This is a genomic window from Brachybacterium horti (assembly GCF_054777615.1).
Genome location: NZ_BAAHAM010000001.1, coordinates 669,989 through 783,779, shown reverse-complemented (window position 1 = coordinate 783,779; position 113,791 = coordinate 669,989). Strand labels below are relative to the sequence as shown.

General features: G+C 73.3%; 94 protein-coding genes, 1 tRNA gene and 1 other RNA gene (2 of these 96 cut by a window edge). 46 read left to right on the top strand and 50 right to left on the bottom strand.

What is annotated here, in order from left to right:
• The 8 genes from ACYVAP_RS03630 to ACYVAP_RS03595 all read right to left on the bottom strand — a co-directional run.
• Positions 1-1,877: the 5' portion of a 5-oxoprolinase subunit B/C family protein gene (locus ACYVAP_RS03630; RefSeq protein WP_498859573.1), read on the bottom strand. The gene continues 211 nt to the left of window position 1, outside the view; the window shows 1,877 of its 2,088 coding nt (coding positions 1-1,877); its start codon is at positions 1,875-1,877; the stop codon falls past the left edge of the window.
• Positions 1,874-2,632 (bottom strand): LamB/YcsF family protein, encoded by a 759-nt coding sequence (locus tag ACYVAP_RS03625; protein WP_498859572.1) that lies wholly within the window; start codon positions 2,630-2,632, stop codon positions 1,874-1,876. The genes ACYVAP_RS03630 and ACYVAP_RS03625 overlap by 4 nt, the downstream gene beginning before the upstream one ends.
• The gene (locus ACYVAP_RS03620) at positions 2,629-3,681 is read right to left on the bottom strand and encodes a Sir2 family NAD-dependent protein deacetylase (protein WP_264451714.1); all 1,053 of its coding nucleotides are present in this window, start codon (positions 3,679-3,681) and stop codon (positions 2,629-2,631) included. The genes ACYVAP_RS03625 and ACYVAP_RS03620 overlap by 4 nt, the downstream gene beginning before the upstream one ends.
• The gene (locus ACYVAP_RS03615) at positions 3,678-4,625 is read right to left on the bottom strand and encodes a DedA family protein (RefSeq protein ID WP_498859571.1); all 948 of its coding nucleotides are present in this window, start codon (positions 4,623-4,625) and stop codon (positions 3,678-3,680) included. The genes ACYVAP_RS03620 and ACYVAP_RS03615 overlap by 4 nt, the downstream gene beginning before the upstream one ends.
• Position 4,626: 1 nt before the next feature.
• Entirely contained in the window at positions 4,627-6,135 is a 1,509-nt protein-coding gene (gene araA / locus ACYVAP_RS03610; RefSeq protein WP_498859570.1) for an L-arabinose isomerase, read from the bottom strand.
• Positions 6,136-6,140: 5 nt separating this feature from the next.
• Positions 6,141-6,896 carry an L-ribulose-5-phosphate 4-epimerase gene (locus tag ACYVAP_RS03605; protein WP_498859569.1) on the bottom strand — a complete coding sequence of 252 codons (756 nt, stop codon included), beginning with the start codon at positions 6,894-6,896 and terminating at the stop codon, positions 6,141-6,143.
• A gap of 79 nt (positions 6,897-6,975) precedes the next feature.
• On the bottom strand, positions 6,976-8,625 hold the full coding sequence (locus ACYVAP_RS03600; RefSeq protein ID WP_498859568.1) for a xylulokinase: 1,650 nt from the start codon (positions 8,623-8,625) through the stop codon (positions 6,976-6,978).
• 86 nt (positions 8,626-8,711) lie between these two features.
• A complete protein-coding gene (locus tag ACYVAP_RS03595; RefSeq protein ID WP_264449538.1) occupies positions 8,712-9,734 on the bottom strand; it encodes a LacI family DNA-binding transcriptional regulator in 1,023 nt (340 codons plus the stop codon).
• A gap of 358 nt (positions 9,735-10,092) precedes the next feature.
• On the opposite strand from ACYVAP_RS03595, the gene chvE reads away from it, so the two are divergent.
• The 10 genes from chvE (at position 10,093) to ACYVAP_RS03545 (ending at position 21,895) form a co-directional block, all read left to right on the top strand.
• Positions 10,093-11,244 carry a type 1 periplasmic-binding domain-containing protein gene (chvE, locus tag ACYVAP_RS03590; RefSeq protein WP_498859567.1) on the top strand — a complete coding sequence of 384 codons (1,152 nt, stop codon included), beginning with the start codon at positions 10,093-10,095 and terminating at the stop codon, positions 11,242-11,244.
• A gap of 77 nt (positions 11,245-11,321) precedes the next feature.
• Positions 11,322-12,863, top strand: coding sequence for an ATP-binding cassette domain-containing protein (gene mmsA / locus ACYVAP_RS03585; RefSeq protein ID WP_498859566.1), 1,542 nt, complete (start codon positions 11,322-11,324; stop codon positions 12,861-12,863).
• A 9-nt stretch (positions 12,864-12,872) separates the two neighbouring features.
• Positions 12,873-14,054: an ABC transporter permease family protein gene (mmsB, locus tag ACYVAP_RS03580; RefSeq protein ID WP_498859565.1), complete on the top strand. Its 1,182-nt coding sequence runs from the start codon at positions 12,873-12,875 to the stop codon at positions 14,052-14,054.
• A gap of 249 nt (positions 14,055-14,303) precedes the next feature.
• Entirely contained in the window at positions 14,304-15,566 is a 1,263-nt protein-coding gene (locus ACYVAP_RS03575) for an ABC transporter substrate-binding protein (protein WP_498859564.1), read from the top strand.
• Positions 15,563-16,558 carry a carbohydrate ABC transporter permease gene (locus tag ACYVAP_RS03570; protein ID WP_498859563.1) on the top strand — a complete coding sequence of 332 codons (996 nt, stop codon included), beginning with the start codon at positions 15,563-15,565 and terminating at the stop codon, positions 16,556-16,558. Before ACYVAP_RS03575 ends, ACYVAP_RS03570 begins: the two co-directional genes overlap by 4 nt.
• Complete coding sequence (locus ACYVAP_RS03565) at positions 16,555-17,409, top strand: carbohydrate ABC transporter permease (protein WP_498859562.1); 855 nt, start codon at positions 16,555-16,557, stop codon at positions 17,407-17,409. The genes ACYVAP_RS03570 and ACYVAP_RS03565 overlap by 4 nt, the downstream gene beginning before the upstream one ends.
• Entirely contained in the window at positions 17,406-18,404 is a 999-nt protein-coding gene (locus ACYVAP_RS03560) for a glycoside hydrolase family 43 protein (RefSeq protein WP_498859561.1), read from the top strand. Before ACYVAP_RS03565 ends, ACYVAP_RS03560 begins: the two co-directional genes overlap by 4 nt.
• Before the next feature lie 263 nt (positions 18,405-18,667).
• Positions 18,668-19,969: an extracellular solute-binding protein gene (locus ACYVAP_RS03555; RefSeq protein WP_259361816.1), complete on the top strand. Its 1,302-nt coding sequence runs from the start codon at positions 18,668-18,670 to the stop codon at positions 19,967-19,969.
• A gap of 25 nt (positions 19,970-19,994) precedes the next feature.
• Positions 19,995-20,960, top strand: coding sequence for a carbohydrate ABC transporter permease (locus tag ACYVAP_RS03550; RefSeq protein ID WP_137769646.1), 966 nt, complete (start codon positions 19,995-19,997; stop codon positions 20,958-20,960).
• Positions 20,957-21,895, top strand: a complete 939-nt coding sequence (locus ACYVAP_RS03545; protein ID WP_498859560.1) for a carbohydrate ABC transporter permease — start codon at positions 20,957-20,959, stop codon at positions 21,893-21,895. The genes ACYVAP_RS03550 and ACYVAP_RS03545 overlap by 4 nt, the downstream gene beginning before the upstream one ends.
• 70 nt (positions 21,896-21,965) lie before the next feature.
• On the opposite strand, the gene ACYVAP_RS03540 is transcribed toward ACYVAP_RS03545, so the two are convergent.
• The 4 genes from ACYVAP_RS03540 to ACYVAP_RS03525 form a co-directional block, all read right to left on the bottom strand.
• Positions 21,966-23,441: a glycoside hydrolase family 43 protein gene (locus ACYVAP_RS03540; RefSeq protein ID WP_498859559.1), complete on the bottom strand. Its 1,476-nt coding sequence runs from the start codon at positions 23,439-23,441 to the stop codon at positions 21,966-21,968.
• 187 nt (positions 23,442-23,628) lie between these two features.
• The gene (locus ACYVAP_RS03535) at positions 23,629-24,204 is read right to left on the bottom strand and encodes a dihydrofolate reductase (protein ID WP_498859558.1); all 576 of its coding nucleotides are present in this window, start codon (positions 24,202-24,204) and stop codon (positions 23,629-23,631) included.
• Complete coding sequence (locus tag ACYVAP_RS03530) at positions 24,204-25,007, bottom strand: thymidylate synthase (protein ID WP_498859557.1); 804 nt, start codon at positions 25,005-25,007, stop codon at positions 24,204-24,206. Before ACYVAP_RS03530 ends, ACYVAP_RS03535 begins: the two co-directional genes overlap by 1 nt.
• A gap of 11 nt (positions 25,008-25,018) precedes the next feature.
• On the bottom strand, positions 25,019-26,092 hold the full coding sequence (locus ACYVAP_RS03525) for a LacI family DNA-binding transcriptional regulator (RefSeq protein ID WP_498859556.1): 1,074 nt from the start codon (positions 26,090-26,092) through the stop codon (positions 25,019-25,021).
• Positions 26,093-26,232: 140 nt separating this feature from the next.
• Between ACYVAP_RS03525 and arfA the strand changes: the two genes are divergently transcribed.
• Positions 26,233-27,750 (top strand): alpha-N-arabinofuranosidase, encoded by a 1,518-nt coding sequence (gene arfA / locus ACYVAP_RS03520; RefSeq protein WP_498859555.1) that lies wholly within the window; start codon positions 26,233-26,235, stop codon positions 27,748-27,750.
• A 107-nt stretch (positions 27,751-27,857) separates the two neighbouring features.
• Here arfA and ACYVAP_RS03515 read toward each other — a convergent pair whose 3' ends face one another.
• The 3 genes from ACYVAP_RS03515 to ACYVAP_RS03505 all read right to left on the bottom strand — a co-directional run bounded on the left by ACYVAP_RS03515 (position 27,858) and on the right by ACYVAP_RS03505 (position 31,463).
• Complete coding sequence (locus ACYVAP_RS03515) at positions 27,858-29,516, bottom strand: alpha-N-arabinofuranosidase (protein WP_498859554.1); 1,659 nt, start codon at positions 29,514-29,516, stop codon at positions 27,858-27,860.
• Between the two features lie 172 nt (positions 29,517-29,688).
• Positions 29,689-30,714, bottom strand: coding sequence for a LacI family DNA-binding transcriptional regulator (locus ACYVAP_RS03510; protein ID WP_498859553.1), 1,026 nt, complete (start codon positions 30,712-30,714; stop codon positions 29,689-29,691).
• A 95-nt stretch (positions 30,715-30,809) separates the two neighbouring features.
• Positions 30,810-31,463 (bottom strand): VOC family protein, encoded by a 654-nt coding sequence (locus ACYVAP_RS03505; protein WP_498859552.1) that lies wholly within the window; start codon positions 31,461-31,463, stop codon positions 30,810-30,812.
• 224 nt (positions 31,464-31,687) lie between these two features.
• Here ACYVAP_RS03505 and ACYVAP_RS03500 point away from each other — a divergent pair, with 224 nt between their 5' ends.
• The 4 genes from ACYVAP_RS03500 to ACYVAP_RS03485 all read left to right on the top strand — a co-directional run bounded on the left by ACYVAP_RS03500 (position 31,688) and on the right by ACYVAP_RS03485 (position 37,232).
• Entirely contained in the window at positions 31,688-32,536 is an 849-nt protein-coding gene (locus ACYVAP_RS03500; RefSeq protein ID WP_498859551.1) for a sugar phosphate isomerase/epimerase family protein, read from the top strand.
• Positions 32,537-32,648: 112 nt separating this feature from the next.
• Complete coding sequence (gene putP / locus ACYVAP_RS03495; RefSeq protein ID WP_498859550.1) at positions 32,649-34,154, top strand: SLC5/6 family protein; 1,506 nt, start codon at positions 32,649-32,651, stop codon at positions 34,152-34,154.
• 111 nt (positions 34,155-34,265) lie between these two features.
• A complete protein-coding gene (locus ACYVAP_RS03490; RefSeq protein WP_498859549.1) occupies positions 34,266-35,132 on the top strand; it encodes a DUF1206 domain-containing protein in 867 nt (288 codons plus the stop codon).
• Positions 35,133-35,717: 585 nt separating this feature from the next.
• Complete coding sequence (locus ACYVAP_RS03485) at positions 35,718-37,232, top strand: HNH endonuclease signature motif containing protein (RefSeq protein ID WP_498859548.1); 1,515 nt, start codon at positions 35,718-35,720, stop codon at positions 37,230-37,232.
• Positions 37,233-37,266: 34 nt separating this feature from the next.
• Here ACYVAP_RS03485 and ACYVAP_RS03480 read toward each other — a convergent pair whose 3' ends face one another.
• Positions 37,267-38,109 carry a helix-turn-helix domain-containing protein gene (locus tag ACYVAP_RS03480; protein WP_498859547.1) on the bottom strand — a complete coding sequence of 281 codons (843 nt, stop codon included), beginning with the start codon at positions 38,107-38,109 and terminating at the stop codon, positions 37,267-37,269.
• On the opposite strand from ACYVAP_RS03480, the gene ACYVAP_RS03475 reads away from it, so the two are divergent.
• Together ACYVAP_RS03475 and ACYVAP_RS03470 are read left to right on the top strand one after the other, a co-directional pair.
• Positions 38,108-39,043, top strand: a complete 936-nt coding sequence (locus tag ACYVAP_RS03475; RefSeq protein ID WP_498859546.1) for a phytanoyl-CoA dioxygenase family protein — start codon at positions 38,108-38,110, stop codon at positions 39,041-39,043. The genes ACYVAP_RS03480 and ACYVAP_RS03475 overlap by 2 nt on opposite strands.
• 16 nt (positions 39,044-39,059) lie before the next feature.
• Positions 39,060-39,980: an alpha/beta hydrolase family protein gene (locus tag ACYVAP_RS03470; protein ID WP_498859545.1), complete on the top strand. Its 921-nt coding sequence runs from the start codon at positions 39,060-39,062 to the stop codon at positions 39,978-39,980.
• A gap of 26 nt (positions 39,981-40,006) precedes the next feature.
• Here ACYVAP_RS03470 and ACYVAP_RS03465 read toward each other — a convergent pair whose 3' ends face one another.
• From ACYVAP_RS03465 to ACYVAP_RS03455, 3 genes are all read right to left on the bottom strand, one after another.
• Positions 40,007-40,174, bottom strand: coding sequence for a KOW domain-containing RNA-binding protein (locus tag ACYVAP_RS03465; RefSeq protein WP_498859544.1), 168 nt, complete (start codon positions 40,172-40,174; stop codon positions 40,007-40,009).
• Positions 40,175-40,295: 121 nt separating this feature from the next.
• Positions 40,296-40,964, bottom strand: a complete 669-nt coding sequence (locus tag ACYVAP_RS03460) for an HIT family protein (RefSeq protein ID WP_498859543.1) — start codon at positions 40,962-40,964, stop codon at positions 40,296-40,298.
• A 13-nt stretch (positions 40,965-40,977) separates the two neighbouring features.
• Positions 40,978-42,486, bottom strand: a complete 1,509-nt coding sequence (locus ACYVAP_RS03455) for a hypothetical protein (RefSeq protein ID WP_498859542.1) — start codon at positions 42,484-42,486, stop codon at positions 40,978-40,980.
• Between the two features lie 193 nt (positions 42,487-42,679).
• Between ACYVAP_RS03455 and ACYVAP_RS03450 the strand changes: the two genes are divergently transcribed.
• From ACYVAP_RS03450 to ACYVAP_RS03430, 5 genes are all read left to right on the top strand, one after another.
• Entirely contained in the window at positions 42,680-43,849 is a 1,170-nt protein-coding gene (locus ACYVAP_RS03450) for a Gfo/Idh/MocA family protein (RefSeq protein WP_498859541.1), read from the top strand.
• 5 nt (positions 43,850-43,854) lie between these two features.
• Complete coding sequence (locus ACYVAP_RS03445; protein WP_498859540.1) at positions 43,855-45,084, top strand: DUF993 family protein; 1,230 nt, start codon at positions 43,855-43,857, stop codon at positions 45,082-45,084.
• The gene (locus ACYVAP_RS03440; protein ID WP_498859539.1) at positions 45,081-45,929 is read left to right on the top strand and encodes a sugar phosphate isomerase/epimerase family protein; all 849 of its coding nucleotides are present in this window, start codon (positions 45,081-45,083) and stop codon (positions 45,927-45,929) included. Before ACYVAP_RS03445 ends, ACYVAP_RS03440 begins: the two co-directional genes overlap by 4 nt.
• Before the next feature lie 140 nt (positions 45,930-46,069).
• A complete protein-coding gene (locus ACYVAP_RS03435; protein WP_498859538.1) occupies positions 46,070-48,325 on the top strand; it encodes a glycoside hydrolase family 3 C-terminal domain-containing protein in 2,256 nt (751 codons plus the stop codon).
• Positions 48,326-48,366: 41 nt separating this feature from the next.
• Positions 48,367-49,347, top strand: coding sequence for a LacI family DNA-binding transcriptional regulator (locus ACYVAP_RS03430; RefSeq protein ID WP_498859537.1), 981 nt, complete (start codon positions 48,367-48,369; stop codon positions 49,345-49,347).
• Positions 49,348-49,357: 10 nt separating this feature from the next.
• On the opposite strand, the gene ACYVAP_RS03425 is transcribed toward ACYVAP_RS03430, so the two are convergent.
• The 9 genes from ACYVAP_RS03425 to ACYVAP_RS03385 all read right to left on the bottom strand — a co-directional run bounded on the left by ACYVAP_RS03425 (position 49,358) and on the right by ACYVAP_RS03385 (position 57,336).
• On the bottom strand, positions 49,358-50,428 hold the full coding sequence (locus tag ACYVAP_RS03425; RefSeq protein WP_498859536.1) for a LacI family DNA-binding transcriptional regulator: 1,071 nt from the start codon (positions 50,426-50,428) through the stop codon (positions 49,358-49,360).
• A gap of 64 nt (positions 50,429-50,492) precedes the next feature.
• On the bottom strand, positions 50,493-51,260 hold the full coding sequence (locus ACYVAP_RS03420) for a sugar phosphate isomerase/epimerase family protein (RefSeq protein WP_498859535.1): 768 nt from the start codon (positions 51,258-51,260) through the stop codon (positions 50,493-50,495).
• On the bottom strand, positions 51,257-51,703 hold the full coding sequence (locus tag ACYVAP_RS03415; protein WP_498859534.1) for a YciI family protein: 447 nt from the start codon (positions 51,701-51,703) through the stop codon (positions 51,257-51,259). Before ACYVAP_RS03415 ends, ACYVAP_RS03420 begins: the two co-directional genes overlap by 4 nt.
• A gap of 99 nt (positions 51,704-51,802) precedes the next feature.
• Positions 51,803-52,528, bottom strand: coding sequence for an NADPH-dependent FMN reductase family protein (locus ACYVAP_RS03410; protein ID WP_498859533.1), 726 nt, complete (start codon positions 52,526-52,528; stop codon positions 51,803-51,805).
• The gene (locus ACYVAP_RS03405) at positions 52,525-53,691 is read right to left on the bottom strand and encodes an LLM class flavin-dependent oxidoreductase (RefSeq protein ID WP_498859532.1); all 1,167 of its coding nucleotides are present in this window, start codon (positions 53,689-53,691) and stop codon (positions 52,525-52,527) included. Before ACYVAP_RS03405 ends, ACYVAP_RS03410 begins: the two co-directional genes overlap by 4 nt.
• Before the next feature lie 208 nt (positions 53,692-53,899).
• Positions 53,900-55,156, bottom strand: a complete 1,257-nt coding sequence (locus tag ACYVAP_RS03400; protein WP_498859531.1) for a hypothetical protein — start codon at positions 55,154-55,156, stop codon at positions 53,900-53,902.
• A 258-nt stretch (positions 55,157-55,414) separates the two neighbouring features.
• A tRNA-Ser gene (locus ACYVAP_RS03395) sits at positions 55,415-55,499 on the bottom strand.
• 111 nt (positions 55,500-55,610) lie between these two features.
• Positions 55,611-56,168 carry a flavin reductase family protein gene (locus ACYVAP_RS03390; RefSeq protein WP_264449573.1) on the bottom strand — a complete coding sequence of 186 codons (558 nt, stop codon included), beginning with the start codon at positions 56,166-56,168 and terminating at the stop codon, positions 55,611-55,613.
• A gap of 166 nt (positions 56,169-56,334) precedes the next feature.
• On the bottom strand, positions 56,335-57,336 hold the full coding sequence (locus ACYVAP_RS03385; protein WP_498859530.1) for a LacI family DNA-binding transcriptional regulator: 1,002 nt from the start codon (positions 57,334-57,336) through the stop codon (positions 56,335-56,337).
• A 176-nt stretch (positions 57,337-57,512) separates the two neighbouring features.
• Here ACYVAP_RS03385 and ACYVAP_RS03380 point away from each other — a divergent pair, with 176 nt between their 5' ends.
• Genes ACYVAP_RS03380 through ACYVAP_RS03365 form a run of 4 tightly spaced genes read left to right on the top strand, consistent with a single transcriptional unit; the run spans position 57,513 to position 62,828 of the window.
• A complete protein-coding gene (locus ACYVAP_RS03380; RefSeq protein ID WP_498859529.1) occupies positions 57,513-59,198 on the top strand; it encodes an HAD family hydrolase in 1,686 nt (561 codons plus the stop codon).
• 47 nt (positions 59,199-59,245) lie between these two features.
• Positions 59,246-60,172 (top strand): DUF8171 family membrane protein, encoded by a 927-nt coding sequence (locus tag ACYVAP_RS03375; protein ID WP_498859528.1) that lies wholly within the window; start codon positions 59,246-59,248, stop codon positions 60,170-60,172.
• Positions 60,173-60,210: 38 nt separating this feature from the next.
• Entirely contained in the window at positions 60,211-62,010 is a 1,800-nt protein-coding gene (locus ACYVAP_RS03370; RefSeq protein ID WP_498859527.1) for an ABC transporter ATP-binding protein, read from the top strand.
• Complete coding sequence (locus ACYVAP_RS03365; RefSeq protein ID WP_498859526.1) at positions 62,010-62,828, top strand: energy-coupling factor transporter transmembrane component T family protein; 819 nt, start codon at positions 62,010-62,012, stop codon at positions 62,826-62,828. The genes ACYVAP_RS03370 and ACYVAP_RS03365 overlap by 1 nt, the downstream gene beginning before the upstream one ends.
• A gap of 125 nt (positions 62,829-62,953) precedes the next feature.
• Here the strand turns inward: ACYVAP_RS03365 and ACYVAP_RS03360 are convergent, their stop codons facing one another.
• The 4 genes from ACYVAP_RS03360 to ACYVAP_RS03345 form a co-directional block, all read right to left on the bottom strand.
• Positions 62,954-63,064 carry a methionine/alanine import family NSS transporter small subunit gene (locus ACYVAP_RS03360; RefSeq protein ID WP_259361883.1) on the bottom strand — a complete coding sequence of 37 codons (111 nt, stop codon included), beginning with the start codon at positions 63,062-63,064 and terminating at the stop codon, positions 62,954-62,956.
• A 47-nt stretch (positions 63,065-63,111) separates the two neighbouring features.
• Positions 63,112-64,761: a sodium-dependent transporter gene (locus ACYVAP_RS03355; RefSeq protein ID WP_498859525.1), complete on the bottom strand. Its 1,650-nt coding sequence runs from the start codon at positions 64,759-64,761 to the stop codon at positions 63,112-63,114.
• Positions 64,762-64,995: 234 nt separating this feature from the next.
• A complete protein-coding gene (gene ulaA, locus ACYVAP_RS03350; RefSeq protein WP_498859524.1) occupies positions 64,996-66,573 on the bottom strand; it encodes a PTS ascorbate transporter subunit IIC in 1,578 nt (525 codons plus the stop codon).
• Positions 66,574-66,618: 45 nt separating this feature from the next.
• Positions 66,619-67,479, bottom strand: coding sequence for a PTS sugar transporter subunit IIA (locus ACYVAP_RS03345; RefSeq protein WP_498859523.1), 861 nt, complete (start codon positions 67,477-67,479; stop codon positions 66,619-66,621).
• Positions 67,480-67,716: 237 nt separating this feature from the next.
• On the opposite strand from ACYVAP_RS03345, the gene ACYVAP_RS03340 reads away from it, so the two are divergent.
• On the top strand, positions 67,717-69,078 hold the full coding sequence (locus ACYVAP_RS03340; protein WP_498859522.1) for a M20 family metallopeptidase: 1,362 nt from the start codon (positions 67,717-67,719) through the stop codon (positions 69,076-69,078).
• A gap of 121 nt (positions 69,079-69,199) precedes the next feature.
• A complete protein-coding gene (locus ACYVAP_RS03335; protein WP_498859521.1) occupies positions 69,200-70,789 on the top strand; it encodes an AbgT family transporter in 1,590 nt (529 codons plus the stop codon).
• A 48-nt stretch (positions 70,790-70,837) separates the two neighbouring features.
• Here ACYVAP_RS03335 and ACYVAP_RS03330 read toward each other — a convergent pair whose 3' ends face one another.
• On the bottom strand, positions 70,838-71,371 hold the full coding sequence (locus ACYVAP_RS03330; RefSeq protein WP_498859520.1) for a GNAT family N-acetyltransferase: 534 nt from the start codon (positions 71,369-71,371) through the stop codon (positions 70,838-70,840).
• Between the two features lie 786 nt (positions 71,372-72,157).
• Here ACYVAP_RS03330 and ACYVAP_RS03325 point away from each other — a divergent pair.
• From ACYVAP_RS03325 to ACYVAP_RS03315, 3 genes are all read left to right on the top strand, one after another.
• Positions 72,158-72,940, top strand: coding sequence for a hypothetical protein (locus tag ACYVAP_RS03325; protein ID WP_498859519.1), 783 nt, complete (start codon positions 72,158-72,160; stop codon positions 72,938-72,940).
• A gap of 213 nt (positions 72,941-73,153) precedes the next feature.
• Positions 73,154-74,929 carry an ABC transporter ATP-binding protein gene (locus ACYVAP_RS03320; protein WP_498859518.1) on the top strand — a complete coding sequence of 592 codons (1,776 nt, stop codon included), beginning with the start codon at positions 73,154-73,156 and terminating at the stop codon, positions 74,927-74,929.
• Entirely contained in the window at positions 74,926-76,962 is a 2,037-nt protein-coding gene (locus ACYVAP_RS03315; protein WP_498859517.1) for an ABC transporter ATP-binding protein, read from the top strand. Before ACYVAP_RS03320 ends, ACYVAP_RS03315 begins: the two co-directional genes overlap by 4 nt.
• Before the next feature lie 18 nt (positions 76,963-76,980).
• Here the strand turns inward: ACYVAP_RS03315 and ACYVAP_RS03310 are convergent, their stop codons facing one another.
• The 3 genes from ACYVAP_RS03310 to ACYVAP_RS03300 form a co-directional block, all read right to left on the bottom strand.
• The gene (locus ACYVAP_RS03310) at positions 76,981-77,592 is read right to left on the bottom strand and encodes an AraC family ligand binding domain-containing protein (protein WP_498859516.1); all 612 of its coding nucleotides are present in this window, start codon (positions 77,590-77,592) and stop codon (positions 76,981-76,983) included.
• 273 nt (positions 77,593-77,865) lie between these two features.
• Positions 77,866-78,435 (bottom strand): dihydrofolate reductase family protein, encoded by a 570-nt coding sequence (locus ACYVAP_RS03305; protein ID WP_498859515.1) that lies wholly within the window; start codon positions 78,433-78,435, stop codon positions 77,866-77,868.
• Between the two features lie 144 nt (positions 78,436-78,579).
• Positions 78,580-79,056, bottom strand: coding sequence for a DUF779 domain-containing protein (locus ACYVAP_RS03300; RefSeq protein ID WP_498859514.1), 477 nt, complete (start codon positions 79,054-79,056; stop codon positions 78,580-78,582).
• Positions 79,057-79,174: 118 nt separating this feature from the next.
• On the opposite strand from ACYVAP_RS03300, the gene ACYVAP_RS03295 reads away from it, so the two are divergent.
• Positions 79,175-80,179, top strand: a complete 1,005-nt coding sequence (locus tag ACYVAP_RS03295; protein WP_498859513.1) for an aldo/keto reductase family protein — start codon at positions 79,175-79,177, stop codon at positions 80,177-80,179.
• A gap of 99 nt (positions 80,180-80,278) precedes the next feature.
• Here the strand turns inward: ACYVAP_RS03295 and ACYVAP_RS03290 are convergent, their stop codons facing one another.
• The gene (locus tag ACYVAP_RS03290) at positions 80,279-81,817 is read right to left on the bottom strand and encodes an alanine/glycine:cation symporter family protein (protein WP_498859512.1); all 1,539 of its coding nucleotides are present in this window, start codon (positions 81,815-81,817) and stop codon (positions 80,279-80,281) included.
• Positions 81,818-82,122: 305 nt separating this feature from the next.
• On the opposite strand from ACYVAP_RS03290, the gene ffs reads away from it, so the two are divergent.
• Positions 82,123-82,219: signal recognition particle sRNA small type (gene ffs / locus ACYVAP_RS03285), an RNA gene on the top strand.
• A gap of 116 nt (positions 82,220-82,335) precedes the next feature.
• Complete coding sequence (locus tag ACYVAP_RS03280; protein WP_498859511.1) at positions 82,336-83,718, top strand: SDR family oxidoreductase; 1,383 nt, start codon at positions 82,336-82,338, stop codon at positions 83,716-83,718.
• Positions 83,719-83,758: 40 nt separating this feature from the next.
• On the opposite strand, the gene ACYVAP_RS03275 is transcribed toward ACYVAP_RS03280, so the two are convergent.
• Both ACYVAP_RS03275 and ACYVAP_RS03270 read right to left on the bottom strand, forming a co-directional pair.
• Positions 83,759-85,084 (bottom strand): MFS transporter, encoded by a 1,326-nt coding sequence (locus ACYVAP_RS03275; protein ID WP_498859510.1) that lies wholly within the window; start codon positions 85,082-85,084, stop codon positions 83,759-83,761.
• 225 nt (positions 85,085-85,309) lie between these two features.
• On the bottom strand, positions 85,310-86,746 hold the full coding sequence (locus ACYVAP_RS03270) for a dicarboxylate/amino acid:cation symporter (RefSeq protein WP_343904114.1): 1,437 nt from the start codon (positions 86,744-86,746) through the stop codon (positions 85,310-85,312).
• Between the two features lie 186 nt (positions 86,747-86,932).
• On the opposite strand from ACYVAP_RS03270, the gene ACYVAP_RS03265 reads away from it, so the two are divergent.
• Complete coding sequence (locus ACYVAP_RS03265) at positions 86,933-87,994, top strand: hypothetical protein (protein ID WP_498859509.1); 1,062 nt, start codon at positions 86,933-86,935, stop codon at positions 87,992-87,994.
• Positions 87,995-88,070: 76 nt separating this feature from the next.
• A complete protein-coding gene (locus ACYVAP_RS03260) occupies positions 88,071-88,580 on the top strand; it encodes a hypothetical protein (RefSeq protein WP_498859508.1) in 510 nt (169 codons plus the stop codon).
• Positions 88,581-88,700: 120 nt separating this feature from the next.
• On the opposite strand, the gene ACYVAP_RS03255 is transcribed toward ACYVAP_RS03260, so the two are convergent.
• The 4 genes from ACYVAP_RS03255 to ACYVAP_RS03240 form a co-directional block, all read right to left on the bottom strand.
• Positions 88,701-88,937, bottom strand: a complete 237-nt coding sequence (locus ACYVAP_RS03255) for a type II toxin-antitoxin system prevent-host-death family antitoxin (protein WP_264450491.1) — start codon at positions 88,935-88,937, stop codon at positions 88,701-88,703.
• Positions 88,938-89,207: 270 nt separating this feature from the next.
• Positions 89,208-89,774: a bleomycin resistance protein gene (locus ACYVAP_RS03250; RefSeq protein ID WP_498859507.1), complete on the bottom strand. Its 567-nt coding sequence runs from the start codon at positions 89,772-89,774 to the stop codon at positions 89,208-89,210.
• Complete coding sequence (locus tag ACYVAP_RS03245) at positions 89,771-90,070, bottom strand: VOC family protein (RefSeq protein ID WP_498859506.1); 300 nt, start codon at positions 90,068-90,070, stop codon at positions 89,771-89,773. The genes ACYVAP_RS03250 and ACYVAP_RS03245 overlap by 4 nt, the downstream gene beginning before the upstream one ends.
• A 31-nt stretch (positions 90,071-90,101) precedes the next feature.
• A complete protein-coding gene (locus tag ACYVAP_RS03240; RefSeq protein WP_498859505.1) occupies positions 90,102-91,505 on the bottom strand; it encodes a hypothetical protein in 1,404 nt (467 codons plus the stop codon).
• Between the two features lie 158 nt (positions 91,506-91,663).
• Here ACYVAP_RS03240 and ACYVAP_RS03235 point away from each other — a divergent pair, with 158 nt between their 5' ends.
• The gene (locus ACYVAP_RS03235) at positions 91,664-95,197 is read left to right on the top strand and encodes a DNA polymerase III subunit gamma and tau (RefSeq protein WP_498859504.1); all 3,534 of its coding nucleotides are present in this window, start codon (positions 91,664-91,666) and stop codon (positions 95,195-95,197) included.
• Positions 95,198-95,266: 69 nt separating this feature from the next.
• Here the strand turns inward: ACYVAP_RS03235 and ACYVAP_RS03230 are convergent, their stop codons facing one another.
• Entirely contained in the window at positions 95,267-95,797 is a 531-nt protein-coding gene (locus ACYVAP_RS03230) for a GyrI-like domain-containing protein (protein ID WP_498859503.1), read from the bottom strand.
• Between the two features lie 139 nt (positions 95,798-95,936).
• Here ACYVAP_RS03230 and ACYVAP_RS03225 point away from each other — a divergent pair, with 139 nt between their 5' ends.
• From ACYVAP_RS03225 to ACYVAP_RS03215, 3 genes are all read left to right on the top strand, one after another.
• The gene (locus tag ACYVAP_RS03225; protein ID WP_498859502.1) at positions 95,937-96,326 is read left to right on the top strand and encodes a barstar family protein; all 390 of its coding nucleotides are present in this window, start codon (positions 95,937-95,939) and stop codon (positions 96,324-96,326) included.
• Positions 96,327-96,401: 75 nt separating this feature from the next.
• Positions 96,402-96,995 carry a recombination mediator RecR gene (gene recR / locus ACYVAP_RS03220; protein WP_498859501.1) on the top strand — a complete coding sequence of 198 codons (594 nt, stop codon included), beginning with the start codon at positions 96,402-96,404 and terminating at the stop codon, positions 96,993-96,995.
• Positions 96,996-97,025: 30 nt separating this feature from the next.
• Positions 97,026-98,705 (top strand): hypothetical protein, encoded by a 1,680-nt coding sequence (locus ACYVAP_RS03215; protein WP_498859500.1) that lies wholly within the window; start codon positions 97,026-97,028, stop codon positions 98,703-98,705.
• A 75-nt stretch (positions 98,706-98,780) separates the two neighbouring features.
• Here the strand turns inward: ACYVAP_RS03215 and ACYVAP_RS03210 are convergent, their stop codons facing one another.
• From ACYVAP_RS03210 to ACYVAP_RS03200, 3 genes are all read right to left on the bottom strand, one after another.
• Positions 98,781-99,887 carry an ABC transporter permease gene (locus tag ACYVAP_RS03210; protein ID WP_498859499.1) on the bottom strand — a complete coding sequence of 369 codons (1,107 nt, stop codon included), beginning with the start codon at positions 99,885-99,887 and terminating at the stop codon, positions 98,781-98,783.
• On the bottom strand, positions 99,887-100,963 hold the full coding sequence (locus ACYVAP_RS03205; RefSeq protein ID WP_498859498.1) for an ABC transporter ATP-binding protein: 1,077 nt from the start codon (positions 100,961-100,963) through the stop codon (positions 99,887-99,889). Before ACYVAP_RS03205 ends, ACYVAP_RS03210 begins: the two co-directional genes overlap by 1 nt.
• A gap of 116 nt (positions 100,964-101,079) precedes the next feature.
• A complete protein-coding gene (locus ACYVAP_RS03200; protein WP_498859497.1) occupies positions 101,080-101,691 on the bottom strand; it encodes a TetR/AcrR family transcriptional regulator in 612 nt (203 codons plus the stop codon).
• Positions 101,692-101,934: 243 nt separating this feature from the next.
• Here ACYVAP_RS03200 and ACYVAP_RS03195 point away from each other — a divergent pair, with 243 nt between their 5' ends.
• The 3 genes from ACYVAP_RS03195 to solA are packed head-to-tail and all read left to right on the top strand — an operon-like array spanning position 101,935 to position 105,795.
• Positions 101,935-103,452 carry an APC family permease gene (locus ACYVAP_RS03195; RefSeq protein WP_498859496.1) on the top strand — a complete coding sequence of 506 codons (1,518 nt, stop codon included), beginning with the start codon at positions 101,935-101,937 and terminating at the stop codon, positions 103,450-103,452.
• Positions 103,445-104,623: an ornithine cyclodeaminase family protein gene (locus ACYVAP_RS03190; RefSeq protein WP_498859495.1), complete on the top strand. Its 1,179-nt coding sequence runs from the start codon at positions 103,445-103,447 to the stop codon at positions 104,621-104,623. Before ACYVAP_RS03195 ends, ACYVAP_RS03190 begins: the two co-directional genes overlap by 8 nt.
• The gene (gene solA / locus ACYVAP_RS03185; protein WP_498859494.1) at positions 104,620-105,795 is read left to right on the top strand and encodes an N-methyl-L-tryptophan oxidase family protein; all 1,176 of its coding nucleotides are present in this window, start codon (positions 104,620-104,622) and stop codon (positions 105,793-105,795) included. Before ACYVAP_RS03190 ends, solA begins: the two co-directional genes overlap by 4 nt.
• 65 nt (positions 105,796-105,860) lie before the next feature.
• Here solA and ACYVAP_RS03180 read toward each other — a convergent pair whose 3' ends face one another.
• The 3 genes from ACYVAP_RS03180 to ACYVAP_RS03170 form a co-directional block, all read right to left on the bottom strand.
• Entirely contained in the window at positions 105,861-107,192 is a 1,332-nt protein-coding gene (locus ACYVAP_RS03180) for a type 2 periplasmic-binding domain-containing protein (RefSeq protein ID WP_498859493.1), read from the bottom strand.
• 116 nt (positions 107,193-107,308) lie between these two features.
• Positions 107,309-108,148, bottom strand: coding sequence for a carbohydrate ABC transporter permease (locus ACYVAP_RS03175; RefSeq protein ID WP_498859492.1), 840 nt, complete (start codon positions 108,146-108,148; stop codon positions 107,309-107,311).
• An 11-nt stretch (positions 108,149-108,159) separates the two neighbouring features.
• Positions 108,160-109,023 (bottom strand): carbohydrate ABC transporter permease, encoded by an 864-nt coding sequence (locus ACYVAP_RS03170; RefSeq protein WP_498859491.1) that lies wholly within the window; start codon positions 109,021-109,023, stop codon positions 108,160-108,162.
• Between the two features lie 317 nt (positions 109,024-109,340).
• On the opposite strand from ACYVAP_RS03170, the gene ACYVAP_RS03165 reads away from it, so the two are divergent.
• The 3 genes from ACYVAP_RS03165 to ACYVAP_RS03155 form a co-directional block, all read left to right on the top strand.
• Positions 109,341-111,596 carry an NAD(+) synthase gene (locus tag ACYVAP_RS03165; RefSeq protein WP_498859490.1) on the top strand — a complete coding sequence of 752 codons (2,256 nt, stop codon included), beginning with the start codon at positions 109,341-109,343 and terminating at the stop codon, positions 111,594-111,596.
• Between the two features lie 195 nt (positions 111,597-111,791).
• The gene (locus tag ACYVAP_RS03160; RefSeq protein ID WP_264450477.1) at positions 111,792-112,454 is read left to right on the top strand and encodes a DedA family protein; all 663 of its coding nucleotides are present in this window, start codon (positions 111,792-111,794) and stop codon (positions 112,452-112,454) included.
• Positions 112,455-112,592: 138 nt separating this feature from the next.
• Positions 112,593-113,791 carry the 5' portion of an SLC5/6 family protein gene (locus tag ACYVAP_RS03155; RefSeq protein ID WP_498859489.1) on the top strand. It continues 70 nt past the right edge of the window, so the window shows 1,199 of its 1,269 coding nt (coding positions 1-1,199); it begins with the start codon at positions 112,593-112,595; its stop codon lies beyond the right edge, outside the window.

Here is a 113,791-nt window from a genome sequence, read left to right as displayed (position 1 = left end):
GGGACCTGCACGGCACCCGGGAGCATCGCCTCGCTGGGCAGGGTCGCGGCTCCCTCGGGGACGGGCAGCGGGGGCCCGTCCAGGCGCACGCCCACCCGGTCCGAGTCGCTGCGCACCGTCCAGGTCGTGGTGCGGAGCGCCCTCACGGCGGCCTCGCCGAGCAGCACGTCCCGGGGGCCGAGGACGACGGGCACCTCGAGCGGCGGGCGGGGTGCCGGGGCTGGGTCGGCAGCAGGGTCGTCGCTGTCGCTGTCGCTGTCGATGTCGCTGTCGACGTCGACGTCGTGCTCGGTCCCGGATACGGGGCCGACGGCGGAGTCGGCGTCGGGCCCGGCGACGGGTCCCGGGCCGAGCGCCGGCACGGCGTCGAGGCCGTGCTCGGGGCCGATCCCCAGCTGATCGCCCGCGCCGAGCGGCGCCGGTCCGAGCCCGGAGAGCGTGTCCCGGGAGAGCGAGCCGAGCTCAGGCCGCTGCTCACCGCCGCCGTCCGCGTCGCGACCTTGCGCGCCGTCGTCCTGCCCGATGCCCCCGGCGCCGAGCACCCCCGTGATCCCGCCGCGCACGGCGAGCACGATCCGCAGGCCCGAGGCGGCAGGACCGATCGTGAGCTCGTCCCCGGCGTCCAGGGCGAGAGCCCGGCCGGTGGACGCGTAGGCCGGGACCTCGCGGTCCTCCTCGTCCGGGTCGCCGCGCAGGATCGTCACCGGTGCCGGCGCGCCCGCGAGGGCGATCACGAGCGGGGCGGACGCCCGCAGCCGCAGCGGCCCCAGCAGCCCTTCGAGCGCCGCGGCGTGCGGAGGGTTGCCGACGGCGAGGTTCGCGCTGACGAGCGCTCCCCGGTCGAAGACCCCGGAGCTGCTCACGCCGATCGAGGCGCGGCCGGGTCGTCCTGCGTCCTCGACGAGCAGCAGCGGCCCGGGCGCGAGCACCTCGAGCGACCGGCCGGCCGCGACCGGACGCACACCGGTTCGGCCCGCAGAACTCCCGCGCACGGCCTCCCGGCCGGTCACCTTCCGGTTCCCGGGGTCGCCCGCCTCCGGTCTCCGCGGAGCGGCGCGGAGAGCGGCGAGGCGCTCGCGGGCGGCGGCCGCCTCCCGCCGGGCGAGCTCGAGCGCGGAGGCGGCCCCGCTCGTCGCCGCCGCACCCACCGGGGTGCCGGCGAGGCCGCGGGGGCGCGCTCCGGCCGGCGCCGCCGTCGGACCTGCCGCCGATCCCGCGAGGGCCCGCTCGCGCCGGGCCCGGAAGCGCACGCGCGTGCCCGGTGCGAGCAGGGCGGGCGGTGTGCGCTCGGGGTCGAAGAGCGTCACGTCGGTGCGGCCCACGAGCTGCCAGCCGCCGGGGGAGGCGCGCGGGTAGACGCCGCAGTAGCCGGCCGCGAGCGCGACCGAGCCGGGCGGGACGGCCGTGCGCGGGGAGGAGCGGCGCGGCACCTGCCAGCGCGGGCCGTCGCCCTCCGCCTCCGGCACGAGGTAGGAGAAGCCGGGCGCGAAGCCGCCGAAGGCCGCCGTCCACACGGTCCCCGTGTGCGCCGTGACCAGGGCGGAGACCTCGAGTCCCAGCAGCGCGGCGGTCTCGGCGAGGTCCTCCCCGTCGTAGACCACGGGGATCTCGACCTCCTGCGCGGCGGCGTCCTCGGGCGGGGCGGGAGGGAGGTGCTCGAGGAGCGCCGCGAGGGTGAGGGCGTCGGCGCCGCTCGTGCCGCGCAGCAGCAGGGTGCGCTCGGCGGGCACGAGGTCCGTGAGCGCGGCGGGGGCGAGGGCGCGCACCGCGCTCGCGGCCCCGAGCACGGCGGCGGTGTCCGGGTAGACGGCGAGCACGGCCGCCTCCCCGGCGGGGCGGAGATCCTGCGGCGGCGGGAGGTGCTCCCCGGGGCTCACAGCGCCGCCCGGATCGTCATGCCCTCCGCCTCGAGCCGCTCGCGCACCGCGCGGGCCAGGGCCACCGCGCCGGGGGTGTCCCCGTGCAGGCAGAGGGTGCGCACGGGCAGGTCGATCACGGTGCCGTCCGTCGTGCGCACCTGCCCGTCGCGCGCGAGCGAGAGCGCCTGGGCGGTGACCTCCTCCGCGGTGGTGAGCACGGCGCCCGCCTCGCGGCGCGGGGTGAGCGTGCCCGCCGGGGTGTAGGTGCGGTCCGCGAAGCCCTCGAGCAGCACGGGCAGGCCGGCGCGCTCGGCGAGGGCGGCGACCACGGACCCGGGGGCGGCGAGCAGCGCCGGCTCCCCGCCGAGCTCCTGCAGCGCCGTGACCACCGCCGCGGCCTGCGCCTCGTGGTGGGCGATCGCGTTGTAGAGCGCGCCGTGGGGCTTCACGCCGCGCACACGGGTGCCGGTGGCCGCGGCGAGCGCCTGCAGGGCGCCGGTCTGCGCGAGGATCTGGTCGGTGAGCTCCGCGGGGGCGATGTCGAGGAAGCGCCGGCCGAAGCCCTGCAGGTCCGGGTAGGCCACGTGGGCGGTGACGGCGACGTCCCGGGCGGCCGCCGCCCTCAGCGCGGCGCGCATGGTCGTGGGGTCCCCGGCGTGGCCGCCGCAGGCGACGTTCGCGGTGGTGACGACGTCGAGCAGCGCCTCGTCGTCGCCGAGGCGCCAGTCGCCGTAGCCCTCGCCGAGGTCCGCGTTCAGGTCGATCGTGCTCACGCTCGGGTCTCCTCGGTGCTGCGTCGGGGGAGGTGATCGGTGTCGGGGGCGGGCAGGCCGGCGACGTCGGCCCCGAGCCGCTCCGCCCAGGTGCCGAGCACGTCCTCGATCCGGCCGTGCAGGCGCACCGTCGCGAGCCCGTCCCCGCGGGTGGGGCCGTCGTTGAGGATGACGATCCCCTGGCCGGCGCGGTGCGCGGCGCGCACGAACCGCAGCCCGGACTGCACGGTGAGGCTCGAGCCGAGCACCAGCAGGGACCGCGCGGCGGCGAGCGCCGCGAAGGCCGCCTGCACGGTCTCGGGGCGGGCCGCCTCGCCGAAGAACACGACGTCGGGCTTGAGGATCCCGCCGCACAGCGGGCACGGCGGGTAGCGGAAGCTGCTCGTGCGGTCCACCTCGGCGTCGCCGTCGGGCGCCTGCGCGGCATCCGCCGCGAGCTCCTCGATCCGGGCGGCGAGCTCGGGGTTCATCGCGAGCATCCGGGAGTGGAGCGCGGAGCGGGAGCTCAGCGTGCCGCAGCTGAGGCAGCGCACCCGGTCGAGGCGTCCGTGCAGGTCGATGACGGGGTCGGAGCCGGCGCGGCCGTGCAGGCCGTCCACGTTCTGGGTGATGACCGCGCTCTGCGGCAGCGGGCCGGCGCCGAGCCGCGCGAGCAGCAGGTGGCCGCGGTTGGGGCGGGCCCGGCCGAACTGCGTCCAGCCGACGGTGGAGCGCGCCCAGTAGCGGCGCCGCGAGAGGTCCGAGCCGGCGAACTCCTGGAAGGTCATGGGGGAGCGGGGCACGGCGTGACGGCCGCGGTAGTCCGGCAGGCCGGAGGCGGTGGACATGCCCGCCCCGGTGAGCACCGCGACCGGGCCCTCGCGCAGCAGGTCGAGCGCCGCCCCGAGCTCGTCGGGCCCGCTGGTGCGGCCGTACTCGGCGCTGTCCACGGGGCCCCAGGCGGGCGTGCGCGGCAGCGACCGGGCGGGCGCCGGCGCCGCCGCGGTGGAGAACCAGCGGCCGACGTCCGCCGCGGGCCCGGCACGGTGGCCGTCGGCGGGGATGCTCATCCCTCCAGCGTAGGCGGGCCGTCCGTGCGGCGGCGCGATCGCAGGCGCTGGGTGAGCAGGCCCAGCAGCGCGAGGATCCCGATGCCGGCCACGATCGAGGAGTAGATCCGCACGAACGCCTCGAGGGTCTCCCCGCCCGCCGCGCCGAAGAGGAAGCCGGCGACGACGAAGACGGCGTTCCAGATCCCCGAGCCGAGCCCCGTGGCCAGGGCGAACAGCGCCACGGGCATGCGCTCGATGCCGGCGGGGAGCGAGATGAAGGTGCGCACCATGGGCACGAAGCGGGCGAGGGCGACGGCGGGGAAGCCGTGGCGGTCGAAGAACCGCACCGCCATGTCGACGTCCTTGTCCTCGAGCAGCGGGAGGCGCCGCACGAGCCGCCGCGTCCGCTCGAGGCCCAGGGAGCGGCCCACGGCGTACACGCCGAGCCCGCCGAGGACGGAGCCGGCGGTGGTCCACGCGATCGGCACGAGCACGTGCTGGCCGTCGGCCGCGGCGCTCACCCCGGCGAAGGGGAGCAGCACCTCGCCGGGGACCGGCGGGAAGAGGGCCTCGGCGGCGATCACGAGCGCGATCCCGGGACCGCCCAGGAGCTCCATGAGGTGGATGGCGAATCCGGCGATGTCCATGGCTCCCCCTCCGCGCTCGCCCGCTCGGCCCGTGCCGGGCCCCGCCCGGGCCGTGCGCGGCGAGGCTAGCGCCCGCGCATGGCGAGGGGGTGAACGGGCGGCGTCCGCCGCGGAGGTCACGACCCGGCGTCGATCCGGCGCCGGGTCGTGGACAGCATTGACATCCACGTCGGTTAGCGCTTTCCTATGTGTGCCGCACCACAGCGAGGCGGCGACGAGCTCCTGCAGCCCGGCGACGGAGGCGGGGGAGTGCAGCGGGCCGGGACCGTAGTCGACGGTCCCGGACCAGCTGCGGCCCGGTGCGGAGAAGGCCATCTCAGAAGCCCTGCGCGAGGCGGTGGTAGACCTGGTTGGTGCGAAGCTCCTGGGCGAAGGAGCGCACCGTGGTGGTCTCGTCGATGATCGCGAGCTCGAGGTCGCCGATGGTCGCGAGGTCCTCCCAGATCTCGAGGTCCACCGCGGAGCTCATGACCGTGTGATGGGCGGCGCCGGCCGTCAGCCAGCACTCGGCGGAGGTCGCGAAGTCCGGGGAGGGCTCCCACACCGCGCAGGCCACGGGCAGGTTCGGGAGCTCCTCGTCGGGCTCGACGACCTCCACGACGTTCGCGACCAGGCGGAACCGCTCGCGCATGTCGGACAGCGCGACGACGACCGCGGGGCCGGGGTCGGCGGAGAACGTCAGGCGCACCGGGTCCTCGCGGTCCCCGATCCCGAGCGGGTGGATCTCGAGCGAGGGGCGGGCGGTGGTGAGGGAGGGGGAGACCTCGAGCATGTGCGCGCCCAGGATCTTCTCCTTCCCGGGGGTGAGCTCGTAGGTGTAGTCCTCCATGAGGGAGGCGCCGCCGGGCAGGCCATGGCCCATGACGGCGGCGACCCGCACGAGGATCGCCGTCTTCCAGTCGCCCTCCGCGCCGAAGCCGTAGCCGTCGGCCATGAGGCGCTGCACGGCGAGGCCGGGCAGCTGGCGCAGCCCGCCGAGGTCCTCGAAGTTCGTGGTGAACGCGCCGAAGCCGCCCTCCTCGAGGAAGCGGCGCAGGCCCAGCTCCTGGCGGGCGCCGTAGCGCAGCGACTCGTGGCGCACGCCGCCGGCACGCAGCTCGGGGACGACGTCGTAGAGCTCCTCGTACTCGGCGACGAGAGCGTCGACCGCGGAGTCCTCGATCGCGTCGACCACGGCGACGAGGTCGTTGACGCCCCAGGTGTTCACGGAGACGCCGAGCCGCAGCTCCGCCTCGGTCTTGTCGCCCTCGGTGACGGCGACGCCCCGCATGTTGTCGCCGAAGCGCGCGAGCCGCAGGGAGTGCATCTCCGCCCAGCCGGTCGCGGCGCGGGCCCAGCGGCCCACCTTCGCCTGCACGCCCGCGTCGCTCGCGTGGCCGACGACGGTCCTGCGGTCCACACCGAGCCGCGTGGCGATGTACCCGAACTCGCGGTCGCCGTGGGCGGCCTGGTTGAGGTTCATGAAGTCCATGTCGATCGTGCCCCAGGGCAGGGCGACGTTCGCCTGGGTGTGCAGGTGCAGCAGCGGGGTGCGCAGGGCGTCGAGGCCCTGGATCCACATCTTGGCGGGGGAGAAGGTGTGCATCCAGGTGATGACGCCGACGCAGGCCGGGTCCGCGTTCGCGGCCAGCGCGACCTCGCGGATCGCGTCGCGGTCGGTGAGGACGGGCTTCCAGACGACCGTCACGGGGATGTCGGAGGCGGCGTCGAGGGTCTCGGCGATCGTGCGGGACTGCTCGGCGACCTGGTCGAGGGTCTCGGGGCCGTACAGCCCCTGGCTGCCGGTGAGGAACCAGATCTCGCGGGTCTCGAAGGGGTTCTGCATGGTGCTCAGGCCTCCTGGGGCTGGTCGTCGGCGGGGGTCGCGGCGCTCTGGCCGTAGACGTTCTGGTAGCGGTCGAAGAGGGAGTCGACGAGCTCCGGGGGGATCGGCAGCGGCTCGCCGAGCTGGCGGGAGATGTGCACGGTGCGGGCGACCTCCTCGCACATGACGGCGGCCTTGACCGCGTCGCGGGCGTCGGAGCCGATCGTGAAGGGGCCGTGGTTCTGCATGAGCACGGCGCGGGAGCGGGAGCCGCGGAGGGTCTCGACGATGCCGCGGCCGATCGAGTCGTCGCCGATCACGGCGAAGGGGCCGACGGGGATCGGGCCGCCGAACTCGTCGCCCATCATCGTGAGCACGCAGGGGATCTCCTCGCCGCGCGCCGCCCAGGCGGTCGCGTAGGTGGAGTGCGTGTGGACGACCCCGCCCACGTGGTCGAGGTGCTCGTAGACGTAGGCGTGGGCGGCGGTGTCCGAGGAGGGCGAGAGGGAGTCGGGCGTGCCGTCCTGGATCTTCGCGCCGTCGAGGGTGCACACGACCATGGACTCCGGGGTGAGGTCGTCGTAGGAGACGCCGGAGGGCTTGATGACGAACAGGCCCGGGAGATCGGCGGGGAGGCCGGGCACGCGCTCGGAGACGTTGCCGGCGGTCCAGACGACGAGCCCGTTGCGGGGCAGCTCGGCGTGGAGGGCGGCGACACGCTCACGGGTGGCGGCGACGGCCTCGCGCACGGGCGCGGGGAGGTCGGCGAGGACGAGGGGCACAGGGCTCTCCTTCAACGTTGTAGCAGGAAGTGTGGGGGATCCGACGGGCGCGCGGGGCGCCCGTCGGGGGAGGGGAGGTTCAGCCGAGCGTCTCGCCGGCGAGCCGCTCGACGGGCAGCGCGGCGGTGTACGCCTCGAGCCAGCGGGCGTAGCCGGCCACGCCCTCGGGGGTGGGCTCGAGCACGCTCTGGTCCGCGCCGGTGAAGACCTCCTGGTCCAGGAAGTCCGCGAGGGAGAGGTCCCCGTCGCCGTGCCGGCGGCGGCGGGCATAGGCGGCGAGCAGGGCCATGCCCCAGGCGCCGCCCTCGCCGGCGGAGGCGCCGACCGCGACGGGGGTGTCGATCGCGTCAGCCAGGACCTGCTGGGCCACGCCCGCGGTGCGGAAGATGCCGCCGTGGGCATGCATGACGTCGAGCTGCACGCCCTCGTCCACGAGCAGGGCGCGCATGCCCACCGCGAGCGCCCCGAAGGCGCCGTGCAGCTGGGCCCGCATGAGGTTCTCGAGCGTGAAGCGGGCGGACTGCTCGCGCACGAGCAGCGGGCGGCCCGAGGGCACGCCGGTCTGGTGCTCGCCGGAGAGGTAGTTGTAGCTCAGCACGCCGCCCGCGTCGGCCTCGCCCTCGGCGCCGGCGCGGAACAGCGTGGAGTAGAGCTCCTCCGCGGGGATCGGGGAGCCGGAGAGCTCCGCGAACCGCGCGAAGATCCCGAGCCAGGCGTCGAGGTCGCCCGTGCAGTTGTTCGTGTGGATCATCGCGACCGGGTCCCCGGCGGGTGTGGTGACCAGGTCGATCTCTTCGCGGGGACCGGAGAGCGGCCGCTCGAGCACGACCATCGCGAAGGCGCTCGTGCCGGCGCTGACGTTGCCGGTGCGCGGGCCCACCGCGTTCGTGGCGACCATGCCGGTGCCGGCGTCCCCCTCGGGTGGGGCGGCGACGGCGCCGGGGCGCAGGGTGCCGCTCGGGTCGAGCAGCCGCGCGCCCTCCTCGGTGAGCTCGCCCGCGTCCTGCCCGGCGACGAGCACCTCGGGGAGGAGGTCCGTCAGCGACCAGGGGCGGTCGCGGAAGGCCTCGAGGCCGCCCGCGCGCTCGAGCAGCTCGGCGTCGTAGTCGGTGCCGTCCGCGGCGATCGGGAACATGCCGGAGGCGTCGCCCACGCCGAGCACGTGCCGGCCTGTGAGGCGGCGGTGCACCCAGCCGGCGAGGGTCGTGATCGCGCCCAGGCGGTCCACGTGCTCCTCGCCGCCGCGCGCGGCGTGCAGCAGGTGGGACACGCTCCAGCGCAGCGGGATGTTCAGCCCGAGCGTCGAGGAGAGCTCAGCGGCGGCGTCCTCGGTGTAGGTGTTGCGCCAGGTGCGGAAGGGGACGAGCTGCTCGTCCTCGGCGTCGAGCGCGAGGTAGCCGTGCATCATGCCGGAGATGCCGATCGAGGCGAGCGCGGTGATCTCCGCGCCGTGGCGCTCGCGCACCTGTGCGGCGAGATCGGCGTAGCAGGCCTGCAGGCCGGCCTCGGCGTCCTCGAGGGCGTAGGTCCAGTTGTCCTCCGCGAGGGTGTTCTCCCAGGCGTGGGAGCCGGTCGCGAGGACGGCGCCCGCGTCGTCGACGAGGGCGGCCTTGATGCGGGTCGACCCGAGCTCGATGCCGAGGTGCGCGCGGCCCTCGGTGAGGGAGGCGGCCTGCGCGGCGGCGTCCTCCGCGGTACGGTCGTCAGGGGTCACGGCATCGTGAGTCATGGGGGCATCCCATCACCTCGGCAGAGTGGATGTCAACGTTCACATCCGGTCGGGCGACGGCCGCTCGGTGGCCGCTCAGGTCACGCTCAGTGCGTGCGCTCGGGCCGCGTCGACCGCCGCACCACGAGCCGCGGGAGCAGCGGGGACGGGCATGCGCCCTCGCCGTCGGCTTCGCCCATGAGCCCCAGCAGATGCCCCAGCGCCACCCGCCCCACCTCGGCGAACGGCTGCGAGACGGTCGTCAGCGGCGGGATCAGGAACTCGGCCCCCAGGGTGTTGTCGAAGCCCACCACCGCCACGTCCTCGGGGATCCGCAGGCCGTGCTCGTGCAGCGCGCGGATCACGCCGATCGCCATCATGTCGTTCGCCGCGAAGATCGCCTCGGGACGCGAGGAGCGCAGCAGCCGCGTCGTGAGCTCGTAGCCGGAGCGCGGCGTCCAGTCCGCGGAGCGCACCACCTCGCCGTCCATCGCCTGCCGCTCGAGCGCCTCCTCGAAGCCGGTGCGGCGCGCGCGGGCGTCGAACCAGCCCTCAGGGCCGGCGAGGTGGACCGCCGATCGCGCCCCCGTGCGCCGCAGGTGCTCGACGATCTCGCGCGCGCCGTGCGCCTGGTCGATGCCCACCACGTCCACGCCGGCCTCGTGCGGGGACTGGGCGGAGATCGCGACGACGGGCACGCTGCCGGAGACCGCGGCGACCGCGGGCGCCATGCCGTCGTGCGCGGCGATGACGAGGATGCCGTCCGCCCCGGAGCCGATCAGCGCGGCGCCGATCTCCTGGGCGTCCGCCGTCTCCGGTGGCATCGAGGTGAGCATGACCGCGTAGCCCGCCTCGCGGGCCGCGGTCTCCACCGCGGTCGTGGTCTCCGCCGGGCCGAACAGCGAGGAGCCGTCGGTGAGCACGCCGATCAGGGAGGAGCGGGAGGTCTTGAGCGCGCGGGCGGCCCGGTTGCGGGTGTAGCCGAGCTCCGTGATCGCTGCGAGCACCCGGTCGCGGGTGTCCGGCCGGACGATCGCGGGCTCGTTGAGGACGCGCGAGACGGTCTGGTACGAGACTCCGGCGCGCGCGGCGACGTCACCCATCGAAGGGCGGCGCGTGGTGCTGCTCATGGCTCCCACTCCTGACTCGTACGGTGCTCGGGAATCGTGTTCCGACCAGCATGGATCCACCGGTCCGTCCCGACCTGCCGGGGGCGGCCCGCGGTGGGAGTCGTTGCCGATTCGTGACCCGTCGTGCGGGGGATGTGCGACACGTGCCTGGATGTGAACGTTAGCATTCGAGCGGTCCCCGCCACCGTCGGCGGAGCGCCGTGACGGCGCACGGACCATCTGACGGGCCCGGCACGGGCCCAGGCTCCACCGACGCCCCCGGGCGCCGCCCGGCACGGTCGCCGCGCGGCACCGCGAGGAGCACCGGAGGGGCATGACCTGCTCACGGCAGCAGACGGCGAATCAACGAGGAGAAGCCATGTACAACCGCAGAGACTTCCTGGTGGGGGCGACGGCCGCGGCGGCCGTCCTGGGACTGGCCGCGTGCGGCGGCAGCGGAGCCGGATCCGGCGGCCCGGACACCGATGCCGCCCCGAGCGACCAGACCGTGGGCGTCGCGATGCCCACCCAGACCTACGAGCGCTGGGTCGCCGACGGCAACAACATCAAGAAGGGCCTCGAGGAGAAGGGGTTCACCGTCGACATGCAGTACGCCGACGACGACATCCCCACCCAGCAGCAGCAGATCGACCAGATGGTGAACAAGGGTGTGAGCGCCCTGCTCATCGCCTCGATCGACGGCGCCTCGCTGTCCTCCCAGCTCGACGCCGCGGCCGCGGCCGGGATCCCGGTCATCGCCTACGACCGCCTGCTCACCGACAGCGAGAACGTCGACTTCTACGTCACCTTCGACAACTACAAGGTGGGCGTGAACCAGGCCAACGCGCTGCTGTTCGGCCTGGGGCTGCTCGACGAGAAGTTCGAGAAGGCCGCCGACGCCCCGAAGGGCCCGCTCAACGTCGAGCTCTTCGCCGGCTCCCTCGACGACAACAACGCCCACCTGTTCTGGAAGGGCGCGATCGACACCCTCCAGCCCTACTTCGACGACAAGACCCTCGCCGTCCCCTCAGGGCAGATGGACATCGAGCAGGCCGCCACCCAGCGCTGGGAGCAGGAGACCGCCCAGAAGCGCATGGAGAACCTGCTGACCACGCACTACAACGGCGGCGAGGAGCTGGCCGGCGTGCTCGCCCCCGCCGATCCGCTCTCCCGAGGCATCATCAACGCCCTGCAGAACGCGGGCCTCGGCCCCACCCTCGAGGAGGGCCTGCCCGTCGTCACCGGCCAGGACGCGGAGATCGCCTCGATCAAGCTCATCGCCGACGGCGTGCAGTCCTCGACGATCTTCAAGGACACCCGCCAGCTCGCCGAGCAGGCCATCGTCGCCGCGGAGTCCATCCTCAAGGGCGAGGACCCCGAGGCCAACGACACCGAGACCTACGACAACGGCGTGAAGGTCGTGCCCTCGTACCTGCTCGAGGTCCAGATGGTGCTCGAGAGCAACTACAAGGAGATCCTCGTCGACTCCGGCTACTACACCGAGGAGCAGGTGAGCTCCGGCCAGCTCTGAGCCGCAGCACCGCGATATCCGACGGGGTCCCGGCGACGCGCCCTGCGCCGTCGGGACCCCCGACCCCAGGAGGTCCCGTGGCCGAGCACATCCTCGAGATGCGGTCCATCACCAAACGTTTCCCCGGCGTCGTCGCCCTCAAGGACGTCTCCCTCACCGTCGACGAGGGCGAGATCCACGCCATCTGCGGCGAGAACGGCGCCGGCAAGTCCACCCTCATGAAGGTGCTCTCCGGCGTCGAGCCGGCCGGCAGCTTCGACGGCGAGATCCACTACCGGGGCCGTCCCGTCAGCTTCTCCGGGGTCAACGACTCCGAGGCCGAGGGGATCGTCATCATCCACCAGGAGCTCGCCCTGGTGCCCCACCTCTCGATCGCGGAGAACATCTTCCTCGGCAACGAGCAGGCCCGGGGCGGCATCATCAGCTGGCACGAGACCAACGCGCGCGCGGCGGAGCTGCTCGAGCGCGTGGGCCTGCGCGAGAAGCCGGTGACCCCGGTGGGCCAGCTCGGCGTGGGCAAGCAGCAGCTCGTCGAGATCGCGAAGGCGCTCTCGAAGAACGTGAGCCTGCTGATCCTCGACGAGCCCACCGCGGCCCTGAACGACGACGACTCCGAGCATCTGCTGGGCCTCATCCGCGGGCTCCGCGACGAGGGCGTCACCAGCATCATCATCTCCCACAAGCTCGGGGAGATCGCCGCGGTCGCGGACGCCACGACCGTCATCCGCGACGGCTCGACCATCGAGACCATCGACATGCACGTCCCCGACGAGCAGCGCCCCACGCTCATCCCCCGCATCATCAAGGGCATGGTGGGCCGCGACATCGGGAACCTCTACCCCGAGCGCACCGCGGAGATCGGCGAGGAGGTCCTCCGGATCGAGGACTGGCACGTCGGCCATCCCACGCAGGCCGGCCGCACGGTCGTCGACGGCGCCTCGCTGACCGTCCGCGCCGGCGAGGTCGTGGGCATCGCGGGGCTCATGGGCGCCGGGCGCACCGAGCTCGCCATGAGCGTGTTCGGCCGCTCCTACGGCCGCGACATCTCCGGCCGCGCCTTCGTGCACGGCAGCGAGGTGGGCCTGCGCAGCGTCGCCGACGCGATCGACGCCGGCATCGCCTACGTCTCCGAGGACCGCAAGCAGTACGGCCTGAACCTCATCCAGGACATCCGCACCAACGTCACCGCGGCGGCCCTGGACAAGGTCACCCGGGGCGGCTGGATCGACGGCAACGAGGAGATCGCGGTCGCCGAGCGCTATCGCTCCTCGCTCAACATCAAGACGCCGACGGTGATGGCCACCGTCGGCAAGCTCTCCGGTGGCAACCAGCAGAAGGTCGTGCTGAGCAAGTGGCTCTACACGGAGCCCGACGTCCTCATCCTCGACGAGCCCACCCGCGGCGTCGACGTAGGCGCCAAGTTCGAGATCTACACGATCATCAACGAGCTCGCCGCCGCCGGGAAGGCCATCCTCGTCATCTCCTCGGAGCTCCCCGAGGTGATGGGCCTGGCCGATCGCATCTACACCTTGTCCGCGGGCCGGATCACCGGAGAGGTCGCCGCCCGCGACGCCACCCAGGAGCGCCTCATGGAGCTCATGACCATGGAGAGGGAGTGAGCGCGCCTCATGGCCGGAACTTCTGACATCAGGGAGCTGCTGACGCGCAACATGCGCTCGAGCGGCATCTACATCGCGTTCGTGTTCATCATCGTGCTGTTCACGATCCTCACGGGCGGCCAGCTGCTGAGCCCGGGCAACCTCACGAACCTCGTGCTGCAGTACTCCTACATCCTCATCCTCGCGATCGGCATGGTGCTGATCATCGTGGCCGGGCACATCGACCTCTCGGTGGGCTCTGTGGTCGCGCTGACGGGCGCCGTCGCTGCCGTCGTCGTGATCGGGAACGGTCTGCCCTGGTGGCTGGGCGTGCTCGCCGCGCTCGGCACGGGCGCCCTCGTGGGCCTGTGGCAGGGCTTCTGGGTCGCGTTCGTGGGCATCCCCGCGTTCATCGTCACCCTCGCCGGCATGCTGATCTTCCGGGGCCTGACGATGCAGGTGCTCGGCAACGTCTCGCTCTCGCCGTTCCCGCGCGAGTACCAGTACATCTCCGGCGGCTTCCTCAACGGGCTGCTGGGCGGCAACGGCTTCGACGCGTTCACGCTGTTCCTCGCGGCCGCGCTGATCGTCGTGTACGCGGTCCAGCAGTACCGGGGCCGCCTCGCGAAGCTCAAGTACAAGCAGCAGGTCGAGGCGCAGTTCCTCTTCTGGATCAAGACGGCGGCCGTGGCGCTCGTGGTCATGGCCTTCGCCTGGCAGCTCGCGCACTCGCGCGGCCTGCCGGTGGTGCTGATCCTGCTCGCCGCGCTGATCCTCATCTACGGGTTCGTCAGCCAGCGCACGATCTTCGGCCGGCACATCTACGCGATGGGCGGCAACCTGCAGGCCGCGCACCTCTCCGGCGTGAAGACGCGGCGAGTGAACATGTGGCTGTTCGTCAACATGGGCCTGCTCTCCGCGGTCGCGGGCATCGTCTACTCGGCCCGCTCGAACAGCGCCCAGCCGGGCGCGGGCAACATGTTCGAGCTCGACGCGATCGCGGCCGCGTTCATCGGCGGCGCGGCGGTCACGGGCGGCGTGGGCAAGGTCCACGGCGCGATCATCGGCGGTCTGATCATGGCGGTCATGTCCAACGGCATGCAGATCATGGGCATCGACCAGTCCACGCAGTCCGTGGTGCGCGGCGTGGTGCTGCTGATCGCCGTGGCCTTCGACGTCTGGAACAAGAAGCGCTCGCAGTCGGGCGCCTGACCCCTGCGGGGCGCGCGTCGCGCAGGTCCCCTCCAGAGCCCGCCCGTCGCCGCCGGATCCCCGGTGCCGACGGGCGGGCTCCGTCGTGCCCGGACGTCCCGGCGGAGGTGCCCGGCCGACGCGCCGGAGACGCCTGTGACCAGGCGCGACCCGCCGTGACCCGATCGTGACGGCAGAAGCGATGACAACGTGAGAAACTCGCCTCAGCCGCAGGTTCGCGGCAGTGGGACCTCATCAAGGGAGATGGCCATGTCCACGAAGAACCGGATCACCCGACGCAGCGCGTTCGCCCTGGGCGGCGCGGCCATGGCGGCGGCAGGCCTCGCGGCCTGCGGCGGCAACACCGGCGGCCTCACCGGTGGCGGCGGCAGCGACGGCGGGGGCGGGGCGCTCTCGCAGTGGTACCACCAGTACGGCGAGGAGGGCACGCAGCAGGCGGCGAACTCCTACGCCGCGGACTACCCCGATGCGAAGGTCACCGTGAACTGGGTGACCGGCGACTACGCCACGAAGCTCTCCACCGCCCTGCTCTCCGGCGGCGGGGTCGACGTCTTCGAGAACAACGGCATCGCCGTGGACCAGGCCGAGCAGGGCCGCTACGTGGACCTCACCGCCATCATGGAGCCGGCCAAGGGCTCCTTCAACGAGGCCTCGCTGGGCCCCGTGACCATCGGGGACAAGATCTGGGGCATCCCGATGATCGTGGACCCGCAGTTCTTCTACTACCGCAAGTCGCTCTTCGAGGCCGCCGGCATCGAGGTCCCCACGACCTGGGACGATCTCGTCGCCGCGGCCACCGAGCTCACCACCGACAAGCAGAAGGGTCTGTTCCTCGGGAACAACTTCGACGCGAACGCCTGGGCGATGGTCTGGGCCGGCGGCGGCTCCCCGCTGAACGAGGCGAAGGACGCCGTCGCCTACAACACCCCCGGCTACGCCGAGGGCCTGGGCTCGATCCACACCATGCAGAAGGACGGCGTGCTCCTCACCGGCGCCCCCTCGGACTGGACGGACCCGGCGGCCTTCTCCTCCGGTCTCTCCGCGATCACCTGGGGCGGCTGCTGGGCGCTGCCGGCCCTCGAGGCCGCGCACGACGACATCGGCGTGTTCCCCCATCCGGCCGTCGGCTCCGGCGGCAAGGAGGTCGCCTTCATGGGCGGCTGGAACGCGCAGGTCGCCGGCAACTCGGAGAACATCGAGGCGGCCAAGGAGTTCGTGAAGTGGCTGTGGATCGACCAGACCGAGCACCAGACGGACTGGTCGCTCAGCTACGGCTTCCACATCCCGCCCGTCACCGCGACCGCGGACCAGGCGGAGGCGCTCAAGACCGGCAACGGTCTCGAGATCGCGACCATGGCCAAGGAGATCGGCGTGACCGGCACCCCCGAGTGGACGGGCGCCATGGACACCCCGCGCCTCGACGCCGTCTCGAACATCCTCAAGAACGGCGCCGACCCCGCCGAGGAGCTCGCGAAGGCGGAGAAGGCGAGCAACGAGGCGATGGCGTCGTGAGCGTCCAGGCCCCGGCGCGCGCCCGCGGGCGCGCGCCGGACCGCACCGGCCCCACGCGCATCAAGGGCAACGGCCTCGCCTTCTGGCTGTTCTTCACGCCCTTCCTCGTGGGCCTCGTGGTCTTCACGATCGTGCCCCTGATCTGGGGCGCCACGCTGAGCCTGTTCGAGGCGAAGGGCACCGTGCTGCCCACGGACTTCGTGGGCCTCGCGAACTTCCGCCACTTCCTCGTGGACACGGCGTTCCTGAAGTCCCTGCGCACCTTCACCGTCTTCGCGCTGTTCATCGTCCCCGTGACGATGGTCTGCTCCCTGGGCCTCGCGGTGCTCGTCAACGGGCTGCCGCGCTTCCAGTCCTTCTACCGCTCGGTGTTCTTCCTGCCCACGGCGTGCAGCTACGTCGTGGCCTGCGTCGTGTGGCGGCTCTCGCTGTTCAACGGCCTCGAGTCCGGGATCGTCAACCAGATCCTCGGGGCTTTCGACCTGGACGCGATCTCGCAGTGGCTCTCCGCCTCGCCGTACTGGTGGATCGTGCTGGTCTCGGTGCGCCTGTGGCTGCAGGTGGGCTTCTACATGCTGCTGTTCCTCGCGGGGCTGCAGGCGATCCCCTCGCAGCTCTACGAGGCCGCCGCGGTGGACGGCCTGAGCCCCGGCGGGTTCCGGATGTTCCGGCTCATCACCCTCCCGCAGCTGCGCACGACCTTCGCGGCGGTGCTGCTGCTCCTGCTCATCGCCGCCTTCCAGGCCTTCGACGAGTTCTACAACCTCACCGGCAACAACCCCGAGACGAGGCCCCCGCTCGTGTACCTCTACAACATCGCGCTCGGGTCCCAGCAGGACTTCGGCACCGGCTCGGCGGGCGCCCTCGTGCTCACCGCGATCATGGTCGTCGCCGGCCTGCTGCAGACGGGCCTGCTGGGCTTCGGCAGCAACGACGAGGGCCGCCGCCGGTTCGCCCTGCGGCTGCGCCGCGGCGGGAGGAGCGCACGATGAGCGCCCAGATGCACATCGTCGGCTCCGGCCGCCGCAGCACGGGACTCGTGCTGCGCTACGTGGTCGCCTCGGCGCTCGCCCTCGTCTTCCTCATCCCGTTCTACGCGATGGTGAAGACGGCGCTGTCCACGAACGAGGAGATCTACACGAGCGAGTTCACGTTCTGGCCCGCGCACCCCCAGTGGCAGCGGATCCCGGAGCTGTTCGCCGATCCGCTGTTCCTCGCGGCGCTGCGGAACTCCGCGATCATGGCGGCGGTCTCGACCTCGCTGTCGATCCTCATCGCGGCGCTCGCCGGGTACGCTCTCGCGCGGATCCCGCACCGGGCCGCGAAGCCCATGTTCATGCTGGTGATCATCGTGCTGCTGGTGCCGGCGACCACGGCCTTCGTCCCGAACTTCATCATCGTGGCGAGCCTGGGCTGGATCGGCACCCTGCGCGGCCTCATCATCCCGGGCCTGTTCAGCGCGTTCAACGTGTTCCTGTTCCGGCAGTTCTACCTGGGCTTCCCGCGCGAGGTGGAGGAGGCGGCGTACATCGACGGCGCGGGCTTCTTCCGCACCTTCTTCACGGTCGTCTTCCCCAACACGCTGCCCTTCGCCTCCGCGCTCACGGTGCTGGGGCTGATCGGCTCGTGGAACGCGTTCCTGTGGCCGCTCGTGGTCGCGGGCAACGGGCAGGGGGCGATGACGGTGCAGATCTACCTCTCCTCCTTCCTCACCGCGCAGACCTTCGACTACGGGGGCCTGTTCATGGCGGCGACGATCAGCCTGCTGCCGGTGCTGCTCGTGTTCTTCATCCTCCAGCGGTTCCTCGTGGCGGGCATCGCCGCGACGGGGCTCAAGGGATGAGCGGGCCGACGGCAGGGTCCGCCGCGGAGGGCCCCGTCCCGGCGGCGCCCGCAGCGCCCGCGGCGCCCGCAGCGCCTGCCTGGAGCGAGCCGCTTGCGGACCCGGACGTGGTGCGCGTCCCGGGCGGCTGGATCGCCTACGGCACGGGCCCGGTCGAGGACGGCCGGGCCGTGCCCGCCGCCTTCTCCCGCGACCTCGTGACCTGGGAGGGGATCGGCCACGTGCTCGAGGCGCTCGCGCCGGAGGCGGGGGAGTCCTACTGGGCGCCGGAGGTGTGCGAGCGCGACGGCGCCTGGTGGATGTACTACTCGGTGGGCCACGGCGACCACGGCCACCTGATCCGGGTGGCGCGAGCGGAGGTCCCGCAGGGCCCGTTCCGGGACCAGGGCCTCGTGCTCACTCCGCACGAGCGCTTCGCGATCGACGCCTCCCCGTGCCTTCTGCCCGACGGCCGCTGGTGGCTGTGGTTCGCGCGGGACGTGCTGGATCACGAGCGGCCCGGCACCCATCTCGCGGGCGCGGAGCTGCTGACGCCGACGACGCTCGGCCCCGTGCACGAGGTGCTCGCCCCGTACGCGGACTGGCAGGTCTTCGCCCACGACCGCGAGATGTACGGGCAGGTGCTGGACTGGCACACGCTCGAGGGTCCGCATGCGGTGCGCGCGGGGGAGCGGCTGCTGCTGACCTTCTCCGGCGGATCGTGGCAGGGACCGGGCTATCGCACCGCGTGGGCCTGGGCCTCCGGGCCGGAGGGGCCGTGGACGGTGCCCCCGGCGGGGGAGGACGTGCTCCTCGCGACCGACGCCGAGCTCATCGGCCCCGGTCACGACTCGTGCACCGTGGGGCCGGACGGCGCCGCCCTCATCGCCTTCCACGCGTGGGACGCGGCGGGCACGGCGCGCTTCATGCACCTGCGCGAGCTCGAGGTGGACCCGGTGGGTCCGGGGCTGCGCGTGGGCGGGCCCGTCGGTGCCCCGGCGGGCGCGGCCGGGTGACGGCCCGCCCGCGGGGTCTCCGCAGGCCCGTGCGGGAGATCCGTGCGGGTGTTGACCGTCACTTTACAACGATGTAGATTCTCGCACGCGGTGCAGGGACCGCCGTGCACGACGACCGCGCGCGGCTCCCCGCTCGACACGCCGCACCTGACACCCCGCGTCGACCGGGCGGAGCAGCTCGCTCCCCCACGGCGCCCCACGAAGAGGTGGACACGATGAACCAAGGCTCCCCACGGAGGGCCGCAGCAGGACCTCGTCCTCGCATGACCCGCCGCTCGATGCTCCAGGGCCTCGGCGGCCTGGGCGCCCTCGGCGCGACCGGCTCGCTCGCCGCGTGCGGCAGCGCCGGCGCGCAGGGCGTCGGCGATCTCGCCTACTGGCACCTGCTCTCCGGGCCGGACGGCGTCACGATGACCGAGCTCGTCGACGGCTACACGGCGACCGACGGCGCCCCCGGCGTCAAGCAGACGGTGCTCGCCTGGGGCGCGCCGTACTACACGAAGCTCGCGATGGCCTCCTCCGGCGGCCGCGCCCCGGACCTCGCCGTCATGCACGCCGCGCGCGTGCCCGGCTACGCGCCCGGCGGCCTGCTCGACGAGTGGGACCTCGACCTGCTCGGCGAGTTCGGGGTGAAGAAGGAGGACTTCCCCGAGCTCATCTGGGACAAGATGGTCGTGGACGACAAGCTCACCTGCATCGCCCTGGACTCCCACCCCTTCGTCCTCTACTACAACACCGACATCGCGGACGCCGCGGGCGTGCTCGGCAGCGACGGCCTGCTGCTGCCGACGGACACCCCGGAGGACTTCCGCGAGCTCGCCCTCGAGCTCGGCGCGAAGTCCCCCAGCGGCTACGGCCTCTCCTGGGGCTACCTCGGCGACGGCTCCAACCAATGGCGCATGTTCTCGACCTACTACACGCAGCTCGGCGGCACGATCGAGCTGCCCGAGGGCGGGACCATGCAGTACCAGGAGGAGCTCGTCGTGCAGACGGCGGAGTGGATCCTCTCGCTCATCGACGGCGAGGTCGGCAACCCGGGCAACGACGGCGGCACCGCGATCTCCGAGTTCGCGACCGGCAGCACGGGCGCCTTCTACGGCGGCGTCTGGGAGTCCGGCAGCTACCGCAACGAGGGCGTCCCCTTCGACATGACCGTCATCCCCGGCGTGTTCGGCGAGCCCGCGGCCTACGCGGACTCCCACTCCTTCGTGCTGCCCCACCAGAGCAGCCCGGACGAGGCCAAGCGCCGCTCCGTGCACGAGATGGTCGCCTACCTCCTGAAGAACTCGATCTCCTGGGCGGGCGCCGGCCACATCCCGGCGTACTCCCCGGTCGTGCAGGACCCGGCCTACGCGGAGCTGATCCCGCAGTCGCACTACGCGGACGCGATCGACCACCTCGTCTACGACCCGCCCGCCTGGTTCACCGGCTCGGGCAGCGACTTCCACACCTACTTCGGCAACGACATGCAGAACGTGTGGGCGCGCCGCACCTCCCCGCTCGAGGGCTGGAACGCCTTCGTCGCTCGCATCAACGACCTGCTCGCCAAGCCGAGCCCGATGTGATCCGCCCCGTCGAAGGAGACGTGAGATGACGACCGCTGACGGCGTGACCGTCCCCCGCACCAGCCCCCGCCCGAACGCCGCCCTCACGGGCGGCCCGATCAGCGAGGGGCGCCGCCGGCGCCGCCGCGCCGAGAACATCCGGGGCTGGGTCTACTGCCTGCCCTTCCTCATCGCCTTCGGGCTCTTCCTCATCTGGCCCACGATCTACGGGCTCTGGATGAGCTTCACGGGCACGAGCCTCGCCGGCACCAAGACCGGATTCGTGGGCCTCGCGAACTGGACCGAGGCGCTCGGCGACGCGAACGTGTGGACGTCGCTCGCCAACACCGCCGTGTTCACCGTGCTCTCCTCGATCCCGCTCGTGCTCATCGCCATGGGCCTCGCGATCCTGGTCAACGTGGGCCTGCCGGGGCAGTGGTTCTGGCGCCTCGCGTTCTTCCTGCCGTTCCTGCTGGCCTCGACGGTGGTCTCGAAGTTCTGGAACTGGATGTACAACCCGCAGCTGGGCCTCGTGAACACGGTGCTGGGCTGGTTCGGGATCACCGGGCCGGCCTGGCTGCAGGATCCGAGCACCGCGATGATCTCCGTGGTCATCACGACCGTGTGGTGGACCATCGGCTTCAACTTCCTGCTCTACCTCGCCGCGCTGCAGAACATCCCCGACCAGCTCTACGAGGCCGCGAGCCTCGACGGCGCGGGCCGCTGGCGGAAGTTCCGCTCGATCACGGTGCCGCAGCTCGCCCCGACCACCGTGCTGGTGCTCGTGCTGCAGCTGCTCTCCTCGCTGAAGGTCTTCGACCAGATCTACCAGATGACCTCCGGCGGCCCCGGCGGCGATACCCGCCCGGTCCTGCTGTACATCTACGAGGTGGGCTTCACGGGCTACCGCCTGGGCTACGCCTCCGCCATCTCCTACATCTTCTTCTTCATGATCATCATCGTCTCGCTCGCGTACATGGTGATCTCCTCCCGACGGAGCGTGAAGGCATGAGCGCCGCGAACCCCACCACCAGCCCCGCCCTCCCCGCGACCCGCGGGAAGCGCCGCGCCGACGCCGCCGAGCGCACCGCGGCGACCACCGCCGCCGGCCGACGACGGCGCCGCACCGACCCCGCCCGCGTCGTCGCCTTCGTGATCCTGCTGGTCCTCGCCCTGGCCTGGCTCGTGCCGGTCCTGTGGGCGGCGCTGACCTCCTTCAAGACGGAGGCCGAGGCGGCCGCGCTGCCGGTGACGATCGTGCCGGAGAGCGGCTTCACGCTCGACGCGTACATCACCACGCTGACCTCCGGCCAGGTGCCGCGGTGGGCGTGGAACAGCCTGCTGACCTCCACCGCGATCACCTTCATCACGGTCGTGATCTCGGCGCTCGCCGGCTACGCGCTCTCCCGCATGGAGTTCGTGGGTCGCAAGGCGATCGTCGCGATGATCCTCGCCTCGATCATGATCCCGGGGCAGATCCTCATCGTCCCGCTGTTCCAGCTCATGCTCGGGCTGAACCTCGTGGACACCTACTGGGGGATCATCCTCCCGCAGGTGGTCGCGGCGCCGATGGTCTTCATCCTCATGAAGTTCTTCGACCAGATCCCGCGCGAGCTCGAGGAGGCCGCCCTCATGGACGGCGCGAGCCGCCTGCGGATCCTGTGGAGCATCGTGCTCCCGCTGTCGCGGCCGATCCTCGGCGCCGTCTCGATCTTCGTGTTCATCGGCGCCTGGAACAACTTCCTGTGGCCGTTCATCGTCGTCAACGACGCGGACCTCATGACCCTGCCGACGGGCCTGCAGACGGTCATCAGCGCCTACGGCATCCAGTACGCGCAGAACATGGCCCAGGCGATGCTCGCGGCGCTGCCGCTGATCATCGTGTTCCTGTTCTTCCAGCGTCAGATCATCAAGGGCATCTCGACGACCGGCATCGCCGGCACCTGATCCCCGGCCCCCCACACACAGCGGCGGCGCTCCCCATATGGGGAGCGCCGCCGCCGTGCGTCCGGCCCGCTCAGACCTCCCGGCTGCCCCAGAGGGCGCGGCCGTCGGGCCCGAGCACCGTGAAGGTCGGGGTCCAGGCGTCGAGGCCGTCGTGCCAGCCGCGGGTGAAGGTCCCGTCGTAGCGCACGCCGTCCAGCTCGATCACGGCGCGCGCGGAGCCCTCCGCACGCCAGCGGCCCTGCACGGCGCCGGTGACGCTGCCGTCGGCCCCGAGGGTCACGGGGACCGAGCCGGTGACCTCCGCGGAGATCGCGCGGCCGTGGTCCACGAGCTGCCAGTCGCCCACGATCTCGTCGCGGCGCAGGCGGGCCTCGCGGGCGGTCGCGGCGGGCTCCCCGGCGTAGCGGTGCGGGGAGGGGACGAGCCAGCCCGTGCGGGTGAGATGGAGGCGGTGCACGCGCACCTCGTGCTCCTCGCCGCGGCCCGGGAAGCGCGTGTGGAGGATCAGGAAGGACTCGTCGGTCCCGGGCCTGGTCCAGGCGGAGACGTGGCCGGGGGAGACGTAGCCCTGGCCCTCGGCGCCGTCGCGCTGCGTGAAGCGGTGGTTGCCCAGGAGCTTCACCGCGTAGGGCTCGATCGAGGCGTCGTCGAACAGCGGCAGCGAGGGGTCGGAGCGGCACTCGCGCAGGTCCTGCCCGGCATGGTCGAGGTAGGGGCCCTCGACGGAGCGGGAGCGGCCCACGCGCACGTTGTAGCCGCCGTTGGCGTCGAGCCCGCCGAAGGTGACGAAGAGGTAGTAGTAGCCGCTCTCCTCGGAGCGCAGGATGTACGGCGCCTCGATGCGGGAGTGGTTCCCGCCCACGAGGTGCACGCCGTAGCCCTGGCCGGGGACGGGCCGGCCGGTCGCGGGGTCCAGCTCCAGCAGGAAGATCCCGCCGGAGTAGGAGCCGTAGACGAGGCGCAGCACGCCCTCGGCGTCGACGAAGGCCTGCGGGTCCACGACGTTCGGGTGCACGAGCGCGTCGTAGATCGTGCCGTCCTCGCTCTCCTGGTCCCACTGACCCGAGCGCAGGAAGATGCCCTCGTCGCGGTAGGGGCCGGTGATCTCGTCGGCCACGGCGGAGCCGAGGGCGGAGCGCGGGGAGCTGCCCTCGCACGCGCAGTAGTACATGCGGTAGCGGCCGTCGTCGGCCAGGTGCACGTCCGGCGCCCAGAGCGTGGTGGTGTTCGCCCAGTCGAAGGCCTCGGCGAGCTCGACGGTGACGTCCTCGAAGAGCGGGTTCTCCGGGGTGACGAGATCCGCGACGCCGGTCCAGCGCAGGAGGTTCGGCGTGCGGGCGGCCGCGAGGTGGGAACCGAAGACGTACAGCTCGTCGCCGGCCGCGACGATCGAGGGGTCGTGCACGGAGATCTCGGCGAAGGCGGGATCGGGGAGCGTTCGCCGTGGTGGGGCGGCGGTCGCGCCCGGGGCGGTCAGGGCCGCGGCCCCGGCGGCGGTGAGGGCGGCGGTCGAGCCGATCAGGGTGCGGCGGGAGAGCGTGCTCATGGTGACTCCTTCGTCGGTCCGGGCCGGCGCCGGTGACGGGGTCGCCGGTGCTGCGGGCCCGGGGGAGGGGTGCGTGCGAGTGGTCGCACGGGGCACTGCGGCAGGACGTCGGCGTCGCTGCCACGAGCAATCTACAACGTTGCAGAAGTGGGGGCCAGAGGTGATCGGGACGCAGGAGGGGCAAGCGTCAGGGGAGGACGGGCGCTGCGCGTCGGTGCTCGAGGATCCGGTAGCGCAGGCCGGACCTGCTCTCGTGCCAGCCCTCCGCGGGCCCGGAGGCGCGCAGGGCGAAGCCCGCGGGGATCGCGGGGGCGAGGGTGTCGCCCTCGACGTCCAGGTCGATCTCCGTGACGACGAGGAGGTCCGCGCGGTCCATCGCCTCGCGGTACACGCGACCGCCGCCGATCACCCAGATCGTGCCGGGATCCCCGGCGGTCGCGTCGTCGGCCGCGGAGGCCCGCGCCGCGAGGTCCTCCCGGGCGAGGTCGAGCGCCTCGTCCAGCGAGCCCGCGCGCAGCGCGCCGTCGGCCGTGACGCCGGGATCGGAGGTGATGACGATGTTCGTGCGCCCCGGCAGGGGACGGAAGCGCGGCGGGAAGGACTCCCAGGTGCGGCGGCCCATGACGACGGGGGCGCCCGCGGTGGTCCGCGAGAAGTGCTGGAGGTCCTCCGGGAGGTGCCAGGGCATCGTGCCGCCGGCGCCGATCACGCCGCCCCGGGCCTGCGCCCAGATCATGCCGATGCGCGGTGCGCGCTCCTCCATCAGACCGCGACCGGGGCCTTGATCCCGGGGTGGTGCTCGTAGCCCACCACCTCGAAGTCCTCGAACTCGTAGTCGAGGATCGAGTCCGGGCGGCGGGTGATCCGCAGCTGCGGCGGGGCGAAGGGCTCGCGCGCCAGCTGCCGCTCCACCTGCTCGACGTGGTTGTCGTAGATGTGCACGTCCCCGCCGGTCCACACGAAGTCGCCCACCTCGAGATCGGTCTGCTGGGCGACCATGTGGGTGAGCAGGGCGTAGGAGGCGATGTTGAAGGGGACCCCGAGGAACATGTCCGCGCTGCGCTGGTAGAGCTGGCAGGACAGCTTCCCCTCGTGCACCTCGAACTGGAACAGGGCGTGGCAGGGGGCGAGCGCCATGTCGGGGACGTCAGAGGGGTTCCAGGCGGTGACGATGTGCCGGCGCGAATCGGGGTTCGTGCGGATCTGCTCGACGACCTGCGTGATCTGGTCGATGACGCCGCCGTCGCGCGTGGGCCAGCTTCGCCACTGCGCGCCGTAGACGGGACCGAGCTCGCCGTCGGCGTCCGCCCACTCGTCCCAGATGCTCACGCCGCGCTCCTGCAGCCAGCGCACGTTCGTGTCGCCGCGCAGGAACCACAGCAGCTCGATCGCGAGCGAGCGGAAGTGCACGCGCTTGGTGGTGATCAGCGGGAACCCCTCGGAGAGGTCGAAGCGGATCTGACGGCCGAACACGCTGCGCGTGCCGGTGCCGGTGCGGTCCGACTTGTGCGTGCCGGTGGCCAGCACGTCGCGCAGGAGGTCCTCGTACGGGGTCGCGATGTTCATCGGGTCCATTCTCACCCCTGTGAGGGGGCCGCGGCTGTGCTCTCGCGCACCACGAGGTCGTAGGGCGTCATGACGGTGCGGGGCGGGCCGTCGTAGCCGCCGATCCGCTCGATCAGGAGGTCCAGCACCGTGGTGGCGAGGGCCTGCTTGTCCGGGGAGACGGTGGTGAGCGGGGGAGAGGTGAAGGGGGCGTCGGGCGTGTCGTCGTAGCCGATCACGGCGACGTCCTCGGGCACCCGGCGGCCGTGGCGGCGCAGCCGGGAGAGCACGCCGATCGCGAGGTCGTCGTTGCCGCAGACGATCCCGTCGACCTCGGGCAGGCGCTCGAGCAGGGCCTCGGCGCCGTCGGCCCCGTCCTGGCGGTGCCAGTCGCCCACCTCCTGGATCGTCGCCGCGGAGGGGTCGAGGCCGTGGGCGGCGAGCGCGCGCAGGAAGCCGTCGCGGCGCAGCGTGCCGGAGCTGTGGGGCTGCACGCCGTGCGCGGAGGGGATCGCGCCGAGGAAGGCGAGGCGCCGGCGCCCCTGGTCGAGCAGCAGCGTGGTCGCCTCGAAGGAGGCGCCCTCGTTGTCGATCTTCACGTAGTCGCAGCCACGGGGCAGCTGCTCGGGGAGGTGCTCGCCGATGAAGACGGTGGGCTGGCTCGTGCGCTCCATGCGCGCGAGCTCCTCCTCCCAGAGCTGCAGCGGGTTGAAGATGACGCCGTCGCCGAGCACCCGCTCGAAGCCCTGGAGCACGGTGCGCTCCGCCTCCGGCCCGGCGGAGGTCGTGTGCAGGACGACGGTGCGCCCGCGGCGCTGGGCCTCGTCGATGAAGGCCTGGGCGATGTCGGAGTAGTAGGTGAAGGTGAGCGAGGGCAGGGCGAGGGTGATGAGCCCGCTCGCGCCCGTGCGCAGCTGCTGGGCGGCGGCCTGGGGGCGGTAGCCCACCTGGGCGATCGCGGCGAGCACCCGATCGCGGGTCGCCTGCTTCACGTAGGGGTAGTCGTTGACCACGTTGGAGACGGTCTTGATGGAGACCTGGGCGATCTCGGCGACGTCGCGCAGGGTCGGGGGACGCTGCGGGAGCGGTCGGGGCGGCGTCGGCATGGGCAGATTCTTGCACCGACCGGCGTGCATTGACGTGCGGGGGCGGACGTGGTGGGATATCTGCAACGTTGTAGAAACGCTCCGCACCCGCGAACGGCACCCCTGCCGCCCACCCCCCTGCAGACAGGATGCGCACACCGATGTCCGCCACCGTCACCCTGACCCTCCACCCCGCGTTCTCGGTCGCCCCCGTGCGCCGGCGCACCTTCGGCGCCTTCGTCGAGCACCTCGGCCGCTGCGTCTACACGGGCATCCACGAGCCCGGCCACCCCACGGCCGACGTCGACGGCTTCCGCGGCGACGTGCTCGAGCTGACCCGCGAGCTCGGCGTGAGCAGCGTCCGCTACCCCGGCGGCAACTTCGTCTCCGGCTACCGCTGGGAGGACGGCGTGGGCCCCGTCGAGGAGCGCCCCGCCCGCCACGACCTCGCCTGGCACTCCACCGAGCCCAACACCGTGGGCCTCGACGAGTTCATGACCTGGGCGGAGAAGGCCCAGGTCGAGCCGATGTACGCCGTGAACCTCGGCACCCGCGGCATCGAGGAGGCGCTGGACGTCCTCCAGTACGCGAACGCCCCGCAGGGCATCGCGCTCTCCGACCGGCGCGCCGCCAACGGCCACCCCGATCCCTACGGCATCCGCATGTGGTGCCTCGGCAACGAGATGGACGGCCCCTGGCAGGCCGGCCACAAGACGCCCGAGGAGTACGCGCGGATCGCGACCGAGACCGCGCGCCTGCTGCGCCAGGAGGACCCGGACCTCGAGCTCGTCGCGTGCGGCTCCTCGAGCTCCTCGATGGAGACCTTCGGCGCGTGGGAGAACATCGTCCTCACCGACGCCTACGACTACGTCGACATGATCTCCGCGCACGCCTACTACGCGGAGAAGGACGGCGACCAGGCCTCCTACCTCGCCTCGGCCGACGACATGGACCACTTCATCGACTCCGTCGTGGCCACCGCCGATCACGTGCGCGCGAAGCTCAAGAAGGACAAGCGCATCATGATCAGCTTCGACGAGTGGAACATCTGGTACCAGCACCGCGCCGAGTCCCGCCCGCCCCAGGGTGACGACTGGCCCGTCGCCCCCGTGCTGCTCGAGGACACCTACAACGCGATGGACGCCGTGGTGTTCGGCAACCTGCTGATCTCCCTGCTGCGCCACAGCGACCGCGTGGCCTCCGCCTCGCTCGCCCAGCTCGTCAACGTGATCGCCCCGATCATGACCGCGCCCGGCGGCCCCGCCTGGAAGCAGACCACCTTCCACCCCTTCGCCCTCACCTCGAAGCACGCGGTGGGCCAGGTGCTCGATGTGCGCCTCACCGCGCCGAGCTTCGAGAACCCCCGGTTCGGCGAGAGCTCGACCGCGGATTCCGTCGCCACCTGGGACGAGGAGAGCGGCGCGCTCTCCCTCTTCGTCGTCAACCGCGGCGCGGAGGACTCCCTCGCCCTGGACGCCGACCTCACCGGCTTCGGCGACCTCGAGCTCGTCGAGGCCCTCACCCTGCACCACGAGGACCCCTACGCGGCCAACACCCAGGACGCCCCCGAGACCGTGGTCCCCGCGGCCAACGGCTCGGTGACCCTCACGGACGGCCACCTCACCGGTGACCTGCCCGCGATCTCCTGGACCCTGGTCCGGCTCGCCCGCCGGGCCTGACCCCCGACGCGGTCCGGCCGGGTGGGCGTCCCCCGGCCGGGCCGACCCCCTGACGCACAGCGGCCGCCCCTCCTGCGAGGGGCGGCCGCTGTGCGCTCCGGGCGGGGTCAGGCCAGGTCGAGGGTGATCGTCGCGTAGGACGCCGCGGGCAGCTCGACCTCGAGGCCGCGCGCGTGCGGGCGGATCGTCGTCAGCTCGCGCGGCGCGACGGCATCCGGCGCGGCGGGCGTGTTGTGCGCCGCGGTGGACTCCGCCGCCAGCACCTGCCCGCGGTGCGCGGTGACCTCGGCGCCGCGCAGGTCGAGGACGACGGTGCGGGCCTCGGACGCGTGGAGGTTCGACAGCGAGACCAGCGCGGAGCCGTCCTTCGTCGAGGCGCTCGCCGAGAGCAGCGGCAGCTCGCGGCCGTCCACGCTCGCCGCGGCCTCCGGCAGGGTCACGTGCACCGGGAGGGTGGCGGCGTCGTGGTGCCCCGCGTTCATCGCGAACACGTGGTACGTGGGCGTGAGCACGAGCGCCCCGGTCTCCGGGTCCGTGAGGATCATGGCCTGGAGGACGTTGACGGTCTGCGCGATGTTCGCCATGAGCAGGCGGCCCGCGTGGCGGTGGAAGGCGTCGAAGTGGATCGAGGCGACGAGCGCGTCCCGCAGGGTGTTCTGCTGGTACAGGAACCCCGGGTTGGTGCCCGGCTCGACGTTCCACCAGGTGCCCCACTCGTCGAGCACGAGGCCCACCTTGCGGTACGGGTCGTAGCGGTCCATCACGGTGCTGTGGCGGGCGAGCAGCTCGTCGATGTACGAGGCGCGGGAGAGCGCCGCGTACCACTCGTCCTCCGTGAAGTCGGTGGCCGATCCCTTGTCCTCCCAGGGGCCGGTCATCGTGTAGTAGTGCAGCGAGACGGCCTGGAAGGGCGCGGGGTCGCCGTCGGCCCGCCGGCCGAGGTCCTCGCCGAGGGCGCGCATGAGCACCTCGGTCCAGTGGGTGTCGCCGTCGTGGGCGCCGGCGGCGATGCGGGTGACCTCGTTGCCGGCGTGGTTGCGCACGTACGTCGAGTACTGGCGGGCGAGGTCGGCGTAGGCCTCGGCGGACATGTTGCCGCCGCAGCCCCAGGCCTCGTTGCCGATGCCGAAGAAGGGGACTGTCCAGGGCTCGTCGCGGCCGTTGCGGCGGCGCAGGGCGGCCATGGGGGAGTCGTCGGAGCGGGTGAGGTACTCGATCCACTCGGACATCTCCTGCACGGTGCCGGAGCCGACGTTGCCGTTGACGTAGGCCTCGGTGCCCAGCAGCTCCACGAGGTCCATGAACTCGTGGGTGCCGAAGGAGTTGTCCTCGACGACATCGCCCCAGTGGGAGTTGACCATGCGCGGCCGCTCCTCGCGGGGGCCGATCCCGTTCTTCCAGTGGTACTCGTCCGCGAAGCAGCCTCCGGGCCAGCGCAGGTTGGGGATCTGCAGGGCGCGCAGGGCGGCGACGACGTCGTCCCGGATGCCGCGGGTGTTCGGCAGCTCGGAGTCCTCGCCCACGAAGAAGCCCTCGTAGATGCAGCGGCCCAGGTGCTCGGCGAAGTGGCCGTAGATGTGCCGGCTGATCGTGTCCCCGCCCTGGTCGAGGTCGACGGTCACCTGCGCGGGGCCGGCGGGCGCGGGCGGCGGGGTCGCGGTGCCCGATGCGCTGGCGGCGCTCGGGGCGGGAACCTCCGAGGCGGCGGGCGCGGCGAGCGCGGAGGTCAGCGCTGTGGACAGCGAGCGGCGGCGATTGCTGGTCATGGGGGCTCCTGGGAGGGCGGCCGGGGCCGGTCTGAAGGGGTGGTCTGCCTGCTGCGGGAGCGCGGGGCCGACGGTGGCCCGCGCGCGTCGGCACCATCGTTTATCGATACACGAGCAGAGTCAAGGGGGTGACGGGACGTGGTCGGTGCGCGGCTCGGCGCGGTATCGCGCCTCAGCGTCGCGTGGACTCGCGCTCGACGAGGGTGAAGGGCGCCCGGATCTCGAGACCGCCGAGCTCCGCGGGTGTGGGGGAGTCGATCCGCTCCCGCAGCAGCTCCACGGCGCGGCGCGCGATCCAGCGGTGGTCCGGGCTGATCGTCGAGAGCGAGGGGAGGGAGAACTCGCCCTCGGGGAGGCCGTCGAAGCCGATCGCGAGCGCGTCCTCCGGCACCCGCAGACCCCTGTCCGCGAGGCCGCGCACGGCGCCCAGCATGACCGAGTCGGTCACGCCCACGTAGCCGTCCGGGCGCAGCCCCCGGTCCACGGAGTCCCGCGCGGCGTCGCGCCCGGCCTGCGCGGTGAGGCCCGTGACCGGGATCAGCATCGGCTCGTTGGCCACCCCGCCCCAGGCGGCGAGAGCGTCGCGGTAGCCGTCGATGCGCCGGGCCAGCGGATCCGTCTCCGGCCGGCCGTCCCCGCACAGCAGGGCGATCGACCGGCAGCCGCGCTCGAGCAGATGCGTGGTCGCGGCGAACATGCCCTCCTGGTTGGAGAGGGAGATGTGCGCGGTGCCCGTCGGCGCGGGCCGCTCGCCGAGCACGACGACGGGGAGCTCCGCGGGCAGCAGGTCGGCGTCCTCGGGGCGCAGGGCGAGCGGGGTGAGGATCAGGCCGTCGTAGGCGAGGGTGCGGGCGCGCTCCACGGCGGCGACCTCCGCGAGCAGGTGCGCCTCGGGGGTCTCCGTGACGAGCGAGAGGCCGTGGCGCCGGGCCTCCTGTGCGATGAGGCCGCCGAGCATCCCGTAGTAGGAGAAGGGGGAGTCGGTGCCCGGGGCGAGCAGGCCGATCACGCCGCTGCGGCCGGAGCGCAGGGTGCGTGCGGAGACGTTCACGCGGTAGCCCGTCTCCCGCACGGCCTCCTCGACGCGGGCCCGCAGCTCGGGGGCGACGCTCGCCTTCCCTCGCAGGACGTTCGAGACGGTCATCGGCGAGACTCCGGCACGTCGCGCGACGGCCGCCATCGTGATCCGCTGCGACATCGCGCACCTCCTGCCCCGGCCGGTGACCTCAGCGCAGGGTACCGGAGGGCCGTCGGCGCCGGCCGGGGATCGTGGCGCGGGAGCGGGCTGCCGCCTCAGATCTCGACGTCGCGGCCGTCCGCGGTGCGCAGGTGCAGCACGAAGCGTGAGCCCGGGGCCTCGCGGATCGCCGTGACGCCGTCCCCGAGTCCGAGGGCGTCGAGCGCCTTCTGCTGGGGCGCGGGGTTCACCTCGATGCGCTCGAAGGAGACCAGCTCGACTGCAGGCAGGGCGGCGTCGAGCCCCGGGTGGGGCGTGCCGCCCCAGTCGATGAGGAAGGGGATCGCGTAGTTGCGCGGGGCCTTCGCCTGGGTGAGCCTCCAGCGCAGCTCGGCGCCGTCCGCGGTGCGGCGGGAGAGGTCCTGCACGTCGCCGGGGTCGACGCCCTCGGCGCGGGCGTGCTCGACGACCTGGTCGATGTCCTCGGGGTGCACGGCGTAGGTGATGAGGGTGGGCTTCTTCAGCCGGTTGATGCTGAAGGTCTTCGGCAGCTCCTCGCCCTCGCGCTCCGGATCGGGGCCGATCAGCTCGAGGTAGCGCGGGCCGGGCCCCCCGTCGACCGTGAGCGCGACCAGGGCGTTCGCGGTGCCGGTGGGGTGGGTGCCGCCGGGGGCGGCGGTCACGCCCGTCAGCTCGCGGAACCAGTCCACGAGCTGGGCGAGGTCTGGGCCGGCGATGACGACGTGGTCGAGCAGGCGGGGGATGCTCATGAGGGCTCCTGAGGGACGGGGCCCCGGGGGTACCGGGGCCCGGCGACGGGTGGTCGACGGCGCCGTGCGGCGCCCCGACGTCGATGCCGACGACGGTACCCGGCGGAGGGTGGAGGCGGAGGGGCACGGGGGAGCGGCAGGGCGCGGATGCACCGCGGCGGGCAGGAGCATCTTCCTGCCCGGAACACGTGACCGCGGCCACAGGGCCCCGTAGGCTCGAGCGCATGTTCTCCTGCCTCTCGCCCGGTGCCCTCGGGCTGTCCCTCGACCACACCGACGCGGTCGACCTCGCCTCCGCCCACGGATTCGGCGGCGTCGACCCCGATCCCTCGTACTTCTCCTCCCTCCCCAGCCGCCAGGCCGTCGTCGAGCACGGCGACGCCGTGCGCGAGAAGGGGCTGCGCTGGGGGATCGCGGGTCTGCCGATCGGCCTCGACGCCCCCGCGGAGGAGTTCCGCCGGGCCCTCGCCCAGCTCCCCGACGCCCTCGACCTGCTCACCGCCGCGGGCGTGAGCGCCGTCGGCACCTGGATCCGCCCCATGCACGAGGACCGCGACCACCGCGAGAACTGGCGCCTCCACGTGGGCCGCCTCGCCCTCGTCGCCGAGCTGCTCGCGGATTCCGGCCTCCGCCTGGGCCTGGAGTACATCGGCCCCAAGACCTTCTGGTCCACCGAGCGCTTCCCCTTCATCCACGGCATCCGCGAGGCCCGCGAGCTCATCGCGGAGACCGGCGCCGGCAACGTGGGCCTCATCCTCGACAGCTACCACTGGTACACCGCCGGCGAGAGCGTCGAGGACCTCGCCGGCCTCACCGACGCCGACGTCGTCTCCGTCGACATCAACGACGCCCGCGACGACCGCGAGCGCGACGAGCAGATGGACCTCGACCGGCGACTGCCCTTCGCGACCGGGGTCATCGATCTCGACGGTTTCATGGGCGCTGTGCGTGACGCCGGTTACACCGGGTCGGTCAAGGTCGAGCCCTTCATGAAGGAGCTTGACGAGCAGCCGATCGCGCAGGTCCTCACGGATATCCGGGAGCGCACGGACCGTGCGATCGACGCCGTCTGAGCCCAACGCGCCGATGTGCACCCCGTCTCGCTGATCGTTACGGTCGACAGGCCCCCCACCCTCCACCCCTCTCTCCCCGCCCTTTTCCCCCACCCCGCTCCTCGGAGGACCCATGGACCTGACGTTCAAGCTCATCGCGGTCGGGATCTACTTCCTGGCCATGCTCGCGATCGGTCTCCACGCGTACCGCAAGACCGATGACGGCGAGGACTACATGCTCGGCGGGCGCAACCTGCACCCGTTCACCGCAGCGCTCTCCGCCGGCGCCTCGGACATGTCCGGCTGGCTCATGATGGGTCTGCCCGGCGCTCTCTACCTCTCCGGCCTCGTCGAGGTCTGGATCGCGATCGGCCTCACCGTCGGCGCGGCCGTGAACTGGATCGTCGTCGCCCCGCGCCTGCGCCAGCACACGCAGATCGCCGGCAACTCGATCACGCTCCCCAGCTTCTTCGAGAACCGTCTGCGGGACCGCACGCGCCTGCTCCGCATCGCCGCGGGTCTCGTGATCCTCGTGTTCTTCGCCTTCTACGTCTCCTCCGGCATGGTCGCGGGCGGCCTCTTCTTCGAGTCCACCTTCGGCGGCTCCTACATCGTGGGCATGCTCCTCGTCGCGTCCGTGACGATCGTGTACACGCTGTTCGGCGGGTTCCTCGGCGCGAGCTACACCGACGTCGTCCAGGGCCTGATCATGATGGTCTCCCTCATCGCCGTGCCGATCGTCGCGATGATCGTCACCGGCGGCCCCGCGCAGATGTTCCATTCCGCCTTCGTGGAGAACCCCGAGTTCGGCTCCCTCGTCGCCGGGGCGAGCATCGTCGCGATCGTCGGCAACGTGGCCTGGGGCCTCGGCTACTTCGGCCAGCCGCACATCATCGTGCGCTTCATGGCGCTGCGCTCCGCCCGGGACGCGAAGTACGGCGCGACCGTGGGCATCGGCTGGATGGTCATCTGCGTGCTCGGCGCGATCCTCACCGCGATCGCGGGCCTCGCCTACATGCAGCAGAACCCGGGCCAGTCGCTCACGGACACGAAGAACGCCGAGTCGGTGTTCCTGGACATGGCCCAGATCCTGTTCCACCCGCTGATCGCCGGGTTCCTGCTAGCCGCGGTGCTCGCCGCGATCATGTCCACGATCTCCTCGCAGCTCATCGTCACGAGCTCCGCGCTCGTCGAGGACCTCCTCGGCGCCGCCGGCAAGGCCACCTCGCCCAAGGCGAAGCTGTGGTGGGGGCGCGCGGGCGTGCTCGCCGTCGCCGTGTTCGCGCTGCTGCTGGCTCTGAACCCGGACGCCTCCGTGCTCGACCTCGTGGGCTTCGCCTGGGCCGGCTTCGGCTCCGCCTTCGGGCCCGTCGTGCTGCTGAGCCTCTTCTGGCGAGGCCTCACCGCGATGGGCGCGCTCGCCGGCATGATCAGCGGCGCCCTCGTCGCCTTCGTGTGGGGCCAGACCCCGCTCGGGACCCTGTTCGGGCTGCTGCCGGAGCACCTGTACGAGATCATCCCCGGCTTCGCCGTGGGACTCGCCGTCGCGGTGCTCGTGAGCCTCGTGACGCCGAAGCCCCCGAAGGAGGCCATCGACGAGCTCGACCAGGCGGTCGCGGAGATCCGCACGGGCGCCTGAGCCCTCGCCGCACCTCCGCTGCCTGGGGAGTGATCCCCACGCCCCCGACGCGCCCCGCCACCGTCCCCGGTGGCGGGGCGCGTCGCCGTCCGGGGCCCCTATCCTGCCGCCATGGACATGCCCCAGCCCGAGGACGCCCGCCGCGCCGCCCGCCGCGCGGAGGACACCGCACGCCGTGCCGAGGACGCCGCCGAGGACGTCGCCGAGCACCCCGTGTTCGAGGGCCTCGCCCGCGCCGGCTTCGTCGTCAGCGGGCTCGTGCACCTGCTCATCGGCGCGATCGCGCTGCGGATCGCGTTCGGCTCCGGCGGCGAGGCGGACCAGTCCGGGGCCCTGCGCTCCGTCGCCTCCGCGCCCGGCGGCCCCGTGCTGCTGTGGGCCGGCGGCATCGCGATGATCGCCCTCGCCCTGTGGCACGTCGCGGAGGCCTGGTTCGGCGCCCGGCAGGCCGACGGCCGGGCGGACGCCGCCCAGCACGTCGTGAAGACCCTCGGCAAGGCGATCGTCTATGCGGCGCTCGCCTCGACCGCCCTGCGCTTCGCGATCGGCAGCGGCAGCTCCTCCGAGCAGCAGACGGACTCGGTGACCGCCGCCCTCATGACCGCCCCCGCCGGGCGGCTGCTCGTGGGCGTCGTCGCCCTCGTCATCATCGGGATCGGGATCTACCACGTCGTCGCCGGGGTGACGCGCCGCTTCGAGAAGCAGCTCGAGGGTCGGCGTCACCGCACGATCTCGCGGGCCGTGACCGTGAGCGGCACCGCCGGGTACGTCGCCAAGGGCGTGGCGCTCGTGGCCGTGGGCGCGCTGTTCAGCTGGGCGACGATCACCGCGGACCCCGACAAGGCCGGCGGCCTGGACGCCGCTCTCTCCACGATGGCGTCCCTCCCGGCCGGGACCGTGCTGTTGATCCTCGTGGGCGTGGGTCTCGTCCTCTTCGGCGTCTTCTCGATCCTGCGCTCGCGCTACGCGGACATGTGAGGGCGGTGGGGGCCTTTGCCTGCTCTCCCCGCCACTCCGCCACTTTGCCCCTCCGCCCCTTCGCCTGCGGCGCACCGGCCGACGGCCCATCCATAAAATCGCGTGCATCATGTACATCTTGTACTTCCCGGGAATTGTGATCGTCGCGCCGCACCCCTTTCGTTCTACTGGTAGCTCCTGATGTCAACTCGCGGGCGGGTGGGGAGAGGTCGTCTACGCAGGTCCGCCCGCCGATCGTTCCTCCCCAGCGCAGGGTTTTCCACATTCTTCGGCAGTTCTCGACGGGCCCTGGTGATCTTCGATCATCTGTTCTAAAATGGAGGGAACGTGACGGGCGGGAATCGCTGGTGAGTCCCCGTCCCTCCGCATGCAGATCTCGGTCCGATGCAGGGGAGTTGGTGGGTGATGTCGACGCTCTCGCACGAGCCGGCGCCGCGTGGCGAGGAGACCCCACTGCCTCCCGCTCCCGCTTCCACGCCCGCGCTGCTTCCTGAAGGGGCGGCTGCGGCCGGCGCGCGCCGGCCGGGGGAGCCGGAGCAGGCGCTCCCGCGCGTCCTGCGGGGAACGGTGAAGGGCCGGAGCGAGGTGACGGCGGGGACCATAGCCGGCCTCGCCCTCGTGGAGGAGGAGTCCAAGGACGCCGTGCTCCTCCGTCGACTCCTGGACCGGCGGCGCACCGTGCTCGCGGCGCTCTACGTCGCGGAGCTGCGGGACCTCGCCGCCCTGTGGGACGCGAAAGCGGGGGAGGAGGACGGCGACGTGAACGCGGCGGCGGTGGGGATGGTGCTCCGCTCCAGGATCGGCCGCGCCACGACCCGTCAGCGTGACGCCTTCGTCGGCGTCACCGACCTGCCGCGCAGTCTCGCCGAGGTCGAGGCCGGCACCCTCCCCACGGAATGGTTCGACCACGTCCTGCGCTCGGTCCGGGATCTGACCGCCGAGCAGCGGCATCTGGTGGACGAGCAGGTCGCGGGCTGGCAGCTGGACACCCTGTCCCCGGACCGCTTCTGGACCCTGCTGCGCACCCTCGTGCTCTGGTTCGGTCGCACCGCAGCGGACGGCTTCCCCGAGTCGAAGCGGAACGTGCGGATCGACGTGAACGCCGATGCGACCGCATGCCTGAGCGTGACGGGGCCGATCCCCGAGATCCTGGGCCTCGGCCGGCGCCTGGACGTGGCGGCCCGTGCGGTGCAGGACGCGCAGCGCCACGCCCTCGAGCGGATCGCCGCCGGGGCGCAGGACGTCGAGATCCCCTGGGACGTGGACGGCGACGCCGCCGCCGCGGGACGGCAGATGACGCTCGGCGCGATCCGCTACCTCCTCCTCACCCGCTCGACGATCGCCACGGGAGGGGTGCCCGTGCCGCGGATGCCGCTGCGGCTGAACCTCGTCGTCCCCGTCCTGTCGCTCCTCGGGGTGAGCGATGCGCCCGGCACGCTCGACGGCACGATCCCGATCCCCGCCGAGACGGCGCGCGCCCTGTGCGGGGACGCGCCGGTGTGGCACCGCGTCCTGACCGATCCGATCAGCGGGGAGTTCCTGCCCGTCGTGGCGCAGCAGTACCGGCCCTCGCGGGCGATGCTCGAGCACGTGAAGCTCGTCGACACGGTCTGCGCCGTCCCCGGCTGCACCCGCACCCTCGTCGACGCGGGGGAGGTCGACCACATCGAGGAGTTCGACCACCTCCACCCCCGCCGCGGCGGACCCACTGCCCCGGAGAACCTCCACGGCCTGTGCCGGCGGCACCATGTGGCGAAGACGCGGGGCCGGCTCGACCCCGAGCGCACGGACGGCGGCCGCTCCACGCGCTGGTCGGTCGACGGGACCGCCTGGAGCGAGGTCGCCACGAACCGGGACCTCGTCACTGCGACCCTCGCCGCCGAGTACCAGCGGCTCTGCGACCTCTACCTGGACGAGAAGCGGTACGCCCCGGTGTGGGAGCGCATGGAGCGCGAGTGCTGCTTCGCTACCCCCGAGGAGGAGGCGATGTGGCAGCGCTGGTACGCGTTCCACGAGGAGCACTACACGGCCTGGGACGGCCCACCCGGCGTCGACCCTCCACCACCGGAGTTCCCCGAGTTCCAGGAACCGCCCTTCTGACCGGATGCACGGATGCGCGGGAATGCGCCGCGGGTCAGGCGCGTCGGCGCGCCCGGTGCTCGCGCGGGCTCACCCCGTGCCGGGCGCGGAACCGCCGCGAGAAGTACAGCGGGTCCTCGTAGCCCACACGCCTCGCGATCCGGGCGACCGCATCCGGGGTGAGCTCGAGCAGGTGCGCGGCGAGCTCGAGGCGCTGCGCCTCCACGTACGCGGCGGGCGCGGACCCCACCTGCGCGGAGAACAGGTGCGAGAACCGCGAGGGCGACAGGTGCGCCACCTCGGCGAGCCGGCGCAGCGAGAGGTCCTCCGCGAGGTGCGCGTCGACGTGCTCGAGCACGCGCAGCAGGCGCTCGTCGATCCGGTGCCGGCGCGAGTTCTGCGTGTCGTACCAGAGCAGCGCCGCCTCGAGCCCGTTCAGCGCGAACAGCTCCGGGCGCCCCACGTCCAGGCGCGTCGCCCGCGCGGCGGAGCGCAGCGAGGGCAGCACCCGCGCCTCGACCTCCGCTCCGAGCGTGATGAGTCCCGTCCCCGGCGCGGCCTCCGGCCAGTCCAGGAGCGCCGTCCAGCTCGCCGGCGGATGGACGTGGGCGTACAGCAGGCGCCAGCGCCCGGCCGCGGGATCGGTGCCGTAGTCGTGGACGGTGCCCGGCGCGATCAGCGCCGCGGCGCCCGGGCCCAGACGCAGCGGCGGACCGGCCGACGGGCGCAGCAGCCCCGCCCCGGCGACGGTGTGCAGCAGCAGCCAGTCCTGCGTCCCCCGCGAACGGCGCACGTGGTACCCGGCGCCCTCGTCGTGCTCCCCGGCGACGACCCGGCCGAACTCCGGCGGAGGCACCTCGACAGCAGGCGCCTGGGCACGCGCAGCAGGATCATCCATGTCCCTGCTCTCCGATCACCTGGTCGCCGACGGTCGCCCTGACAAGACTCGCACCATGACGACGCTCTCCGACAGTCCTTCAGACATCAGCACCGGCACCCCGGCCCCTGACGTCGACCTCCTGATCGTCGACGCGGCCGGTCTCGACCCCGCCGTCCTCGCCGAGGCCTACGAGCGCAGCGGCGCCGTGCACCTGCGCGGCGTGCTCGACGCCGAGGAGATCGCCGAGCTGCGGGAGACGTACACGCGGCACATCGAGGAGGACGGCACCGGCGGCGCCTTCCACGAGACTCCCGAGGACGACCCGCTCCACGCCTACCCCCGCATGATCCAGCCGCACCGCGACGACCACGCCCCCGGCCGCCTCGCCCGGCGGTGGCTGCTCGAGCGGCGCGTCATGGGCCGCGTCGAGGAGGCCGTCGGCCCCGTCTGGGCAGCGCAGTCGATGTTCTACTTCAAGCCCCCGGGCGCCCGCGGCCAGGCCATGCACCAGGACAACTACTTCCTGCAGTCCCACCCCGAGACCTGCATCGCCGCCTGGATCGCGGTGGACGATTGCGACGGCGAGAACGGCGCGCTGGGCGTCGTCCCCGGCACCCACCGCTACGACATCGAGTGCCCCGAGGAGGCCGACGCCGCCGAGTCGTTCACGACCATCACCGTCTCCATCCCCGAGCACCTCCGCGTGGTGCAGACGGACATGCGCGCCGGCGACATGCTGATCTTCCACGGCAGCCTCGTGCACGGCTCGAAGCCGAACACGAGCACGGATCGGTTCCGCCGCTCGCTGATCCTCCACTACATCCCCGAGGGCAGCCGCGAGGTCGCCTCGAGCTACCAGCCGCTGCTCGACGCCCGCGGCGAGGAGGTGCGCATCGAGGCCTCGGAGATGGGCGGCACCTGCGGCGAGGGCTGGATCCCCAGCAACCACTGACGCCTAGTCTTCGGTCATGACTGCAGCCGACGCCGACGCCGACGCCTCCCGGGACCGCCTGCGCGCGCTGCTCGGCCTGACCGAGGGGACCCCGGACGGGGTGCACCTCGCGCCCCGCCCCGACGACCGGACGCCCGACGGCGCCGAGTCCGTGGAGGTCCGCGTGCCCGGCGGGGAGGAGGGCGTGCCCGCCTTCCTGCTGCGCCCCGAGCCGGCGCGGGCGAGCGGCGCCGCCGTGGTGCTCGTCGCCGGTCACGGCCGCGGCATCGACGACCTGGTCGAGCCGGGCGGCTACCACGACGCGCTCGCCCGCAAGCTCGTCGCGGCGGGGATGACGGTGCTGTGCCCGGAGATGATCAGCTTCGGCCGGCTCCGCTTCGCGCGTCCCGGCGGCGCGGTGCCGGAGGACCCGGCGGAGAGCACCTGCGGGATCGACGCCGCCCGGCACCTGCTGCACTGCGCTCCCGTCATGGGGGCCCGCGTGGCGGACGCCCGTGCGGCCGCGCAGGCCCTGCGCACCCTGCCCGGTGTGGACCCGCAGCGGGTGGGTGTGGCCGGCGGCTCCGGCGGGGGAGCGGTGGCGCTGCTGCTCGCCGCCGTGGACCCGAGCATCGCCGGTGCCCTGGTCGCGACCTACTTCTCGAGCTTCGCGGCGTCGATCGCCTCGATCCGGCACTGCCCCTGCAACATCGTCCCCGGGCTGCTGCCGGGGCTCGAGATGGCCGACATCGCCGCCCTCGTCGCCCCGCGCCCGCTCGTCATCGAGGCGGGCGAGCAGGACCCGATCTTCCCGATCCGGGCGACCCGGGAGGCCTTCGCCGCGCTGGCCCCCGCGTGGGAGGCGACCGGCGGCCCCGCCCCGCAGCTCGTCGTCGAGGAGGGTGGCCACGCCTTCCGCGGCGCGCGCTCCCTCGAGCTGCTCTCCGCGCGGCTCTGACCGCGGGGACGCTCAGCCCGGCGTGATCACTGCCAGGGCTCGATCTCCTCGGGCCGGTAGTACAGCTGCTGCGCGGCCCCGAACCGCACGAGGTAGGTGCCGTCGTCCTCCCGGATGTAGACCACCACCCCGTACTGGTGCTGCAGGGGGCCGTCCTTGACCCGGACTCCGTCGCCGATGCTGAAGCTCGTCATGGTCCTACCCTGGCGCACCGCGCCCTCCACCTCGACAGGCGGAACGAAGAACCCGACGAGCCGTGGCGGATCCGCGGCCTGCGAGAGGTCCTCGTGCACCTGTGACCGCCGGAGGGCCGGCTCACGCTCCGGCAGCGAGCGACGTGATCGTGGCCGTGAGCGCCGCGCGCAGCTGCGCGTGCTGAGGGCCGAGCGCCGTCGCTGGATCGCTCCAGTTCCGGCGGTCGTGGAGCCAGACGGGCCGGGTGACGATCTCCGGCGGCTCCCAGTCGAACCGCGGCCAGACGTGGGCGTGCAGGAAGTCGTCGGTGTTGCCGAGGATCTCCAGGTTCACCCGGCGGAATCCGGGGTCACGCTCGGCGCAGACCGTCTCCACCGCTTCGCCGAGCACGGCCATGCTGTCGAGGAACCGGACGCACTCGGAGCGTGGCAGGTCGGAGAGGCGCCGAGTGCCGGGACGGTCGGTGAGAAGGACGCAGTACCCCGGGAGGAACTGCACGTCACCGATCACGGCGAACCCTCCCGGAAGGTGGGCCATCACGGTCGGGTTCGCCCCGGCGAGGGCACTGCCCACCCGGTCCTCCTGCCATCGCGACGCGGTAGCTCCCAGAGTCCATCCGCCGCGACCGCGGGGGAGGAGATCAGGGCGTCCGACGGCCGTGGCGCAGTCGTTGAGGCTCAGCTCGAGCTCGAGGGCGACCTCGTGCAGAGCGCGGTTCCCGTCGGCGCCGGCGGCGGTGCGTGCGGCGAAGGCGGAGCGGATGGCGTGGATGACGTCGTCGTCGTTCATGCGGCTCCGGGGGCTACTGGTAGGAGACGAACCAGGGGCGCGGCTCGACGTCGTAGGTCTGCTCTGGGGTGAACATCGGTGCGTCCTCGTCGTAGAAGTTCTTCCACGCCATGACGATCCCGGCGGGCAGGTCCTTCTGGAGGGCGCGCCAGGTCGTGAGCTTGTCATCGGGGGTGCCGGCGCCGTCGGCGTGGACGATCATCGCGAGCTCGGGGTGCGACGTGTCCAGGTCCTGCCGGTCGGTGATCATCGAGCGGGTGAACTGGTGGAGCACGAACGCCTTCTGGGGGAGGTCGTGGCGGGCGGTGAGCTCGGCGAGCCACTGCGCGGTCTCGTTGACCTCGGCGGCGCTCACGGAGCCGATCTGCTCGAGGTGCTTCTGGCCGGGCTCCAGCCGCCACTCCGCGTCGAGGGCGAGGCCCACGTGCGGCGCCGTGAGCAGCTCCTCGACGAGCGTCGCCTGGGAGGGGAAGGACTCGGTGCCGGGCTGGAGGTCGAGCACCACGTACACCCCGGCCTCGCCGGCGGCGTCGACCCACTCGCGCAGGCCGGCGATGCCGAGCTCGCGCGAGTAGTCGCCGTCGGCCCCCGGCTGGGAGGAGGCGAGCGTCGCGATGATCTCGAAGGCGGGGACGACGACCTCGTCGGTGAGCGCCTGGTACTGCGCGGTGAGCTCCTGGACCCGGGTGATGCTCGCCTGGACGTCCTGCTCGCCGAGGATCCCCAGCGACGGGACCCCGGGGGTGCCGTAGGCGGCGACCATGCGGCGGCCGGGGAAGACGCTCTGCCCGCCGCCGGGCAGCTCGGGAACGGTCAGCACGCGCTGCAGCCGGGCCTCCCAGGCGTCGGCCGCGCCGAAGCCCGGCCCGAGGGCGAGCAGCCCGGTGGACGGGTCCTCGCCCGCGGCCTCCTTCACGGCGGCGATGCTCTGCGCGCTGCGGCCGGGGTCCCCGCCGGGGGTGCGGAGCGTCCTGGCGCCGGCGGCGCGGGCGAGCGCCCCCGCGGCGGAGGCGAGGGCGGGGGACTGCTCGGGGTCCACGAGCACCGTGAGCCCCTCGAGCGGCTGCTCGAGCCGCGGGGTGGGGAGGTCCTCGAGGGGGTGCTCGGCGGCGAGGTCGATCTCGTGGAGCGTGCGGCCCTCGGCGAGGGTGCCGGTGTCCAGGCCGGCGGGCGCGCCGATCGTGCCGGCGCCGAGCCGGTCGAGCTCGGCCGCGACGGCCTCGCCCGTGCCGATCAGCAGCGGGATCCCGGCGGGGCCGGTGAGCGTGGCGAGGGCGGGGGCGGAGGCCTCGTCGGCGAGGACGACGACGTCCGCCGCCTCGAGCAGCGCGGAGGAGAGCGCGAGGGTCCCGGCGGAGGCGTCGCCCGCGGGCAGGACCGTCGAGGCGGGGACGTCGCCGACCGTGCGGACGGTCCCGTCCCCGCGCAGCAGCGAGCAGGCGCCGAGCCCGGCGGTGGTCATGCCGGCGCCGGCCGCGAGGGCGACGCCGCGCAGCAGGGAGCGGCGGGAGGGGCGGGGCATGGTCTTCACCCTAGGGGAGGCGGCGTCCGGGCGGTCGTCCGGGACGCATCGGTGATCCGTGCTTGAAACCTGCGCCGTCGGCGTGCTCTACTGAGCGTGACGGAAAGCGGTTACCGACCATGGGGCCGGCCGCGACCGCGACCGCACACACGCACCTCGCATCACCCACCACGCACTCGAAGGAGAGTCACCGATGGCCACTCGACGCATCGGCATCATCGTCAACGGGGCCACCGGCCGCATGGGCTACCGCCAGCACCTCGTCCGCTCCCTCGTCGCGATCCGCGAGCAGGGCGGCGTCGAGCTCGCGGGCGGTGACCGCCTGCTGCCCGAGCTCCTGCTCGTGGGCCGCAACGCGGAGAAGCTCGCGGAGATCGCCGAGCGCCACGGCCTGGCGAACTGGACCACCGACCTCGACGCCGCCCTCGCGGACGACGACTACGAGGTCTACTTCGACGCCCTCGTCACGAGCAGGCGCCTGGACAACCTCAAGCAGGCCATCGCCGCCGGCAAGGCGATCTACACCGAGAAGCCCACCGCGGAGACCTTCGAGGACGCCCTCGAGCTGGCCCGCCTCGCGAAGGCCGCCGGCGCCGTCTCCGGCGTGGTCCACGACAAGCTCTACCTGCCCGGCCTGCTCAAGCTGCGCCGCCTGATCGACTCCGGCTTCTTCGGCCGGATCCTCTCCGTGCGCGGCGAGTTCGGCTACTGGGTCTACGAGGGGGACTGGCAGCCCGCCCAGCGCCCCTCCTGGAACTACCGCGCGGAGGACGGCGGCGGCATCGTCGCGGACATGTTCCCCCACTGGAACTACGTCATCGAGGAGCTGTTCGGCCGTATCGAGGACGTCTACGCCCAGACCGCCACCCACATCACCGAGCGCTGGGACGAGAACGGCGAGAAGTACACCGCGACGGCCGACGACGCCGCCTACGGCGTGTTCCGCCTCGAGGGCGGGACCGTCGTCCAGATGAACTCGAGCTGGGACGTGCGCGTTCACCGTGACGAGCTCGTCGAGTTCCAGATCGACGGCACCGACGGCTCCGCCGTGGTGGGCCTGCACGGGGCATGGATCCAGCCCCGCGAGGCGACCCCGAAGCCCGTGTGGAACCCCGACGTCAAGGACGAGCACAACTACCACGACGACTGGATCGAGGTCCCGGACAACCAGGGCCCCGCCGGCTTCGACAACGGCTTCAAGGTCCAGTGGGAGGACTTCCTGCGCCACGTCGGCGAGGGGCGCGGGGCGGAGTACCCCTACGACCTGCTCGCCGGCGCGCGCGGCGTGCGCCTCGCGGAGACCGGCCTCGCGAGCGCGGCCGAGGGCCGCCGGATCGCCCTCGACCCGCTCACGGAGGCGTGATCGGCATGGACCTCCACCTCCTGGACGAGGACGGCTCCCTGCGCACCGTCGAGCTCGGCGCCGCGGCGGCCTTCGCCCCGCCGAGCGGACCGCTGCGCTCGCGCACCGTCTACGCCGCCGTGCACGTCATCCCCCGCCCCGCCTCGGACACCGCCCCCGGCGCCCCCGCGGACCTCGACTGGGAGGCGACCCTCGCCTTCCGGCGCAGCATGTGGCGGCGCGGCCTCGGCGTCGCCGACGCCATGGACACCGCACAGCGGGGCATGGGCCTGGACCCCGCGGCGACCCGCGAGCTCATCACCCGCACCGCGGGCGCCGCCCGCGAGGCCCTCGCCGATCCTGCGATCGCGCCGCTGTTCCCCGCGGGGGCCGAGGTGCGCGACCTCGTCGTCGCCGGGGTCTCCACCGACCAGCGCCTCGAGGCGGAGCTGAGCCTCGACGAGATCGTCGAGGCCTACCGCGAGCAGCTCGCGGCGACCGAGGCCACCGGCGCGGGCGCCGTGCTCATGGCCTCCCGGCACCTCGCCCGCGCGGCCCGCTCCGCCGCGGACTACGAGAGCGTCTACCGCCGGGTGCTCGACGCCGCGACCGCGCCCGTCGTCCTGCACTGGCTGGGCACGGCCTTCGACCCGCAGCTCGAGGGGTACTTCGGCAGCACCGACACCGCCGAGGCCTCCGCGACGCTGCTGCGGATCATCGGCGAGGACCCCTCGCGCGTGCGCGGCGTGAAGATGAGCCTGCTCGACGACGCCGCCGAGGTCGCCGTGCGCGAGCAGCTCCCGGAGGGGGTCCGCATGCTCACGGGCGACGACTTCCACTTCTCCCACCTCATCGTCGGCGAGGACGGGGCCTTCTCCCACGCCCTGCTCGGCGCCTTCGCGGCGACCGCCCCGGCGGCCTCCGCGGCCGTGCAGGCCCTGGACCGCGGGGACCGCGCCGAGGCCCGCCGCATCCTCGACGACGCAGAGCGGCTCGCCCGGCACGTGTTCTCCGCGCCCACCTTCCACTACAAGACCGGCGTCGCCTTCCTGTCCTGGCTGAACGGCCACCAGCAGGCGTTCTCGATGGTCGGCGGCATGCACGCCGCCCGCAGCCTGCCCCACCTCTCCCGCACGGTCGAGCTGGCCGCGGCGACCGGCAACCTCGAGGACCCGCCGCTCGCGGCGGCGCGCTGGCATGCGCTGCTGGCCCTGCACGGGTTCGCGGTCCCCGCCGACGACGGAGCCGCGCGATGAGCGCCCCCGTCGCCGTCCCGCGGCTCTCGATCAACCGCTGGACCTGCCGCACCACCCCGCTGCAGGACCTGCTCGAGGCGTGCGTCGCCGAAGGCATCGGCGGGATCGGCCTGTGGCGCCAGGACGTCGCGGAGATCGGCCTGGACGCCCTGCGCCGGCGCGTGGACGATGCCGGCCTCGCGGTGACGAGCCTGTGCCGCGGCGGGTTCTTCACCGCCGCGGACCCGACCGACCGCGCGGCCGCGCTCGAGGACAACCGCCGCGCGATCGACGAGGCCGTGGGCCTCGGCACGGACGTGCTCGTGCTCGTCGTCGGCGGGCTCACCCGGGAGGACAAGGACCTCGTCGCGGCCCGCGAGCGCGTCGTCGAGAACATCGCCGCGCTCGCACCGCATGCGGAGCAGGCCGGGGTGAGGCTCGCGATCGAGCCCATGCACCCGATCTTCGCGGCCGATCGCGGGGTCGTCTCGACCACCGCGCAGGCGCTCGACATCGCCGAGGCGGTGGGATCGGTCGCCGTCGGCGCCATCGTGGACACGTACCACGTGTGGTGGGACCCGCAGCTCGGTGAGTCCGTGGCGCGCGCGGGGGAGAGCGGGCGGCTGATGGGCTACCAGGTGTGCGACTGGAACCTGCCGCTCGCCGCGGAGACCCTGCACTCCCGGGGCTACATGGGCGACGGCTTCGTCGACTTCCCCGCCGTGACCCGGCTCGTCGCGGGCGCGGGCTACACCGGCCCGATCGAGGTGGAGATCTTCAACGAGGACGTCTGGGCGACCCCGGTGGACGATGCCGTGCGGATCGTGCGCGAGCGCTTCGAGCAGCTGGTGCTGCCCTCCGCCTGACTCAGCCGCGCTTCCAGTAGGCGAGCGCGTGGACCTGCTCCCCGGGCAGGCCCGCGCGTCGCCGCGGGACGTCCTCCCGCGACCCGGCTGACACGAGTAACCTGCCCGGAGCAGGCACGGATCTCGCAGAGGAGCACGACATGGGCCAGGACGGCACGAGCACGACGGTCGACGCGGCGGAGGTCGCCGCGCTGCCCGCGGCGGAGAAGGTCGCGCTCACCGGCGGCCAGGACTTCTGGTACACCCACGGCGCCCCCGGCCTGGGTCTCGAGCCGATCATGACGAGCGACGGCCCGCACGGCCTGCGCACCCAGAAGGCGGAGGCGGACCACCTGGGCCTGAACGACTCCGTGCCCGCCACGTGCTTCCCGCCCGCCGTCGGCCTCGCCGCCACCTGGAGCCGTGAGACCGCCGCCGCCGTCGCCGCGGCGATCGCCGAGGAAGCCCTCGCCGAGGGCGTCTCCGTCGTGCTCGGCCCCGGCATGAACATCAAGCGCTCGCCCCTGTGCGGCCGCAACTTCGAGTACTTCTCCGAGGACCCCCACCTCGCGGGCGAGCTCGCCGTCGCCTACGTCGATGGCATGCAGGACCGCGGCGTCGGCACCTCCGTGAAGCACTTCGCGCTGAACAACCAGGAGACGGACCGCATGCGCGTGGACGTCTCCGTGGACGAGCGCACCCTGCACGAGATCTACCTGCGCGCCTTCCGCTCCGTCGTCACCCGCGCGCAGCCCTGGACGATCATGTGCTCCTACAACTCGGTGCTGGGCACCCTCGTCTCCCAGAACCGCTTCCTGCTCACCGAGGTGCTCCGCGAGCAGTGGGGCTTCGAGGGCGCCGTCGTCTCCGACTGGGGCGCCGTCGTGGACCGCCCCGCCGCCGTCGCCGCCGGGCTGGACCTGCAGATGCCTGCGGATCCGGGCGCCGAGCAGGCCCTCGCCGCCGCCCTCGAGGAGGGCACGGTCGACGAGGCCGCCGTGGATCGCGCCGCCGGCAAGGTCGTCCGGCTCCTGCGCCAGGGCGCCGCGCACCGCGACCCCGCCGCGACCTACGACGCGGACGCCCACCACGAGGTGGCCCTCGAGGCCGCCCGCCGCGCGATCGTGCTGCTGCGCAACGAGGGTGGCCTGCTGCCCCTCGAGGGCGACGCCGCCGCGGGCCTCGCCGTCATCGGCGACTTCGCCCGGACCCCGCGCTACCAGGGCGCCGGATCCTCCCACGTCAACGCCACCCGCGTGACCCCCGCCCTCGAGGCGCTGCGCGCGGAGCTCGGCGAGGTGCCCTTCGCCCGCGGATTCTCCGCCGGGGCCGACGACGCCGCGGATCCCGACTCCCTGCGCGCCGAGGCCGTCGAGCTCGCCCGCACCGCCGGCACCGTCGTCCTCTTCCTGGGCCTCGGCGAGGACGTCGAGTCCGAGGGCTTCGACCGCACCGACATGGAGCTGCCCGCGGAGCAGGAGCGCCTGCTCGAGGAGGTCCTCGCCGCGAACCCGCGCACCGCCGTCGTCCTCACCCACGGCTCCGCGATCCGCCTCTCCGAGACGCTCCGCTCGGCGCCCGCGATCCTCGAGGCCTGGCTGCTGGGCCAGGCCGGCGGCGAGGCCACCGCGGAGGTCCTGCTGGGCCGCACGAACCCCTCGGGCCGCCTCGCCGAGACCATCCCGCTGCGCCTCGCGGACGTCCCCTCCACCCCGTACTTCCCGGGCGAGCACGGGCGCGTCACCTACGGCGAGGGCCTCTTCGTGGGCTACCGCGGCTTCGACCAGCGCGGCACCGCGGTCGCCTTCCCCTTCGGCCACGGCCTGAGCTACACGACCTTCTCCCACGAGGACCTCGAGGTCACCGAGGCCGGCGGCGGCCTCGCCCTCACCGTGCAGGTCACCAACACCGGCGAGCGGGAGGGCCGCGAGGTCGTGCAGGCCTACGTCTCCGTCCCCGGCAGCGGGATCTCCCGCGCGCCGCGCGAGCTCAAGGGCTTCGCCGACGTCACCCTCGCCCCCGGCGCCTCCGCGACCGTGCGCATCGACCTCCCGGAGACCGAGCTCCAGTACTGGGACGTGCGCTCCGGGCAGTGGGCCGTCGAGGCCGGCACCTACCGCGTCGAGGTGGGCGCCTCGAGCCGCGACCTGCCCCTCTCCGCCGAGGTCGCGCTCGAGGGGACCGAGCCGCGCATCCCCGCGACCTTCTCCACCACCCCGCTCGAGCTCGCCGCGATCCCCGGCGGCACCGAGGCCCTCCAGGAGCTCGTGGGCGACAGCCCGCTCTTCCAGGACCCGGAGATGGTGAAGATGTTCGAGCAGATCCCCGTGGGCCGCCTCACCGGCTTCGCGGGCCTCGCCCCGGAGCAGATCCAGGAGTTCCTGGACCGCGTCAACGCGGGCGCCGGCCGATCGTGACCGACGGGCAGGGGCCGGGCGCCCCGGAGCGCGGTAGGCGCGTGACCAGCACGGACGTCGCCACGCGCGCCGGGGTCTCCCGGGCGACGGTCAGCTACGTGCTCAACGACCGGCCCGACCGGCCCCTGCCCGAGGCCACACGCCGCAAGGTGCTCGACGCGGCCCGGGAGCTCGGCTACGTGCCGAACCCGAGCGCCCGGGCCCTGCGCGGCAAGCTGCCGCCCGTGATCCTCGCGCTGTCCCCCGCGCTGCCGCACGGCCGGAACCTCGCCGTCATGACGGACACGCTGACCGCCCTCGCCCGCGAGCACGGCTACTCGCTCGTGTCGCTGCGCGCGGGGGACGCGGGCGCGCTCGAGGCGGCGCTCCAGCATCTCCAGCCGCAGCTCGTGCTCGCCCTCGCCGTGCCCACCGCCGCCGAGCGGGCCGTGCTCGACGCGGGCCGCACCCCCACGGCGCCGGACCCGGACTCCTACCCCGGGGGCGAGGACGGCGACCCCGTCGCGCACCTCCAGGTGCGGCACCTCCGCGCGGCCGGGCACGAGCACCTCGCCCACCTCGGCGCGGAGGACCCGGAGCTCGCCGAGCTCGACGCGCAGCGCCGCACCGGGATCGAGCGCGGCTGCGTCGCGACGGGCCTGCCCGCGCCCCGCAGCGCACGGATCGCAGCCGCGGCGCCGCTGCCGGACTTGTGCGCCCTGCTGCGCGAGTGGCGCGCCGCGGAGCCGCCCGTCACCGCCGTGGCCTGCTACAACGACCTCTGGGCCGCCGCGCTGCTGCACGCCGCCCGGGAGGAGGGCGTGGCCGTGCCCGGCGAGCTCGCGGTGATCGGGATCGACGACGAGCCGATGGCCGCGCACCTCGACCCGCCGCTCACCACGATCGACCACGACCCCGCCGGCCTCGCCCGCACCGTGTTCGCCGAGGGGCTCGCGGTGATCGACCCGGCCGCGCTGCGGGGGAGCGCCGTGCTCGACGGCGCCGCCCCGCGCTTCCGGGTCGTCGAGCGCGGGAGCGTCTGAGAGGTCGCCCTCAGGAGGCGGCGGTGAGCTGCGTGGACTCGCGCAGAAGAACCTCGCCGCTCACGTGGACCTCCGCCGCGGCGGGTGCCTCCTGCCCCGCGTCGCCGCGCGCGAGGACCCAGTCCACGGCCGTGCGGGCCATGTCGTCCAGCGGCAGCGCGATCGTCGAGAGGGTGGGGGCGACGTCGGCCCCGTCGGGCACGCCGCCGAACCCGGCGACGGCGACCTGGCCGGGGACCTCGAGGCCGCGGCGGCGCAGCTCGCCGAGCGCGCCGAGGGCCATGACGTCCGCCGGGGCGAAGAGGCACAGCGGCAGCGGGTCCGACGGGTCAGACGACGATGACGGAGCCGCGGCGAGATGGTCCGCGACCCGGGCGGCGGCGTCGTGCCCGCCGCTGCGGGTGAGCTCGGCGCGCAGGGTGAGCTCCGGCTCGATGCCCGCTCGGGTCAGGCCGCGCACGAAGCCGCCGGTGCGGTCCCCGGCGGAGGGGATCCCCGCGATGCCCTCGACGACCGCGAAGCGACGGTGGCCTTCGACGACGAGCGAGGTCGCGAGCTCCTCCGCGGCCTCCGCGTTGTCCGGGACGATCGTGCGGCCCACGCCGAGGGACTGGCCGAGTCCCACGACGGTGCCGCCGTTGCGGCTGAAGCCCTCGAGCAGGGTCGAGATCGCGGCGTCCGCCTCGCCGCCGTAGCGGTGCGAGCCCACGAGCACGAGCGCGTCGACCTGCTGGGCGATGAGCGAGCGCAGCGCCCGCACCTCGGTCTCGTGGTCGCGGTCGGTCTGCGTGAGCAGCACCTGCGAGTCCGAGGCGAAGATCTGCTGCTGCACGGCGCGTGCGATCGCGGCGAAGTACGGGTCCGCGATGTCGTGGACGACGAGGCCGATGAGCCCCGAGCGGGAGCGGGCGAGGGCCTGCGCCTGGGCGTTGGGCACGTAGCCGAGCTTCGCGGCGGAGGCCTTCACCTTCTCGGCGACGTCCTTGCCGGGCACCCGGGAGGAGCCGTTGAGCACGCGGGAGGCGGTCGCGAGGGAGACGCCCGCATCCGCGGCGACGTCGCTGAGCCGGATCGCCGGCATGGGAGCTCCTCGGGGGTCGGGGACAGGCGCGGGTCGCGGGACGGCAACCGCTGTCCCGCGAGCCTCAGGATACGGCGAGCAGCTCCCGCAGGGTCCCCGCTTCGCGAGCCAGCAGCGCGGGATCGTCCCCGGGCACGAACTCGAGCAGCGCGTCGTGGTCCCCGCCGTGCGCGGCGAGGGTGGCGAAGACCTCGCGCCACAGGTCCGACCGCTCGGACAGCGCGAGCCGCTCCGATCCCGGCCACCACGAGAACACGTGCACGGTGGAGACGCGGTCCAGCACCCGGCGCAGGGTGTCGATCGCCTCCTCGCGCGGCATGTCCTGGTGGGGCTGCCAGTAGGTGGTGAGCGCGGGGTGGGCGACCTCCTCCAGCAGGCGCAGGGTCGAGCCGACCTCGTCGGTGAGCGTCCCGCCGTGGAACTCGAGGCCCAGCTCGATGCCCTGCGCGGCGGCGAGCTCACAGGCCCGGCGCAGGTTCCGTACCACGCCCGCGCGGGCGTCCGCGGTGGCGTCGGCGGAGCCCGCCGTCCCGGCCCACACCCGCACCCGCGGGGCGCCGAGGGCAGCGGCGGAGGCGAGCACCGCCCGGGTCTCCTGCTCGACGGTAGCGGCGGGGCCCTCACAGCGCAGGTAGGAGCCGTAGGAGGCGACGGCGAGGCCCGCCTCCTCCGTGAGCGTGCGCACCTGCCCGGCGCGGTCCACGTCCCCGGGCGGGACGTGCACGTCACCGCCCCATTCGATCGCCTCGAGGCCCGCCGCGGCGGCGAGCTCGACGACGGCGGAGGGCTCGAGCGCGCGCAGCGTCACCGAGCACAGGCCGGGGCGGATCATCGGGCCTCGTCGCGCTGCGCCTGCTCGGCGCGCCAGACCTTCTCCTTGGCGACGTACTCGTTGTCCTCCGAGACGAGCGAGGCGATCTCCTCGTCACCGTGGATGCGGCGCACCTCGAGCTTCATGCCCTTCCCGAGCGGGCAGCGGCTCGCCCACTGCAGCGCCTCGTCGCGGGAGGCGACCGTGAGGATCCAGAAGCCGTTGAAGAGCGCCTCGGTGGGGCCGTAGGGCGCGGTGGAGACGGCCGGCGGGTCCTGGTCGAAGTCCAGGACGAAGTTCTCCGGGGCGGCGGCGTCGGTGAGGCCCTCGCCGGCGGTGAGCACGCCCGCGTCGTGGAGCGCCTCGTTGAAGGCGCCCATCGCGTTGACGACCTCCTCGAAGTCGACCTCCTGGGAGGCGGCGAGGGCGGCGTCGGTCGCGCGCATGATCAGCATGTACTGCATGGGGATCTCCTCCTGGAGCGGGCCCCGGGACGGCCCCGGGTGCGGGACCCCGCAGGTCCCGCGCCCAGCGTAGGCGGTGCGCCCGTCGCCGTCAGCGGATCAGCGCCCCAGCAGCGACCCCATCGGCACGAAGTCCGCGAACTCGTCGTCCAGACCCACCGCGACGGTGCGCGCAGGGGCGGCGGGGCCCGCCGGGGTCCCGGCGGCGTCGGCCGCGTCACCGCCGTCGGCCCCGGAGGTCCCTGCGACCAGCAGCAGCAGCTCCCGGGCGGCGCGGCGGATCCGCGCGGCGAGCGGCTGTTCGTCGCCCTGGCCCTCGGTGTCCGCGCCGAAGTCCGTGGAGGCCGCGAACACGGCCGTCGGCGCGAGCTCCGCCTTGAGGGAGGCGAACATCGGGCGCAGGGCGTAGTCGATCGCGAGGGAGTGGCGGGCGGTGCCGGCGGTCGCGCCGAGCAGCACGGGCCGGCCGTTCCAGATCTCCTTGTCCACGGCGTCGACGAACATCTTGAACAGGCCCGACGGGCCGATGTTGAACACCGGGGTCACGGCGATGACGGCGTCCGCCCGGCGCACCGCGTCGATCACCGGGGACAGCCGCTCCCCGGGGAAGCGGGTGAGCATCAGGTCGGTGATCTCGTGGGCGTGCTCGCGCAGCTCGACCACGACGGTGGAGACGGGGCGATGGCCGGCCTCCGCGGTGACGGCGCGGGTGAGCTCGTCCGCGAGCATGCGGGTCGAGCTGGGGGTGGAGAGCCCGGCGGAGAGCACCACGAGCCGCAGCGGCTCGACGGCGGGATCAGAGGTCGTGCCGGTCGGAATGGTCATCGGCGCGCCTCCTTCGCGTCCTCGGCGCGCAGGCCGGTCCAGTTGTCACCGGTCTCGAACTTGTAGGCGGGATCGAACGCGCCGCGCTCGGCCTCCGCCGCCGCGACGAGCGAGGCGTGGGTGGGGGCGTCGGGCACGGTCGCGGGGCGGCGGGCGTCGAGCTCCTTGCGCAGCACCGGCACGACCTCCGTGCCCAGCAGCTCGATCTGCTCGAGCACCGTCTTGCGGGGCAGGCCCGCGTGGTCGAGCAGGAACAGCTGGCGCTGGTAGTCGCCCACGTGGTCCGCCATGGTCAGGTAGCGCTCGATCACCTGCTCCGGGGAGCCGACGACGAGCGGGGTCTGCCGCGTGAAGTCCTCCATCGAGGGGCCGCCGCCGTAGACGGGGGCGTTGTCGAAGTAGGGGCGGAACTCGGTGATCGCGTCCTGCGAGTTCTTCCGCATGAAGGCCTGGCCGCCGAGGCCCACGATCGCCTGGTCGGCGGTGCCGTGGCCGTAGTGCTCGAAGCGCTCGCGGTAGAGCTGGACCATCTGCTTCGTGTGGGTGATGGGCCAGAAGATGTTGTTGTGGAAGAAGCCGTCGCCGTAGTACGCGGCCTGCTCAGCGATCTGCGGGGAGCGGATCGAGCCGTGCCACACGAAGGGGGCGACGCCGTCGAGCGGGCGCGGGGTCGAGGTGAACTGCTGCAGCGGGGTGCGGAACTGGCCCTCCCAGTTCACGACGTCCTCGCGCCACAGGCGGTGCAGCAGCTCGTAGTTCTCCACGGCGAGCTCGATGCCCTTGCGGATGTCCTGGCCGAACCAGGGGTAGACCGGGCCGGTGTTGCCGCGGCCCATGACGAGGTCCACGCGCCCGTTCGTGAGGTGCTGGAGCATCGCGTAGTCCTCGGCGATCTTCACCGGGTCGTTGGTGGTGATCAGCGTGGTCGCGGTGGAGAGGATGATCTCGCGGGTCTTCGCGCCGATGTACGCGAGCGTCGTGGTGGGGGAGGAGGTCACGAACGGCGGGTTGTGGTGCTCGCCGAGGGCGAAGACGTCCAGGCCCACCTGCTCGGCGAGGGTCGCCTCCTCGACCATGAGCTCGAGCCGCTCGTGCTCGGTGGGGACGCGCCCGGTGGTGGGGTCCGGGGTGATGTCGGCGATGGTGAAGATTCCGAACTGCATGATGCGCTCCTGACGACTCGTCGTGTGCCGCCGGCGGGAGGGCCGTGCCGCGGTGCCGCGGGTCCGCGGTGCCGTGGGCGGCGCCCCTCCGACTGATAGTTCGAAATTAAACTACTTTGAGGGCGTGCGCAAGCCCCTGTGGCGCCGGTCGCCCGCAGGGGTGCCCCGGACCTCACGGACGAGGCCGGGGCACCCCTGCGGATCGAGCTCAGGCGACCTCGTCGAGCGGGGCCGTCCAGGCGTTGCACGCGGCCAGGTCGCCGTCGGCCTCGAAGCCCTTCTTGATCCACCGGGCGTGGGTCTCCGCGGTGACCGCGGGGCCGTCCTGCCAGGTCTTCGGGTCGGTGAGGATGCCGCGCACCGTCTCGCTCGGCTGCGCGGCGGTCGGCACGCGCATCGACATGAGGCTCGCGACGCAGATGTTCTGAGCGGCGTAGCGGCGTGCCGCCTCCGCCTGGCGGTCGGGATCGTCCTCGAGCCCATCGGACATCTGACCGTAGTAGATGCCGATCGAGCTGTTCCACCAGCCGACCTTCACGTAGCTGTAGGAGAGGTCCCACAGGTAGGCGGTCGAGAGCTCCGCCTCATCGCTCACCGCGCCGGAGGTGCCCATCTGGTGGGCGACGCCGGAGCCCTTCGGCCAGTAGATCGTCTCGTCGATGTTGCACACGCGCGGGGACTCCGCATCGAAGGTGTCCGGCTCGCACACGGCGCTCGTGGGGACGTCCGGGTGCTGGTAGACGACGAGCGAGCGGTTGGACCACGGGAGCCCGCGGTCCGAGCTCGCCGTGGACCACACCGAGCTCAGACAGCCGCCCGCCGACTCGAGCGTGGCCTGCAGCTGCTCGTCGGAGGGCTCCTTCGGCGTGCCCGGCAGCTCGCAGCTGCCGATCGTGCTGACCGTGCCGGAGGTCATCGGGTTGTCCTCGAGGATCGACCAGATCTCGTCCGGGGTCTTCGTCGTCTCGTCATAGGGGGTGATCGGCTCGAAGGTGGCGCCCTCGGAGGATCCGGAGACCGTGGGGGTCTCCGTCGGCGTCGCGGTGGGCTCCTCCGTGGGGCTCCCGGAGGTGGTCGGGGCGGCCGTGGGATCGCTGTCCCCGCCGCTGCGGTTCAGCAGCACGGCCGCGGTGATGATGCCGATCCCGAGGAACAGCGCGAGCACGCAGCCGATCGCCACGAGCACCAGCGGCCACTTCCTGCGCGGCGGGGTGGGCGGCTGCGGCGCGCCGTAGGCGGGGGAGCCGCCGAACTGGCCGCCCTGCGGTGGCCCGCCCGGTGACGGCTGACCCCACGCGGGGGACTGCTGCTGGGGCGCGGGGCCCCATCCGCCCTGCTGACCGGGCTGCTGGCCCTGCCCCTGCTGGCCCCACCCCTGCTGGCCCTGCCCCTGCTGGCCCCACCCCTGCTGCGACGACCCGCCCTGAGAGGACGGCCCCTGGCCGCCCCAGCCCGACTGCGACATCCTTGCCCCCGTGATTCGTCGATTCCGGCGTTCGCGGAAGGATATCCGGGCCTGTCGCGCAGGTCACGGTCGCAGCGCAGATGGAGACCGGATGGTGACCCGGGGGCGTGGTGCTGTCCCGCGGGCGATGGTCCGATGTCGTTCCCCCGCAGGCGCCGATCCGGAACGGAATCGGACCATCGCCGCGCATGTGCGCAGGCGGGGGCGGACATGCAGATCGCCCCGGATCCGCAGTGCGGGTCCGGGGCGATCATTCGGCGGAGGATGGGGGATTTGAACCCCCGAGGGCTTGCACCCAACACGCGTTCCAGGCGTGCGCCATAGGCCGCTAGGCGAATCCTCCAGCGCTCGTAAGAGCAGGCATCAGCGTACCCGAAGCCCGGGGCGGGGGCGAACCGGGCGGGCGCAGGTCACATCCGCGCCGCCGTCGGCCGCGGCTCGCGCCGCCGCGCGCTCAGATCTCGTACTCGATCAGCTGGTGGTAGGCGCGGTTGCGGTACACGAGCGGCTCCGCGTCGAACACCTGCGCGCGATCCGCGGCGACGAGCACCAGGTGGCTGCCTCCCGCCGGGACGCGCTGCAGCACGTGCCCGCTGATCCAGCCGGAGGTGCCGCGCAGCACGGGCTCCCCGGTGGGCAGCTGCTGCCAGTCCGCCTGGGCGAAGCGGTCCACGCCGGAGGTCGCGAACACGGTGGAGACCTGGCGCTGGTCCGCCGCGAGCAGGTTGATCGTCACCGACTCCGCCCGGGAGACCGCGGGCCACGACGAGGACGTGTCGTTGATCGAGAAGGCGAGCACCGCCGGATGCGCGGAGACCGAGATGACGGAGGTCGCGGTGAAGCCGACGGGCACGCCGTCGTCCAGCAGGGTGACGACGGCGACGCCCGCCGGGTGACGGCGGAACAGGGCGCCGAAGCTCTCCCGGTCCAGCGCGCCGTCCAGCGGCGGGGCGGCCTCGGCGGGATGGGCGACGTCGTTGTCCGGCTCGGACGGATGGGGCGCTGTGGTCATCGGTTCTCCTCGGATGCTCCGTGGAATCGGGTGCCGTGCGGACATGAGATGCAGGGGTCGACACGGGGCCCGTCGACAGGGGGCGTTCCGTCGACAGTAGGAGCGGGGCCGGGGCGCCGTCATGTTCGTGACGCCAGATGACCACATGCGTCCTCGGCCCCTCCGCTCAGGCCGGCACCGGCCCGGTCGAGGCCCGCACGTGCAGCACGGGGTCCACCACGCTCGAGGTGTCGTGACCGCGGCCCTCGAAGCGCTCGCGCAGCATCCGCGCGGCGAGCCGACCCATCTCGCCGCGCGGCTGGTGGACGCTCGTGAGGTGCGGGCGCACGGTGAGCGCGACCGCGGAGCCGTCGTAGCCCACGACGCTCAGACGCCCGGGGACCTCCACCCCGAGGTCCGCCGCGCGGTGCAGCACGGAGACCGCGGCCATGTCGTTCGCGGTGAACACCGCGGTGGGGGCGTCCGCGTCGCCGCGGCGCACGGAGCGCAGCAGCGTGGTGATGCCGTCCTCCGCACGGTCCGGGCCGATCACCGTCGCCGTGCCCCGCAGCCCCCGCCGCTCCGTCTCGGCGAGGAAGCCGCTGCGGCGGCCCGCCGGTCCCGGGCGCGAGGAGAGGGTCACGTGCGCGAGGCGGCGGTGCCCGAGCTCGACGAGGTGGCGCACCGCGAGCGCCGCACCCGCCTCGTCGTGCGTGCGCACCGCGTCCGTGCCGGGCACCGCGTCTTGCATCCGCCCGATCACCGTCACGGGCACCACCTGCACGGCCCGCTCGAGGGCCGACGGCCGCAGCCACGTCGTCACCGCGACGATGCCGTCCACGCCGAGGTCCAGCAGGCGCTGCAGCTGCGCCTCGAGGTGCTCGGGGTCCCGCCGCCCGTGCGCGATGACGACACCGAGGCCCAGCGCGTCGGCCTGCCCCTCGATGCCCGCGATGACGTCCGTGTGGTACGGGTTCCCGAGGTCCGTGGGGAGCACACCGATCAGCCCGCTGCCGCGCCCGCGCCGGCGATAGCCCAGGTGCCGCGCCGCCTCGAGCACCCGCAGCCGCGTCCCCCGGGAGACGCCGGGGCGGTCGTTGAGCGCCATCGACGCGGAGCCGGGGGAGACGCCCGCGGCCCGGGCGACCTGCGCGAGCGTGGGCCGGGAGGAGCGGGAGCCATGGGTCATGCCCCGATCCCACACCCGCGGGAGCCCAGGTCAGAGCCGGGTCTGAAGAGTTTCAGATCTCCTGGCCGAACGGTGGGCGACGGTTCATCCGCTGTTCACGATGGGACCGCGAGGCCTCCGTAGCGTCGGGCATGCCGATCGGGGACCCGCCCCTCGGCCCCGCCCCGAGGAGCCCCGTGTCCACCACGACCCGACCCGTCGCCGCCGATCCTGCGATCACCCTGCCCGCGCCCCGCGCCCTGCTGCTCGACTTCGGCGGCGTGGTCGTCACGACGACCTCGCGGGCCCTCTGGGCACGCGAGCTCGCCGCCGAGGTGGTCCGGCGCGCCGGGGCGATGGGCCTCGCGGCGGAGCAGGGCGAGGTCGAGGCCTCGCTGCGGGCGGGGCGCACCGCGCTCTCGCTGTGGAAGAACGCCTCCTCCCGCCGCCCCGAGCCGCGCGAGCTCACCGCCCGCGAGATCGTCGCCGAGATGCTGCTCGCGGATCTCCCCGACGCGCTCCGCCACGGACTCGCCCTCGAGGCGGGGGAGCTGCTCGCGGCCATGGCGCCGATCGTCGCGGACCACCACGTGCGCCCCGGCATCCCCGCCCTGCTCGAGGCCGCGCGCGAGCACGGCGTGCGCCTCGCGATCGTCTCCAACGCCCACTCCGGCCGCGCCCACCGGGCGATCCTCGCCGAGGCCGGCCTCGCGGACGCCTTCGCGGTGCAGATCTACTCCGACGAGGTCGGCATCCGCAAGCCGCACCCGGGCATGCTCCACCTCGCCGCCGAGGCCCTCGGCGTGCGCCCCGAGCAGGCCTGGTACGTGGGGGACACCTACGACCGCGACGTCGCCGCGGGCCGCCGCGCCGGGATCGGCGCCCTCGTCATCACGCGCGACCACCGCACCGACCACCCGCCCTTCGCCGTCACGGACCGCCCGGACCTCGAGCTCGACAGCCCCGAGGAGCTGCTCGCGCCGATGCTGCGGGCGCTGCGCGGCGCGGCCGACGGCGGCTCCGCCTCCGTCGCGCCCTCCGCCTCCGCCGCCCCGTCGGCCCCCGCACCCGCCGCCCTGCCGGCCGCCCCGGCGCCGGGCCGGCCCGCGCTGCTGCTCGACCACGGCGGCGTCATCACCCTCTCCACCCCCGCCCCGGACCGCTTCACCCGGATGGGCGAGCGGATCGCCGCCCTCGCCGCGCAGGTGGGCGTGCCGCTCGATCCCGCCGAGGCGACCGCCGCCGTCGAGTCCGGCTGGGAACGCCACCGGGCCCGCAAGCACGAGCGGGACGCGGACGGCGACGGCACCCACGCCGAGATCCCCGCCGCCGAGCTCTGGGGCGACCTCGTGGGCCAGGACCTCCCCGCGGCCCTCCGTCCCGCGCTGCGGCTCGAGGCCGCCGAGCTCTCCCTCGCCCTGCACCGCGCGAAGTCGGAGCCCGCCCTGCGCCCCGGCGCCCTCGAGCTCATCGCCTGGGCCCGCGACCACGGGATCGTCGTCGGCATCGTCTCGAACACGATCTCCGGCCGCGGCGTGCGGGAGATCCTCGAGCGCCACGGCGTCGCCGGGATGATCGGCCCCGCCGCGTACTCGGACGAGGTCGGCGTGCGCAAGCCCGGCCGCGCGATCTTCGAGGCCGCCCTCGCCGGCCTCGAGACCCTCCCCGCCGACGTCGTCTACGTCGGGGACAAGGCCGTCAACGACGGCCGCGGCGGCACCGGGGCCGGCATCGGCGCCGTGTGCCTGCTGCGCGGCGGGAAGGACGAGGAGCCCGCCCTCGCCCGGGCCCTCGCCGACGGCCACGCCGACCACGTCCTCGACTCCCCGGCGCAGGTGATCGACGTGCTCGCCGCACGCCTCGCCCTCGCCACCGCCCCCTGAGCTTCCCCTCCCCGCATCCGGTCCGCCCCACCCCCGAGGAGCACCCCATGTCCACCCAGGTCCCCCCGCGTCCCGCCGAGGACGAGCGCCGCGGCGCCCTCCGCGGCACCATCGACGGCATCCGCCGCACCGAGCTGTCCACCTCGCAGAAGCTCATGATCTTCGTGCTCTCGATGTCCCTGTTCGGGCTCTCGAACATCATCCTCGAGATCATCCCGGACCCCTCCATCGGCCCCGTCGACGTCTCCGTCTCCTACATGGTCTTCGTGCCGCTCACGGTCGCCGCCCTGTTCTCCCCGTTCTGGGCGGCGCTCGGCGCCCCGCTCGGCGAGATCGTCTTCACCGACCTGCTCATGGGCGACTTCTCCGGCCTCGCCGAGGTCGAGGGCTTCCTGCAGATGTTCCTCGCCGTGTTCATCGCCGGCTCCCTCGTGCGCAACCCCCGCTCCCGCGTGCAGATCGCGATCGCCTCGGTCGTGCTGGTGCTCGTGGACAAGGTGCTCTCCGCCGTCGTGGACCTCTCCAAGGTGTGGATCGGCGTCGAGGACGCCGAGCTCGTCGAGGGCCTGCCGCAGTCGATGCTCGCCCTCGAGGCGATCGGCCTGGGCGTGGACGTGATCATGAGCGGCGTGCTGCTGGGCGCGATCCCCGCCATGTGGCTGATCCCCGCCCTGCACGGGAAGATCGAGCCGCTCATGGGCATGCGCCCCCGCGTCCCCGGGGAGCCGATCCCCGGCGCCGCCCCGCGCACCCCGCTCTCCGTGGGCGGCGCGCTGCTGCTGGGCGTCGCGAGCTTCGGCTTCGCCTTCCTCGAGGCCTTCGACATCTCCGCCGGGGCCTTCGAGCCGGACTTCATCGACCGCTTCGGCAACGGCTTCCTGCTCGTCGCCGTCGCCGCGATCGCCGTGGTGCTCACCGTCGCCGTGCTCCTGTTCCGGCTCTCGCGCCGGGCCGCCGAGACCGCCGACAGCTGAGCCGTCCCCGCCCACCCCGCCACCGACCCAGGAGCGCCATGACCGCCCTGCCCCCGACCCTCGCCGTGCCGGCCCCCACCGCCCCGCCGGCCGACGCCGCACCGCCCGCGATCGTCGTGAAGGACCTGTCCTTCCGGTATCCCGGCACGGACCGCGACGCCCTGCGCAACGTCGATCTCACGATCGAGCGCGGCGGCTTCGTCGCGGTGGTCGGGGGCAACGGCTCCGCCAAGACCACCCTGTGCAAGACCTTCAACGGGCTCGTCCCGCACTACTGGAACGGCGACTTCGCCGGCGCCGTGCACGTGGACGGCGTGGACACCTGGAACTCCTCCGTCGCGGAGCTCTCGAGCCGCGTCGGCTACGTCTACCAGGACTTCCAGAACCAGCTCGTGCGCCCCACCGTGCGGGACGAGGTCGCCTTCGGACCCCTGAACTTCGGCCACGCCGACCACCGCGAGCGCACCGAGGAGGCCCTCGCGGCGCTCGGCATCGCCCATCTCGCGGACCGCTTCGTCTGGCAGCTCTCCGGTGGCCAGGCCCACCTCGTCGCCCTCGCCGCGGTGCTCGCCCTGCGCCCCGAGGTGATCGTCGTCGACGAGCCCGTCGCGGAGCTCGACCCCGCCCGCGCCCGCGAGATCTACCTGCGGCTGCGGGAGCTCAACACCCGCCACGGCATCACCGTCGTCACCATCGAGCACCACGCCGAGTTCGTCGCCGAGTTCGCCCGCTCGGTGGTGCTCATGGCCGACGGCGCCCCCGTCTGGCACCTCCCCGTCCAGGAGGCGATGGACCGCCACGGCGACCTGCGCGCCCACGGCATCCCCGCCCCCGATGCGGTCGCGCTCACCGCGGCCGTCGGCGCGGAGCGGGTCGCCCTCGACGTCCCCTCCGCGGTCACCGTGCTGCGCGAGCACCTGCGGCCCGCCGCGGAGCGGAGCGGCCCGTCGGCCCCGTCCCCCGCTGCCACCCCTGATCCCGCCGCCACTGTCCCCGAGCCGGCGGAGGTCGTCGCCTCGCTGCGCGGGGTCAGCCACGGCTACCGGGGCGTGGACGGCTCCCTCTCGACCGTCCTCGACGACCTCTCCCTCGAGCTCCGCGCCGGGGAGCGGATCGCGCTCGTGGGCACCAACGGCGCCGGCAAGTCCACGCTCATGCGCCTGCTGACCGGGCTGATCGTGCCCCGCGCCGGCACCGTCACCGTGGACGGCATCGACACCCGCACCCGCTCCGCCTCCCGACTCGCGGACCACGTCTCCTACCTCGACCAGCACCCCCAGCGCATGTTCCTCAAGGACACCGTGCGCGAGGACGTCGCGCTCTTCCCGCGCGGCCGCAAGGTGCCCGACGCCGAGGCGATCGTGGACCGCATCCTCACCGAGGTGGGCCTCACCGAGCTCGCCGAGCGGGACGGCCGCACCCTCTCCGGCGGGCAGCAGCGCCGCTCGACCCTCGGCATCGGCCTCGCCATGCGACCCCGTCTGCTGCTGCTCGACGAGCCCACCTCGAGCCTCGACATCCGCTCCCGCGACGACGTCACCGCCATGCTCGCCGCGCTCGCGGAGACCGTGCGCTGCGCCGTCGTCGCGACCCACGACATGGACCTCGTCGCCGCCTGGGCGACCCGCGTGATCGTCCTGGACCAGGGGCGCGTGCTCGCCGACGCCACCCCGCAGGCGCTGTTCGCCCGGCCCGAGATCACCGGCCGCGCCCGCCTCACCCCGCCGCAGGCCGCCCGGATCGCCCTCGAGCTGGGCCTGGACCCGCTGCCGCTCACCGCGACGGAGCTGCGCGCCCACCTGCGCACCGTCGACGCCGACCCCACCCAGGAGCACTGATGGCCCGCACGACCCACGACGTCCTCAGCGTGGAATGGGTGCGCCTGGAGCTGCTGCGCACCGCCTACTCCACTCGCGGCGGCCTCTTCTCCCGCATTGACCCGCGCGTGGTCCTCGCCTGGTACCTGCTCATGGCGCTCGCCCCCTGGTTCACCCATTCCGCCGGGGTGCTCGCCCTGCTCTTCGCGCTCGGCGCGGTCTCCGTGGCCCTCGCCCGGGTGGGCCCGCTCGTGCTGGGCCTGTTCCTCATCGGCCTGCTGGGCAACGTCGTGGGGCTGTTCGCCGCCTCGTTCCTGTTCGGCGGCGACCTGGGCACCCTCGTGGCGCTCGCGGAGCTGAACCTCAAGCTCGGCGCCGTGTCCATGGCCTCGATGGCGGCGTTCGTGTCCCTGGACCCGGAGAAGCTCTCCGACGCGCTGCTGTGGTTCCGCGCCCCGGAGCTGCTCGCCTTCGGCGTCTCCTACGGCTACCGCATGCTGCCGATCCTCGTCGACGAGTACGTGACGGTCTTCGAGGGGCAGCGCCTGCGCCACGCCCCCGTGGAGCGGCCGGGCCTGCTGGGATGGCGCGTGATCCTGCAGTGGTGCACGCTCGCGGTCACCGCGTTCTACCCGATCATGCTCAACACGGCGAAGAACGTGCGCACCACGGTCGAGGCCCTCGAGACCCGCGGCTTCACCTACGCCGCCGCGAACCCTGTGGGCCGGCGCCTGCGCCTGGCCTCCCTGCGCACCGCAGGCCTCGACTGGGTGGTGCTCGTGGTGAGCGTCGTGGCGGTGCTCGCCGCCTACCGGCTCGGAGCGATGCTGCCCTTCTGAGCCCGTGCGCGGCCCCGACGCATACGAAGGACGTGAGGAGCACGCGCCCCCTCATGCACAGGGCAGGTGCTCCTCACGTCCTCCGTGGGGCGGCGGTGCCGGAACGGGTCGCCGCCGGGCAGGGGTCAGTCCTCGGTCGCCTCGGGGTGGCGCACGATGTTGACGACGGCGGCGACGAGGCCGCCCCAGACGGTGACGATCGCGACGATCATCATGACGACGGCGGATGCGGACACGGGGTCCTCCTTCGGTCGGAGCGGGGAGAGCGGGCGGAGCGGGACGGTCAGACGCGGCCGGCGGGCGAGCGCAGCTCGTGCGGGGTGGCGGCGTCGGCGCGGGCCTCGAGGCCCTTCCCGGCGACGACCTCCGGGGCGATCGGGTCGCCGTCGGAGTCGTTCTTGAACAGGTTCGAGGTCGCGGGCCACGGCAGCAGCGACAGGACGATGCCCGCCACGAGCAGCGCGAGCGCCATCAGCCAGCCGAACACCACGATGAACCAGCCCGGGTACCCCGAGTAGGTGGTGGGCGAGGTGATCAGGTCGATCGTCGAGGAGACCAGCGAGACGCCCAGGACGACCGGCGCGATCACGGCGACGCACAGCAGCCACCAGCGGCCGATCGGGAAGGTGCCGCGGACATTGAGGTGGTCACGCAGCGTGGGCAGGCCGCGCACCACGTAGGAGACGACGATCGTGGAGACCAGCGCCGCCGCGACGATGCCGTACTCGTTGGCCCACTTGTCCAGCACGTCCAGCAGCGGCATGCCCATGGTCGTGGAGAACAGGGCGGTGGAGACGATCGCGAGCGGCAGGCACACCCACAGGGTCGCGGAGATGCGGGAGAGCCCGAACTTGTCCTGGATCGCGGCGATGACGACCTCGACGATCGAGATCAGCGAGGTGAAGCCGGCCAGCACGAGCGAGCCGAAGAACAGCACGCCGATGAGGGCGCCGGCGGGGGCCTCGGAGATGATCGTCGGGAAGGCGATGAACGCGAGGCCGATCCCGGACTTGACGACCTCGCCGACCTCGACGCCCTGCGCCTGCGCCATGAAGCCGAGCGCGGAGAACACGCCGATGCCGCAGAGGATCTCGAAGCCGGAGTTCGCGAAGCCCACCACGAGGCCGGAGCCGGTGAGGTCGGTGCGCTTCTTGAGGTACGAGGAGTAGGTGAGCATGATGCCGAAGGCCACGGACAGCGAGAAGAAGATCTGGCCGTAGGCGGCGACCCACACGCCCGGGGAGAGCAGCGCGCCCCAGTGCGGGCGGAACAGCGCCTCGAGGCCGTCGATCGCGCCGGGCAGGAACAGCGCCCGGATCACGAGGATGACGAACATGACCACGAGCAGCGGGATGAACACGACCGAGCTCGCGGAGATGCCCTTCTGCACGCCGAGCGCCATGACGACGATCGTCGCGATCCACACGAGGATCATCGAGACGAGCACCGCGGGCACCACGTCGAAGGAGATGTGGACGTCCGCGCCGACCAGGGCCTGGGTGTACTGGCCGAAGAAGGCGTTCGGGTCATCGCCCCAGCGCTGGTCGAGCGAGAAGATCATGTAGTTCGTGGCCCAGGCGAGGATCAGCGCGTAGTACAGCGCGATGACCAGGGCGATGAGCACCTGCCACCAGCCGATGAACTCGGTCCAGCGGCGGAAGCGGCGCCACGCGGCGGGGGCGGAGCCGCGCCAGCGGTGACCGATCGCGTAGTCGAGGAAGAGCAGCGGGATCCCGGCCGTGAGCAGCGCGACGAGGTACGGCAGGATGAACGCGCCGCCGCCGTTCTCGTAGGCCACGGCGGGGAAGCGCCAGATGTTGCCGAGGCCCACGGCGGAGCCGATCGCCGCGAAGATGAACGCGGTGCGGCCGGCGAAGGCCCCGCGGTCGGCGCGGGCGCCGGCCTCGGCGGGGGCGGGGGAGTGTGCGGTCAAGGAGATCGCCTCCGGGGGATCTGCGCCCGCGGGCGCAGGAGGAACAGGGACGGGGATGCGGCGCCGCTCTCGCGGATCGCGCGGGCCCTGCCCGGGGGCAGGGTCGTGGGCCGACGGGGGCGTCGGCGGGCCGCGGGGACCGTCGGACCGGGGTGTGGTCCGGACGGGGGAGCGGCGGGCGGCCGGGGTGTGGCCGTGGGGGAATGCTAGTGCCCCGGCGCGCCCGCCGCCCGGTCAGGACTCCGGCGGCGGGGGCGGGACGGGTGCGCCGACGGGCGGCGCGACCCGCGGGTGGGCGGTGGCGCCGGTGGTGGCGGAGCCGGTCGACCGCTCGCTGGGGATGACGGTTGCACCGGCCGCCGCACCGTCGCCGGCCGCGGCGCGCGCCGGGGCGGGGTCCCAACCGGCGTCCACCACACGACGCTGCACGAGCAGGGCGGCGCCCAGGATCGCGGCGCCGATGAGCACGAGCAGCACGATGCCGCTCACCACCCCCGTGCGGGCGCCGTAGCCGATGAGGATGCCGAACCAGCCGAAGTCCGTGTCGCCGAAGGTGGTGTTCGCGGAGCCGAAGCTGCCGAGCACCTTGAGCAGCAGCGCGGGCAGGAAGGTCACGAGCAGGCCGTTGACCAGGCCGCCCGCGACCGCGCCGCGCCGGCCGCCGGTCGCGTTGCCGTACACGCCGGCCGCGCCGCCCGTGAAGAAGTGGGGCACGAGGCCCGGCAGCACGAGCGCGAGGCCCAGCGCCGGGCCGAGCCACACGCCGAGCAGCAGCAGGCCCAGCAGGCCGCCCGCGAAGCTCGAGAGGAAGCCGATGAGCACGGCGTTCTGCGCGTACGGGAAGACGATCGGCGCGTCGAGCGCGGGGATCGCCCCGGGGACGACCTTCTCGGCGATGCCCTGGAAGGCGGGGACGAGCTCGCCGAGGATCGTGCGCACGCCGAAGAGGATCACGGCGACCGCGATGCCGAACTGGAGGCCCTGGGTCACGGACTGCATGAGGTAGTTGCCGATGCCGGTGGCGCCGTTCTCGAAGGCGCCGAAGGCGGTCTCCTGGCCGGCGCGCACCACGTAGAGCACGGCGACGACGACGTACATGAGCACCATCGACAGGGCCGTCGCGACCATCGAGTCGCGCAGGAAGCGCAGCCCCTCGGGGACGTGGATGTCCTCCGTGGAGCGGCTCTTCCCCTTCGGGTCCACGAGCCGGCCGACGGCGCCCGCGGCGATGTAGCCGGCGGTGCCGAAGTGACCGATCGCGATCGAGTCGTCCCCGGAGACGCGGCGGGTCCAGGGCTGGGCGAGCGCGGGCAGGGACACCATGAGCACGCCCAGCAGCACCGCGCCGAGCACGACCACCACGGGCGAGGGCATGCCCGCGGAGGCCATGACGATCGTGATGAGGGTGGCCATGAACAGCAGATGGTGGCCGGTGAGGAAGACGTAGCGCAGGGGCGTGAAGCGGGCCAGCAGGATCGCGACCACGAAGCCCAGGATCATGAGCCAGGAGACCTGCGCCCCGAACTCCTCCTGGGCGATGCCGGCGATCGCCTCGTTCGTGGGGACGACGCCCTGGGCGCCGAGCGCGCCCTGGATCATCGCCCCGAGCGGGGTGAGGGAGGCGCTGACGAGGGTCGCTCCGGCGCCGATGAGCAGGAAGCCGAGGACGGCCTTGATGGCGCCGCCGGCGACCTGGCCGACGCTGCGGCGCAGGGCGATGAGGCCGATGGCGGTGATGATGCCGATGAGATACGCGGGGACGCTGAGGATCTCGTTGACGAGGAACTGGGCGATCGCGACGAGGACGGTCACGAGGGTGCCTCCGATGCTGCGGTGGATGTGGGGGAGAAGGAGCGGTCAGACGGCGTAGAGGCGGCGCAGCGCGGCGTCGATCTCCGCGGTCGAGGTGAAGTTCTCGATCACCTCGACGGGCACGCCGACCTCGCCGAGGGTCTGGGCGATCGCGCCGGAGGTGAGGATCGCGTCCGCCTCCTTGGCGCGGCCCTTCGCGGAGATCGTGTCCGTCGCCTCGACGGAGAGCAGCGAGCCCCAGCCCCAGGTGCCGAGCACGGTCTCCGCCGTGTTCTTGAGGAACAGGCTCGTGCCCAGGCCGTTGCCGCACACGGTGAGCAGCAGGTTCTTCGAGGGGACCGTCGGCTCGTCGGGGTCGACCGTGGCCGACTCGGTGGTGGCGGTGGTGGCGGTGGTGGCGGTGGTGGTGCCCGGGGCCGACGGGGCTGACGCCTCCGCCGGGGCTGTCGTCTCGGGGCGCTCCTCGCCGAGCACCGCGAGCACCTGCTCCGGGGTCGCGGCGTCGTCGAGCGCCGCGCGACGGGCGGGGTCCGCGAGGATCCCCGCGAGGGCCGCGAGCGCCTGCTGGTGGGCGGAGGGGTCCGCGGCGGCGAGGGCGACGACCAGCGTGACCGGATCGTTGCTCTCGTGTCCGAAGACGATCGGGGCCTGCGGGCGCAGCACCGACAAGGCGGTGCGGTGCACGGAGGCGTCGGGCCGGGCATGGGCGAGCGCGAAGCCCGGGGCGATGACGATGTACGGGCCGTGCTCCTCGACGCTGCGGATCATCGCCGCTGTGTACGCGGCGTCCACGGCGCCCGTGGACTCGAGCAGGGCGCCGGCGGCGGTGATCGCATCGCGCCAGGTCGCGGCGGGGTTCTGGAGGCTGATCGCGGCGGGGTCGACGAGATCGCTCAGCTGGGACACGGGACTCTCCTCGGGGACGGAGCGGGACGGGCGGCGGGCCGAGGGGACCGGCCCTGGGGGACGCCCGCGCCGAGTGTAGGACCGCGCCGCGGCCCGCGTCGTCGGCGGTGCCGGGGGAGGAGACCGACCCGACGGACGGACCGCCCGCGACGGCATCCGACCAGCTCCGGGGGCGCCGTCCCGGGAACCTCGCGGGAACGGCGCGTGACCTGGCCGGGAACCGATACGTTGGAGCGCATGTCCTCCCATCGCGCACCCCACGACGAGGCGACCCCCACCACGCCCTCGCACGCCTACCTCGACCAGCTCCACGAGGAGCAGGCCGCGGCCGTCGCCACCGAGCGCCACCCCGGCTCCTCCTTCGCCGGCGCGCCCGCGGCGCTGCTGACCCGCCTCGAGCAGGCCGTCGAGGCGGATGCCGGCGCGATGGTGGACCTCATGCTCGACCTCGCCGCGCACCCCGAGGTCGCCTTCGAGGAGCACCGCTCCGCCGCCGCGATCGTCGCGATCCTCGCCGAGCACGGGATCGAGGCGCAGCTCGGCGTGCACGGCCTGGACACCGCGATCCGCGCGGAGATCCACGGCGAGGGCGAGGGGCCCACGCTCGCTGTGCTCTCCGAGTACGACGCCCTGCCCGGCGTGGGCCACGGCTGCGGCCACAACGTCATCGCCGTCATGGGGCTCGGGGCCTTCCTCGCGATCCATGCGCTCGCGCAGGAGGACCCGTCGGCCGTCCCTGGCACCGTCGTCTACCTCGGCACGCCCGCCGAGGAGGGTCACACCGGCAAGGAGTACATGGCCCGCGAGGGCGCCTTCGACGGCCTCGACGCCGCGGTCATGGCGCACGGCTACCCCGCCTACGACCTCGCCGACCAGGTGTGGCTGGGCCGGCGCACCCTCAAGGTCACCTTCCACGGGCACACCGCCCATGCCTCCGCACAGCCCTTCATGGGGCGCAACGCCCTGGACGGCGCGAGCCTCATGTACCAGGGCGTGGGCCTGCTGCGGCAGCAGACGCCGCCGTCGGACCGCCTCCACGCGATCATCACCGAGGGCGGGGACCGCGCGAGCGTCATCCCGGACACCGCCGTCGTCGAGATGTACGTGCGCTCACAGCGGCCCGAGACCCTCAAGGACCTCTCGCGCCGCGTCGAGGACGTCGCCCGCGGCGCCGCGCTCATGGCGGGCGTGGGCGTGAGCATCGACTGGGACGAGCACCCGCCCTCGCTGCCCGTGCGCACCAACCAGGCGCTCACCGGCCGCTGGGTCGAGTCGCAGCGCCGCCGCGGCCGCGACCCGCTGCCGCTCGGCGTGGTGTCCCCCTCGCTCGCCGCCTCCACGGACTTCGGCAACGTCAGCTACCGCCTGCCCGGCATGCACCCGCTGATCCAGACCTCCGACGCCGAGGCCGCCCTGCACACGCGCGAGTTCGCCGCCCAGTCCACGGGGCCGATCGCGCGCGCCGCCGCGGCCGACGGCGCCTACGGCCTCGCCGCGACGCTGCTCGACGTGCTCCACGACCCGGCGCTCGCGGCGGAGGTCGCCGGCGAGTTCGCGGCGGCCGGCGGGGCGATCGACGTGCCCTCCTACTTCGACTGACCCCCGTCGGCCGACCTCCGTCGACCGGCCTCCGTCCACCGACCCGTCCCCGTCCCCTACTTTCCCCTCCCCGCCCCGCTATTCCCCTCCCCGTCCCCGACGCCCGTCTGGAGCACTCCTCATGAGCACCGCCACGACGCCCACCGGCCGCCCGCCCCTCACCGACCGCTTCCTCGGCGGGGTGGAGCGGCTCGGGAACAAGCTCCCCGAGCCGTTCATGCTGTTCCTCATCCTCTTCGCGATCACCGGCATCGTCTCGACCGCCATGGCCGCGGCCGGGGTCACCGTCTCCGTGCCCGGCGCGGAGGAGGCGACGGTCATCAAGGGGCTGTTCACCGCGGAGGGCCTCACCTGGCTCACCGCGAACCTCGGGGAGAACTACATCGGCTTCCCGCCGCTGAAGACGGTCATGCCGATCCTGCTCGCGATCGGCGTGGCCCAGCACTCCGGCATGCTCGCCGCGATCATCCGCAAGACCTTCGGCTCCTCGCCGCGCTGGATGCTGCCGTACGTCGTGGGCTTCGTCGGCGTCATCTCCTCGATCATGGCGGACTCTGCCTTCGTGGTCGTCCCGCCGCTCGCGGCGCTCGTGTTCAAGGCCGCAGGCCGTCATCCGGTGGCGGGCCTGCTCGGCGGCTTCGCCGCGGCCGGCGCCGGCTACTCGACGAACATCTTCCCCACGAGCCTCGACGCGCTCTTCGCAGGCATCACCACCTCCGTGATGGAGTCGCTGCCGGGCCTCGGCGCGACCCCGGTGAATCCGGTCTCGAACTGGTGGTTCAACATCGTCTCCTCGCTCGTGCTGGGTGTCGTCGCGGGCTTCGTCATCGACCGGGTGCTCGAGCCGCGGCTCGTGCGCACCGGCGTGCCCCGTGACGAGACCGTGGAGGACGGCGAGTCCGGGAGCGGCGGGACCGACGCCGAGCAGATGCGCGCCGCCCTCAGCCCGCAGGAGAACAAGGGTCTGCTCGTCGCCGTGCTCGCCGGCGTGGTGCTCACGGCCGTGGTGCTCGTGGCGACCCTGGTCCCCGCCTCCCCGTGGCGCAACGAGGAGGGCGGCTTCCTGCCCTCCTCGCCGCTGCTGGACTCGATCGTGTTCCTCGTCTTCGCGTACTTCGTGGTGGTGGGGCTCGCCTACGGGATCGTCGTCGGCACGATCCGCTCGAGCGCCGACGGCGTGCGGATGATGACCGACGCCCTGAAGGAGATGCTCCCCTTCATCGTGCTCGCGTTCGTGCTGGGTCAGTTCATCGCCCTGTTCAACTGGTCCGGCATCGGCTCCTGGATCGCCGTGACGGGCGCCGCGGGCCTCGAGGGGATCGGCCTGACGGGCTTCCCCGCGATCATCGGGTTCATCCTGCTGGCGAGCTCCCTGAACCTCTTCATCATCTCCGGCTCGGGCATGTGGACGATCATGGCCGCGGTGTTCGTGCCGATGTTCGCGCTGCTCGGCTACGAGCCGGCGTTCACGCAGGCCGCGTTCCGCGTGGGCGACTCCGCCACCCAGGTCATCACCCCGATGAACCCGTACATGGTGGTGCTGCTGGGCATGCTGCGGAAGTACGAGCCCGCCGCGGGCCTCGGCACGATGTTCGCGCGCATGCTGCCCTTCGTGGTCCCGTTCTGGGTGGTGTGGACGGCGATCCTCGCGATCTTCTTCTTCACCGGCCTCCCGCTGGGCCCCGGCACCGGGATCATGCTCGGGGAGTGAGGCGGGAGAGCTGGAGGGGCCGACGGGCGGCGCCGAGGTCGCGCGCGGTCAGCGCAGGGTGAGGCGGAGGAGCCGGTGCGGCCTGCCGTAGGACATGACGGCCCCGATGCTCCCGCCGTCGGCACGGCCCTCGCCCCCCTCGGTGAAGCCGAGCTTCTCCAGCACGTGCGCGGAGGCGGGGTTCGCCGCATCCACGAGGGCCACCACCTCGCGATGGCCCAGCTCCCTTGCCGCCTCGAGGCAGGCCCGGGCGGCCTCGGTCGCGAGTCCCCGACCCCAGTGGTCCCGACGCAGCGTGTAGCCCAGCTCGAGCCCGTGCTCGGTGAGCTCGAAACCTGCATCCCCGATCAGTGCGCCATCGGCCCTGTCGACCACCGCCCAGAATCCGAGGCCGTGCTCGCGCTGATGAGCGATGTACGCGGCGACCATGGCGGCCGCCTCATCGGCGCCGACCGCTCCGCCCTTGCCCACATGCCGCATGACCTCGGCGTCCCCGTAGACGGCAGCCGCGGCAGGCACGTCCTGCGCCGTGAAGGGGCGCAGCTCGAGGCGCGCGGTGCGGAGGGGGAAGCGCAGGCTCATGGGGGCAGTCTCTCCGGCGACGATCCTCGACGTCGAGCAGGCTCTTCGCCGGCCCCGGCCCCGGCCCCGGCCCCGGCCCCGGCCCCGGCCCCGGCCCTGGCCCCGGCCCTGGTCCCGGCTCCCGTCACCAGGGCCCCGGCCCGGGCCCCGAGAGTCGCCGTCCGCGTCGTCGAGTCCGTCGCATCCCCGATCCCGTCCGTGGCTGTCCGTGAACGTGGATCGCGGGTCGTTCTCGTGCTCTGCTCCGCGAGATGCCTGGGGTGGTCGAGATGCTCCAGGGATGGTCGCGAAATGAGCCATCCTTCCGGAGCGAGGGATCCGGAGCGGTGCGCGGGGAGCGGCGCGGCGGGCGGCATCGGGTGTGCGATGGGCGGGGAGACGTGAGGAGAGGCGACATGAGCGGGTGACCAGCGGGAACGGGAACAGGGGCGGGCGTCGCCGCCCGGTGGCTCGTTTTGCGACCACTCCTGGAGCGTTGCCGCACCACCCAGCCCAGCGGCCGCTCACGCTGAGAATCGGCCGCCCCGGCCGGCATATGAGCGCGCGCCGTCGACAAGCGGCCGCACCCGGCAACCGGCCGCTGGTGAACGGCCGTGCTCGACATCGGCTCCGGGCGAGTCCGCCCGATGGCTCGTTTCGCGACCATTCCTGGAGCGCTGCCGCAGCCCACCGGTGACTCATCGTCGTCGCCGGCGGCAGGGCGTCGTGGGGCATGGGGAGGAACGGTCGTCCACAGGTCCGCCCTCCCGCAGGACCCCGCATCATCGCCGCCCGTAGCGTCGGCGCATGAGCCCGCGCACCGCCACCCCCGTCCCTCCCGGGCGGGTCCTCCTGCGCGCGGAGCTGCTGGCGATGGGGGTGCACACCCGTCGGATCGCCTCCGAGGAGTTCACGACCGTCTTCACCGGGGCGCACACGCTCACCGCCCACCCGGCATCCTTCGTCGAGATCTGCCGCTTCGCCCAGGAGCGGCTCTGGCCCGGCGCCGTGCTCAGCCATCTCACCGCCGCGCAGCTCTGGGGCCTCCCCCTTCCGGAGGACCTCCACTGGCGGCTCGGGGACCGGATCCACCTGCGCTTCCCGCCCGGCCCACGGCGTCGCGCCTCCGCCCATACCCACATGCACCACGGCGACGATGGCTGGGAACGGAGTCCGCAGGGGCTGCGCGTCTCCCCCCTGGAGACTGCCGTGCGCGAGCTCGCTCCACGGCTCACGGACGTCGACCTCAAGGCCCTCCTGTGGCGGCTGACGCTCCTGGACGTCCACCCGCAGCTCCTGGCGCGCCTGACCACGGACGGCCCTGCCTTCCGGCTGCCGCGCTCCCGGCACCCGGGGGAGAAGCGGATCGGCGACATCGGCGATCGGGTCCGACGCATGGTGTGGGGGTGGGAGCGTCGCACGGGAACCACCCCGGGCCTCGCCGCGCTCCAGGGCGGGCTCGTGCCGCACACCGCGTCGTGGCTGAGCGCCGATCCGAGCGTGTTCCCCGACCTCGACCCTGTCGATGTCGATGTCGATGTCGATGCCGATGCCGGTGCCGTGCTCGGTGACGGGACGGACGCGGCCTGAGCGGACGTCCGATCTCCACCGAAAGTCGCGTGCGCCGGGCGCCTTCCTCGGTGCAGGATGGGACGCCTTGTCGCGCGCCCCGCGCGGCGCCCACGGCTTCGAGGACAGGACCTGTCCTCAGCCCCTCCTACGCTCGGGACGGCGGAACGGCCCCCCGCTCCCTCCCACGCCCCCGAACACCCCTCACTCGGACCCTCCACCCCAAGGATCCTCATGCTCTGGACCCTCCTGCGCCGCCACGGCCGGCCCTACCTCCCGCACGTCGGCGCCGTGCTCGTGCTGCAGCTCGCGACCGTGCTCGCCACCCTGTACCTGCCCAGCCTCAACGCGGACATCATCGACCACGGCGTCGCGACCGGGGACACCGATTACATCTGGCGCGTGGGCGGCGTGATGCTCGTGGTCGCCCTCGTCCAGGTCGTCACCGCGATCGCCTCCGTCTGGTTCGGCGCCCGCGCCGCCATGGGCATCGGCCGGGACATCCGCCGCGCGGTCTACACGCGCGTGGACCGCTTCTCCACCGAGGAGATGGGCCGCTTCGGCGCCCCGACCCTCATCACCCGTGCCACGAACGACGTCCAGCAGGTCCAGATGCTCGTGCTCATGGGCCTGAACTTCATGGTCATGGTGCCGATCATGTCCATCGGCGGCATCGTCATGGCCGTGCGCGAGGACCCGGGGCTGTCCTGGCTCGTGTGGGTCTCCGTGCCCGTCCTGCTCGTCATCGTCGGCCTGCTCGTCGTGCGCCTCATGCCGCTGTTCCAGCGCATGCAGGACAACATCGACGGCATCAACGGCGTCATGCGCGAGCAGCTCATGGGCATCCGCGTCGTCCGCGCCTTCGTGCGCGAGCAGCACGAGTCCTCGCGCTTCACCGACGCCAACCAGCTGCTCACCGACACCTCCGTGCGGATCGGCCGGCTGTTCGTGCTCATGGGCCCCGCGATCACCGTCGTCCTCCACCTCGCGACCGCCGCCGTGCTGTGGTTCGGCGGTCACCGCGTGGACGCGGGCCTCGTGCAGGTCGGTTCGCTGACCGCCTTCATGCAGTACCTCCTGCAGATCCTCATGGCCGTCATGATGGGCACCTTCATGGTCATGATGTTCCCGCGCGCGGTCGTGGGCGGGCGCCGCATCGGCGAGGTGCTCCAGACCACGCCCACCCTCGCCGAGCCCACCGCCCCGCGCGAGCTGCCCGTGCCCGCCCCCGGCGCCCCCGTCGGCGCGAGCGTCGAGTTCCGCGACGTGAGCTTCTCCTACCCCGGCGCCGAGTCCCCGGTGCTCGACGGCGTCTCCTTCACCGCCCCCGCCGGTCGCACCACCGCGATCATCGGCGCCACCGGCTCCGGCAAGACGAGCCTCGTCAGCCTCGTCCCGCGCCTGCACGACGCGACCTCCGGCCAGGTCCTCATCGAGGGCGTGCCCGTCACGGACCTCTCCCGGGCCTCGCTCAGCGCCGCCGTCGGCCTCGTCCCGCAGCGTCCCTACCTGTTCTCCGGCACCGTCGCGGAGAACCTCCGCTTCGGCGACCCCGCAGCGAGCGAGGAGACCCTGCACGCCGCGCTCGACGTCGCGCAGGCCTCCGGCTTCGTCCGCGATCGCACCACCGGCAGCGGGGACGCCGCCGCGACGGGCCTGGACTCGACGATCTCGCAGGGCGGCACCGACGTCTCCGGCGGTCAGCGCCAGCGCCTGTGCATCGCCCGCACCCTCGTCGCCGCGCCGCGCGTGTACGTCTTCGACGACTCGTTCTCCGCGCTCGACGTCACGACCGATGCGAAGGTCCGCGCGGCGCTCGCCGAGCACACCGCGGGCGCGACGGTCCTCATCGTCGCCCAGCGCATCTCGACCATCACCGACGCCGATCAGATCCTCGTCCTGGACCAGGGGCGGATCGTCGGCCGCGGCACCCACGAGGAGCTGCTCGGCTCCTCGGAGACCTACCGGGAGATCGTCGACTCCCAGATCACCGTGGAGGAGCCGGCATGAGCGAGAAGACCCCCACCCCGGCCGACGCCGCGACCCAGGACCTCACCGACGACGAGATCGTCCAGATGCAGGGCTCCATGGAGAGCGAGTGGGGCGGCGGCCCGCCCCGCAGGGCGAAGGCCTTCTGGCCCACCGCGAAGCGGCTGTTCTCCACCTTCGGCGACCACAAGCTCGGCCTCGCCGTCGTGCTCACCTTCGGCCTCATCGCGACCGTGCTCACCGTGTGGGCGCCCACGATCCTCGGCGACGCGATCGACGTCATCGTCGACGGCGTCGCCTCCGGTAGCGGCGTGGACTTCGGGGCGCTCGGCCGCCTGCTCGTGGTCGTCCTCGCGATGTACGTCGTCGCGTCCCTGTTCAACTGGCTGCAGGGGCGCGTGCTCAACGACATCGTCATGCGCATCGTGTTCCGCCTGCGCGAGCGCATCGAGACCAAGATCAACCGCCTGCCGCTGCGCTACTTCGACACCCGCCAGCGCGGCGACCTGCTCTCCCGCACCACGAACGACGTGGACAACGTGCAGACGGCGCTCCAGCAGGCCTTCGCCTCCCTCGTCTACGCGGTGCTGACGATCATCGGCATCACCGTGATGATGTTCTGGCTGTCCTGGCAGCTCGCGCTCATCGCCCTCGTGGCGCTGCCGATCTCCGGCGTCGTCGTCGGGATCATCGGCTCCCGCTCGCAGAAGCTGTTCACCGCCCAGTGGCGCAACACCGGCCGCCTCAACGGCCACGTCGAGGAGTCCTTCACCGGGCACGACCTGGTCACCGTCTTCGACCGCCAGGACGCGATGCGGGAGACCTTCGACGAGCGCAACGAGGAGCTGTTCGAGGCCGCCTTCAAGGCCCAGTTCTTCTCCGGGATGATCATGCCGATCATGCAGTGGGTGACCTACCTCGGCTACGTCGGCATCGCGGTCGTGGGCGGCCTGCGCGTCGCGAGCGGCCAGATGTCCCTCGGTGCGGTCGTCGCGTTCATCCAGTACTCCCGCGAGTTCAACGCGCCGCTCGGCGAGGTCGCCGGCATGGCGAACATGCTGATCTCCGGCGTCGCCTCCGCCGAGCGCATCTTCGAGCTGCTCGACGCGGAGGAGGAGCAGCCCGACGGCGGGATCACCGTCGCCGAGGAGCAGGCCGACGGCACCGTCGCCGAGCGGGCGATCGCCCCCGCGGCGGCCCCCGCCGAGGTGCGCGGCCGCGTCGAGTTCGCGCACGTCGCCTTCTCCTACAGCCCCGACAAGCCGCTCATCACGGATCTCTCGCTCGTCGCGGAGCCCGGCCAGACGATCGCGATCGTCGGGCCGACGGGCGCCGGCAAGACCACGCTCGTGAACCTCGTGATGCGCTTCTACGAGATCGACCGCGGCGAGATCCGCCTCGACGGCGTGGACATCCGGGCGCTGGACCGCGGCGCGGTGCGCAGCCGGGTGGGCATGGTCCTCCAGGACGCCGTGCTGTTCGGCGGCACGATCCGCGAGAACATCCGCTACGGGCGCCTTGGGGCGAGCGACGAGGAGGTGGTCGAGGCGGCCCGCGCCACCTACGTCGACCGCTTCGTGCGCACCCTCCCCGACGGCTACGACACGGTCATCGAGGACGAGGGCGCGAACGTCTCCGCCGGTGAGCGGCAGCTCATCACGATCGCCCGCGCCTTCCTCGCCGATCCGGCGCTGCTGATCCTCGACGAGGCCACCTCGAGCGTGGACACCCGCACCGAGGTCCTCGTGCAGGAGGCGATGGCGGCGCTGCGCACGGACCGCACGAGCTTCGTCATCGCGCACCGGCTCTCCACGATCCGCGACGCCGACGTCATCCTCGTGATGGAGCACGGCGACATCGTCGAGCAGGGCTCCCACGAGGCGCTGCTCGCGGCGGAGGGCGCCTACCACCGCCTGTACTGGTCGCAGTTCTCCGAGGGCACCGACCCCGACGAGGAGGCCGCGGTGCTCGAGGCCTCCGCGACCGCGACCAGCGAGCTCGCCGCGGTGAGCGGGGACGATCTCCCGGCCCCGGAGCGACCTGCCGCGGAGTGATGCCCGGCGGCACCCTGCTCACAGGTGCAGGGTGCCGCCGCGGGCGCGGAACGCGCCGGGCGGCTGCCCGTAGCGGCGCATGGCGGCGACGGCGGAGGTGGCCCGCGCCCCGGGGTCGACCGTCACCGTGAGCTCGGCGGGGGAGGCGAAGGCGCGGCCGGTCTCGATCACGAGCGCCGAGCCGAGCGCCGTGACCTGCGCGTCCACACCGGATCGCGGGGCGTCGGCCTCCGCGGCGAGGGCGGAGACGATCGCGGGCAGCGAGCCGGGCCGGGGGGAGACGAGCGGGCGCTCGCGGCGCAGCAGGCCGTCCCACGAGCCCGGGCCCTCGGGCAGGGCGGTGGTGTCCAGGGCGAACCCCCAGAAGGCGATGCCGAGGCCCGCCTCGGGATGGGAGACGATCTCGTGCACCTCGCCCGGGCGGGCGACGAACAGCTCCCCGGCAGCGACCGGGTGGGCCGTGCCTTCCACGGTGAACGTGCCGGAGCCCGCGTAGGCCAGGCACACCTCGTGGAAGGAGTGGGTGTGGGGCGTGTTGCGCCAGACGGCGGGCGTGTAGAAGCCCCAGCTGAGGTGGTCCACCGTCATGCCGTCGACCTCGCCGGCCACGAGCAGGCCGGCGAGGTCCACGAAGGTCGCCGCCGGCCTCCGCCTCCATCGGCACGAGCTCCTCGACGGGGAAGCCCGGGAGGTGGAAGCTGCCCTCCGGGTCGTGCTCGCGCGGCCCATGGCGACCTCGGAGGCGGCGTCCCGGGTGGGGTCGTCGCCGCGGTCCAGGGCGGCGATCAGCTCATGGCTGCGCTCGACACCACGGAGCCGCCGTCGGCCCCCACCATGCCCGGGTCGGACGCGGAGGTTCGCAGGACGGACACGCCCCCGCGGGTCCCCGTCACCGCACCGGGGTCAGCGCTCCCGCACGTACTCCGTCAGGGACACCCCGGAGTCGAAGGTCCGGGTGCGCACGTGCGCGAACCGCTCTGGCTCGTAGTCCCCCGGGGCGAACAGCGGGACACCGGTGCCGAAGAGCAGCGGCTGGCGCTTGAGCACGAGCCGGTCGATCTCGCCGCGCAGCTGGGTCGCGAGCTGCGCGCCGCCGCACAGCCAGATGTCCGCGCCGGGCTGCTCCTTGAGCGCGCGCACCACGGCGATAGGGTCCTCCGCGGTGGTGCGGAGATTCTCCGCGGGCGGGAGCTCGCGGTGCGTGAACACGATCTGCTCGAGGTGGCGGTAGGGGCTCGGCATGGCCGGCAGGCCCATCGCGTGGGTGGTCGCGCCCATGAGCACCGTCCCGAACCGCTCGCCGCTCTGCGGGACGCCGAGGTGGGCGGCGATGTCGGTGGGGATCGCGTCCCCGAACTCCTCGTTGATGCCCTCCATGTGGTCGCCCTCGACGAGGAAGGCGTCGAACTGGTCCTGGGGGCCGGCGATGTAGCCGTCCAGGCTCACGGCCACGTAGTACACGAGCTCTCGCATGTCACTCCCTGCTCCGGTGCGGAGCGCCGCGACGGGGCACGACGCCTGGGGCCCCGACGATGCCAGGGGACGCGACGCCGCGCCACGGGTTTTCCCGCGGCCCGGCCTCAGGGGCTGCGACCGTCGGCCCCCGGTCGGGGTCCCTCAGCTCTCGAGCATCCGCGAGCGGGTGAGGAACCGCTTGCCGTCGGGCGACTCGAGGCTGAAGCCGCCGCCGCGCCCGTCGACGAGGTCGATCGTGAGGTGCGTGTGGCGCCAGTAGGTGAACTGCTCGCGGCTCATCCAGAAGTCGAGCGGGCTCGTGCCGCCGCCGGGCAGCGGCACCTCCGCGTGCCCCATGCGGACGTCCGCGTCGCCGGTGATGAAGTCGCCCTCCGGGTAGCACATGGGGGAGGAGCCGTCGCAGCAGCCGCCGGACTGGTGGAACATGAGCGGGCCGTTGCGGTCGATGAGCCGCTGCAGCATGCCCACCGCCGCCTGCGTGAAGGCGACGCGGGAGAAGTCCTCGCCCTCGACGGTGGGCTCGAGCTCGAGGACGTCGTCCTTCTCGGTCGGCTCGGGCAGGGCCGGGGCCGGCGGCTGACCTCCCTGCCGGGCGGGGCTCGTGGGGAGCTGGGTCATGGGTCCTCCTCCTTCCCGCGCGGTGAGCGCGGCGAGGCGCCACGGCCATGTGGCGCGCGTCACCACGATACCCCCGCCCCGCAGACGACGCCGAGGTGGCGGGCCTAGGCTCCACCGCATGGAACATCGCCACCTGGGACGCAGCGGACTCAAGATCAGCGAGATCATCTACGGCAACTGGCTCACCCATGCCTCGCAGGTCGAGGACGACCGGGCCCGCGCCTGCGTGCGCGCCGCCCTCGACGCCGGCATCAGCACCTTCGACACCGCGGACACCTACGCGAACACGGCCGCGGAGGTCGTGCTCGGCGAGGCGCTGAAGGGCGAGCGCCGCGAATCCCTCGAGATCCTCACCAAGGTCTACTTCCCGACCGGCCCCAAGGGCCACAACGACACCGGCCTCTCCCGCAAGCACATCCGCGAGTCGATCGACGGCTCCCTGCGCCGCCTGCAGACGGACTACGTCGACCTCTACCAGGCGCACCGCTACGACTACGCGACGCCGCTCGAGGAGACCATGCAGGCCTTCGCGGAGGTCGTCCGCGCCGGCAAGGCCCTCTACATCGGCGTCTCCGAGTGGAACGCGGACCAGATCCGCGCCGGCCACCAGCTCGCCCGTGAGCTCGGCATCCAGCTGGTCTCCAACCAGCCCCAGTACTCGATGCTGTGGCGGGTCATCGAGGAGCGCGTGGTCCCCACCTCCCAGGAGCTGGGCGTCTCCCAGATCGTGTGGTCCCCGGTCGCGCAGGGCATCCTCACCGGCAAGTACAAGCCCGGCGCCGAGGTCCCCGAGGGTTCCCGCGCCCGCGACGAGAAGGGCGGCGCGGACATGATCAAGCGCTTCCTGGACGACGAGACCCTCACCGCCGTGCAGGGCCTGCTGCCGATCGCCGACGAGCTCGGCCTCACCCCGGCGCAGCTCGCCGTGGCGTGGGTGCTCAGCAACGACAACGTGGCGGGCGCGATCATCGGCGCCTCCCGCCCCGAGCAGGTCACCGAGAACGTCAAGGCCGCCGGCGTCACCCTCGACGCCGACGTGAAGGCGCGGATCGACGAGGTGCTCGGCGACCTCCCCGAGACCGACCCGGCGCTCACGCTCTCCCCGGGGCAGCGCCTGGCCTGAGATCCGCCGCGGCCGACGGGCCGCCCACGACGAACGCCCGACCTCCGAGGAGGTCGGGCGTTCGTCGTCCCTGGGGGAGAGGTTCCGGGGAGGCGGGGATCAGCCGATCTTGCCGGCCAGCTCCTCGCCGGTCTCGCCCTGGCGGATGCGGCCGTCGGCCCGCAGCTCCCAGAACTCGGCGTTTCTGATCCCCAGCTCGCGCGGGTCGAACTGCGGGTCCTTCCCGGCCTTCTTCTGCCGCTGGTAGTCCTTGAAGGCCTTCAGGGCGGGCTTCTGGAGGATGAGGATCGCGACGACGTTCAGCCACGCCATCGTGCCGACGCCGATGTCGCCCAGGGCCCAGGCGTTGCCGGTCGTGGTGACCGAGCCGTAGACCACCGCGACGAGGATCAGCGCCTGGAGCGCGCGCTTGAGGGTGCGTCGCACGAACGCGTTCGGGATCCAGCGCGAGAGGTAGGTCAGGTTGACCTCGGCCATGTAGTAGTAGGCGACGATCGTGGTGAAGGCGAAGAAGAACAGCGCGAGCGCCACGAAGGTGGGGCCCAGGCCGTGGAACACGGTCTCGAAGCCGAACTGAGCGAACTCGGGGCCGTAGTCTGTGCCCTCGGGGATGTCGCCCTGGTAGATGACGGTCTCCTCGTCGAGCGCGAACACCTGATACATGTTCGTGGAGATGATGAGGAAGGCGGTCGCGGTGCAGACGAACAGGGTGTCGATGTAGACCGCGAAGGACTGCGCGAAGCCCTGCTTGGCCGGGTGGGAGACCTCCGCGGCGGCCGCCGCGTGGGGGCCCGTGCCCTGGCCGGCCTCGTTCGAGTAGAGACCGCGCTTGACGCCCATCTCGATCGCCTTGCCGACGATCGCGCCGAACACCGCGTGGGCGCCGAAGGCGCTCGAGAAGATCAGGCCGAACACGTGGCCGATCTGGTCGAAGTTCACGAAGAACACGATGAGCGCGAAGACGATGTAGAGGATCGCCATCACCGGCACCACGATCACCGCGAACTGGGCGATGCGCTTCACGCCGCCGATGATGATGAAGGCGAGCACGATGACGACGGCGACGGCGGAGACCCAGTGGGGCACGCCCCAGGCGTTGTTCACCGCGGAGGAGATGCCGTTGGCCTGCACGCCCGGGAGGAAGAAGCACATGGCGAAGACGGTGACGATCGCGAAGACGATCGCGTAGACGAGGAACGCGGGGGCGGCGGCGGTGTGCTTGTACGCCTTCTCGATGTAGTACGCGGGACCGCCGCGGTACTCGCCGGTGTCCTTGTCCTTCTCCTTGTAGATCTGACCCAGGGTGCACTCGATGAACGAGGTGGCCGCGCCGAGGAAGGCGATCAGCCACATCCAGAACACGGCGCCCGGGCCGCCGAGCGCGATCGCCGTGGCGACGCCGCCGATGTTGCCCATGCCGACGCGGCCGGCCAGCGACATCATGAGCGACTGGAAGGAGGAGGTGCCGTCCGGGGAGGACTCGCCCTTCTTCAGCTGGGAGAGCATGTCGGGGATGCAGCGCACCTGCAGGAAGATCGTGCGCAGCGAGAAGTAGAGGCCGGTGAGCAGCAGCAGGCCCACCAGCGGGAGCGACCACACGAGGTTGTTGGCCCCGGTGATCAGGTTGTCGAAGAACATGAGGTCTCCAGCGGGGAAGGGAACGAGGAGGAGCGGATGTCGGGGCGCGGCGGTGTGAGTACGGTCACCCGCGACGCCGTGGGGGGAACAGTAGCGCGCGGAGCGGCCCTCCCCGCCCCGTCGAGGGCCGTCCGTTATCCGACCGCAACCCCGCCGGCCGCGCGGAGGGCGCCCCCGCCGGGCCCGACGCCCCTGCGCCGCTCGTGCTCGATCGGCTGTCGCCATGCGGCGTGTCGCCCGGGGTGAGGCCCGTGACATCACCGCTCCGCGGTTCGGCAGAGCGCCCGGACTTCGCTAGACTCGTCCGTGACCCCTCGTGCGGTGTCATCTCGCTGAACTCCCCCAGGGCCTGACGGCAGCAAGGGCAGGTGGGCTCTGGCAGGTGCACGAGGGGTCGTCTCATGCCCGCGAGGAGGGAAGCCCCCGGATCCCGGATGCCTGGCGAGCCGGCTGCGCACCGGCCCCGCTCCCCACGGACGTCGGTACGATCGAGGCGAGCCGACCGGAAGGGGCCCGCCATGAGGATCGTCGCCACGCATCGCATCGAGAGCCCGCACGCCGACGTGCTCGCCTGGCATGAGCGGCCCGGCGCCCTCGTGCGCCTGACCCCGCCCGGGGTCGCCACGATCGACGACCCCACCGCGGGCGGCATGCGTGCGGGACGGGTGGTCGGCGCCCACATGGGCCCCACCGCCCTGCCGCTGCGGCCCGCCTGGGTGCTCCGGCACGCGGAGGCCACCGCGGCCGGTCGCTTCGTGGATCAGCAGGTCAGCGGCCCGTGGCGCAGCTGGCAGCACGAGCACGGCATCGTCGCCGATCCTGCGGATCCGTCGGCCACCCTGCTCACCGATACCATCGAGGTCGAGCTGCCCGGCGGCGTCGAGAGGTCGACCCCCGTGGGCGCGGCCCTCGAGCGCCGCGTGCGTCGGCTGCTCGCCTTCCGCGCACGTCAGCTGCGCGAGGACCTCGCCCTGCACACCGCGCTCGCCGCCGTCCCGCGCCGCACGATCGCGATCACCGGCGCCTCGGGACTCGTGGGCACCCAGCTCGCGGCGCTCCTCGAGAGCGGCGGCCACACGGTGCGCCGGCTCGTGCGCAAGGACCGCCCCGGTCCCGGGGAGATCCGCTGGGACCCGCGCGCGGGGGAGCTGGACCCCGGGGACCTCGAGGGCGTCGACGTGGTCGTCCACCTCGCCGGCCGCTCGATCGCGACCCGCTGGACGGACGCCGCGAAGCGCGAGATCCGCGACTCCCGGGTGGAGGGCACGGCGCTGATCGCCCGCACGCTCGCCAGGATGACGGACGGCCCGCGCACCCTCGTGACCGCCTCCGCGATCGGTGTCTACGGACCGCAGCGGTCCGGGGAGGTGCTCACCGAGGAGGACACCGCCGGCACCGGGTTCCTCGCGGACCTCGTGCGGGACTGGGAGGCCGCGACCGCACCCGCCTCCCGCGCCGGCGTGCGGGTCGCGCAGCTGCGCACGGGCGTGGTGCTCTCCGACGGCGGCGGGTCCCTGCTCCCGCAGCTTCCCCTGCTGCTCGCCGGGGTGGGCGGCCGCCTCGCCCCGCCCGATGCCGTGACCTCGTGGATCACGCTCGACGACCTCGTGCGCGCCTACGCGACCGTGGCCCTCGCCTCGAGCGCGGAGGGCCCGCTGAACGCGGTCGCCCGGCATCCCGTCACCCAGGCGGAGCTCGTGCGCGCCCTGGGTCGCACCCTGCACCGGCCGGCGGTCGTGCCCGTGCCGGCGGCGGGCCCCGCCCTGCTGCTGGGCACGGAGGCGGCGCGCGAGCTCGTCCGCGCGGATCAGCGCGTGGACGCGACGCGGCTGCAGCAGGCCGGCGCCCGGTTCGAGCACCCGCGGGTCGAGGAGGCGCTGCACCACGTGCTGTGGCGCTGAGCGTCCCGGACCCGTGCCTCCCGGAGCGGAGCGCCCCGGATCAGAGCGCGGCCGGAGGTGCTTCGGCGGAGGTCACGGCGTCCTCGACGGCGAGCGGCCCGCGACCGAGGAGGGCGTTGCCGAGGGCGGCGAGCACCACGAGCGACGCGGCCGCGATCGGCAGCAGCACGGCCGTCCCCGCCCCGGTGCTCTCCGCGACCGACCCGGTCAGCGCGGAGGCCGCGGACTGCCCGACGATCGTCGCCGAGCCGAGCATCGTCATCAGGGTCGCCGAGCGGCCTTGCGGGGAGCGCTCCGCCGCGAGGCTGTAGAGCGTGACGACCGTCGGCCCCACGCCGATCCCCGCGACCGCCATCGCCCCGACCATCACGGGCAGCGCGCCGCCCGCGAGACCGAAGGCGAGCATCGCGGCGAGCATGAGCGTGCCGAAGACCAGCCAGCGGGCGCGCAGCGAGAACCGCGCCGGGAACAGGGAGGTGCTGAGCGCGAGGATCGTGGAGCCGACGCCCATCACCCCGTAGACCAGGCCCGCGGACTCCCCGTGGCCCGCCTCGGAGAGCACGGCCGTGAGCGAGGTGAGGACCGTGCCGAAGAACAGGCCCACCCCGAGCGCGCCCGCGACGATGACGAGCACGCCGGGGGTGCGCAGCTCCCGGGCGGGCGCCTGGGCCACGGACTCGTGGGAGGCGGGGGCCTCGACCGTCGCCGTGGGGTGCAGGGCGAAGGCGGTGACGAACACGAGCGTGAGCACCGCGGCGCCGATCATCGGGGCGGCCGGGCTCATCGTCGTCGCGAGCAGACCCACCACGACGGGGCCGAAGACGAAGGCGGTCTCGTCGGCCGCGGACTCGTAGCCCATCGTCCCGTTCATGCTGCGGGCGCGGCGATCCGCGGGCATGCGGCGCAGGATCAGCTGCACGAGCCGGCTGCGGGAGAGCGGGCCGATCTGCGGCGAGGACGCGCCGAGCACGAAGCCCACGGCGAGCACGGCCACGTCGGGCAGGTCGCTGAAGGCGACGACCGCGAGGGCGAGCAGGGCGAGCGAGTTGACGATGCCGGAGGCGAGCAGCACGGGGCGCTGGCCGATCCTGTCCGCCGCGGCGCCCAGCAGCGGGCCCACGAGCGCGGAGCCGAGGCCCACGACGGCGGAGTTCAGCCCGCCCAGCGCGATCGAGTCGCGCGCGGCGACGACGAGCGTCAGGGTGCCCACGACCATCATCGCGAAGGGGAAGCGGGCGATGAAGGCGATCGGGAAGTACGCGGGGCCCGCGAGCCGCAGCAGTGAGGGGGCCGGCGTCGTCCCCTGGTCGGTGGGGGCGCCGTGCGGGGCGTCGGTGCTCTGCCGGGCGGTGTGCGACGAGGTCATGGGGATCCTCCGGGACGGGTGGTGCCGCCTTGGACGATCCGTGAGAGGACCCGAGGTAGATGCACTGCGGGGTGGGACGCCTGGAGCCTAGCGATCCCCGCGCAGGTGTGCCAGCGTTCCGCTCGGTGACGGCGCGGACCTCACACGTCGCCGTCCCCTGCCCGTGCGGGCGAGGCCCGCCCCGGACGGATCCGGGGCGGGCCTCGAGGAGGAGGGCGGCGCAGGTCAGGCGGTGGCGCCGGCCTTCTCGCGCTCACCGGCCGGGGCGGGGCCGGCGGCATCCGCCGCGGTGTCCGCCTGCTCGGCCTGGATGGCCTGGAACGAGGTGCGGCTCGCGGCGTCGTAGGTCGCGCGGTCCAGGATCTTCTCCCGCTTCGCGACGATCACGGCGACCAGCGACTGGCCGGTGACGTTCAGGGCGGTGCGGCCCATGTCGAGGATCGGGTCGATCGCGAGCAGCAGGCCCACGCCCTCGAGCGGGAGGCCCAGCGTGGAGAGGGTCAGCGTGAGCATGACGGTCGCACCGGTCATGCCGGCGGTCGCGGCGGAGCCCAGCACGGAGACCAGCACGATGAGCAGGTAGTCCGTGACGCTCAGCGGCACGCCGTAGAAGTTCGCGACGAAGATCGCGGCGAGCGAGGGGTAGATCGCGGCGCAGCCGTCCATCTTGGTCGTCGCGCCCAGCGGGATCGCGAAGGAGGCGTAGTGGCGCGGGACGCCCATGCGCTCGGTGACGGTCTGCGTCATCGGCATGGTGCCCAGCGAGCTGCGGGACACGAAGCCCAGCGAGGTCGCCGGCCACACGCCGCGGAAGAAGGAGCCGACGCCCAGGCCGTTGATCTTCAGCAGCACCGGGTACACGACGAGCAGCACGAGCAGCATGCCGATGTAGACGTCCGCGGTGAAGACGCCGAGCTGGCCGATCGCGGACCAGCCGTAGGAGGCGACCGCGTTGCCGAGCAGGCCGATGGTGCCGATCGGGGCGAGGCGGATGACCCACCACAGCAGCTTCTGCACGATCTCCAGCGCAGAGCCGGTGAAGCGCAGGAACGGCTCCGCCTTCTCGCCCACGGAGAGCACGGCGATGCCCACGGCGATCGAGATCACGAGGATCTGCAGGGCATTGAAGGTCAGGGAGATCGAGCCGTCGTCCCCGGCGGAGCCCTCGAGGCCCAGGAAGTTCGCGGGCACGAGGCCCACGAGGAAGTCGAGCCAGCCGCCCTGGGTGGAGGAGGCCTCGGCGGTGCCGGCGTCCACGCCGGAGTTCGCGCCCGGGCTGGTCAGCGCGCCCAGCGCGATGCCGATGGAGACCGCGATGAGCGAGGTGATCGCGAACCAGAGCAGGGTCTTGCCGGCGAGGCGGGCGGCGTTGGTGACGCCGCGCAGGTTCGCGATGGAGGTGACGATCGCGAGGAAGATCAGCGGCGGGACCAGGGCCTTCAGCAGGGTCACGAAGATCGTGCCGATGGTGTGGAGGATGGTCGTCAGCCAGTTGGCGCCGTCCGGGTTCGCCTCGGTGACGGCGACGGGGCCGATCTGCGCGGCGACGAGGCCGAGGACCACACCGAGCACGAGGCCGATGAGGACCTGCCAGCCGAAGGGGATCCGGCCCAGCGCGCGCAACGGGTTGCGGGTGGGGGAGGAGGGAGTCGAGGTGCTCACGTGTCTCGACGCTACGCGCGGTTCGTTGAGCTTTCAACAGGATGGCTATGCGGTCACATAAGTATGCGTAGGGCATCGGTAGTGGGTCATAGGCCGTGCGGCGCCAAGGCCGTCCGATCAGCGGAGGAGAGGAACGTCCACCGGAGGCGGAGGGGCGCGGCGCGTCCGGCCTGGAAGGCTGGGCCCATGACCACCAGCACCCCTGCCGACGCCGCACCCCGCGACCCCGCCCTCGACGCGGAGGGCGAGGCGGCGTTCGGGGAGCGCGAGCCGAACCGCTTCGGCGCGGACGTCGAGTACCGCGGCCGCGCCCAGGGGCACGAGTACGTGGCCCGGGTGCGCCACCGCCTGCTGGAGACGAGCCTGCTCCTCGAGATCGACGGCGTGGAGCACGATCCCGCCGCCGAGGAGAAGGCCCTCAAGGCCGCGAAGAAGACCGACGGGCCTGAGGGGGACGAGGCGGCGGAAGGGGATGACGGGCCGACGGGCGCCGACGACCTCCGCTTCCGGATCGATGACGGCTTCGCGACGCTGCGCTGCACCGTCCTCCGTCGGGACTCCGACGGGGAGCACACCGACTATGAGCTGGTCACCGTCCGCACCGCGGGCCTCGGCGGCGCGGGCGAGGTGGAGGTCTCGCGGGGGCCGCGCACCGATCCGCTGATCCCGGCCGAGGGGAGTCCCTCCGCGCTGCGGGACGAGAAGCGCGCCGCGCACCCCAAGCGGTTCGCGGCGTTCGCCGCGGCGCGTCGGGCGGCCGGCTATCTGATCCCGCTGCTGGGGCTCGGCGCCCTGTTCTCGAACCTCCTGCGCCCCGTGCGCGAGTGGGTGGCGTCGTTGCTGCGACCGGTGGTGGAGGCCATCGGCGCTGTCGTGAACCCGGTGCTCGAGGTGATCGGCGACCTCCTCCGCCCGGTGAGGGACCTGCTGGCCGCGGTGCTGCGTCCTGTCGCCCGTGCGCTCGACTGGCTCCGTGACCTGCTGCTGGGCTGGATCCCGGATCTGTCCCTGCCCTTCTCCGTGCCGGACTGGGTGCCCGACCTCGTGGTCCCGCTGATCGTGGTCCTGCTGGTGTTCAGCGCGACGCTCAGCGGCATCCGACGGCGCAGCGCCGCGCTCGAGGAGGCGAGGAAGCAGCCCGGCGGGCCCACCGATGCCCCGGACGAGCGCAAGAAGAAGGCCGCGGCCTCGCAGAAGGACGACGGCGACGATGCTCCCGATGGCGAGGATCCCGTGGAGACACCGTGAAGCCGACCTCGTCGCCGCGCGGGGCTGCGTAGCGTCGTTCCCGGGGAGCCCGTCGGGCGCCAGGGGGGAGGGGATCGTGAGGTCGGAGGTCAGGGCGACGCGGGTCGCAGCAGTGGTCACGGGGGTGCTCGTCCTCGTCTTCGCCGCCGTCGTGGTCGGAGCGGTGCAGGGTGCGAGAGAGGTGGTCGAGGAGCTGGCCCGGGAGGAGCGGTCCCCGGCCCTCAGCGACGACCCGCAGGAGCTGCACGAGGCCTGGGGCATCGGCGTGCCTCACGACGCGCGGGTGGTGTCCCATCGCTATGGCGAGGTCGGTCCGCACGGTGAGAGGGACGAGGTCTGGGAGCTGGATCTGCCTGCCGCGGAGCGCACGGGCTTCTGGCTCCCCGAGGAGCTCGCCGCCCCTCTCGTCGGCGCGGACCGCATCACTGCGGAGTCCGTCGCCGTGGGCGCTGCCGTGCCCGACGGCGATCTCGCCTTCGAGTCGCTCACCTGCAAGGAGAAGTTCGTCCAGGACGGCGAGGACGTGCTGCTGGCCTGCATCGACCCGAGCACCGAGGAGTACGTGGTGTTCGAACGGTTCGCCTGACCGTCGATGCTCGCGGACGGCTCGCTCGCGACGCCGGCGCGTCGGCGCGTCGACCGAGGCGGGCTCCGAGGTTCCCACGGCCCGTCGGCCGCCGGAGCGATCCGCCGACGAGGCACACGATCAGAAGAACCCCAGATAGCGGTCGGTCTCGTCACGGAGCTCCTGCTCCGGTGTCCTCGCCGGCGGGGCGTAGGGCTCGTCACCGAGGGCGGCCAGCGCTCGATCGTAGAAGTCGGCGGAGACGAGGACCGCTCGCCGGCGCACCCCGCGGCTCGAGATCGTGACGGGTTCGCGACGCGAGAGCTCGAGGTGCTCGCTGAGCCGGGTGCGGAAGCGGGAGCAGGAGACGGTGGCCATGCGCGGAGCCTCGCACCGGGGCCCGGGGCTCACGAGGGCAGGCGGAGGAATGTGGACGCGAGGGGCATCGGGAGGAACCCCCCGCCCGTCGATCGGTCAGCTCGTCGTTCGATCTGGCCGTCGTTCGGTCGGCCCGTCGGCGCGAACGGGCAGAGCGTGCTGGGGACAGGGCCTCCCGGGAAAAGGCTGGTCATCATGTACATGATGACCAGCGTTTCTTGAACACGGACAGCCGCCTGCTCCGGTCCTCCAGGCATCTCTGCGCGTCCTCTACGCGTCCTGGGAGCCGAGGGGACGGCGGCCGAGCGGCTGCTGGAATCGCAGCAGGTATCCGTCGGGATCCGTGACGAGGAACTGGCGCACGCCCGCCTCCTCCTCGTCGATCCGGTACCAGCGGGTCTCCGGCTCCATGAACAGCGGGACGCCGTGCGCGCGGAGCTCGGCGAGGATCGGATCGAGATCCACCACGGAGATCTGCAGGTTCAGCCCGCGGCCGTACGGCGGTTCCAGCTCGCCGGTCAGCCAGTTCCGACCCGTCCCGCGCTGCTCGAGCATCACGTGAGCGGAGCCCCGGGCGAGGTAGGCGAAGCCCTCGTCGGGGCGGGCGTAGCGGATCGCGAAGCCGCACAGGTCGCGCCAGAAGCAGAGGCTGAGCTCGAGGTCGTCGACGAGCAGCTCGGGCACGAGCGAGGGCTCGAGGCCATGACCGGACTCGTGCCCGCCGGTCGTGGCGGAGCCGAGCCCAGGGGGCCTGGGCCCGTCGGTGGACCCGCTGCCGTGGGAGGACCCGCGGCCGTCGGATGCGGCGCCCGACAGGGCCTCGCCGGGAGGGGTCATCCCGCGTGGGCGGCGAGGTACGCCCCGCGCTCCTGCAGCCACGCGACCTCCTCCGCCTGGGTGCGCTCGCGCGGGCGCACGTCGAAGTGGATCCGCTTCTCGGGCAGCTCCGGATCGGGCACCTCGAGGAACAGGATCGTGTGCCCGGTCGCCGGGTCGTGGATCGGGCACTCCTCGTGGCCGGGGAGGTTCGGGTCCTCGGGATCCATCTCGTAGGCGAGCACCGCCCGCCACCATTCCGAGAGCGCGAACGCGTCGTGGCAGTCGATCGTGGTGTGCGAGATGAGGACGCTCATCACGCGAGTCTCACCGGGAGCGGCCCGTCGGTCAACGGGAATCGTCCTCGGGGGAGGGGACGTCGGGGCGGCGGTCGCCCTTCTTTCGCTGGAGCCGCACGATCGCGACGGTCAGGCCGACGAGCACCGCGAGCGTGACCATCGCCCAGGCGAAGCGGGGCTCGCCCGCGTCCGCGTCGGCGATGAGGATGGCGAAGACGAAGATCAGGATCACGAGCAGCGACATCAGGCGCATCGCCGCGACGTTCCGGCGGCGGTCCGCGCGGTTCGTGCTGAGCCCGTTCTCGCCGACCAACTGCTCGGGCCGGAAGAGCGTGAGCAGCGGCATGATCACCGCGATGCTCAGGGCGAGCCCGCCGAGCATGCCCACCAGCAGGGACAGCAGCGCGCCGAGGACGAAGAACATGACCAGGGGCGAGCCCTCGGGGATGATCCCGCTGTCGCCGACGGCCGCGCGGTACTGCTCCGCGAACCCGTGGCCGACCGGCGGCACGAGGAACGCGAGGAACGCCGGGAGCAGTCCCACGATCGCGCCGAGCACCGGCACCGCCATCGTGCGGTAGAGCGCCGCCATGAGGATGCCGAGCTCCGCGTCGCGCCGCCACAGCGAGGAGAGCACCGCCCACAGCATCGCGGGGGCGGGGCACAGCACGATCACGAAGGTCAGCGCCTCGGCCGTCGGCTGCGGAAGCTCCGCGAGGGCGAACACGAGGGTCCCGGCGAGGGCGGCGAGCGAGCCGAGCACGAGCAGCACCCTCGATGCCGGGGAGAGCAGCCGTCGCAGCAGCGGGTCCTTCGCGGACGTCACCGGGGGTCTCGGGGTGCGAGGAGAGCCGGCGTCGTCGGCGGTGTCCCCGAGCTTCCCGGCGACCTCGCCGATCCGCCCGGGCAGCGCCCGCACCGTGCGGGTGCGCCGCATCATCAGCGGCAGCGCCGCGATCGCGACCAGGGCGGCGAGAGCGGCGAGGAGCACCGAGAGCACGAACGGGAGGTCCTCCGGCAGTGGGATGCCGTGCCGCAGCCGGGGCACGGCGCTCGTGCGGATCCCCTCGGCATCGGCGAGGACCTGCGCGAGACCGAGCGTCGCGAGCGCGGCGAGGAACGCGGCGAGCGGGGGCACCGCCTCGACCAGTCGCGGCGGGGTGCGCGCCCGCAGCTGGCCCGCGGTCACGATGCCTGCATAGACCAGCAGGAGCACGTGGACCACGCAGATCAGCGCGAAGGCGAGCGCGGTCTCGTCCCCCAGCGTCACCGCGATCGCGAAGGTGAGCAGCGGGACCACGAGCAGCACGAGCGCGCCGACCACGATGCGCTGCAGCATGACGGGGCCGGTCGCGACCCCCGACGGCGCACGGGTGCCGGAGCCGGAGCCCGAGCGGGAACCGAGGGCAGAGGGCGCACCGGTCCCGCGGCCCGGGGGCTGGTTCGTGCTCACCCCCGCGATCCTTCCAGCTGCCCGTCCCGCCGGGAACCGTTCGCGGGAGGCTGTGGACCGCGGCGCCCGGGGGAGGGGATGTCGCCGATCCCTCCCCACGGCCTGCTCGTCCACCGCTCGGGGCGGTGGACGTCAGCCGCCTCCACTAGCCTGTGGGGGTGGCCACCGCTCTGTACCGTCGATACCGCCCGGAGTCCTTCGCCGAGGTGATCGGCCAGGACCACGTCACCACGCCCCTGCGGCGCGCGCTGCGCAACGGCCGCATCGGCCATGCCTACCTCTTCTCGGGGCCTCGCGGCTGCGGCAAGACGACCTCCGCCCGCATCCTCGCGCGCTGCCTGAACTGCGCGGAGGGCCCGACGGACACCCCCTGCGGGACCTGCGACTCGTGCCGCGACCTCGCCCGCGGAGGGGCCGGCAGCCTCGACGTCGTCGAGATCGACGCCGCGAGCCACGGCGGTGTGGACGACGCCCGTGAGCTGCGCGAGCGCGCCTCCTTCGCCCCGGTCCGCGACCGCTTCAAGGTGTTCATCATCGACGAGGCGCACATGGTCACCTCCGCGGGCTTCAACGCGCTGCTCAAGCTCGTCGAGGAGCCGCCGGAGCACGTGAAGTTCGTCTTCGCGACCACGGAGCCGGACAAGGTCATCGGCACCATCCGCTCCCGCACGCACCACTACCCGTTCCGCCTGATCCCGCCGCAGGTCCTGACCCCGTACCTCGAGCAGGTGTGCGCCGCGGAGGACGTGCACGTGGGCGACGGCGTGCTGCCGCTCGTGGTCCGGGCGGGCGGCGGTTCCGCGCGCGACACGATGAGCGTGCTCGACCAGCTCATGGCCGGCGCCGGGGACGACGGCCTCGACCACGCGACCGCGATCGCGCTGCTGGGCTTCACGGACACCGCGCTCCTGGACCAGGCGATCACCGCGATCTCCGCGCGGGACGCCGCGAGCCTGTACGACGCGGTCGAGCAGGTGCTCGCCACCGGCCACGAGCCGCGCCGCTTCGTCGAGGACCTCCTGGAGCGGGTGCGCGACCTCATCGTGCTCGCCGCGGTGCCCGAGCGCGCCGAGGACCTCCTGCCCCAGGTCCCCGCGGACGAGCTCGCGTCGATGCGGGAGCAGGCCGCCTCGATTGCCCCGGCGGATCTCTCCCGCTGCGGCGACCTCATCCACGAGACGCTCTCCACGATGAGCGGCGCCACCTCCCCGCGGCTGCACCTCGAGCTGCTCGCCGCGCGCCTGGTGCTGCGGGACGAGCGGGCCGCCGCCGCACCGGCTCCGGGCGGGCAGGGCGGCCCGGCGGGGCAGCCCGGTCAGGGCGCACCCCGGGGTGGCCAGCAGGCGAGCGGGCGCGGTCAGGGCGCCCCGGCGCCGCAGAACGGTCAGGGCGCGCCGGGCGCCGACGCCGCGCCGACGGCCGGGAGCGGCCGGGAGGAGGCGCGTCGTATCGCGCAGGAGCGCGCGGAGGCCTCGCGTCGCACGCGCGGCGGCGCCGCGGCGACCAGGCCCGACGATCGGCGGGAGGCCACCGGCGCCGCGGCGCCGCAGGCACCCGCGCCCCAGCAGGCACCCGCCGCGCGGGAGGAGCCTGCCGCGCGGCAGGCACCCGCGCAGCAGCAGCCTGCCGCGGCGGAGCAGTCGGGGGGCCAGGCCCCCGCGGCGTCGACCGGCAGCCGCCCCGCCACGACCTGGGACCCGACGCCGGCGGCGGACCATGACCGGGCTCCCGCCCGGGGCGGCGCCACACCCGTCGAGGAGGTTTCCGGCCAGGGCGCGGCCCAGGGGGCTGTCGCCGAGGAGTCCGCGGCACAGGCCCCGGCGGCGCAGGCACCCGTGGAGGATGCTCCGTCGCCTGCGGCCCCGGCGGGCGGCCCGTCGACGGCCGACGTGCAGGGCAACTGGTCCGCGATCATGGACGAGCTCGCCCAGATCCGCCGTCCCAGCTGGGCGCTGATCGCGCAGAACGCCCAGCTCAACGCCATGAACGGGACGAACCTGGTGATCGGGTTCCGCACCGACGGGCTCGTGGCGGCCTTCCATCGCGGCACCGCGGCGGAGAACCTCGCCGACGCCGTGCGCCGCATCATGCACGTCGAGGTCACCGTCCAGGCCGTCGTGGGAGACGGGCCCGGCGGTTCCGGCAGGCCCGGTGCCTCCGGCGGTCCGGGTGGGCCCGGCGGCCAGCGCGGCCCCGGCGGTCAGAGCGGCCCCAGCGGGCAGGGCGGGTCCGGAGGCCAGATGGGACTCGGTGGCCAGGCGGGCGCCGGTCGCCAGGCGGGCCCCGATGGTCAGGCAGGCGCCGGCAGCAACGCCGGATACGGCGGCCGGGGCGGTGCCGCTGCTCAGGGCGGGAACGCCGGGCAGTCGACCTCCGGCGGGCGGCAGGGCACCCGTGCGCAGAGCGATCCCGCCGGCTCCGCCCGGGGCGGGAGCCGACCGTGGGGCGACCTCGCCGCCTCCGCCGGGTCGCTCTCGCGCGGGGCCGACGCGCCGTCCGGGCGACAGCGTCCCGCCGTCGACGACCACGATCTCCCGCCGGAGCCCGACGACGACGAATTCCCGTCGGACCCGGAGGACTCGTTCCCGCCGGATCCTCAGGACCAGCGGTCCTCTGCCCCGTCGTCGGCGCCCCGGGCCGCCGCGCCGTCCGCGAGCCGCGGCGCCGCTGCGGCGTCCGCCGCGTCCACGCCCGACGCCCCGCACAGCAGCGGCAGCGGCGACGGCGGCGGGAGCTCCTCCCGTCACTGGTCCGATGCCCTGCCCTCCGCGGGTGGAGCCGACGCACCGACCACCGGGGCTAGCGCGCCCGGCGGCAGCGCCGATGAGGCCCCGGTCGTCGAGGACGAGGGTCGGGACAGCGTGCCCGAGGGCGAGCCCCGCACCTACGGTCAGGCCGCGATCCGGCGCGCCATCGCCGAGGGCCGCGTGGTGCGCTCCCGCCCGGCCGCGCACATCGTCGCCGCCACGACCGGCGCCGGCGCCTCGACCGACGTCGGCGCCTCGTCGACGCCCGCCCCGGGCGGCCCGTCGGGCATCGACCCGTCCGCCCCGTCAGGTCCTGCGCCGTCCGCCCCGTCGGCGGACGACCCGTCCGCCCTGTCGGACCCGTCGGCCTCCGACCCGGGTGCCCCGTCCGCCGGTTCTGCCCTCTCGTCGGGCTCCGCGCCGTCGCCCGCATCGGCCTCCGACGCGGACGGCCCTGCCGGGGCGATGGGCGACGCGTCCTCGTCGGGCGGGCCGTCCGAGGGTGCAGGGACCCGGGCCGCGGCACCGCTCGCCCCCGGCGCCTCGCAGGCCGTCCGCCCGGCCACCGCCTGGGGTGACGCGGCTCCCGCAGCCGCTCCGTCGGCCCCGCGCCCGCAGTCGACCACCGCTCCCGCCGCTCCTGCAGCAGGTTTCGCGCCGTCCGCCGAGCAGGCGGTCGACGACTCCGCCCCGCGCACCGGCGCGGCCCTCGCCCGGCAGGCCTCGCAGGCGGCGCGCGCCGCGGCCGCCGACCGTCGCCAGCAGGCGCAGAGCCGCAGGCCCGACGAGGCCCCCGTGCCGGAGGTCGAGGTCGACCCCACCGGCGGCGCCTCCCGTGACGACGAGGACGCCGTGGTCGCGACCCGCTCGGGCCGCCAGGTCATCGAGGCCGTGCTCGGCGGCCGGGTCCTCGAGGTCATCGACGAGACCGGCGACCGGCGCTGAGCCCCGCCGCGGAGCACACCGGCTCCACGCCGCCGAGCCCCTCCGCGGCGCCCGGCCGCCTCGCGCCGCTCAGTCCTCCTGCGGCGCGAGCAGGGTGAACAGGTCGGTGCGCAGCGTGGCCGGATCGATGTCCGGCGTCGGCGCCGTCACGTAGAACTCCCAGAACGGGAACGCCATCTGCTCGCCCGCCTCGCCGAGCTGCGCGGTGAACGCGCCCCACGCCTCCGCGAGACCGTCGTAGCCGCCCACGTGGCTCGCCGCCGCGACGCGCCCCGCGGGCAGCACCGAGGCGCGCACCTCGAAGCCGCTGGGGAGGGCGAGGGTCTGCGTGAGGTGACCGTCCACGGGGAAGCCCACCTCGAGATCCGCGGTGTCCACCGGCATCCGACGGTGCAGCGAGAAGGCCGGGCCGATCGGCGCGATCCCCGCCTCCTCCAGCGCGGGCACCAGATGGGAGAAGGTGCCGTCCATGAGCGAGGGCATCTCGTGCATGGGGAAGTCGGTGCGGGAGACCACGGCGGTGTGCACGAGCGGCGCGTCGGCGATGGTGCCCGCGGGGATCGGCTCGTCGGCGTCGTAGGGCGAGGGCAGGGTCGTCATCGTCGGATCCTCCTGGGAGCAGCGGTGTCCGGGCGACCGGCGGGCGGTCCCCGATGGGCAGACGCTAACCCACGGGGCCGTGACCCGCCCGGGAGTCGCGGGCCCGGGGCGCGCTCGCCGGCGGGTATAGCGTGCCCGCGTGCTCACCCTCGAGATCGACGGCTCCCGCGTCCACGACATCCCCAGCTTCTACGACGAGATCAACCGTGTGTTCATGACCGGCATGGACTGGCAGCTGGGGCCGAGCCTCGACGCGCTCGAGGACATGCTCCGCGGCGGGTTCGGCGCCCTGCACGGCCACGACGAGGCGCGCGTCGTCTGGCACGACCACGCGCACTCCGCGGCGGCGCTGGGGGTGGCGACCACGCGGGCGCAGCTGCTCGAGAAGCTCGCGCAGCCCGAGCGCTACGACGTCGCGCTCATCGCGCGCCGGCTCGAGCGGCTCGACGCGGAGGGCGGCCCCACCTACATGGACACCGTGCTCGAGATCTTCGGCGACAAGCCCGCGCTGCACCTCGAGCTCGCCTGAGTCCGACCATCCGGCGTGCCCGAGCGCACGCCGCCCTCACCTCTGCGCGTCCTGCCTGGCCACTACAGTGGAGGGGTGTACGAAGGCATCGTCCAGGACCTCATCGACGAGCTCGGGAAGCTTCCCGGGATCGGCCCCAAGTCAGCGCAGCGGATCGCGTTCCATCTGCTCGACGCGGACGAGTCCGACGTGCGCCGTCTCGCCGAGGTCCTCGTGACCGTCAAGGAGACCGTGAAGTTCTGCGAGATCTGCGGGAACGTCTCCGCGGAGACCACCTGCCGGATCTGCGCGGACCCGCGCCGTACCGACGAGGTCATCTGCGTGGTCGAGGAGTCCAAGGACATCGTCGCGATCGAGCGGATCCGCGAGTTCAAGGGCCGCTACCACGTGCTCGGCGGCGCGATCGACCCGATCGGCGGCGTGGGCCCCAACGACCTGCGCATCACCGAGCTCATGACCCGCCTCGGGACGGGGGAGACCCAGGAGGTCATCCTCGCCCTGGACCCGAACATCGAGGGCGAGGCGACCTCCGCGTACCTCTCGCGTCTGCTCTCCTCCCTCGAGATCTCCGTGACGCGCCTCGCCTCCGGGCTGCCCGTGGGCGGCGACCTCGACTACGCCGACGAGATGACCCTGGGCCGCGCCTTCCTGGGCCGCCGCAGCGTCTGAGACCGCCGGGACCCTGCAGGAGGAGCCGACGTGACCAGCCCCTACGCCCGGGCCCTGCCCCCGCTGAGGGACCTCCCCGCCCCGCCGCGCCTCCCGCTCGAGGACCCCGAGCTGGTCCCGCCCGCGCAGATCATGCTCGACTCCCGGCGTGAGCTGGCCCTGCGCCTGCTGCGCGCCGCGTGGGTGCCCGCCCTCCTGCTCGTGGCGCTGTGGCTCGTGCTGTGGTGCCTGTTCGTGCTCGGCTCCGCGCCGACCATGTGGACCCTGTCGCTGCTGTTCGGCCTCGCGGAGCCGCTGCTGCTGAACCAGACCGTCGCCGCGCTCGGCTTCTCCCGCGGCGCGCTCGGGCTCTCCGTGCTGCTGGTGCCGCTGCTCGCCCCGCTGCTGAGCCTCGCGACCCTGCCGCTCGCCGCCTGGCGGGTCGCCGCGCTCGACCCCGCCGCCCAGCTCTCCGAACAGGTCTTCCAGCGCGCCGTCGCCTCCCGGATCAGCTCGACGCTGCTCGCCCCCGTGCTCGTCGTCATCGCCCTCACCGCGGTGCTCGGCGCCGTGGACGGCCCGATCCCGTGGAACGGCCTGGGTGCCGGCCCGCTGATGGCCGTCTGCCTGGCCCTGCTCGCCGTGCAGGCGACCGGTGCGGGGCTGCGGCGCTGGCTGAGCGCCCCGCGTCTGCTGGGCGTGAACCCCGTCGGCGAGCTGCGGCGCACCGCGCTCATCGGCCGGGACCCCGATGCCCGCCGGGAGGCGGCGGCGCAGCTGCTCGCCACGGACCGTCGCCACCTCCCGCCCACCCCGGGCTCGGAGGCGGACGGCGCCGGGCTCACCCGGGCCGGGATGCTGCGCGCCCTCGCTGCGATCGGCGGGGCGTCCCGGCGCTGGTTCTGGCCGGCGCTGCTGGTCGGCGGCTGGCTCACCTTCTCCGTCGCCGATCTGGTCCTCACCTTCTCCGGGCTCGCCGCGACCGAGCTCACCGCCGTGCCCTCGCCGCTCGGCCCCGTGCAGGCGGCCGTGATGCTCCCCGTCGCGGCGCTCACGGCGCTCGCGCTCGCCCCTGTGCCGGGCCTCGCGGCGCGGCTCGTCGAGGGCCGGCGCGGAGCGGTGAGCGACCTGCGCACCTACGAGGACTGGTCGCACCGCGCGCGCGTGAACCCCTGGGAGTCCGGGCTCGTCGCGGTCGGCGGCTGGCTCGGCGCGGGCGTCACGGCCGCGGGCATCGCCGTCGCGACGACGATCCTCGCGGTGACGGGGCTGCACAGCGCCATGACCTGGTCCGGCGCCGTCGTGCTGCTCCTGCTCGCGGTGCCGATGGCGGGGCTGACGGTCGCCGCGGCCCTGCGCCGTGACGCCCGCACCGTGCTCTACGGCCCCGCGGGCCTGTACACGCGGCGCGCCACGCCGTTCCGGCTCGTCGCCCCCTCGCGCGGCACGCGGGCCCAGCGTGCCGCGGATCCCGCGGTGCGGGCGGAGATGCGCCGACGGATCGCGGCGGAGGGCGGGGACCCCTTCGGCCTGCGCGACCTCGACGCCGAGGCCGGGGACCGGCTCTGGGTGGACGACTCCCAGCCCGGTGCCCGGGCCGCGGAGGTGCGGCCGGGGGACGTCGAGCAGGGCCGGCTGCCGGACTTCGGCGGCGAGGGCTCGCCGTTCTCCGCGCCCGGCGAGGACGCCTACGAGATCCCCGAGACCGTCACCCGCCTCCCGAGGCCCTGAGCGGCCGCCGGTCCCGGCCCCGATCGCGGTGATCGGGACCGGGACCGGGACCGAGCTCGCACGCGGCGGCTGCGGTCAGGCGATCCGCTCGCCGCGCCCCAGGTGGCGCACCGGCACGGCGACGCGGCGGATCGCGAGGGTCACCGCGGCGACGCCCACGATCGCCCACAGCCCCAGGCCCATCGGCCACAGCGGGGCGCCGTCGGAGCCGTCCTCGAGATGCGCCGGGTAGCCCTTGTCCTCGATCCAGCACTCGTTGAAGTTCGACGGGGCGAGGGGGTGCGCGGCCGAGCGCATCCCGAACTTCAGCGTGCTGAGCAGGTCGAGGCCCTCGTCCGCCCCGGTCACCCAGCGGTCCGCGGTGACCGTCGGCGCGGTCTCCGCGAGCAGCACCACCGGGTTGCCCCACATGAGCGGCATCGTGAGGTCCAGGCGCGAGATCTGCCGGGTCTCCCTGCGGGCCTCGCACGTCATCGGGCTGTCGGCCTCCACGTCCTCGTCCGCCGGATACGCCGTGGAGTAGACCGTGACCTCCTTCTGATCGGTGATGACGAGGCCGGAGACGCCCCAGGCGACGGGCAGCACGACCGTCACACCGATCACGAGCACATAGGCGAGGACCACCGAGCTCAGCGTGCGCCGCGTGAGCGCGGAGAGCCCCAGGCCCAGCGCGGTCACGCAGGCGGTGAGCACGACGATCACCGCGAGCAGGCGCAGCATGTACAGCGGGTCCACGTGCCCCAGCACCGCGATCGGCACGAGCGAGGGCAGGGCGAGCACGAGGAACGCGAGGCCCGTGGACCAGCCGGCGAGGAGCTTGCCGAGCACGATCTCCGCCGGGGAGAGCAGGCTCGCCTGGAGCGTCGCGAGGGTCCCCGCGCTGCGGTCGCCGTTGATCGCCCCCGCGGAGAGCGCGGGCACCACGAGCAGCATCGCGAACATGACGAAGACGATCTGGGCGCTGAAGATCATCGAGGAGACCTGCTCGACGCCGTCGTACTGGGCGGTGAGCAGCACCGGGGCGAGGCCCAGGGCGCCGATGCCCAGCAGCACGATCATCCACACGGCGAGGGCGACCACCCAGGCGCGGGAGCGCAGGCGCTGCTTGAGCTCGAGGGAGGCGACGAGCCACAGCCCGCGGCCTCGCAGTCGGAGGGTGCCGGTGCGGCGGGTGGCGTTCATCAGAGGGCTCCTTCCCGGCGCGCGGCGTCCGAGGCGAGGTAGGCGGCCTCGAGGCGGCCGGTGGCAGGGGCGAAGGAGGCCACGCGGGCGTCCTGGGCGACGAGGTCCGTGAGCAGGCGGGCGGCGCGGGACTCGTCCGGCAGGTGCACGAGGACCTCCGCGTGACCGCTCGTGCTCGCGCTCGCGGGCACCACGTCGCCGTGGCGCACGCCGAGCGTGCCGAGCGCGGCGCGCAGGGCTCCCTCGTCCAGCGACGTGATCCGCCAGGGGCGGGGCCGCTGCGCGAGCTCGCGCACGCTCGAGGCGTCGACGACGCGGCCGGCGTCCATGAACACCACGTGATCGGCCATCTCCTCGAGCTCGCCGAGGATGTGGCTGGAGACCAGCACGGTCGCGCCCTCCGCGGCGACCTGCCGCACCACGCTCAGCAGGCGGCGGCGGGAGGCGGGATCGAGACCGGAGGCGGGCTCGTCGAGGATCAGCACGCGCGGGGAGTGCACGAGCGCACGGGCGAGGCCCAGGCGCTGCTTCTGCCCGCGGGAGAGGACGTGCGCGGGCTGCTGCGCGAGCGGCACGAGGTCGAGCAGCTCGAGCAGGTGCGCGACCCGCTCCCGCAGCTGCGCGGGCGGCAGGAAGTAGGCGCGGCCCATCGTCTCGAGCACCTCGGCGACCCGCAGCGAGTCCCAGGCGCCGAACTGGTCCGGCATCCAGCCGACGGCCGCCCGCACGGCGGGGGAGTCGACCGCCGGGTCCACGCCGTCCACGAGCACGCGGCCCGAGTCCGGGGCGAGCAGCGAGGCGAGCATGAGCATGAGCGTGGACTTGCCGCAGCCGTTGGGGCCGACGAGCGCGGTCACCGCGCCGCGCGGCGCGGTGAGGTCGAGGCCGTGCACCGCCTGCACGCTGCCGAACGCGCGGCTCACGCCCTCGGCGACGATCCCGGGGCCCTCGGGCCGCCGCGGGGCGGGCCCCGGCGTCGTCCCACCCCCGAGCGGCGGGAGTCCGGCGGGTGTCGACGGGTCCGGTGGCTGCGGCTGCCCCGGCGCCGCGGGGTCCAGGCTGCTGTTCTCGCTCATGGCACCATCTTCCCCGGACGGAGCGCCCTGAACAGTGTTTCTGCGCGCACGTTCCGGATGTATCCCGTGTGCGCCCTGTGAAGATCCCGAACGGGCGGGCCGGTCCGGTGGAGGCCTCAGGTCGAGGGGGCCCCGTCCGCGGCGACGGCCAGGCGGATCGCCGCGCGGAGGGCGACGAAGGCGGCGGTGATCGTCGGCCCGTCGTCGCGGCGGAAGGTGACGCGGTGCAGGACGAGTCCCTCGATCGCGGCGAGGATCAGCGTGACGTGGGCGTCCGCGGGGGAGGGGAGGTCGTGCTCGGCGAAGGCGGAGCGCACGGAGTCCTCGTAGCCGCGGTAGAGGTGCTCTGCGAGCGGTCGCAGCTCGGGGGTGTGGCGCGTCGCGAGCAGCACCTCGTACTCGAACACCTGGAGATCGGTCTGCTCGTCGATCCAGGAGACGAGGTCCTCCTCGGGGTAGTCGGGGTCCTCGAGCAGGAGGGAGACGGGGTTCCGCCGGAGGCTCTGCGGGAGGATCGTGTCGAGCGCCTCGGCGATGAGCGAGGTCATGGTCCCGAAGTGGTGGCGCACGAGGCCGTGGGTCACCCCTGCCTCCCGCGCGACGGAGCGGTGGGAGAGGCCGGCGATGCCCTGGGCGGCGACGACCCGGATCGCGGCCTGGACGAGCTCGCCGCGGCGCTCGCCGTAGCCGGGGCGGCGTGCCGGGGAGGGCGGGGTCGCGGGAGGCATGGTCACCGATCGTACTGGCCGGCTCGGTCCGGTCCCGCGCACGGCGAGCGCGGGCAGGGCCGCCGTGCGCTCCGTCGAGGGGGCCCGGCGGTGTCCACATGGTCGACATCGCGGTCACGAACGCATAACGGGGCGCCCTGACCATAGGAATAATACGAACGTACAACTTGAGTGTCCCCACGTCCCGCGCCGCACCCGAGCGGGGCGACACCGATCCTCGGATCCGCAGGAAGGGGTTCACCCATGGCTGTCATCTCCCCACCCGCCGTCCCCGCCGCGCCCGCCGCCGCACCCCGGCTCCAGGGCTCGCTCGGCCCCGTCGCCATCGTCTTCATGGTCGTCGCCGCCGCCTCCCCGCTCACCGTGATCGGCGGCGGCGCCCCGCTCGGCATCGCCCTCGGGAACGGGGCGGGCTTCCCGGCGCTCTTCCTCCCCGTCGCCGCCGTCCTGCTCCTCTTCGCCGTCGGGTTCATGGCGATGACCCGCGTCGTCGAGCGGCCCGGCGCCTTCTACACCTACATCGGGGAGGGCCTCGGCCGGCACCTGGGCACCGGCGCCGCCTGGCTCGCCGTGCTCTGCTACACCTCGATCCAGCTCGGCGTCCTCGCCTACCTCGGCGCGCTGCTCGCCCGGACGGGTGCCGCCGTGGGACTGCCCGCCGCGCCCTGGTGGGTCTGGACCCTGCTCGTCGTCGGCGCGGTCGGCGTGCTCGGCTACCGGCGGATCGACGTCTCCTCCAAGGTGCTCGGCGTGCTCCTGGTGTGCGAGATCCTCGTGATCGTCGCGATCACCTCCGTCGCCGTGCTCGGCGGCGGGGCCGACGGTCTCGCCCTGGACTCCTTCACCCCCGCGACCGCGCTCTCCGGCTCGCCCGGCGTGGGCCTGCTCTTCGCGATCGCCGCCTACATCGGCTTCGAGGCCACCGCGATCTACCGCGACGAGGCCCGCGACCCCGACCGCACGATCCCGCGCGCCACCTACGGCGCCCTGCTCGGCGTGACCGGCTTCTACGCCGTCGGGATCTGGGGCGTCGTCGTCGCCTGGGGCCCGCAGGAGGTGGTGCGGGTCGCGCTCTCCGACCCGAGCATGCTGCTGCAGGCCACCGCGGGGCTCACCCTCGGCGCCGCCGGCCCCGTCGTCGTGGACGTCCTGATCATGACCAGCATGCTCGCCTGCGTGCTGTCCTTCCACAACGTGCTCGCCCGCTACCTCCACTCCATGTCCGGCGCAGGGCTGCTCCCCGCCCCGCTCGAGGACGTCCACCCCCGGCACGCGTCCCCGCACCGCGCCTCGGTGGTCCAGAGCCTCACCGCCGCGGTCCTCACCCTGCTCTTCGCCGCCTGCGGCCTGGACCCCGTGCTCGAGGCCTTCACCTGGTTCTCCGGCGTCGGCACCCTCGCGGTCGTCCTGCTCATGCTCGGCACGAGCCTCGCCGCGCTCACCTACTTCGCCCGGCACCGGGAGCAGGCCGCGGAGCTCGGCCGCTGGCGCACGGCGATCGCGCCGGCGCTCGGGGCGATCGGCCTCGCCGCCCTCGGCGCGGTCCTCGCCGCGAACTTCCCGATGCTCGTCGGCGACGTCGGCCCCGACGGCGCCCCCGCCTTCGGCGTCCTCAGCGGCGTGCTCGTGGGCCTGTGCCTCGCCGCCGTGCTGCTCGGGACCGTGCAGAGCCTCGTGCTCCGCCGTCCCGCCGCCCTCGACGCGGCGGCCCCCGCCGCCGTCCTCACCACCCCCACCCTGATCGGAGAGACCGATGTCTGAGCTCCTGGACCGCACCCCCGCCCCCCAGCAGGCCGCCGCGCTGCCGCGGATCGACTTCCGCTACCTGTCCGAGCCGGACATGATCGCCGCCGGCGTCACCGACATGGCCGCCTGCGTGGACACCATGGAGGAGGTGCTCGCCCTCCTGCACCGCGGCGACTACCGGATGGCGGGCGCGAACAGCGACTCCCACGGCGCCATGGTCACCTTCCCCGCGGCCCCCGACCACGCGGGGATGCCCGCCGACGGCCCCGACCGCCGCTTCATGGCGATGCCCGCCTACCTCGGCGGCAGCTTCGGCACCTCGGGCGTGAAGTGGTACGGCTCGAACATGGACAACCGCCGGCGCGGTCTGCCCCGCTCGATCCTCATGCTCACCCTCAACGACACCGACACCGGGGCCCCGCTCGCGCACATGTCCGCGAACCTGCTCTCCGCCTACCGCACCGGCGCGATCCCCGGGGTCGGCGCCCGCCATCTCGCCCCCGCGGCGGCACGCGTGGTCGGCATCGTCGGCCCCGGCGTCATGGCCCGCACCTCCCTCGAGGCCTTCCTCGTCGCCCGCCCCACGATCGACACGGTCAAGGTGAAGGGACGCGGCGCGGACCGGCTCGCCGCCTTCACCGCCTGGGTGCGCGCCGAGCACCCGCAGATCCGCACCATCGAGGTCGTCGACACGATCGAGGAGGCCGTGCGGGACGCCGACATCGTCACCTTCTGCACCTCCGGCGAGGTGGGCGACCCGTCCACCTATCCGACCGTGCGCCGGGAGTGGGTGCGCCCCGGGGCGCTGCTCACCATGCCCGCCGCCTGCGAGCTCGACGAGGGGATGGTCGCCCCCGACGTGCTCAAGGTCGTCGACAGCACCGGCCTGTACGAGGCGTGGGCGGAGGAGTACCCGTACCCCACCCACGCGACGGTGCCGATCGTGGGCTGCAAGTTCACGGACCTCGTGCACGACGGGGCGCTCGCCCGTGAGGAGATCCACGACCTCGGCGCGATCGTCGACGGCGAGGACCCGGGCCGCCGGGACCCCGAGCAGATCGTCGTGCTCTCCGTGGGCGGCATGCCCGTCGAGGACGTCGCGTGGGGGACCGTCGTCTACCGGCGGGCCGTGGAGCGGGGGATCGGCACCGTGCTGAACCTCTGGGACCAGCCGGAGCTCGCATGAGCGCCGCCGTGATCCGCGAGGTCGACGTCGCCGTCGTCGGCGCGGGGACCATGGGGTCGATGGCCCTGTGGCACCTGAGCCGCATGCGCGGGGCCGGCGGCCGCCCGCTGCGCGTCCTCGGCCTCGAGCAGTTCGGCACCGTCCACACGCACGGCGCGTTCAGCGGCGAGTCCCGCCTCTTCCGGGTCGCCGCGAAGGAGGGGCGGCTGTTCGTCCCCGCCGCCCGGGAGGCGCGCTCGCAGTGGCTCGAGCTGGGGCGTCTCGCGGGCCGTGACCTGCTGCTGCCCTCCGGGGTGCTGCACATCGCGCCCGGCGGCCACGCGGATCTCGACGCGACCCTCGCCGCGATCGCCGAGCACGACCTCCCGCATCGTCACCTCGGCGCGGAGGACCTGCGGCGCCAGTACCCGCAGTTCCACGTCGAGGACCGCGACGAGGGCGTGCTCGACGAGCTCGCGGGGGCCCTGCGCCCCGAGAGCGCCGTCCACGCCGCGTCCCGGCAGGCGGTCGCGGGCGGCGCCGAGATCCTCCACGGCACGGCCGTCCTCGGGATCGAGGAGCGGGCCGACGGGGTCCGTCTCTCCACGAGCGCCGGCGAGGTGCACGCGGAGCGCGTGATCGTCACCGCCGGCCCGTGGACGGCGCGGCTCGTCCCGGACCTCGCGGACCTGCTCACCGTGCGGGTGCTGACCCTCGCCTGGTTCGTCCCCGAGGACATCGGCCCCTTCCTGCCGCACCGCTTCCCCGGCTTCATGCGGGACCTCGAGGAGCTGCACGTCTTCGGGGCCCCCTCGCTCGACGGCTACAGCATCAAGGCGAGCCCGCACCTGCTGCTGCCGGACGTCGCGCGCCCCGAGGAGCGTCCCACGGAGCTCAGCCGCGAGCAGCTGCGGTGGCTGGGCGAGCAGGCGCGGCGCGTCATCCCCGCGCTGGACCCGGAGCCCGTGCGCTGGTCCGTCCACACGGACTCCCAGAGCCCGGACGGACGGCCGCTCATCGACACCCTCGGCGACGGCCGTATCACGGTCGCGGCGGGCATGTCCGGCAACGGGTTCAAGTTCGCCCCGGTCTGGGGGCAGGCCGCCGCGGAGCTCGCCGTGACGGGAAGCAGCCGCTGGCAGCACGAGGAGTTCACCCTCACCCACCACCGGAGCCTGCTCGCCCCGGTCTGATCCGCGGCGCGCACCCCTCCCTGCGGTGCGGCGGTCCGGAGGGGCCGCCGCACCGCAGGGAGGGATCAGGCCATCGCCGCGTTGCCCTCCTCCTGGGCCTGCGGCACGCCCTCGGCCGCGGGGGTGCGGCCGATGAAGATCTCCTGGAAGATCGGCATCGCCGCCTCGAGGCCTGCGTTCGCCTTGGCGCCGGTGTCGGCCTCGGCGGCGTCCTTCGCCGCCTCGACGAAGGGGCTGACGTCCACGCCCTGGCCGTCCCAGTAGTCCACGAACTCGCCCTGCGCGTCCTGGTGGGCGGGGAAGGCGACGCCCTGCGCGCCGATCGGCTTCTGGCCCTCCGCGGAGCCCAGCCAGGTGAGCAGCTTCGCGATGCCCTCCTGCTTCGCGTCGTCGGCCTTCGCGTTGCCGACGGCGACCACGCCGTGCACGAGCGACTTCGGGCCCTCGGGGCCGGCGACCGGGGCGGAGAGGATCCAGGAGAAGGAGTCGCCGACGCCCTCGAAGACCGTCTTCAGGCTGTACGGGCCGGACTGGAACAGGGCGAGCTTGCCCTGGGTGAACAGGTCCCGGGAGACGTCGCCGTTCGCGTTGGTGTCCGCGGCGCTGGGGGCGATCTGCGCGTCGTTGACCAGGCCCTGCATGTAGTCGAAGGCGGCGATGCCCTGCTCCGAGGCGAAGACGTACTGGTCGTCCTTCTGCCACTGGGCGCCGTTCGCGGCGAGCATCGGGCCGATGATCGCCTGCCGGTCCGCTTGTGCGTTGAAGCCGAACTGGGTGCGCGAATCCGCGTCGAAGCCGTCGTCGCCGGGGTGCTTGCCGGCCTTGTCGAGGGTCAGCGCCGTCCCCGCCTCGCGCAGCGGGTCGGAGTCCGCGGCCGGGTCGAAGCTCAGGGACATGGGGTCGACGCCGGCTGCCTCGAGGAGGTCGGAGTTGCTGAACAGGGCGATCGAGTCCCACAGCTGCGGCACGCCCCACAGGCCGCCGTCGCGCGTGTAGAGGTCCACCACCGCCTTCTCCCACCTGTCACGGCCCTCGGTGACGACGTCGGTGATGTCGAGCAGGTCGCCGGAGTCCTTGTAGAACACGTAGTTGGCGGAGTTCATCCAGTAGACGTCCGCCGCGTCGCCGCTCGCGACGTCCAGCGGCAGGCGCGTCCAGTAGTCGGCCCACGGCACGAGGTCGATGGAGACCTTCCAGCCGGACTCCTTCTCGAAGGCGGCGAAGGACTCGGTGTAGGCGTCCACCGCGGTCTCGTCCCAGAGCCGGAAGGTGAGGGTCTTCCCGTCGCCGCCGCCGTCGGACCCGGATCCACCGCCGGAGGAGGAGGGGGAGCAGGCCGCGAGGGCACCGACGGTGCCGGTCACGGCGAGGGAGGTGAGGAGGCTGCGACGCTTCACGGGGGATTCCTTCGTCCGACGGAGGCGGCCACGGGGACCGCGGGGAGGCTCCTGTCCATTATGGTCGCCTCGCTCCGGGCCGGGGCGGGTGTGAACGGGCGAGGCGACCGGGAGCCTCAGCGCAGTCCGGTGCCGCCCACGGAGCGGGTGATCTGCTTCTGGAAGACGATCATCAGGAGCATGAGCGGGAGCATCGCGAGGGTCGTGCCGGCCATGACGAGCGTCCAGTTGCTCGAGTACTGCGACTGCAGCGCCGAGGTCGCGACGGTGATCGTGCGCCACTCGGGGCCGGAGGTGATGACCATCGGCCACATGAAGCTGTTCCAGTGGGTGACGACCGTGATCAGCACGAGCGTGACGATGATCGGCCGGTTCAGCGGCACCACGAGGTTCCACAGCAGGCGCAGGGTGCCGGCGCCGTCGATGCGCATGGCGTCCATGAGCTCGCTCGGCATCTGCCGGAAGTTCTCGCGCAGCAGGAAGATCGCGTAGGGCGAGCCGAGCACGAAGGGCAGCACGAGCGCCCAGAAGGTGTTGCGCAGCCCCGCCTCGCTGAGCATCAGGTACAGCGGCACCACGACGACCACCTGCGGCACCATGAGCGTCGCCACGAACACCCAGAACAGCAGGTCGCGGCCGGGGAAGCCGAGGTGCGCGAAGGCGTAGGCGGCGAGCACCGAGAACACGATCTGCCCCACGAGGATCACGGCGACCATCTGCACGGTCACCGCCACCGGGGTGACGAAGCCGTCCACCGAGGAGAGCAGCTGCTCGAAGCTCTCGAGCGTGGGCGGGGCGGGCAGGTGCAGCGGACCCTGCTGGGCGAGCTGGCGCGGCGAGGTGAGCGAGGTGAGCACGGAGACCGTGAACGGGGCGAGCGTGAGCAGGGCCGCGGCGAGCAGCACCAGATAGGTCGCGCCGTGGCCGAGCACGCGCCGGGCGAGGTTCTTCTTCACGGGGCCTCCGCTCAGCTCATGTCGTAGGTGATGCGGGAGGAGAACCAGCGCTGCTGGACCACCGTGATCACCACGAGGAGGAGGAACAGGATGACGGCGACGGCGCTCGCGCGGCCCAGGTGGGAGTTCTGGAACGCCTCGTGGTAGACGAGGGAGGCGATGACCTCGGTGCGGTGCCGGGGGCCGCCGCCGGTGAGCGCGTAGACCATGTCGAACACCTGGAAGCTCGCGACGACCTGGGTGATCGCGAGGAAGAAGGTGGTGGGGCGCAGCAGCGGGATCGTCATGTGTCGGAGCGTCTGGAACGGACCGGCGCCGTCGAGCCGCGCGGCCTCGTAGATCGAGTCGGGGATCCGGCCCAGGCCCGCCTGGAAGAACAGGCTGATGTAGCCGACGTTCTGCCAGATCGCGACGAAGGCGACGGCGGGCAGCGCGAGCGTCGGGTCGGTGAGCCATTCGACGCGGATGCCGAGCAGGGTGTTCAGCGCGCCCGTGGAGGGCTGGAGGATCCAGGTCCAGACGACGCCGAGTGCGAGCGGCGCGCACACCCACGGGATCACGACGATCACCCGCACCACGGCGGAGCCGGGCAGCGCGCGCACGAGCTGGGTCGCGAGGATCAGCCCCAGCGCGAGGGACAGCGGCACCGAGAGCAGCGTGAACACGGCCGTGACCAGCAGGGAGTTCAGGAGCGCGCCGTCGGCCAGCAGGGAGCGGTAGTTCTCGAGCCCCACGAAGTCGCGGGTGCCCAGCAGGTCCCAGTCGAAGAAGGAGACGCCGAGCGCGAGCAGCACGGGCAGGATCAGGAAACAGGCCACGCCGATCGTCGCGGGCGCCACGAGCATCCAGCCCAGCAGGGATCGCCTCGAGCTCATCGCATCCTCCCCGGTCGGTCCGTCACCACCGGCTCAACGTATAGCAGGGTGCCGTCGGGCGGTGACGGCCCTCCCTCCGCGGACGACGCGGCCCGGCATGCCGGCAGGGCCATGCGCGGTGCGCAGCGGACGAGATCTCGGCGCGGAGCCATGGGTGTGGTGCGGCGGCGTTCCAGAGATGGTCGCGAAACGAGCCATTCCTCCGTGACCGGCCCATCGGCTCGTTTCGGGACCACTCCTGGAACGAGTGCGCACCACCCCTCCCGCGCACGAGCTTCCCGTCCATGACCGGGCTCGCCTCCACTACGCTCGGGCGCATGAGTGCTGCGCCCGCCACCGAGGTCCCCGACGCCGAGCCCGACGGGGCCCGCGATCCCCACGCGAGCATCTACGACCACGGCTTCGTGCGCGTGGCCGCGGTGACCCTCCCGGTCGCCCTCGCGGATCCGGCGACCAACGCCGAGCGCCACCTCGAGGTGCTGCGCGACCTGCACGAGCAGCAGGTGGGCGTCGCCGTGTTCCCCGAGCTCTCGCTCACCGGCTACTCGCTCGACGACCTCGTGCTCCAGGAGCCGCTGCTGGACGCCGCGGAGCAGGCCGTGCTCACGCTGCTCGAGGCGAGCCGCGAGCTGCTGCCGATCATCGTGGTCGGGGTGCCGCTGCGCGCCCGGGACCGCTCGCGGATCTTCAACTGCGCCGTGACGATCCACCGCGGCGAGGTCCTCGGCATCTCCCCGAAGCAGAACCTCCCCACCTACCGCGAGTTCTACGAGCGCCGCTGGTTCGCGCCGGGGGACGATGCCGAGGGGGAGACCGTCCGCCTGGGCGGCACCGAGCATGCGCTCACCCCGCACGGCATCATCACCGTCGAGGACGTCCCGGGGCTGCGCCTGTACGTCGAGATCTGCGAGGACATGTGGGTGCCGGTGCCGCCCTCGGCCCAGGCCGCGCTCGCCGGGGCCACGCTGCTCGTGAACCTCTCCGGCTCGCCGATCACGATCGGTCGCGCCGAGGACCGCAAGCTCCTCGCCCGCTCCGCCTCCGCCCGCTGCCAGGCGGCGTACGTCTACGCCGCCGCGGGGGAGGGGGAGTCGACGACGGACCTCGCCTGGGACGGCCAGACCTTCGTCTACGAGTGCGGTGACCTGCTGGGGGAGTCCGAGCGCTTCCCGCAGGGCGTGCGGCACACGATCGTGGACGTCGACCTCGACCGGATCGTCGCGGAGCGTCGGCGCCAGAACACCTTCGACGACAACCGTCGCACGCATGCCGAGGCGCTCTCGACGTTCACGACCTGGCCCGAGGTGCGTCTCTTCGGCCCGTTCGAGGGTGACCTCGAGGAGGCCGACGCCGACGACGATGCCGAGGTCGAGGGCGGCGAGGGACAGGGCTGGTTCGCGTACGCCCCGCTCACCGGGGGCGTCTTCCCCGAGGGGGCCTGGGAGCCGGGCCCGCGGCCCGCGACCGGCCCGCTGCGCCGCCACCAGGACCGCTTCCCCTTCGTGCCCGACGACCCGGCCCGCCTCGCCCAGGACTGCTACGAGGCGTACAACATCCAGGTCGCGGGGCTCGTGCGCCGGCTCAGCGCGATCGGCGGGGACAAGCCCGGCGGCGCACGGCCCGTCATCGGCGTCTCCGGCGGCCTCGACTCCACGCATGCGCTGATCGTGTGCGCGCAGGCCATGGACCGCCTGGGCCGGGACCGCTCCGAGATCCTCGCCTACACGATGCCCGGCTTCGCGACGACGGAGCACACCCGCTCGAACGCCGAGCTGCTCTCCACGGCGATCGGCGCGACCTTCGAGACGATCGACATCCGCCCCGCCTCCACGCAGATGCTCACGGACATGGGCCACCCCTTCGGCGCGGGCGAGGAGGTCTACGACGTGACCTTCGAGAACGTCCAGGCCGGCATGCGCTACGACTACCTGTTCCGCCTCGCCAACCATCACGGCGGCATCGTCGTGGGCACCGGTGACCTCTCCGAGCTCGCGCTCGGCTGGTGCACCTACGGGGTGGGCGACCACATGTCCCACTACGGCGTGAACGCCGGCGTCCCGAAGACCCTCATCCAGCACCTCATCCGCTGGGTGATCGCGGAAGGGCTGTTCGACTCCTCGACGGCCGACGTGCTCCAGGCGGTGCTCGACACCGAGATCTCCCCGGAGCTCATCCCCACCAAGGCGGGGGAGAAGGCGCAGTCCACGGAGGACTCGATCGGCCCCTACGCCCTGCACGACTTCACGCTCTACCACGTGCTGCGCCGCGGCTACGGCCCCGGCAAGATCGCCTACCTCGCCCATCAGGCCTGGGGCGACCAGGAGGCGGGGGAGTGGCCTGCGGGCTACAAGGCGGAGGACCATCGCGCCTACACGCGCGAGGAGATCAAGCACTGGCTCACGGTGTTCACGAGGCGCTTCTTCTCCAACCAGTTCAAGCGCTCCGCCCTGCCCAACGCGCCGAAGGTGCTCGCGGGCGGCTCGCTGTCCCCGCGCGGGGACTGGCGGATGCCCTCGGACGCCGCGTCGAAGGCGTGGCTCGCGGAGATCGAGCGGGACGTCCCGGGCGCCTGATCCGGCCGTGCGCGGGGCCGACGGCGGCCCGTCGGCCCCGCGCACACAGCACCTCCACAGGCCTCGCATGATGTCTGCACCACGCGTCCTCGCAGAATCGGGATCGCCGGGTGATGATGAGGAGGGCGCGATCCGACGTGCCCGGCCGGCGCCCCGCGCCCGCCGCCCGATCCGTCGAACGAAGGCTCCGCCCCCATGGATCTGATCCACATGCTGATGGACCCCGCCCAGCTGCTCGCGCAGTTCGGGACCGCCTTCTGGTGGGTCGCGCACCTCATCGTCTTCATCGAGTGCGGGCTGTTCTTCCCGATCCTCCCGGGCGACTCGCTGCTCTTCGCGATCGGCATGTTCTCCCACGGCGGGGAGCTCGCGACGCCGCTCGGGATCTCGCTGATCACCCTGATCGTCGCCGCCTTCGCGGGCAACGTGGTGGGCTACGAGATCGGCCGCAGGGTGGGCCACACGCTCTACGAGCGGGACGGCCGCTTCCTCAAGCGCACGTACTTCGACCAGACCATCGAGTTCTTCGACCGCTACGGCCGCCGCGCCCTCGTGCTGGGTCGCTTCGTGCCGATCGTGCGCACGTTCATCACGGTCGTCGCGGGCGTGGGCCAGATGCCGCGCCGTGTGTTCTACACGTGGTCCGCGGTGGGCGCCGTGCTGTGGGTCGTGCTGATCACGATGCTCGGCTACGGCCTGGGCGGCGTGGCGCTGATCCGCGACCACCTCGAGGCGGCCGTGCTGCTGCTCGTCGCGGTCTCCGTGCTGCCGATGGCGCTCGAGGCGCTGCGCCGGAAGATGCGCGCCTCCCGCATGCCCGAGGAGCTCGAGGCGGAGCGCGAGGACGCATCGCTCTGAGCGCGCATCACGCGCACCGGCGGGGCTGAGCCCCGCACGTCCGCTCGACCACCACGCCCGTCCGGCCCTGCGCCGGGCGGGCGTTCTGCGCCGTGTCGCGACTCCCGCCCGGGAGAGTTTTAATGTACGTTAAACCGCATGGCCGACGAGACCCGCACCCCCGCGCCCGCCGCCCCCGTCGAGAGGGCCGCCGCGCCGCGACGGGGTCATGTCCTGCGCCTGCTGGGCCCCGCCTTCGTCGCCGCGATCGCCTACGTGGACCCCGGCAACATCGCCGCCAACATCACCGCGGGCGCCCGCCACGGCTACCTCCTGCTGTGGGTGCTCGTCGCGGCGAACCTCATGGCGATGCTCGTGCAGTACCTCTCCGCGAAGCTCGGCGCCGTCACCGGCCGCACCCTCCCGCAGCTGCTCGGTGCCTCCCTGGGCCGCCGCGCCCGCCTGCTCTACTTCGCGCAGGCCGCCGCCATGGCCATCGCGACCGACGTCGCCGAGGTCGTGGGCGGCGCGATCGCGCTGCACATCCTCTTCGACCTGCCGCTGCTGCTGGGCGGCGTCATCGTCGGCCTCGTCTCCCTGTCCCTGCTCGCCGTGCAGTCCCGACGCGGGCAGCGCCCCTTCGAGGCGGTCGTCATCGGCCTGCTCACCGTGATCACCGTCGGCTTCCTCGCGGGCCTCGTCGTCGACCCGCCCGAGCCCGCCGCCGTCGCCTCCGGCCTCGTGCCCCGCTTCAACGGCGCCGGGACCGTGCTCCTCGCCGCCTCCATGCTCGGCGCGACCGTCATGCCCCACGCGATCTACCTGCACTCCGGGCTCATGCGCGACCGCCACGGCGGCGGCGGGTCCCCGCAGCGGGTGGGGCTGCTGCTGCGCGGCGCCCGGCTCGACGTGGTCCTCTCGCTGTGCGTCGCGGGCCTCGTGAACATCGCGATGCTCGTCCTCGCCGCGGAGGCGCTCCCCGGCATCCCCGGGACGGACACGATCGAGGGCGCCCATGCCGCGATCGCCGGCGCGCAGGGCCCCGTGATCGGCGTGCTGTTCGGCATCGGCCTGCTCGCCTCCGGCCTCGCCTCCTCCTCGGTGGGCGCTTACGCCGGGGCGGAGATCATCCGCGGCCTGCTCAAGGTGCGCGTGCCGCTCATGCTGGGCCGCGCCCTCACCCTGGTCCCCGCGCTGCTCGTGCTCGCCGCGGGCGCCGAGCCCACCGGCGCGCTCGTCATGAGCCAGGTCGTGCTGAGCCTCTGCCTGCCCTTCGCGCTGATCCCGCTCGTGGTGCTGACCTCGCGCCGCTCCCTGCTGGGCGAGCGGGCGAACCCGCTGCCTCTCGCGATCGTCGC

Coding starts and splice junctions, on each gene's coding strand:
- ACYVAP_RS03620 (WP_264451714.1), bottom strand. CDS start 3,681: ATGAGCATCCCCGCCGACGGCCACCGTGCCGGGCCCGCGGCGGACGTC.
- ACYVAP_RS03615 (WP_498859571.1), bottom strand. CDS start 4,625: ATGGCCTTCTCCGCACCGGGCCGCAGCTGGTCCGGGACCGTCGACTAC.
- araA (WP_498859570.1), bottom strand. CDS start 6,135: ATGCAGAACCCCTTCGAGACCCGCGAGATCTGGTTCCTCACCGGCAGC.
- ACYVAP_RS03600 (WP_498859568.1), bottom strand. CDS start 8,625: ATGACTCACGATGCCGTGACCCCTGACGACCGTACCGCGGAGGACGCC.
- ACYVAP_RS03595 (WP_264449538.1), bottom strand. CDS start 9,734: ATGAGCAGCACCACGCGCCGCCCTTCGATGGGTGACGTCGCCGCGCGC.
- chvE (WP_498859567.1), top strand. CDS start 10,093: ATGTACAACCGCAGAGACTTCCTGGTGGGGGCGACGGCCGCGGCGGCC.
- mmsB (WP_498859565.1), top strand. CDS start 12,873: ATGGCCGGAACTTCTGACATCAGGGAGCTGCTGACGCGCAACATGCGC.
- ACYVAP_RS03575 (WP_498859564.1), top strand. CDS start 14,304: ATGTCCACGAAGAACCGGATCACCCGACGCAGCGCGTTCGCCCTGGGC.
- ACYVAP_RS03565 (WP_498859562.1), top strand. CDS start 16,555: ATGAGCGCCCAGATGCACATCGTCGGCTCCGGCCGCCGCAGCACGGGA.
- ACYVAP_RS03560 (WP_498859561.1), top strand. CDS start 17,406: ATGAGCGGGCCGACGGCAGGGTCCGCCGCGGAGGGCCCCGTCCCGGCG.
- ACYVAP_RS03555 (WP_259361816.1), top strand. CDS start 18,668: ATGACCCGCCGCTCGATGCTCCAGGGCCTCGGCGGCCTGGGCGCCCTC.
- ACYVAP_RS03550 (WP_137769646.1), top strand. CDS start 19,995: ATGACGACCGCTGACGGCGTGACCGTCCCCCGCACCAGCCCCCGCCCG.
- ACYVAP_RS03545 (WP_498859560.1), top strand. CDS start 20,957: ATGAGCGCCGCGAACCCCACCACCAGCCCCGCCCTCCCCGCGACCCGC.
- ACYVAP_RS03540 (WP_498859559.1), bottom strand. CDS start 23,441: ATGAGCACGCTCTCCCGCCGCACCCTGATCGGCTCGACCGCCGCCCTC.
- ACYVAP_RS03535 (WP_498859558.1), bottom strand. CDS start 24,204: ATGGAGGAGCGCGCACCGCGCATCGGCATGATCTGGGCGCAGGCCCGG.
- ACYVAP_RS03530 (WP_498859557.1), bottom strand. CDS start 25,007: ATGAACATCGCGACCCCGTACGAGGACCTCCTGCGCGACGTGCTGGCC.
- ACYVAP_RS03525 (WP_498859556.1), bottom strand. CDS start 26,092: ATGCCGACGCCGCCCCGACCGCTCCCGCAGCGTCCCCCGACCCTGCGC.
- arfA (WP_498859555.1), top strand. CDS start 26,233: ATGTCCGCCACCGTCACCCTGACCCTCCACCCCGCGTTCTCGGTCGCC.
- ACYVAP_RS03515 (WP_498859554.1), bottom strand. CDS start 29,516: ATGACCAGCAATCGCCGCCGCTCGCTGTCCACAGCGCTGACCTCCGCG.
- ACYVAP_RS03510 (WP_498859553.1), bottom strand. CDS start 30,714: ATGTCGCAGCGGATCACGATGGCGGCCGTCGCGCGACGTGCCGGAGTC.
- ACYVAP_RS03505 (WP_498859552.1), bottom strand. CDS start 31,463: ATGAGCATCCCCCGCCTGCTCGACCACGTCGTCATCGCCGGCCCAGAC.
- ACYVAP_RS03500 (WP_498859551.1), top strand. CDS start 31,688: ATGTTCTCCTGCCTCTCGCCCGGTGCCCTCGGGCTGTCCCTCGACCAC.
- putP (WP_498859550.1), top strand. CDS start 32,649: ATGGACCTGACGTTCAAGCTCATCGCGGTCGGGATCTACTTCCTGGCC.
- ACYVAP_RS03490 (WP_498859549.1), top strand. CDS start 34,266: ATGGACATGCCCCAGCCCGAGGACGCCCGCCGCGCCGCCCGCCGCGCG.
- ACYVAP_RS03475 (WP_498859546.1), top strand. CDS start 38,108: ATGTCCCTGCTCTCCGATCACCTGGTCGCCGACGGTCGCCCTGACAAG.
- ACYVAP_RS03480 (WP_498859547.1), bottom strand. CDS start 38,109: ATGGATGATCCTGCTGCGCGTGCCCAGGCGCCTGCTGTCGAGGTGCCT.
- ACYVAP_RS03470 (WP_498859545.1), top strand. CDS start 39,060: ATGACTGCAGCCGACGCCGACGCCGACGCCTCCCGGGACCGCCTGCGC.
- ACYVAP_RS03465 (WP_498859544.1), bottom strand. CDS start 40,174: ATGACGAGCTTCAGCATCGGCGACGGAGTCCGGGTCAAGGACGGCCCC.
- ACYVAP_RS03460 (WP_498859543.1), bottom strand. CDS start 40,964: ATGAACGACGACGACGTCATCCACGCCATCCGCTCCGCCTTCGCCGCA.
- ACYVAP_RS03455 (WP_498859542.1), bottom strand. CDS start 42,486: ATGCCCCGCCCCTCCCGCCGCTCCCTGCTGCGCGGCGTCGCCCTCGCG.
- ACYVAP_RS03450 (WP_498859541.1), top strand. CDS start 42,680: ATGGCCACTCGACGCATCGGCATCATCGTCAACGGGGCCACCGGCCGC.
- ACYVAP_RS03445 (WP_498859540.1), top strand. CDS start 43,855: ATGGACCTCCACCTCCTGGACGAGGACGGCTCCCTGCGCACCGTCGAG.
- ACYVAP_RS03440 (WP_498859539.1), top strand. CDS start 45,081: ATGAGCGCCCCCGTCGCCGTCCCGCGGCTCTCGATCAACCGCTGGACC.
- ACYVAP_RS03435 (WP_498859538.1), top strand. CDS start 46,070: ATGGGCCAGGACGGCACGAGCACGACGGTCGACGCGGCGGAGGTCGCC.
- ACYVAP_RS03425 (WP_498859536.1), bottom strand. CDS start 50,428: ATGCCGGCGATCCGGCTCAGCGACGTCGCCGCGGATGCGGGCGTCTCC.
- ACYVAP_RS03420 (WP_498859535.1), bottom strand. CDS start 51,260: ATGATCCGCCCCGGCCTGTGCTCGGTGACGCTGCGCGCGCTCGAGCCC.
- ACYVAP_RS03415 (WP_498859534.1), bottom strand. CDS start 51,703: ATGCAGTACATGCTGATCATGCGCGCGACCGACGCCGCCCTCGCCGCC.
- ACYVAP_RS03410 (WP_498859533.1), bottom strand. CDS start 52,528: ATGACCATTCCGACCGGCACGACCTCTGATCCCGCCGTCGAGCCGCTG.
- ACYVAP_RS03405 (WP_498859532.1), bottom strand. CDS start 53,691: ATGCAGTTCGGAATCTTCACCATCGCCGACATCACCCCGGACCCCACC.
- ACYVAP_RS03400 (WP_498859531.1), bottom strand. CDS start 55,156: ATGTCGCAGTCGGGCTGGGGCGGCCAGGGGCCGTCCTCTCAGGGCGGG.
- ACYVAP_RS03390 (WP_264449573.1), bottom strand. CDS start 56,168: ATGACCACAGCGCCCCATCCGTCCGAGCCGGACAACGACGTCGCCCAT.
- ACYVAP_RS03385 (WP_498859530.1), bottom strand. CDS start 57,336: ATGACCCATGGCTCCCGCTCCTCCCGGCCCACGCTCGCGCAGGTCGCC.
- ACYVAP_RS03375 (WP_498859528.1), top strand. CDS start 59,246: ATGTCCACCCAGGTCCCCCCGCGTCCCGCCGAGGACGAGCGCCGCGGC.
- ACYVAP_RS03370 (WP_498859527.1), top strand. CDS start 60,211: ATGACCGCCCTGCCCCCGACCCTCGCCGTGCCGGCCCCCACCGCCCCG.
- ACYVAP_RS03365 (WP_498859526.1), top strand. CDS start 62,010: ATGGCCCGCACGACCCACGACGTCCTCAGCGTGGAATGGGTGCGCCTG.
- ACYVAP_RS03340 (WP_498859522.1), top strand. CDS start 67,717: ATGTCCTCCCATCGCGCACCCCACGACGAGGCGACCCCCACCACGCCC.
- ACYVAP_RS03335 (WP_498859521.1), top strand. CDS start 69,200: ATGAGCACCGCCACGACGCCCACCGGCCGCCCGCCCCTCACCGACCGC.
- ACYVAP_RS03330 (WP_498859520.1), bottom strand. CDS start 71,371: ATGAGCCTGCGCTTCCCCCTCCGCACCGCGCGCCTCGAGCTGCGCCCC.
- ACYVAP_RS03325 (WP_498859519.1), top strand. CDS start 72,158: ATGAGCCCGCGCACCGCCACCCCCGTCCCTCCCGGGCGGGTCCTCCTG.
- ACYVAP_RS03320 (WP_498859518.1), top strand. CDS start 73,154: ATGCTCTGGACCCTCCTGCGCCGCCACGGCCGGCCCTACCTCCCGCAC.
- ACYVAP_RS03315 (WP_498859517.1), top strand. CDS start 74,926: ATGAGCGAGAAGACCCCCACCCCGGCCGACGCCGCGACCCAGGACCTC.
- ACYVAP_RS03305 (WP_498859515.1), bottom strand. CDS start 78,435: ATGCGAGAGCTCGTGTACTACGTGGCCGTGAGCCTGGACGGCTACATC.
- ACYVAP_RS03300 (WP_498859514.1), bottom strand. CDS start 79,056: ATGACCCAGCTCCCCACGAGCCCCGCCCGGCAGGGAGGTCAGCCGCCG.
- ACYVAP_RS03295 (WP_498859513.1), top strand. CDS start 79,175: ATGGAACATCGCCACCTGGGACGCAGCGGACTCAAGATCAGCGAGATC.
- ACYVAP_RS03290 (WP_498859512.1), bottom strand. CDS start 81,817: ATGTTCTTCGACAACCTGATCACCGGGGCCAACAACCTCGTGTGGTCG.
- ACYVAP_RS03280 (WP_498859511.1), top strand. CDS start 82,336: ATGAGGATCGTCGCCACGCATCGCATCGAGAGCCCGCACGCCGACGTG.
- ACYVAP_RS03275 (WP_498859510.1), bottom strand. CDS start 85,084: ATGACCTCGTCGCACACCGCCCGGCAGAGCACCGACGCCCCGCACGGC.
- ACYVAP_RS03265 (WP_498859509.1), top strand. CDS start 86,933: ATGACCACCAGCACCCCTGCCGACGCCGCACCCCGCGACCCCGCCCTC.
- ACYVAP_RS03255 (WP_264450491.1), bottom strand. CDS start 88,937: ATGGCCACCGTCTCCTGCTCCCGCTTCCGCACCCGGCTCAGCGAGCAC.
- ACYVAP_RS03250 (WP_498859507.1), bottom strand. CDS start 89,774: ATGACCCCTCCCGGCGAGGCCCTGTCGGGCGCCGCATCCGACGGCCGC.
- ACYVAP_RS03245 (WP_498859506.1), bottom strand. CDS start 90,070: ATGAGCGTCCTCATCTCGCACACCACGATCGACTGCCACGACGCGTTC.
- ACYVAP_RS03230 (WP_498859503.1), bottom strand. CDS start 95,797: ATGACGACCCTGCCCTCGCCCTACGACGCCGACGAGCCGATCCCCGCG.
- ACYVAP_RS03210 (WP_498859499.1), bottom strand. CDS start 99,887: ATGAACGCCACCCGCCGCACCGGCACCCTCCGACTGCGAGGCCGCGGG.
- ACYVAP_RS03205 (WP_498859498.1), bottom strand. CDS start 100,963: ATGAGCGAGAACAGCAGCCTGGACCCCGCGGCGCCGGGGCAGCCGCAG.
- ACYVAP_RS03200 (WP_498859497.1), bottom strand. CDS start 101,691: ATGCCTCCCGCGACCCCGCCCTCCCCGGCACGCCGCCCCGGCTACGGC.
- ACYVAP_RS03195 (WP_498859496.1), top strand. CDS start 101,935: ATGGCTGTCATCTCCCCACCCGCCGTCCCCGCCGCGCCCGCCGCCGCA.
- ACYVAP_RS03190 (WP_498859495.1), top strand. CDS start 103,445: ATGTCTGAGCTCCTGGACCGCACCCCCGCCCCCCAGCAGGCCGCCGCG.
- solA (WP_498859494.1), top strand. CDS start 104,620: ATGAGCGCCGCCGTGATCCGCGAGGTCGACGTCGCCGTCGTCGGCGCG.
- ACYVAP_RS03170 (WP_498859491.1), bottom strand. CDS start 109,023: ATGAGCTCGAGGCGATCCCTGCTGGGCTGGATGCTCGTGGCGCCCGCG.
- ACYVAP_RS03165 (WP_498859490.1), top strand. CDS start 109,341: ATGAGTGCTGCGCCCGCCACCGAGGTCCCCGACGCCGAGCCCGACGGG.
- ACYVAP_RS03160 (WP_264450477.1), top strand. CDS start 111,792: ATGGATCTGATCCACATGCTGATGGACCCCGCCCAGCTGCTCGCGCAG.